This window comes from Streptomyces pluripotens (assembly GCF_000802245.2).
GTDB classification, from domain to species: Bacteria; Actinomycetota; Actinomycetes; order Streptomycetales; family Streptomycetaceae; genus Streptomyces; species Streptomyces pluripotens.
Genome location: NZ_CP021080.1, coordinates 5,854,325 through 5,969,667, shown reverse-complemented (window position 1 = coordinate 5,969,667; position 115,343 = coordinate 5,854,325). Strand labels below are relative to the sequence as shown.

Genomic DNA, 115,343 nt, shown 5'->3' with positions numbered 1-115,343 from the left:
ACCCCATCCAAAAGGGTCGAATCACCCATCTCACTGAGCGCGAGGGCGAGCGCTCCGAGAACCTCCGCGCGACCCCCAAGTGCCCCCGGAAGAATGGACAGTTGGCGCGCCGCGCTGGGGATGGCGTAGCGGGCGACGGACTCCCTGATCGGCCCGAGCACCAGCTCACCGGCCTCGGCGAGATCACCACCGAGGACCACCCGGCTCGGGTTCAGCAGATTGCACAAATTGGCCACTCCGCTGCCGATGTGGCGGCCAACGTCGGCGATCACCCGACGGCAGCCCGGGTCACCGTCCCTGGCCAGCCGTACGACGCCCTCCATCGTCAGATCGCTGCCATGACTGGACTGGAGCAGCGGCAGCACGTAGCGCGCCGCCGCGAACGTCTCCAGGCACCCACGGTTGCCGCAGCGGCAGACCGGGCCGGATTCATCGAGTGTAATATGCCCGATTTCGCCTGCGGTGCCGCCGGGCCCCCGGTAGATCTTCCCGTCGATCACCAGGCCGGCGCCGACACCGCTCGCGACCTTGATGTATGCAAGATCACGCACTCCCTTGCCGCTACCCCAGACCAATTCCCCGAGGGCACCGAGGTTGGCGTCGTTGTCCACGTGCACCGGCACGCCGAGCCGCTCGCGCAGCTCTTCGGCGGGTTTGGTGCCGCCCCAGCCCGGCAGGATCGCGGTGGACCCCAGCGTTCCCGACTCCACGTCGATCGGACCCGGCACACCGAGCCCCACACCAGCCACCTTGGCCCGGTCCACCCCCGTTGCCGCGATCAGCCGGCTGACCAGCTCCTCGGCCCGGTCGAAGCCTTGCGCGGCGGAGGCGTCGACATCCAGCGGCTCCGACTCCTCGGCCAGCACCTGATGAGCGAGGTTCCCGAGTGCGACGCGCAGATGGGTGTGCCCGAAGTCGACACCGATCACGATGCCGGCGTCACCGCTCAACGAGACGCTGCGGGCCCGTCGCCCTCCTGCCGACGTGGGCCTGACCTCGACGGTTCCACCGTCCTTGAGTTCCCGCACGATATTCGAGACGGTCGCGGCGGACAGACCGGTCGTCCTCGCGATCTCCGCCTGTGTGAGGGATCCGGCCAAGCGCACGGCCCGTACGACCCGCTCCAGGTTGGCTCGGTGCAGTGATGACTGCGACCCTGGAGTCTCCACAACGACCTCCTGAGCGCGGGGCCGCTTCGGCGGGACCCCGTCTATGTCCAACTAGTGAACTCTAAGCTGAGCTGTTCGGGTCGCCTTCCGTCAAGAGGTTGAATGGTTTCCGGGTCCCGGGACACACAAGAGCACGCCGTCCCGGAATCCGGAACGGCGTGCGCACGGACGGTCGCGGAGCGCTGTGGCAGCGCTCCGCGACCGCTTGGCTACTTCAGGGTGGCCGAGGTCAGACCCGCCTGGACCTGACGCTGGAAGGACAGGTACACGACCAGCATGGGGATCATGGCGATCGTCACGCCCGCAAACAGAACGGGCAGGTCGGAGGCGTAGCCCTGCTGCTGTTGCAGCTGGATGAGCCCCTGGGTGAGGACGTACCGCTCCGGGTCGGATCCACTCTGCGGCTGCATGAGGACCGTGGGCAGGATGAACTGGTTCCACTGGCCCAGGGTGTTGAAGATGCCCACGCTGATCAGACCCGGCTTGGCCATCGGCAGCATCACCTGGAAGAAGGCCCGGGTGTGCGAGGCCCCGTCCAGGACCGCCGCCTCGAAGACCGCCGTGGGCAGGGTCCGGAAGAAGGCGTGCATGAAGAACACCGTGAACGGCATCGAGTAGGCGACGTAGACCAGGATCAGTCCCTGGTAGGTGTTCAGCATGTCCAGCCGCTTGACCATGAAGAACAGCGGTACGAGGGCGAGGAACACCGGGAACATGGCACCGGCCACGAAGAAGTAGTACAGCAGCCGGTTGCCCCAGAACCTGTAGCGGGCCAGCACGTACGCGGCCATCGACCCGAAGAGCATGGTCAGCGGCACGGAGAAGACCAGGACGATCAGGGTGTTCAGGAAGTAGTCCCCAATGCCCTTGCGCCAGGCGCGGCTGAAGACGTCGAAGGACCAGTGGTGCGGCCAGCCGAAGGCCGAGCCCCCGATCTGGGCGTCGGTCTTGAAGGAGCTGAGCACCAGCCACAGCAGCGGCAGCACGATCAGCAGGGCCCACAGGGCGAGGAAGCCGTGCGAGAAGACGTTCAGGACCACGCCCTCGCCGCGCCGGTCGCCAGGGCGGACAGGTGCCTGGGCCACGGGCCGCCCGGCGGGGGCGGGGATGGTCTCCTTGATGGGTGCGCTCATCTTCGTCGCTCCGCTCAGAACTCGATGCGCTCGCGGCGAGTGGCGCGCAGCGTGACCACGGACAGGACAAGGGTGAGCAGCAGCATGATCACGCCCATGGCACAGGCGTAGCCGCTCTTCCCGTAGTAGAGGAAGTTCCGCATCATCACCGTCGACATCACGTCGCTGTGGTGGTCGGGGCCGCCGCCGTACGCGCCCATGTTCTGGGTCATCGAGGAGACCAGTACGAACATGTCCATGGCCACGATACCGAGGTAGACCCAGGCGGTCTGCACGGTGTCCCACAGCAGCGGCAGGGTGATGCGGAAGAAGGACTGGTTGCGGCTGGCCCCGTCGATCAGGGCGGCCTCGTATACGTCCTTGGGGATGGACTGCATGGCGGCGGAGAACAGCACCAGATAGAAGCCGACGCCCTGCCAGACCACGGCCACCATCAGCGCCCACAACACCAGGTTCGGCTCGTTCAGCCATTCCACCGGATTGTCCGCGTCGACCAAGCCGACCTTGATCAGGGCGCCGTTGAGCAGGCCCCCGCCGTCGCTGCGGTACACGGCGTTGAACAGCACCGCGAGAATCGCCAGCGACAGCACTTGCGGGAAAAAGTAGACGATCTTGTAGAACGCGGCTCCGGCGACCCCCTGCACTCCGCCGGCCTTGCCGCGCCCGCCCGCGTTCAGCATGAAGGCGAAGAACAGGGCGAGCAGGATCGTGATCACCGGGATGAAGACCAGGAACAGGATGTTGTGCCAGATGGCCTCCAGGAATACGTCGTCCCGGAGCAGTGCCTTGTAGTTGTCCAGACCCACGAAGTCGAAGGTCTGCGACTGGCCCTTCCAGTCGGTCAGTGAATAGCCGAACGTCTGGATGTACGGCCAGATCACGAAGATCACATAAAGCGCCACGGGAACGAAGAGAAAACCCGCGACGAACCGGTACTGCCCTTTGCGCATACCTGCCCCTGAAGTTCCGGTCAGCACCAATGCCCCGGCCGGGGCGCGGAACCAGACTCCGCGCCCCGCGGGGCCTGGCGGAATCAGTCGTGGTGGTTCTTCTTCGACGCCGGGTCCTTCGCCTGCTTGTCCACGGCGGCCTGACACCTCTTCAGCCATTCCTTCGGCTGGATCCGCTTGGCCATGAGCTCATTGGACGCGTTCTGGATCGCCGTGTCCATCTCGCTGTACCAGTCGGGGTACAGGAACCGGAACGTGTTCGAGCCGGCCGCCTTGGACGCGTCCACCGTGGACTGCGTGCCCGGGCGGAGCTTCACGCTCGCATCGACGCCGTCCTTGAGGATGGTCAGCGAATTCGCCTCCTTGGCGAACAACGTCGACCACTCCCGAGACAGCATGCGCCGCATGAACTCCTTGGCCGCGGGCAGGTTGCCGGCCTTCGCCGGAATGATGAAGGGCTCGCCGGAGCCGGCCCGGATCGCCTCGAAGGGCATCTTGCTGCCGGCCAGCAGCGGCATCGGCAGGAACTTCATGTCGAAGTCGGCCGGCGTCTGCTTGAGCTGCTCGTTCTCCAGCCAGGAACCGCAGGTGATGAACGCCGCTTTGTACTGGTTCCAGCGGGTCTGCGACTCGGTGTGGGTCAGGCCGTTGGTGCCGGGCATCAACAGGCCCTTCTCGACGACCTCGTAGATCGCCTCGATGCCCGCCTGGGCGGCGTCGGAGCCGACGAAGGCCTTCGGGTCGAGGTTGTCGATCGCCTTGACGGCGTCGATGCCGCCCTTCTTGGCGATGAGGTCCATGATGGCGACGTTGATGTAGTACGGGTACTTGCCCTGGTGGGCAAGGCCGCCGATGCCCTGCTTCTTGGCATCCTGGCAGATGGCCAGGAAGTCGTCCCAGGTCTTCGGTGCCTGCCAGCCCTTCTCCTGGAAGAGCTTGCCGGAGTACCACAGGCCCCACACCGTGTAGATGTAGTTGAGGGCGACGACCTTGCCCTCCTGGACACCAGGGTCGAGGGTGCCAGGGATCAGGGTGTCGCGGACCTTCGTGCCCGGATCGTCGACCGACGGCGCGTCGAGGACCTCGGAGAGGTCGAGCAAGGCGTCGTTCTTGTAGAGAACGTCGATCTTGATCTGCTGGGCGCCGGAGTCGTCCACGATGTCCGGCGGGTTGCTGGCGTTCAGCCGCGGCTGCAGCTTGCCGGTGATCTCCTGGGTGCCGGTGTGGGTCGAGGTGATGCCGAGCTTCTTGTCGAAGTCCGCCTCCCACGCCTTGGCGTAGTCGTCGCCGTATCCGCCCTTGAAGACCATGACATCGAGCTTGCTGCCCTTCTTGGCGCCGAAGGGATTGTCCTTGGACTTCTGCCCCTGCGCGCCGTTTCCGTCCGAACTGCCGCCCCCGCCGCCACTGGCACAGGCGGAGAGCAGACTCATCGTCGGCACGCTGATCAGGCCGAGCGCCGCGGACCGCTTGATCAGATCGCGGCGGCCGACACCTGCGGAACCGTGGTTCTCGTCGGAAGTGGATCCCATGCTCAAGTCCTCGCCTTCTCCAGGACTCAGGCGGTGAACCGGATCCTCCCCGGCACCGCTGTCGGGTCGAGCTGAGTAGTGCAGGAAGTGCTTCGTGCCATCGGCACCGGCGTGGTGCGCCTTGTGCTGATGGCCGACAGGTATAGTCCACTTCCCGCCAGCGGAGCAAGATCGAATGCAGGGTTCGCGATGGGTCTTTTCCGAGTTGAGACCTCAGGGGAATCTGAGCGCGCCGTGCACCGCCTGACGGAAAAAGTCGCGACATAAGTCCCCGAACGCTACGCCCAACACCCTTGACATCAATGGCCACTTGACGCCCTACTGGTTCCCGTGCACTGATCCTGACAACGTTGTCCACGCGGTCGCAGGAGGGGAAATCCGTAGATGCAGCGGAGAACTCGACACAAATGGGGCCCGGCGGTCGTTCTTACGGCCGCCTTCGTCATGGCCGTCGGCACGCAAGGTACGGCGGTCGCCCTGCCCGTCAGGAGCCAAGCCGCCGACCGGGAGTTCGCATCCTCGTTCGAGACGGGGGATCCGGCGCCGGACTGGCTGAATACCGTCGACAGCGGACCGGACGGAAGCAAGCGCGCCTCGGGCGTCGACGGCGGCTACAGCACCGGAATTCCAGGCAATGTGGACGACCATGTCACTGAGGTCCGGGCGAGCGGCGAGAACACGGGCGCCGGCGAGGTGAAGGAGAACCTCGTCGACGGCGAGCCCGGGACCAAGTGGCTCACCTTCGAGCCCACCGGCTGGGTGGAATTCGATCTGGACAAACCGATCAAGCTGGCGACATACGCCCTCACCTCGGCCAACGACTACGACGGGCGTGACCCGCGGGACTGGACCCTCAAGGGATCCACCGATGGCAAGAGCTGGAAGACCATCGACACACGCTCGGGCGAGCACTTCTCCGAGCGGTTCCAGACCAAGTCCTACGACCTCGCCGAACCGGCCGAGTACCAGCACTTCCGGCTGGAGGTGACGGAGAACAACGGCGCCTCGGACATCCTGCAGATCGCCGACGTGCAGTTCGCCACGGGCGGCACGAGCAGCCCGGTACCGCAGGACATGCTGACACTCGTCGACCGGGGACCGAGCGGTTCCCCGACGGCCAAGGCCCGGGTGGGCTTCACCGGCGAGCGGGCGCTGCGTTACGCCGGGAGGCACACGGCGGGCGGCCGGGCCTACTCGTACAACAAGGTCTTCGACGTGAACGTCAAGGTCGGCCGCAACACCCAGCTGTCCTACCGCGTCTTCCCCTCGATGGCCGACGGCGACCGGGACTACGACGCGACGAACGTCTGCGTCGACCTGGTCTTCACCGACGGCACCTACCTGAGCGACCTCGGCGCGTTGGACCAGCACGGGTTCCCGCTGTCCCCGCGCGGGCAGGGCGCGTCGAAGTCGCTGTACGTCAACCAGTGGAACAACGTGGCATCGCGGATCGGATCCGTGGCGGCCGGCAAGACGGTCGACCGGATACTGGTGGCGTACGACTCCCCCGACGGCCCGGCCAAGTTCCGCGGCTGGATCGACGACGTCTCACTGAAGCCGGTAGCACCCGACAAGCCAAAGGCGCATTTGTCGGACTACGTACTGACTACCCGGGGCACCAACTCCAGCGGCAGCTTCTCGCGCGGCAACGACTTTCCGGCGACGGCGCTGCCACACGGTTTCAACTTCTGGACACCGGTGACCAACGCCTCCTCACTGAGCTGGCTGTACGAGTACGCGCGGGCGAACAACGCCGACAACCTGCCCACGATCCAGGCGTTCAGCGCGAGCCACGAACCGAGCCCATGGATGGGCGACCGGCAGACCTTCCAGGTGATGCCGTCGGCCGCGGCCGGCACCCCGGGCACCGGCCGGAAGGCACGGGAGCTGGCCTTCCGGCACGAGAACGAAACCGCGCGCCCGTACTACTACGGGGTACGGTTCGAGAACGGCCTCAAGGCGGAGATGGCTCCGACCGACCATGCAGCGGTGCTGCGCTTCACCTACCCCGGCGACGACGCGAGCGTGCTGTTCGACAACGTCACCGAGCAGGCGGGACTGACCCTCGACAAAGACCACGCCGTCGTCACCGGCTACTCGGACGTGAAGTCGGGCCTGTCCGCCGGCGCCACCCGGCTGTTCGTGTACGGCAAGTTCGACAAGCCGGCAACGGACGCCGGATCGAGCGGGGTGAAGGGCTTCCTGCGCTTCGACGCGGGCGCCGACCATACCGTGACCCTGCGGCTCGCCACCTCGCTGATCAGCATCGACCAGGCGAAGGACAACCTGCGTCAGGAGATCCCGGACGGCGCGTCGTTCGATGCGGTCGAGGCGCACGCCCGGCGTGTCTGGGACCGGCTGCTCGGCAAGGTCGAGGTACAGGGCGCGACCCCGGACCAGCTGACCACGCTGTACTCCGGCATGTACCGGCTCTACCTCTACCCCAACTCCGGCTTCGAGAAGGTCGGTGACACCTACCGTTACGCCTCCCCCTTCTCCCCCATGTCGGGGCCGGACACCCCCACCCACACCGGCGCCGAGATCGTCAACGGCAGGGTGTACGTCAACAACGGGTTCTGGGACACCTATCGGACCACCTGGCCCGCGTATTCCTTCCTGACGCCTACCCAAGCGGGCGACTTGGTGGACGGGTTCGTCCAACAGTACAAGGACGGCGGTTGGACCTCCCGCTGGTCCTCCCCGGGCTACGCGGACCTGATGACCGGCACCTCCTCGGACGTGGCTTTCGCCGACGCCTACGTCAAAGGCGTGAAGTTCGACGCGAAGGCGGCGTACGACGCGGCCGTGAAGAACGCGACCGTCGTCCCGCCCACGCCGGGCGTGGGCCGCAAGGGCATGAACACCTCGCCCTTCCTCGGCTACACCACCACGGACACGCACGAGGGCCTGTCCTGGGCGATGGAGGGCTACGTCAACGACTATGGCATCGCCAGGATGGGCCAGGCGCTCTACCGGAAGACGGGCGAGCATCGCTACCGGGAGGAATCGGAGTACTTCCTCAACCGGGCCCAGGACTACGTGAAGCTGTTCGACTCCAAGGTCGGATTCTTCCAGGGACGGAACGCCACGGGCGACTGGCGCGTGGACTCGGGGACGTACGACCCGCGGGTATGGGGCTACGACTACACGGAGACCAACGGCTGGGGCTACGCCTTCACCGCCCCGCAGGACAGCCGGGGTCTGGCCAACCTGTACGGCGGTCGGCAAGGCCTCGCGGACAAGTTGGACGCGTACTTCGCGACCCCGGAGACGGCCTCTCCGGACTTCGTCGGTTCCTACGGTGGTGTGATCCACGAGATGACAGAGGCGCGGGACGTGCGGATGGGCATGTACGGCCACTCCAACCAGGTCGCGCACCACGTGATCTACATGTACGACGCGGCCGGACAGCCGTGGAAGGCCCAGGCGTACGTGCGCGAGGTGCTCTCCCGCCTCTACACCGGAAGCGAGATCGGGCAGGGCTATCACGGCGACGAGGACAACGGTGAGCAGTCGGGTTGGTACCTCTTCTCCGCGCTCGGCTTCTATCCGCTCGTCATGGGCAGCGGTGAGTACACCATCGGCTCCCCGCTGTTCAAGAAGGTGACCGTGCACCTGGAGAACGGCCGGGACCTGGTGGTCAAGGCGCCGGGGAACAGTGCGAAGAACGTCTACGTACAGAAGGTGACCTTCAACGGCCGCCCCTGGACGTCCACTTCGCTCCCGCACTCGCTGCTCTCCAAGGGCGGGGTGCTGGAGTTCTCCATGGGTGCCAAGCCGTCCGCGTGGGGCACGGGCAAGAACGCCGGCCCGGTCTCCCTCACCCACGGCGACAAGGTACCGACCCCGCGCGCGGACGTCCTGAAGGGGGCCGGCGCCCTGTTCGACGACACGTCGGCGACCAGCGCGACCGTCGCCTCGGTGGACCTGCCGGTCGGCGGGCCCGTGAAGCCCGTGCAGTACACGCTGACCTCGGCGGCGGACCATACGAAGGCTCCGACCGGCTGGACCCTGAAGGGCTCCGCGGACGGCACGACTTGGCGGACGCTGGACCACCGCTCCGGTGAAGCGTTCCGATGGGACCGTCAGACCCGTGCCTTCACCATCGGCGCGCCCGGGACCTACTCGAAGTACCGCCTGGTCCTGGACGGCGAGTCGACACTGGCGGAGGTGGAACTGCTCGCCTGACGGGCCGGGGGGGGGACGGGCCCGTTGGAGCACCGGGTCCGCCCCCTCCCGTGCGCCGGACCAGCCGGTGACCAGGGTGAACACATGCAGGCCCGCGTCCTGCGGGAGTCGGACGCTGTGGCCTGGGCGTGCAACGGCCGCCCGCGGGATAACATCGCGCAGGCCCCGATGGTCAGCAGCCCGCCGAGGAGGAAGGTGCCTCGCACGTCGGCGAGCGGCAGGGCCCGTCCGCCGAGCGCGGCGCCCCCGCGCTACCGGTGTGATAGACACCGGGGTTCACCGTGAGTGCAACCTCCGTGCGGCCTCCGTGCGGCCTGGTGCACAGTGCAGCATGGTGCGGCATGACCTTGCGGACTCTTCCTGACCTGGCCCGTTGCACCTGCTCCGTGGCACCACCCGGGTCGCACAAGCCGCAGGGACAGCAACGTGCGCCACCAGTGCCACGGAGGACCCCACGCCTCTGCGCAGGCACGCGCCCTAATCACCCTTTCGGGCTACCTCAACCAGGTTGACATCGTTGTCCGTTGAGGCGGTAAAGTCATGTACAGACCATGCGACAACGCTGTCGCACACCATGTCGGCCCTACAAGCCATCACCACCCGGGCAGGACACCCACCCCCCTCACCTGCCCGGCTCGCGGACCCGGTGCGCACGGCCACCGGGTCCGCCCTGAGCATCGGCCGGCCCGTAGCGTGGCTGCGGCAGCCACGTGGACAGGGAGTATTTCCCCATGCGGAAGGGCCGCACCCCGTGAACCGGGGGTGCGGCCCTTGAGCGCGGTGCCGTGAGCCCGCTCGCTCGCCTACTTGCGGATCAGGCTGCGCAGCACGTACTGCAGGATGCCGCCGTTGCGGTAGTAGTCGGCCTCACCGGGGGTGTCGATGCGGACGACCGCGTCGAACTCCACGCCGGTGTCGGTGGTGACCTTGACCGTGCGCGGCGTGCTGCCGCCGTTCAGCTCGGTCACACCGGCGATGGAGAAGCTCTCCTCTCCGGTCAGACCGAGGGACTCGACGGAGGCACCCTCGGGGAACTGCAGCGGCAGGACGCCCATGCCGATGAGGTTCGAACGGTGGATGCGCTCGTAGGACTGCGCGATGACGGCCTTCACCCCGAGCAGGGCGGTGCCCTTGGCGGCCCAGTCCCGGGACGAGCCGGAACCGTACTCCTTGCCGGCCAGGACGACCAGCGGGGTACCGGCCGCCTGGTAGTTCTGCGCGGCGTCGTAGATGAAGGAGACCGGCCCGCCCTCCTGGGTGAAGTCGCGGGTGTAGCCGCCTTCCGTCCCCGGCGCGATCTGGTTGCGCAGGCGGATGTTGGCGAAGGTGCCGCGGATCATGACCTCGTGGTTGCCCCGGCGCGAGCCGTAGGAGTTGAAGTCACGACGCTCCACACCGTGCTCGGTGAGGTACGTGCCGGCCGGGGTGTCGGCCTTGATCGCGCCGGCCGGGGAGATGTGGTCGGTGGTGACCGAGTCGCCCAGCTTCGCCAGGACCCGGGCGCCGGCGATGTCCTCGACCGGGGCCGGCTCCATCCCCATGCCCTCGAAGTACGGGGGCTTGCGGACGTAGGTGGACTCGGCGCTCCACTCGAAGGTGTCGCCGGTGGGGATCGGCAGGGACTGCCACTGGGCGTCGCCCGCGAAGACGTCCGAGTAGGACTTCTCGAACATGTCCTCGCCGATGGCGCTCGCGACGACCTCGTTGACCTCAGCCTCGGTCGGCCAGATGTCCTTCAGGTAGACCGGGTTGCCGTCCTGGTCGGTGCCCAGGGCCTCACGGGTGATGTCCACCTTCATGGAGCCCGCGATGGCGTACGCGACGACCAGCGGCGGGGACGCCAGGTAGTTCATCTTGACGTCGGGGTTGATGCGGCCCTCGAAGTTCCGGTTGCCGGAGAGGACCGAGGTGACCGCGAGGTCGTGCTCGTTGACGGCCTTGGAGACCTCCTCCGGCAGCGGGCCGGAGTTGCCGATGCAGGTGGTGCAGCCGTAACCGACGAGGTTGAAGCCCAGCTTGTCCAGGTACGGCGTGAGGCCGGCCTTCTCGAAGTAGTCGGTGACGACCTTCGACCCCGGGGCGAGGGTGGACTTGACCCACGGCTTGCGGGCGAGGCCCTTCTCGACCGCCTTCTTGGCGACCAGCGCGGCGCCGATCATGACGTACGGGTTGGAGGTGTTGGTGCAAGAGGTGATGGCTGCGACCGTCACCGCACCGTGGTCCAACTCGTAGGTCGTGCCGTCGGGGGCGGTGACCGGGACCGGGTTGGACGGGGCACTGCCGTTGGGGTGCAGGGCGGGGGCGTCCGAGGCCGGGAAGGACTCCTGGTCCGCCTCCTCCACGACGTCGACGTAGTTGCGGACGTCCACCTTGAACTGCTCGGCAGCATTGGCGAGGACGATGCGGTCCTGCGGACGCTTCGGCCCGGCGATGGACGGCACGACCGTCGACAGGTCCAGCTCCAGCTTCTCGGAGAAGTCGGGTTCCGCCTTCGGGTCCAGCCAGAGGCCCTGCTCCTTGGCGTAGGCCTCGACGAGCGCAACCTGCTGCTCGGAGCGGCCGGTCAGCCGCAGGTAGTTCAGGGTCTCGTCGTCGATCGGGAAGATCGCGGCGGTGGAGCCGAACTCCGGCGACATGTTGCCGATGGTGGCGCGGTTGGCGAGCGACGTGGCCGCCACGCCCTCGCCGTAGAACTCCACGAACTTGCCGACGACGCCGTGCTTGCGCAGCATCTCGGTGATGGTGAGCACGAGGTCGGTGGCGGTGGTGCCGGGCTGCAGCTCGCCGGTCAGCTTGAAGCCGACGACCCGCGGGATGAGCATCGACACCGGCTGCCCGAGCATGGCCGCCTCGGCCTCGATGCCGCCGACGCCCCAGCCGAGGACGCCGAGGCCGTTCACCATGGTGGTGTGTGAGTCGGTACCGACCAGGGTGTCCGGGTAGGCCTTGCCGTCGCGCACCATGACCACACGGGCGAGGTGCTCGATGTTGACCTGGTGGACGATGCCGGTGCCCGGCGGGACGACCTTGAACTCGTCGAAGGCGGTCTGGCCCCAGCGCAGGAACTGGTAGCGCTCCCTGTTGCGGCCGTACTCCAGCTCGACGTTCTGCTTGAAGGCCTCACTGGTGCCGAACTTGTCGGCGATGACCGAGTGGTCGATGACCAGCTCGGCCGGCGCCAGCGGGTTGATCTTCGCCGGGTCGCCGCCCAGTTCCTTCACGGCCTCACGCATCGTAGCGAGGTCCACGACGCAGGGGACGCCGGTGAAGTCCTGCATGATCACGCGGGCCGGCGTGAACTGGATCTCCTGGGCGGGCCGGGCCTGGGAGTCCCAGCCACCGAGGGCGCGGATGTGGTCGGCGGTGATGTTGGCGCCGTCCTCCGTGCGGAGCAGGTTCTCCAGCAGGATCTTGAGGCTGTACGGCAGGCGGGCCGAGCCCTCCACCTTGTCCAGCCGGAAGATCTCGTACGACTCGTCGCCCACCTGCAGCGTGCTGCGGGCGTCGAAGCTGTTCGCCGACACGACAGTCTCCTTCATTGATGTGCGCGTACCACCGTCAATCGTGCCGCCACGCCCTCTCGACCGTTCCGCTAAGGTAAGGCTAAGTTAGGCATCCCTTACTGGGTGGCAGCTACGGTGCGCCTCGCCAGATATCTCGATGTCGAGATAACACTAGTACATGGGGGCGGGATGGTCATGCCCGGACGTGTCGTGCGCGCTCTCATCCATTCGAGGCGTTTGCTCAGCGAACCCAGTCGTTCGGCCATCCGTCTCAGTGAACCTGGTCGCGCAGGTGGTCGCATTGGTGGCATCGGGGGGGCTGTACCGGCTGGGGCGGATCCCGCCAAGGACAGGCGCTGCTGACACACGGCGACCTCATCCGTTGGCCGGCGGACGCCGAGGCGCCTGGACCCGTGCCCACCGGACTCGGCCGGGTGACCACCGAAACCGCCCAGAAGGGGGCGGCCACGTACGGGTGCGGGCGAAGGGCGGCACCCGGCTCACCCACATGTCGCAGCCGACCCCGGCCCGAAGCATGCATCCCCGGAGCCTGGCCATGGCTCAGGGCTCCTGCACCGCGCTTCGGGGACTCGCCCGGCCAGGCCGCCGAAGCCGGGGCACCGGATGCCGTCGCACACCCTGAAGACACGGACGCTCCGCAGATCAACTGCTACCTCCCGGTCGGTGCAACATCCGAGGGAGAACGGGTGCCGGAGGTGCGGCACGTGGCGAGGATGGGCCAGGCGGGTCACCTCGAACGCCTCCGCGCCCCTCGGCCCGTTCCGCTCATCGGCTCAGACATCACCCACCGCCGCAGAGCCGTCCGCGCGGCGTACGACGTAGTCCAGAGCGCGCCGACACTCACGCTCGCCGTCGCGCCAGCGCAGCCAGAACGGCTGCGAGGCGATCCCCACCACCCCGTGATCGAAGTCCATCAGCAGGAGCCGGTCCCGCTCCAGCCACGGCTCCAAACCGACATGCCGCCCGGTCGCCGCCGCCCAGCACCAGCCGGAGAAGTGGCGTTCACCGCGCGACCAACGAAACGGCGGCACCGCAGCCACGCCCTCGAACCGCGCTGCCCGTGCACGCCGAAACCGGCTAAAGCCACCCGCAGCACGAGCCTCACACACGATCACAACCACACAGATAACATCTCTTCCGACATTCCAGACTAACCGTAAACCTGCTGGTCACTGACTTCCCGTCACCCGAACAGACCCCCCAGCGAGCGCCATCTCATATCTGAGATAGCCTCAGCCTCATGTCAGACGACTACCTCGTACGCATCGGCAAGCTCATCCGCGACGCCCGGCAACACCGCGGCTGGACACAAGCGCAGCTCGCGGAGGCACTCGGCACCAGCCAGAGCGCGGTCAACCGCATCGAACGCGGCAACCAGAACATCAGTCTTGAGATGATCGCCCGAATCGGCGAGGCTCTGGACAGCGAGATCGTCTCGCTCGGCTACGCGGGTCCGATGCATCTGCGGGTGGTGGGCGGCCGTCGGCTGTCCGGTGCCATCGACGTGAAGACCAGCAAGAACGCCTGTGTGGCGCTGCTGTGTGCCTCACTGCTGAACAAGGGGCGCACGGTGCTGCGCCGGGTGGCGCGGATCGAGGAGGTGTACCGCCTGCTGGAGGTGCTCAACTCGATCGGCGTGCGCACCCGCTGGATCAACGACGGCGTCGATCTGGAACTGGTACCGCCGGCCGAGTTGGAGATGGGGGCGATCGACGCGGACGCCGCCGTGCGGACCCGCTCGATCATCATGTTCCTCGGTCCCCTGCTGCACCGCATGGACCACTTCAAGCTGCCGTACGCCGGCGGCTGCGACCTGGGCACGCGGACCATCGAACCGCACATGATCGCGCTGCGCCGGTTCGGTCTGGACATCGCGGCCACGGAGGGCCAGTACCACGCGCAGGTGGACCGCACGGTCCGACCCAACCGGCCGATCGTGCTGACCGAGCGGGGCGACACGGTCACCGAGAACGCGCTGCTGGCCGCCGCCCGACACGACGGTGCGACGGTCATCCGCAACGCTTCGTCCAACTACATGGTCCAGGACCTGTGTTTCTTCTTGGAGGCGCTGGGCGTCAAGGTCGAGGGCATCGGCACCACCACGCTGACCGTGCACGGCGTGCCGAACATCGACGTCGATGTCGACTACTCCCCCTCCGAGGACCCGGTCGAGGCGATGAGCCTGCTGGCCGCTGCCGTCGTGACGGAGTCGGAACTGACGGTCCGCCGGGTACCCATCGAGTTCCTGGAGATCGAGCTTGCGGTCCTTGAGGAGATGGGCCTCGACCACGACCGCAGCGCCGAGTACTACGCGGACAACGGCCGCACCCGTCTGGTGGACCTCACGGTCCGGCCCTCCAAGCTGGAGGCGCCGATCGACAAGATCCACCCGATGCCGTTCCCGGGCCTGAACATCGACAACGTCCCCTTCTTCGCGGCCATCGCCGCCGTCGCGTCGGGCCAGACCCTCATCCACGACTGGGTCTACGACAACCGCGCGATCTACCTGACGGACCTCAACCGCCTCGGTGGCCGACTGCAACTCCTGGACCCGCACCGGGTACTCGTCGAAGGCCCGACACGCTGGCGCGCCGCCGAGATGATGTGTCCGCCGGCTCTGCGACCCGCGGTCGTCGTCCTACTGGCGATGATGGCGGCCGAAGGTACGTCGGTGCTGCGCAACGTGTACGTCATCAACCGGGGTTACGAGGACCTGGCCGAGCGCCTGAACTCGGTCGGGGCGCAGATCGAGATCTTCCGGGACATCTGACGGTCCTCAGAACAGACGCCGCCATATCCCTTCTGACCTACGTAAACGCACGGCATGAGGGGGCGTGGCGGCGCCTCTGGGACTTCTCCGGGACTTTGGCCGGAGCCAAAGGCGTCATCTTGTCGGCCGGAGCGAGTCCGGGAGAAGGGCCAGGTCAGGGCCTTTTACCGGCTCACTGCCCCGCGTACGGGCACCCAAAGCGTCATGACTGACGCCCCTGCCTCTGCTCGGGGCAGAACACGCTCCCACAACGGTCGAGAACCTGCCTGGCGACCGCGGCCCCAAGCCGGTGCGGCTGTGGTCCTCGCATACCGGCATGACCGGCGCAAACGTCGACCTGCGCCGGCAGGCGTTCCTCCGCGGTTTCTCTTGAACATGCCTTCCGGCTGTTCAAGCGGACCCTAGGCCGGACCGTCCCCAAGGTCCGCGATCCGCACGCCGCAGACCTGTGGACGTGGCTGATCTCCGCCGCCCACGCCCAGCTCCGCCTCGCCCGACCCTCACCGAAGACCTCCGCCGCCCCCAGGAACGGCCCACCGAGCCACGCAGGCGCGTCCCGGCCCGGGTCCGCCGGGGGTTCCACCGCCTTCGCGTGGAGACCGCCCGTCCCGCCGACGTGCCAGACCCTCCAAACCCGACACCTGACGCCCACCCGGCTCGGAGAAACCGCGGCCTTCACCGCCTCGGCGCGCCCCACCATTTCCCGTGGTGGTGATGGACACGATTCCAATCCTCGTCAGAGGCATCGTCGGGCACTGCCACGAGCATCGACTCCGCTGTGTCGCGTACCCAGTTGGCCTGATCGGCCGTCAGCTTTCGACAATCCCACAGCAGCCCGGCCATGTCAGCCGCCAGCGGGTCGTCGGGCTGCGACGGCTCGAGGAGTTCGACGTCAGTGACGGCGGCGAGGTCGCCGGCTCGGATACCGAGAGCGGACGCGAAGCCCGCCACCCGGTCCGGCGTCAGCGGAACGCGCCCCCTCCCGATGCCGCTGATGGTGGAGGGGGCCAGGTACACGCGACCTTCGGTGAGCAGGGCCAGGGTCTTCGCCGCAGCCGTCAAGGAGTGCAGGTTCCGGTTGCCGCACAGTAGGTTGGCGAGCATCGCCCCGCAGCCCGCCTCCTGCTGGTCGTACGCGAAGGGCTGAGCTGACCGACGTCCTTCCAACTCCACTGGCAGCTCATCGACCAGCCGGTGGACGCAGGTTCTCTGGTCCGACGGCAGTGCCATGGTGATCCGGATCAGGTCCGCGACTACGGATCCCGCAGCCGGGTCCCGGGGAGCGAGGGCTTCCGGCACCGGGGTGTTGGCTAGCACGTAGAGATCGGCCACGTGGAAACCTAGCGCGGGGCCGAGGTCCTTGAGCTGCGAAGCCAGCGGCGGCGTGCCCGATGCCATCGAGTGGAGTTCGGTTTCCGAGATGCCGGATGCCGCCGACAACCACGCGATATCCGCCCGGCGGCGTTCCAGAAGCCGGGTCAGAAGCACGCCGAACCCCGGATGACTCGCCACGGTGTCACCTCATGTCCTACATCGAAACGGAATCGACGGCGGGGAGAGCGCGGCTCCCGGAGCCGGTGACCGGACATCATCGCACCGGGGAGCCACGCCTTCGGGCCACACTGCCGTAACGCTAATTTCGCACGGGCCACGGACTCCAGACGGTGTCCTCGTTGACGGTGAGCCCAAAGCCCCGAAGCGCTCGCGCGGCCACGTCGCGCAGCGGCATGTAGTCCGCCTCGTTGTAGGCGGGAGCATAACTACCGGGCTGGTAGTGGCCTGAGCCGTTCGTCATCTCCAGCACGTTTCCTTCCGCATCCGCGGTGAAACCACCAGCGAAGAGCACCGGTTCGTGGTCCGCCAGTGTCGTGTGTCCCGGCCAGTCGGCCTCCGGATCGAAAACGCCCTCCTCGTACAACGACTCGTTCATCGCCAGTACCGAACCGTCCAGCTTCTGCACGAAGATGTGGGTTCCAGCCTCTGTGGCCTGTGCGGACCGGACGATCTGGTCCTCAGGGAGGGAACCCTGGGGGTCGGTGTCGATCTGCGGATGCCGGCCAGGTCGCCAGACGTAGACAGGTTGAGTCGACTCGCCATCCGCGGTGCACGTGCCGTGCCCCAGCGCAGCGGCGCAGCTTTCCCCTGCCTTGCCCGCGGAGCCAGGTTCGTCGGGGGAGGAGGATTCCGGCAGTCCGGTGTTCTCGGTGGTGCTCTCGTGGGTGGGATGGTAGGTGGCTTTGGCGGTTGCCGCTCCTTCGGCCGGGTTTGCCTTGCCCTGGGTGGTGGTGACGGGAGCCTGGTCGGAAGGTCCGTCGCCGGCGGTCTTGGTGCCGTTCTGGGCTGTGCTTCCCTTGCCCGCGGCTTGGCCGGTGGGTCGTTTGCCGGGGTCCTCCCGCAGGCCGTCGTCGGAGTTCGGCGGGGGCGGGCCCGGGTCTTCCTCGCCGCAGATGTCCTCCGACTGGCCGGAGGCAATGACGTTCTGGCTGGAGTAGTCGGCGGCGAGTTCGAACTCCATCGCCTCGGCTTCGGCGAGCGCGTAGGCGTAGGCGTAGGCGTAGCCGTATGCATATGCATATCCGGAACCGCCGTAGCCGCCGTATCCCCCACTGAAGTCGTAGTTGTCGAAATAGTGCTCGTAGTTGTACCTGGCCCAAGCCTCGTGGCCGTCGTCGGTGGCGACATGAGTCCGCCGGTACTCGTAGTTCGCTTCCGCCCAGGCCTCGTGGCCGTCGTCGTAGGAGTAAGTGGGGTGGTGCTGGGCGTGCGACGTGCGGGCGCGGCTGCGGGCCTGGCCGCCGGGGCGGCCGCCGGGGCGTGGTCCCCGGCCGGTGGGGGATCCTGAGCCGGCGCCGGGATTGCAGCTGCTGTGGCCGTCGGGATCGGCCTGGTCCAGCGGGTCGTCGAGGCCGTAGGCGAAGCGGTTGGCTGCGGTGGACGGGAACGGCGCCAGGGTGTAGCTGTCCCGGCTGGTGAAGGTACCGGTGGAGGAGTCGTACCAGCGTGAGCCCGCGTCGACCTGGCCGCTTGCCGGGTCGGTCCACCCGCCCTGGTAGCCGAGATCGTGCTGGGTGCCGGCGGAGGCGGTGCGGTCGCCGAAGGGGGCGTAGGCGGTGGAGCCGGAGAGTGCCGTGCCGGTGGCGGTGAAGGTGCCGGTGAGGTCGTCGTGGCGGTCGGTGAGCGCCAGGGTCGCGGTGCCGCCCTGGTTGATGCCGAGCAGGTCTCCGCCGATGCCGCGACCGTAAGTTTCGCTGCCGTCGCTGACCGGGTCGAGGCCGGTGCCGTCGTAGGCGAAGGTGTGGCTGCCAGCGGTCGCGGTGCGTCCGAGGGCGTCGTAGCTGTAGCTGGTGTTCCCCTGGGAGATCTGCTGGTTGAAGGCGTCGTAGCTGGAGGTGGTGGTGACCGCTCCGGTGGTGGTGGCGGAGAGAGTGCCGCGTGCGGTGCGGGTGTACGTGGTGTCGCCGGCGCTGAGCAGTTGGTCGCGCTGGTCGTAGCTGGCGGTCTGGTCACCAGCACTGGTGCGGTTGCCGTCCGCGTCGTAGCCGTACGACATGGTGGTGGTGCCGTCGTTCCAGCTGGTCAGCCGGCCGGCCTTGTCATAGCTGTAGGTGTTGGACGCGGCTCCGGCAGTGCCTGCGGTGGTCTTGTTCGTGAGGTGTCCATCGGCGTCGTAGCCGTAGGTGACGGATGCCTCGACTGCTCCGGTGGGCGTCTTGAGGGTATCGCCGGTGAGCTGGTGCAGGTGGTCGTAGCTGTAGGCGCGGGTGGCGCCGGAGGCGCCGTAGGTGGCCCCGGTCCGCTGGCCGAGGGTGTTGTAGGCGTAGGTGATGCGTGTGCCGGTGGCCGGGTCTGTGGCGGCGGTCAGTTGGCCATCGGCGTCGTAGGCGAAGGCGGCGGTGCCTGCGGCATCGGTGCGGGAGGTGAGCCGGCCGCTGGTGTCGTAGTTGTAGGAGCTGTCGCCGGAGGGGCCGGAGGCGGTGAGCCTCAGGCCGCGGTCGTCGTAGGTGTAGCTGTCGGCGCCACCGGGGGCGCTCACGGAGGTGAGCCGGCCGGCGAGGTCGTAGCCGAAGGTCCGAGTGGCCGCTGCGGCTTCGGCTCCGTTGCCGGTCTCGGTGGTGAGCCTGCCGAGCGCGTCGTAGGTGTACGTCTGGGTGACGTCGCCGGGCTGGGTGTACCTGACCGGTCGGCCGTCGGCGTCGTAGGCGGTGGTGAAGCTGCGCTGCCCGGGGTCGGGGTAGGCCGTGGTCGGGGGTTCCACGGTGGATTCCGGCAGGCCGAGGGTGTTGTAGGTGTACACGGTGGCGTTGCCTTTGCCGCTGGTGTAGCGGGTTCGGTTGCCGGCCGCGTCATAGCCGAAGGTGGTGGTGATGGAGGTGGTGGCGGAGACCGGTTCGGTCTGCGAGGTCAGCTGGTCCAGGGCGTCGTAGGTGAAGTGGGTGGTGTCACCGTTGGCGTCGGTGGCCGTGATGGCGTTTCCGGCCGGATCGACGGTCCAGGCGCTGGTGCGCAGCGTCTTTCCCGTGGCGTCCAGGTCGCTGCTGGAGATCAGATAGCCGGCCGGGTCGTAGCTGCTGGTCTCTGCCGTTCCGTCGGGGTGCGTCGTTCTGGTGGGGCGTCCGTCGAGGTCGTAGGAGAAGTCGGTCTCCCGCCCGAGCGGATCGGTCATCGAGGTGGTGCGGCCTGCCGGGTCGACGGAGTAGTCGGTCTCGTTGCCCGCAGGGTCGGTGACCGAGCTGAGGTGTTGGAGCTCGTCGTACGCGTAGTGGGTGGTGAGGGTCTGGGGGGTGGGGCCGCGGACCAGCTGGGTGGAGGTGAGCGGGTTGCCGAACTGGTCGTAGGTGCTCTGGGTCTGGGCGCCGGTCGGGTCGGTGGCAGACAGCTGCTCGCCGTCGGCGTCGTAGCTGAACTGCCAGACGGGGGCCGTGCCGGCGACCTGGGGGCCGGTGACCTCGGTGAGGTTTCCGAGCTGGTCCCAGGTGGGTTCGGTCGTGGCACCGGTGGGGTCGGTGACGGCGGTGACGCGGCCGAGGGGGTCGAAGGTCCGGGTCAGGGTGGGGGTGATGGGGGTGGTGGTGCCGGGTGCGGAGTAGCGGGGCTGGGAGACGGCGGTCTGCTGGCCGGCGTCGTCGTAGGTGTAGGTGGTGATGTTGCCGTCGGGGTCGTCGCTGGAGGTGACGTCGCCGAAGGTGTCGTAGCCGGTGAGGGTGATCGGGTGGACCGCCTGGGGCGCGGCGCCGTCGCTCTCGGCCTCGACCGACGGTTCGGTGATGGACACCTGCTGTCCGGCTTCGTCATAGCCGTAGTGCGTGGTGTAGGCGGCGGCGTCGGCGCCCGTGACGTTGCCGCGCGGGTCGGTCTCGGTCAGCTGCAGGCCGCGCTGGTCGTAGGTCCAGGCGGTGGTGAGGGTGTCGGAGCCGCTGTGCACCTGCTGCGAGAGGAGGTTCCCAGAGGTGTCGTGGTGGAAGTCGGTCTGCTCGGTGGTGGTGCCGTCGCTGCGGGTACGGCCGGCGATGTTGCCGTCGGCATCGTAGGCGTAGGAATCGGTGACCCCGTCCGGGCCCTCAACCTGGGTGGTGTAGCCGTCGGCGTCCACCGTGTACGAGGTGTTGATGCCGGTCTGGAACGGTCCGTTGAAGCCGTAGCGGATCTGGTGGGTCAGGTGGCCTGCCGGATCCCAACCGTTGCGGAGCACCGGGATGCCGTCGTCGGTGTCGATCTCCGTGAGGAGGTAGTCGCGGGTCCAGCCGTAGTCGAGGGTGCGGCCCATCGCGTCGGTGCGGGAGGAGAGTGCGCCGGCAGGGTCGTAGGCGTCGGATTCCAGCACCAGGTCCTTGGGGGTACCGGGGGACGCGGGGTCACCGGTCCATCCCTTGAGGGTGGTGGTGGCGAGGTGGTGGGTGGCGGTGTAGCGGTAGCTGTAGACGTTGCCGGCCGGGTCGGTCCTCGTGGTCTCCTGGCCGAAGTCGTCGTAGCCGTAAGAGGTGGTGCGGTTGAGCGGGTCGGTGGTCGACTTGGGCCGGTCGTGGTCGTCGTAGGTGCTGCTGGTGGTGCGGGTGCTGTCGCCGCCGGTCGTGTCGGAGACGGCTGTGGTCAGCAGGTCGCCGTCGTCGTCGTAGGTGTAGGCGGTGCGGGGGGTGTGGACGGTGCCGGTGACCGCGTCGGTGGTCGCGGGTCCGTTGGTGGTGAGGATGCGGCCGTTCTGGTCGTAGGCGGTGGTGGAGGTGATGCCCGCCGGGTAGCTGTCGGAGTACTGGGTCCGGCTGGTCTCCCGGCCGACGCCGTCGTAGCTGTAGGTGGTGCGCAGCCCTGAGGGAAGGGTCAACTCTGCGAGGTCGCCGGCGCTGTCGTAGCCGTAGCGGGTGATGCCGCCGCCGGCTGCGGTGGTGGCTGCCAGCAGCCCCGGTGGTTCGGTGCCGCCACCGACCGCGGTCTCGGTTCCGGTGGTGTAGGTGTGCTTGATGGTGCGGCCGTCCACGGTGTCGGCGGTCGGCGGTGCGGTGCTGGTCAGGAGGTCGCCGGTGGCGGAGTAGGTGTAGGTGGTGGTGTAGGTGGTGTCCGACGGGCCGGAGGAGCGCGCATCCGAGGCCGAGAGCGGCTCGTCGGTGCGCGGGTCGGTGGCCGGGTAGGTGCCGTCGGCGGGGTAGGTGCGGTAGGTGGTGCGGCCGTTCTTCGATTCGGACACCACGTCGCCACGGGTGTTGTGTCCGGTGACCACCTGGTTGTCGTCGGGGTCGGTGGTCGTGTGCAGGAAACCGGCGGTGTCGTAGGTGTAGTGGGTGGTGTGGCCGAGTGCATCCGCGGAGGCGGTCATCCGCCCGGAGTGCGTGGGGTCGTAGGTGTAGGCGAGCTGGTGACCGGCCGGGTCGGTGACCTTGACGCTGGTGGCGGGGAGGGCCGAGCCGGAGGCGGCGGCGCGAGCGGCGTAGTCCTCGGCGACCTGGTCCGCGGTGAGGCCGGGGCTGTAGAAGGCGACCTGGGACAGGGAGCCGTTGAAGTGACCTTGGTGGTCGGTTGGCTGGGCGGGCCAGTTGCCGGCGATGTACCCGGCGCCGAGGTACAGGTAGAAGTAACTGAGATCGTTCCAGCCTCCGCCGCTGCGGTCGTCGGCTCGTGTTCCGTCCAGGTACAGCTGCTGCCCGTCGTCGCCCATGGTCATCACGACCTGGTGCCATGTGCCGTCGTCGACCTTGGCGCCGGACTGCATCGGGGAGATCTGGCCGTCGCTCCACTGCCCGTACAGCTTGCCGTCGCTCCCCACGTAGATCAGGGAGGAGGTGGCGGGATCCGCGGTCGTGGTGCCGAGGGCGTCTTGCTGGCCGCCGAAGAGCACGCCGCTGTGGGTGGTCTTGAACCAGAGCTCGGCGCTGAACTCCGACTCGTCCTCCAGTTCCGCCAGGCGCTGCCCGTCGGCGAGGCTGACATAGGAGGTGGAGCCGTTGAACGCGGCTGCCTTGTCCGTCAGCCCCGGGAACATGCCGGCTGAGCCCAACGTGACGTCGTGGTAGACGCCGTTGCCGTCGGGGAAGTACCAGCCGACGTGCTGCTTGTAGATTTGGTTGACGGCGTCTGTACCGGACGTGTCGTCGAGCGGCCACAGGTCGGTCGGCCCATGGGAGAGGACAGCACCGCGGTAGGAGGAGCTGGAGCCGCTCACCGTGGGCGTCCCGAGCTTCCAGGCGCCTCCGTCGGCGTCGGTCACCTGTGTCGCCCGGTCGGTGGCGGCGTCATAGGCCACCTGCAGGGCGGACTTGCCGGACGGCAGGGTGATCCCGGTGAGTTCCTGGGCGGCTCGGTTCCCCGTGGCGTACTGCTCCTGAACGGCCGGGCTGCCGAGCGCGTGGGAGTAGAAGGCGACCTCGGCGATGGAGCCGCGGAAATAGCTGACCTCCGCCGGCGCGTCGATCCAGTACTTGGCGTAGCCGGCGCCGATGTAGGTGAGGGTGTTGGACTGGTCGTTGGGGGCGCCGGAGAACGTGGCCTGCTTCGTACCGTCCAGGTATAGCGTCTGGGTGGTGCCGTCGGAGCTGAGCACAACGTGGTGCCAGGCGTTGTCGGTCACCGTGCCGGCCGAGCCGAAAGCGGCACTGCCGGAGCCGCTGACGCTCCACCAGTGGCCGTGCACCTTGTCGTCGGAGCCCACGTACAGGACCGGGTCCCAGGAACCGGACGCGGTGGAGGTGCCGTCGATGGCCACCGACTGGTCGCCGATCAGCACGCCCGGTGCGGAGGTCTTGAACCACAGGCTCACCGCCCGACTTGTTCCATGGTGCAGCAGACCGGCCGGTACCGTGACGTGCCCGCTGGAGCCGTCGAACGTGGCGGCTGTGGTCGGCGAGCCGGGCAGCGGGCCGGCCGTGCCGAGGGTCACACCGCGGTGGTAGGTGCCCTTGTCGGTGCCCTCGTTGACCAGGACCTGGCTGGCAGCCGTGGTGCCGGAGCTCTCGCCCAGGCGCCAGTAGGCCTCGGGGGCGGCGTCGATCACCGACGAGCGGTAGTGCGAGCCGGAGGCGGCACCACTGGTGTAGCTGTAGCGGGTGCAGGCGGTGCTGGAGGCGGGTGGGCACACCGTCGTCAGGTCGTCGCCGTCGTAGGCGTAGTGCCAGATCTGGGCGGTCGACGGGTGCTGCCCGTCGGCGGCGTCAGTGGCGACCTGGACGACGTGACGGTGTCCGGAGTCCCAGGTGAGGTGGAGCGCCCGACCGCTGGAGTCGCTGGTGACCGTGGTCAGCGTTCCGTCGGCCGCGTACTCGAGAGTCTCGGAGCGGCCGTTGCGATCGGTCGCCTTGGTCAGCTGCCACCGTGAGCCCGACTGCCGCCCGAAGAGGTAGCTGGTGCCGGACTTGGCGACCATGCTGTATCCGCCGCCGCCTATCGTCTTCAGGGTGGCGAACTGGCCCTGGGGCGGGGTGTAACTGCCGTCACTGTTGCGGCCGAAGCGAACAGTCTGGCCGTTCGGGTAGGTCACCACCACGCTGCCGGAGCCGTCGCTGTCCGGTGCGATCGACATGTCGTAGGCAGTCGACCAGCCCGCGCCGAACAAGGTGGTGGTGCGTGGGTCGAGCGAGTTGTAGGAACGGGTCACGGACAGCGGCGGACCCACCACGTTGACGTGGGCGTCCTGCGACGTGGTGGTGTAGTCCCCCACCTGAGGGTCGAAGTTCCGCACACCCGGTCCGCCGGCCCGGTCGCCGAGGTGAGAGGTGATCAGTGGCTGGGGGACGGCGGTGGAGAAGTAACTGTCGTCGGAGAAGGCGCTATCACCCAGCGTGTCGCTGGCCATCACGGTCCAGTAGTACGTCTGGTTCCAGTCCAGCTTCCCGGCGGGGACGGTCCAGATCCGCGACGAGGTCCACCCGGAGGTGGCCACCTCGTCGGTGGTGTTCTCTGTGCGCTGGTAGACCTCGAAGTTGTACTGCAGACCCGTGCCGGGATAGTTGTCCGGGTCGTGTCCGCTGGCGTACAGCTGAGGTGTGATGGTGCCCAGCGTCACATCGGAGGCAGGTGCCGCCTTATCTATCTGCGGGGGTGTGTTCTCGGAGTTGATGAGCTGGCAGGGGGCGGTCGGTACGGCGTAGCTCGTGTTGAAGGACGTGGTGCCGTTGAGGGACATGTCCCAGCACACGTAGTACTGGCCCGGCGGGAGCGCGCCGATGGTCCCGGTGATCGTGGTGGAGGCGTTGGAAGCGACGCTCGCGGTCAGGGCGGTCTTGGCGGGGGTGGCGCTCACCGAACCCCAACGGTTGGTGTAGATCTTGTAGCTGAGTTTCATGTTGGACGTGGTCCAACTGGCGGTGCCACGGTTGGTGACGGTGACCTTCTGCGAGCCGGGCTGGCTGGCCGTCGGCTCGGTGTAGCTGGAGCTCACCGAGTAGTCCGCGCCGTACGGGCTGTAGGTGATCGACAGGTACGGCGGGTAGGAGGAGTTCACCGAGGCGAACTGCTTCCAGGCGGCCACCACAGAGGTGTTGGCGGTCACGGCCAGACCGCGGTTGGTACCGCCGTGCGCCCATCCCTCGACCAACTTGGTACCTGCGGCTGAGGGGTTGTCCCCGAGGTCGATGCCTTCCCACTTGGCGCCACCGCAGCTCGACCCGGCATGGAAACTGGCCGTGCCAATCGTGTGCCCGTAGGACAGGCCCGGGTACGAGTCGATGGAGGTGACGTTCCAGGAACTCGTGATGGGGTGGACGTAGACCGGCTCGTCGGTACAGCCGCCCGACCAGATGTTGTCCAGGTAGAGAGAGACCTTCTCGATGTAGTCGTTCTTGAAGGCACTGCCGACCGGGAACAGCAGGTAGGTGTTGGCCTTGTGGATGCCGTTGTCGTACGACCCGACGTGCAGCTTGGCGGAGGTGGCGTTGTTGTTGCTGTACCCGGTCTCCACATAGGTGCTGGAACCGGCGTTCTTGTTCGTCGTGGTGGGATCCACCGTCACGGGGAACCGGCGGGCAGGGTCGTGCAGCCAGGCGCTGTCGAGCGTCATCCGCAGGGCCGGGGCCCCGTCCACGCTCACCAGGCGATAGGTGACGCCGTCGGACCTGGCGCCCTCCCCGGAGACCGCATCCAGCGCCGAGTCCTCCATGAAGCCGCGCGGCATCGTCTCACGCACCGTGCCGTCGGAGTCGGTGAACCGGACACTGCCGTCCGGGGCGAGTGCGGGAGTGAGCCCGGTCAACTGCAGTGGATAGGTCCAGGTGGTGGGTGCCGAGGCGCTGTGCAGGACCAGCGACTCCTTCACCGCTCCTGCCTCGGCTGCGAACACGACATCGGCGTCGGGCCGGGCGGAAGGATAGGTCAGCGTGTTCCCGGCGGCCTTCGCCCGGACGGGGGCCGAGTCCGCGAGCGAGAAGGCGATCCGGTGGCCGGCGTCCGGACCATAGGAGACGAGCACCCCATCGTCGGCCGTGGCGGCGAACTCGGCATTCGGCGCGTCGGCCCGCTCATGCCAGCGGCCCCCGCTGGACACCAGCGAGGTGTCGATGTCCGCCCAGGACCCGTCGGGCTTGCGGTAGTGCACGGGGCGGCTGTAGACGCGAGCGGTGAGGGTGCCGTCGGGGTTCCGGAACACCGAGGTGCTGGCACCACGTTCACCAGGCAACTCCGTGCCCGAGGGGTTCGCCCCGGCCGCCCCGACCGTGTGACTGCCGTCACCGGGCACACCCGCGGGAGCGGTGAGCGGCTCGCCCGACTTCCGGATCCGCTGCTTCGCCGCCGGAAGCCGTCGCACCCGTGCGACCTTGGCCGTCTTGCCGGAGAAGGACACACGGGGCTTTCCGCCGGAGTGCGAAAGCGGCTGCTCGGGCAGTTCGTCGCGGCCCGGCCGGTGACCCCGACGACCACTGGTGGCTGCCGAGGCACCGGTCGCGTGCGGCAGGCCGCGCGCCGAACCCTGGTGCTGCCGGGGAGGTGCAGGGAGCGCGGCGGCTGCCGACAGCCGGGCAGTGAGTGCGCCAGCCGGGGTCACCCCGGAGACGAACAGCACCGCACACACGGCTAGAATGGCCGCCCATCGCCGTCCGCTCGATGGCGAAACTCTGGGCCACCGCGAGCGCCCGGCCCGCAGAAAGGCACGACCGGACAAGAATGATCGCATGGCTGTCCCCCGTGGCAGGCTTCGATCGAGTCCCGCGACCGGGACCCGCCAGAACGTAACCAGGCGGGCGCGAAACCGTAAAGGATCACCTGCGAAGGTGATGCACCGTTCACCCTTGAGTGTTCATGTTCAACCGATTCCTCCGCCAAGGATTTTGCCTCTGCCTTGCCGACGATCAGGCCGGGCTTGCAGCCCGAAGGGGACGTGCCGAAGGGGCTGTTGAGTAGCATCGGGCCTGACTCACACCCGGGCCGTCCGGGGACAGCCAGGAAGAGGAGGGGCCCTCTCATGACCCGAACGTCCGGCGAGTCACGGCTCCCGCGCGCCGCGGTGCGTGCTGCGGCCCTCCTGACGGCTGCCGCGATTCCCATGCTTGCCGCCGTTCCCGCGTCGGGCCTTGACATCCGCGGATCGGAATGGCCGTTGAACCGCGGCCACCTGGCAGCCGACCGGATCTGGCCCACCAGCCGGGGAAAGGGGGTGACGGTTGCCGTCGTGGACACCGGCGTCCAGGCCAACCACCCGGACCTCGTGGGACGCGTACTGCCGGGTGCCGACTTCACCGGTGACACCGCCGATGGACGCACCGACACCGCGACCGTCTCGCACGGCACGGCCATCGCCGGGATCATCGCGGGCACAGGTGCCTCCCACGACGGCAGGGGCATGACCGGGCTCGCCCCACAAGCGCGGATCCTCCCGGTCCGCGTGAGTGAACAGGGCGTCGTCGCGAGCCAGTTGCTCGCTGACGGCATCACCTACGCGGCGGACCACCAAGCGAAGGTCATCAACGTGTCGATCGGCTCATCAATCGACTACCCGGCCGTACGGGCGGCTGTGGCGCACGCCCAGGCCCGCGGCGCACTGGTCGTGGCCTCCGCCGGGAACGACGGCACCAGCGGCAACCCCATCCAGTACCCCGCGGCCCTCCCCGGCGTTGTCGCCGTGTCCGGCGTCGACTCCAAGGGCGGCTTCTGGCCGCACAGCGAGCACGGTCCCGACATCGCGCTCGCGGCTCCCGCGGTGGGTATCTACTCGACCAACGACCAAGGTGAGTACGTGAAGGCGGACGGGACCAGCTATGCCGCCGCCTACGTCTCGGCCACAGCCGCCCTGCTCTGGGCGCGGCGACCCGAACTGACGGCAGGACAGGTGGTCAGCCTCTTGATCAATACCGCACAGCGCCGCACCAGCGAGGCCCGTGACCAACGCTACGGCTACGGCATCGTGGACCCGCGTCGGGCCCTTGCTGCCGCCGCGCCGACCGCAGTCTCCAATCCTCTGATGACCGCACCACCCGCAGCGGACCCGTCCGGCGGGGTGGCCTCAGCCGTGTGGCCCGCCTCGGCCGCAGTTGGCGCCGTAATGCTGCTCGCCGCCGCCTATGCGCTGCGCAGACGGCGGACCCCTCAAAACTGACAAGCTTCCCCCTGAACACTATCCGCAGCGAAGCCGACCGAGGAGTGGGCCCGGCCTCCGGGGAGCTCACTGGCCCCCAGTATGCGAAGAGGCCCCTCAAGTCAGACCGGCTCGCGCCCGGCGCTGTAGCCCCCACGCACAGCCCTACCCCGCCAAGACCAGGACGCATCTCATGAGGACCGAGTACCGCCAACTGCTGCTCCGCTACGTTCTGCCAGCAGTCCTCCTCGGTGCCGTGGCGGCAGCAGTACTGGTGCTGCTGCCCGACTCCGGCAACACTACGTCGACACAGGCGCCAGCGGCACAGAACATCTCCGGCCGACCGCGGGTGTGTCTCCTTCAGACCGACACACACAGCACCTCGGACCGGACGACGGAGCAACAGGTGTGGTCAGCGCTGCAGAGGGTGACGCCGAGCGGCCGGGTCAACCTGCAACGCCTGTCCGCAGGCTCCGCGACCGGCCGCCAGCTCGCCCCCTACCTCAACAGCCTGGTGGCGCGGCACTGCCGACTGATCATCGCGGTCGGTCGACCGCTGGCCGAGCCCGTGAAGCACAACTCCGCACAGCATCCGCATCAGCGGTACGCCCTAGTCGCCGCAGCAACAGGAACCCGCCGCGTAGCAGCAATCCCCCCTACAAGCTCAGGCTTGGACAAGCAGCTGGCAGCCGTGCTGACTGACGTTGTGCCGATGTGATGAACAACCTTCCAGCGGGTCCCTACGAAGCGGGGAACCGGGCCCGGGCTGCACTCACCACTACCACCCGGCCACAGCGGATTTCGCGCCGCAAGAGCCCGGTGGGGATGCTCCGCACGGTGAGGAGGAAGCCTCCTTCACCGCACACTGCCGCATGACCACCGTCGCGGCGCTGAGTGACGAATGGTGCGTGAAGCGGTGCGGTCCCGCCGCGTAAAGCACCCGAACCGACCGGTACGGCTCCGGACCCACGCCCGCGGGCGAATGGCACGGCGCCGAGTCCGGTCCGTGCACGCGATCGGCAGCACAGACCACCGGAAGCGGGCGCCTCGGTATTCCCGCGGGTGGAAACCTGATGGCGGGGAAGGGTATACCGGCACGACATCGGGGGGTTATGCTCGCGCCGTATCACCGGCCCAATTGCGGTCGGCCGGGGGGAGAATCACCGCGTGCGTGGCCGCTTTCGCCCATTTCTGACCGCAAGCGGAACCGCGCAGCGCCACGGGACTTTGCGCTGCCGCCGGGACTCGACGCAGGACACAGATTTCCGGGGTTCTCCTCGCTTTCTCCCCACGGGGAACGGCGATAACGGCAATGGCCGATCGACCCCATCGGAACCTGCCACCCATCACCACAGAATTGACGAAGCGAGGGCGAACTTGATGAAGAAGCGGACTGTCTCCGCATTACGGAACGTCGCGGCGGTGTGCGCCGCGGTGACGCTCTTCTCGGCCGGCGTCGCGGGTTCCGCTCCCGCCGCCGAACTCACCACCCCGGTCTGCCAGGCCACCACCGTCGACGTCCCCCTGGGCTCGGGGACCGGACACATGTGGGGCGAGTTGTGCCGCCCGGCCGGCTGGCGGCCCAGCACTGTGGTGACGATGGTGCATGGCGCGACCTACAACCATAACTACTGGGACTTTCCCTACAAACCAGACACTTACTCATTCAGTCGGATGCTGAACCGGGCCGGGTACGCCACCTTCGTCGTCGACCGGCTCGGCACCGGTGACAGCACCGTCCCGCCCAGCTCCCAGTTGAACCTGACCGTCGAGGCCGGCCACATGCACAAGGTCGTACAGGACCTGCGGGCCGGCCGAATAGGCGGCACCAGGTTCAGCAAGGTGGTGATGGCCGGTTACTCCCTCGGCTCCGCGGTGTCGGAGATCGAGGCATCGACGTTCCACGACGTCGACGCACTGCTGATCACCGCCTTGGGTCACTACAACAACCCGGCGGGCACACAGGCGATCATCGCGAACGGGCAGGATCCGAACACCGACCCCGTGCTCGGCGGCCGGCACCGGTACGACGCCGGCTACGCCACCACCAAGCCGGGCAGCCGCGAGACCGTCTTCTACGCCGACCAGCCGATGGACTGGGGTGTGCTCGTCACGGACGAACTCACCAAGGACGCCAACGTCTTCAGCGAGGCGAGCGATCCACTCATCACCGATCCCTCGGTCAGCAAGGCGATCGACGTCCCGGTCATGTTCGCCCTCGGCGACCACGACCCGCTGATGTGCGGTGACGGTTACGAGGACTGCACGTCGACGGCGGCCCTGCGCGCTCAGGAGGCACCGTTCTGGAGCTCCGCACCCAGCTTCGACGCGTTCCTGCTCCCGAACGCCGGACACGGGCTGAACCTCGCGCCGAACACCGGCGTCTACCAGCGGGCGGTCAGGTCCTGGCTGGATCGGGTCGTCGGACGGTGCTGACAGCTTTTCGGCTCCCGGATCGCGAGGAGGGTCATCGCTGACCCGCAGCCTTCGAGTACCGCGCCTCGGGGCACCGGGCTCGAAGGCTCCGGTGTCGGGCGCGGTGCCGAACGCACAAGCCCGATGGCACGGGTGCGGGTGCCATCGGGCAGGACACGGCCTCGCCGGTGTCGAGCGGAGACCGGGCGGCCGGGCGGCCACTCACCCCGTCGGCTCGTCTCCGTCCGGGCCCGGTGGCTGATCCTTGAACAGGAACACCGCATGGGCCGGGCAGGCCCGCGCCGCTTCGCGTACGGAATCGGTCAATTCGGGTCCGGGCTCGGGCCGCAGCACCTCGGCGACCTCCGCGACCTCGCTCATCCGGAAGACCTCGGGAGCTGCGTCCACGCAGAGGCCGTACCCCGCGCAACGGGTCAGATCCACCTCGACGGACGCCACCCGGCTCTTCCCGCCCGGCTCCCGGTGCGGTGGCATCAGAGCAGCACGCCCATGTTGCCGGGCAGGGTCTCGGCGTCGAGGACGACCCGGTGCTCGGCGAAGCGGAGTCCGTCGTCCGTCCGGGCGAGAAGGTCGTCGTACCGGCCGCAGACGTGGAAGCGGGACGGCTCGGAGCGGTCGGAGACGTACAGGACGACATATGCCTCGGCCTTGATCCGGCCGTCCTCGGTCTCCCGGGCGCGCACGTTGGTGACGGTGTGCAGGGTCCGGGTCGGGTTGTGGCGCAGATAGCCGTTCATGTAGGCGGCGCGCTCCTTCAGAGCGCCCAGGCCCCGGTCCGTGTACCACCACATGCCGGTCGTCGAGACGTTGTTGTACGTGCCGACGGCGTACAGCCCGGTGTCGAGGAACCGGTCGACCCAGTCGTTGGGACGCTTGTCGTCCATCGTCAAGGCGTAGGACACGTAATGGTCCTCGACCTCGCTACGCAGGCCGGGTGAGGTCGTGATCGCTGTGGGCACGGTGGCGTCGCGCCTTCCTTCCGTCGTCGGGCTGCTCACGACTCGTCCTGGAGGTACTGCTGGTAGACCCGGAAGAACTCGCGCTGCGAGTACTCGTCCCTGACATCGGCGCCCTCGCCGCCCCGGCCGGGTGCGACCCCGCGGGTGAAGAGGTTGTACCGGCCACCCTCTCCGCGCACTCCGATCTGGCAGCGGGTGGCTGCCTCGGTGTCGTCGCAGCTGAGCTTGCCCCACGAACCCTGGGTGTCGGCGAGGTTCTCCAGCAGCTCCTGCCGCGTCGCCTCGTCGTCCTCGATGTCTGAGTAGACGGTGATGTCGACCCGGGCGCGATCGACGCCGAGCGGGGTGACCGTCTGGATGTACCCCGCCTTCATACCGCGCGGCGTGTCCTTGGGGCCGGGCTGGATGTCGAGGTTGGGGAAGAGCGCGAGCACTTCCTGCCGGATCTCCGGCGGTTCGGCGCCCTCGAACCCCTCGGGCGGGCCGGGCGGCCCCTGGGCGAGCATGCTGTTCCAGCCGACCGGCATGGTGCCGTCCGAGAAGTCCACTCCGCTGAAGCGCTGCAGGGCGCGGGCGTACTTCGGCGGGTCGAGGGGAGGGAAGGCCCACTGGAGGACCGAGTGCCCGGGCGCCGCGCCCCAGTTCCAGCCACGTGCGGCGGTGCCGGCCAGCAGGTCGCGGATGCTGCGGTGGGTGAATTCGGCGTGGTAGTCGTCACGGAAGTTCTCGTGCCAGAACTTCCAGTTGCCCTGGTAGATCCAGCTGTTGCGGCCGATCGGCTCGATGCCCTGCACATACGGCGCGAGGTAGTCGGTCATCTCGCCGAGGAAGTCGGTGAGTGACGGCACCCTCGGACGCAGCGCGACGAAGACCAGGTCGTGGAAGGTGTCGCAGTGCACCGGCTTCAGGCCGTGCGCACCACGGTCGAAGTCCTGTCCGTAGCCCTCCTCGTAGGGCACCCCGACGAGGTCGCCCTTCAGATTGAACGCCCAGGCGTGGTACATGCACTTGAGTACCTGGCCCTGGTTGCCGCACCGCTCGCCGGTCAGGATCGCGCCGCGGTGGGTGCAGGCGTTGTGGAAGGCGCGGATCTCCCCGCCATTGTCCCGCACCACGAGCACCGGCTGGTCGGCGATGGAAACCGTGAAGTAGTCGCCGGGCTTTTTCAGATCACGGGTCGTGCAGGCATAATTCCAAGTCCGGGTGAATATCCTCTCTTTCTCCAACGCGAAGATCTTCTCGCTTGTGTAGATGTCCCGGTCCACCACCCCCGTGGCGAGATCGGTGTGCAAATCCGGGCTCAACTTCATGCTGCAACCTCCATATGGGCACATGAATGCCGGCATGCCCGCACAAGATGAGTGATGATTGTGGCAACCGTGTGAGTTCAACGTCAATGATCAGCGAAGCGCCGGCCCGCTTGTCCGACTGGGGAGAATTCCCAGTCGGACATACCCTTGGGCCGTCCCGCCGTCATTGACAGGCATCGGATTCCCGAAGATTCTCGGACAGGGCATCGGCCTGCGCAGGAAAACACCGGTCGACCGCCTCCAGCCGCTCGAGAGCGCCGCAGGCGGGGGCGCTGATGTTCCCGGCACGCCCGCACACACCCGACCTCCGGAGTTCGTGATGTCTCTCTTCCGGCTGGACACCAGCATCCTCGGCACCCGATCCAGCACCGTCGCGCTCGCCGACCTCGTGGAACAGGAGTGGCGCGCTGCGACCCCGGGCGCGCCGGTGGTCCGGCGCCACCTCGGTGAGACCCCGCTGCCACCGACCGCCTGGTCCGCTGCGGTGTCGACCCGGTTCACTCCCCCGGACCGGCACACTCCCGAGCAGCGGGACGCCCTGGTGCTGGCCGCGGCGCTCACCGACGAACTGGTCGCCGCCGACGCCGTGCTCTGTGCGGCGCCGCTGTACAACTTCGGCGTCTCCCAGCATCTGAAGGCCTGGGTGGACCTGGTGCTCACCGATCCGCGAATGGCCCCGGGCGGGGACAAACCGCTGACGGGCAGGCCGGCGGTGCTGGTGACCGCCCGGGGCGGCGCCTACGGGCCGGGGACCCCGCGGGACGGCTGGGACCACGCCATCGGCTGGATGCGCCGTATTTTCAGCGATGTCTGGGATCTCGAACTTACCGTTGTGGAAAGGGAGTTGACCCTTGTCGGGGTCGATCCGGCGCTGGACCGGTTCACCGAGTTGGCCGCGCGCACCCGGATCGCCGCCGAGGAGCAGGCCTGCGCGGCGGGCCGCAACCTCGCCCTGCGCGAGAGAGCTTCCCTCGGCTGAGCCGCAATTCCCGCCCACCGCCCGACAAGGAGGACGTCGTGCCCGCACGCACGGGGAAGCAGTACCTCGACCACCTGAAGTCGCTCAACCCGGAGATATATCTCAACGGCCGCCGCATCGCGCACGTCACCGAGGAACCGGTCTTCGCCGGCCCGTTGCGGACCATCGCGGAGCAGTACGACCTCCAACTGGACCCGCGCTACGTCGACGTCTGCACCTATGTGTCCCCCACGACGGGTGAACGGCTGTCGCGCTCCTTCCAGCCGTGCCGGAGCAAGGAGGACCTGGTCGCCAAGCGGCGGCACTTCAAGCTCCGGGCCGACCACACCTTCGGGATGATGGGCCGGTCGCCGGACTTCATGAACGCGTTCGTCCTGGGCTGGAACACCAACGCCCCGGTCTTCGGTGAACTGGACGAGCGGTTCGGCGAGAACGCGCGCCGGTACTACGAGCACGTGCGGGACAACGATCTCTTCCTGACCCATGTGCTGATCAACCCGGCGATCGACCGGTCGAAGACCTCCGCCCAGCAGGAGGACCCGTTTCTTCACCTGGGGAAGGTGCGGGAGACCGACGGGGGAATCGTCGTCCGTGGCGCGAAGATGCTCAGCACCATGGCGCCGTTCGCGGAGGAGCTCGTGGTCGTCCCCTTCGGAGGCATCGCCCCGGGCGACGACGACTACGCGGTGGTGTTCGCCATCCCCATCGACACACCGGGGTTGAAGTTCATCTGCCGCGAGCCGGTGGCACCGGCCGGCCGGACGGAGTTCGACCATCCGCTCAGCAGCCGGTTCGAGGAAATGGACTGCATCGCCGTCTTCGACGATGTGCTGGTCCCCTGGGACCGGGTCGTCGTCGACGGCCGACCTGGCAGCCGGGACCTGGTCAACCGAGTGCTCGGCAACGATCCGAGCGTCCTGGTGGTCAACGGCGCCCGGAGCCTGGCCTCGTCGGAGCTACTGTGCGGCATCGCGACGAAGATCGCCGACGCGACCGGGATCGACGGCTTCCTGCACGTCCAGGAGAAGCTCGGCGACCTGGTCTCCCGGCTCGAAACCCTGCGGACGCTGTTCTACGGCGCCGAGGCCCTGGCCGCGCCGTTGCGGGACGGCACCTGGGTGCCGTACATGCCGGGAATGATGGCGTTCCTCATGCAGACCGCACCGACGCACCGCCGGATGGTCGAGGTCATCCAGATCCTCGCGGCGGGCAACTTCTTCTACGCGCCGTCCAGCGGGGACTTCGCCAACGAGGAGCTGCGCCCGTTCATCGACCGGTTCGTACGGGGTCGTCCGGGCATCCCGGCGCAGGAGCGGGTCCGGCTGTTCAAACTTGCCTGGGACGTGGCCGGCGACGGGTTCGGCCAGCGGCTCATGCAGTACGTGAACTACTACAGCGGCGACCCGGTGCGGCTGACCGCCGGACTCTACCTGGGCGCGGACAAGACGGAGATCCACCGGACGGTCGAGCGGGCGCTGGCCGGTTCGGACCGGAGCCTGGACATCCCGCTCTCACCCGAGGTGCTGGAAATGGCGCCCCCTCCTCCGCCGACCAAGCCGCTCACCGGGATGTACCCGGCCAAGAGCCAGCCGTCGGCGTAGCGGCCACGGCGGTGTGCGAGTGGGAAATCCCCCCACTCGCACACCGGGCCCACCAGGCTTACGGAGTCCCAGAGGCTAGAATGCTAGCAAAACAGCCTCCGGTCGCCGGCGGTCGGCGTACGGCGTACGGCGGATGTCTCGATGCCCGGCGCGGCCGGGAGGACGGAAGGACGGCGATGGCAGGTACGGGCCGGTTGGTCATGAGGGGCATCGTCGGTGGACTGGCCATCGGCTTCGGCGGCCGGAAGCTGTTCGGCTGGTTCGGCGGTGCAGGCCGCGAGCGGACGGCGGAGAACTTCGAGTCGTTCGGGTACCGCAACGGCCGAGCGATGGCCGCCCTGGCCGGAGTCACCGAACTGACCGCGGGCGTGGGCCTGGTGACCGGGACCGCTACCCCACTGGCCGCGTCCGCCCTCATCGGGGAGATGGTCAACGCGGCAGCCGTGCACCGGCGGGAGGGCCTGTGGGCCGAGAACGGGGGCTACGAGTACCCGCTGGTCCTCGCCACGGCAGCGGCCTGCCTGGCCTGGGACGGCCCGGGGCCGCTCTCCGTCGACCACGCGCTCGGCCGCGAGCGGACGGGTCCCGTCTGGGGGCTGGGCGCCCTCGTGCTCGGCGCTGCCACCGGGACGACCGTGTGGCGTCTGTTCCGCGACGAGCAGAAGTGATCTCGCGCTCCTCCGCTCCCGCGCAGGAGCGGAGGAGCGTCATCCCATCGGGTGAACGCGGGGGGATGGGGGGCGAGATGGGAGGCGGCCGGAACACCGACCCGGGCAGGGTGGAACCACCCATCACGGACGGTGCAGGCGCACGTGCCTGCCCCACGTGATCGGTGATCCACGGACCGAGAGCGAGAACGTCATGCCCGCCCAGCGAACCGTCGCACCGGAGTCGACAGCCGTACGAGTGGCCCTGTGGCGGGCCATGCACGCCCAGGTCGACGAGCCCCCGCATGTCCTTCAGGACGAGATCGGCCTGGAACTCGTCGCGCCCGGCGCGAACTGGCACCGCCGTCCCGACATGGGGAAGAACGCCACCAGCGGCTTCCGCGCGGGCGTCGTCGCCCGGGCGCGGTTCGTGGAGGACCTGGTCGCCGACCGGTTCTCCGATGGCGTCCGGCAGTACGTGATCCTCGGCGCCGGTCTGGACACCTTCGCCCAGCGGCATCCGGAACTCGCAGCCGAAATGAGGGTGTTCGAGATCGACCAGTACGGCCCGCAGGAATGGAAGCGGCAGCGGCTGAGCGAGCTCGGCTACGGCGTACCCGAATGGCTGCGGATGGTACCGGTCGATTTCGAGAAGGACGAGGACTGGTGGGGGCGGCTGATCGAGGCCGGCTTCGACCTGGACCGGCCGGCGGTGCTGGCCAGCACCGGAGTCAGCATGTACCTCACCAAGGACGCGGTCGCGGACACCCTGGCCAAGGCGGCGCAGACCGCCCAGGGCTCTGCCTTCGCCATGACCTTCCTGCTGCCGCCCGAGACCGTCGCCGCCAGTGGCGGGAAACCGCGGTACCCGATCCGGTTCCGCAGTTGCTTCACCGCCGAGGAGATGCTCCAACTGGCGCGCGCGGCCGGGTTCCACGAGGTGCGGCACCTCTCGACGGCGGACCTCACCGAGCGCTACTTCACCGGACGGCCGGACGGGCTGCGACCCGAGGTCGGCGAGTCGTTTCTGCTAGCGACCACCTGACACCTCGGTGCTCCGTCGGTGCGCCGGTTCCCCCCGCGGCGGCTGGGGGGCGGCGAAGTCCCGGCCACGGATCAGGGCGGTGGCCAACGCCCCGCCCACCAGCGCCAGCAGGCCGCCGACGAGCAGCACGGCATTGAGGGAGTCGGCGAATCCGGTGTGGATCGCGTCAGCCAGCGCGCCACGGGCCTCCGGCGGCGCGAGTGCGACCTCCTGATCGGCGACTCCGCGGTGCACCGCACCGGCGACCTGCTCGACCCGGTCGCGCACTGCCGGGATGTCAGCCAGCCGCCGCTGGAGCGTCGTGTGCAGAGACGCCGCGAAGACCGTGCCGTAGCAGGCGACCCCGACCGCGATTCCGATCTGCCGGAAGGTCTGGTTGGCTCCCGACGCCATCCCGGACCACTGCGGCGGCACCACGCCCACCGCCGTCGAGGCGAGGGGTGGATTGACCATGCCGGCGCCGATGCCGGAGACGACGAGCCCGGCAATGAGGTGGGTCCAGTCGGACCCGGCGGTCACACCCCGCATCAGCAGCAGCCCGGCACCCACCAGGCCCAGGCCCGGACCGATCAGCCACCTCACCGGCACCCGGCTGGTCAGCCTGCCCGATGCGAAGGCGGCGACGAAGGTGAAGGCAGATCCGACCAGCAGCCGGACGCCGGTGGCCAGCGGGCTGCCGCCGAGGCCGTTCTGGAGATAGAGGACGAGGTAGAGGAAGACCGCGTACAGCGAGGCGTTCATCGCGAAGGCCGCCACCGAGCCGCCGAGGAATGACGGGATGCGCAGGAGCGACAGGCTGAACATCGGTTCCGGCACCCGCCACTCGACCACCACGAACGCCACCAGGCAACACACCGCCAGGCCGAGCCAGAGGGGCACACCCCGCTCCCTCCATCCGGCGTCGCTCGCCGTGATCAGCCCGTAGACCAGGCTGAACAGCCCGGCTGTCAGGGTCACCACACCCGGCCAGTCGATCCGGCCGCCCCGCGGGGCGCGGGACTCATCCACCCTGCACACCGTGATGACCAGCGCGGCGATCCCGACCGGCACGTTCACCAGGAAGATCCCCCGCCAGCCGACGCCATCGGTCAGCACGCCGCCGAGGACCGGGCCCAGACCGGTCGCGGCGCCCGCGACGGCACCCCAGACGCCGAAGGCCACCCCCCGTTGCCTGCCGTGGAAGGAGCCGGCCAGCAGTGCCAGCGACGTGGCCGACAGGATCGCGCCGCCGCACCCCTGCACCGCGCGGAACAGGACCAGCGTCGGCGCGCTTGGTGAGAGGCCGCAGAGCAGCGAGCCGCCGGTGAAGACCACCAGGCCGAGGGCGAACGCCCGCCGCCGGCCATACGTGTCGGCGAGGGATCCGGCGGTGAGCAGCAGCGCAGCCAGCGTGAGGGCGTAGGCGTCCGTCATCCACTGCAGGCTGCCGAAGCTCGCGTCGAGCGCGTGCTGGATGTTCGGCAGGGCGACGACGACCACGTTGATGTCGATCAGCAGCATGAACATCGCCGCGCACACCACCAGCAGCGTCCACCATCGGCGTTCCATCGGGCGGGGCCTCCTCGATTCGCAGTAGCTACGGCGCCGTGGCTCCGGCGATGTCCAAGATCAGCCGCTTTCCGTGCAGTTCACCGGCTTCCATGCGCCGGTGGGCCTCGGCGGCGGCGGGCAACGGCAGGGTCTGTGTCCTCCGGGCCCTCAAACGCCCGGTGGGGAGCAACCGGTTGAGGGCCCCGGCGACCTCGCCCAGTTCGGCCGTCGTGGCACGGGAGATGACGAATCCCCGAATCGAGCCGTCCTTGGTGTAGAGCGCGCCCGCCGGCAGGACGGGGTGCGTCCGCGCGCCGGCGAGCAGCACGATCCGACCTCGGGGAGCGAGGAGTTCGACCGCGGTGCCGAGGTCGTTCCGCCCCGAGGTGTCCAGGTGAACGTCGATCCCTCGCGGGCACCGCGACCTCAGATGCTCGGTCAGGCGGGGATCGGCGTAGTCGAACGCCTCGGCCGCCCCGAGTCCGCGGGTGTACGCCAGGTCGCAGCGGGCGGCGGTGGCGAGCACCCGAGCGCCCGCCTCGGCGGCCAGCACAACGAGCGCACTGCCGACGTTGCCCGCGGCCCCGGCGACGAGGACGGTCTCCCCCCGCCGGAAGCAGCCGTGTCGGAACAACGCGAGCCAGGCGGTGGCCGCGGGGTGCACCACAGCGACCGCGGCGGTCGGTGCCACCCCCTCCGGCAGGTGGTAGAGCCGGTCCGCCGCCACCACCGCCTGTTCCGCCGCGGCCCCCTGCCGGCCGTCGTGGCCCAGGCTGTTGCACCACACCCAATCGCCCGGGGCGAAGCCGGACGCGTCGGCACCCGCCTCGGCGACCACACCGACCAGGTCCCGACCGATCACGAACGGGAAGCTCAGCGTGGTCGGATACTGCCCGGACCGCACGAAGGTGTCCACCGGGTTGACCGTGGTGGCGCAGACGTTGACCAGCACCTCGTTCGATCGGGGTCGCGGGGGCGGGAGTTCCCCGTGGCGGATCTCTTCAGGTGACCCGAGTCGGTTCACATAGGCAGCCAGCACCCGGCCGATTCTGACAGCGCCGCACCACACACGGGAAAAGCTACTGAGCCTTCGTCAACTTACATAAAAGGCTCCGACTTGACGCATCCGCGGCCTCTCTTTTGACTGCCGGAGCCACCCCCACGAAATTCGAAACCATGACCCCAACGAATACCCAGATCACGCCGTTGTTCGATGTCCGGGCCCGGACGCGGATCGCCGCGACACCGGCCGAGGTGTACGCGGTGGTCAGCGATCTGCCGCGCAGCGCCGAATGGAGCACGGAGTGCACAGGCGGAGCCTGGGTGTCCGGCCGCCCGGCGACGGTGGGCGCCGTCTTCCGCGGCGAGAACCTGCGAGCCGAGGACGTCGTGGCGTGGGCACCCGTCGTCCGCGGTACCTGGCACACCGAGTCACAGGTGGTCGCCGCCGAGCCCGGACGGGTCTTCCGCTGGGCCATGCGGGACAGTGCCGGGGATCCTCAGGACAGTGTCTGGTCGTACGAGATCGCGCCGGACGGCGACGGCTGCGTGCTGGTGCACGGCCTACGCATGGGCACCGCGACCGAGGGGATCCGGGGGATCACCGCAGGGATGGACGAGGCCACCAGGAAGAGGTTCTTCGCCGACTGGACCGAGAAGCTGGCCGGGGACCTTCTGGCCACGCTGCACCGCATCAAGGCGCTCATCGAGAAGGCGTGATCGGAAGGAAGTGCGGGACATGCTGCTGCAACGGGTGGGAAACCGCGGAATCCGGCTGGGCACGCTCTTCGAGCGGGCGGCCGCCCGCCACCCGGCCAACGTCGTGGTCCTCGACCACGAGTTGGACCTGGCACCCGGCCTGGGCCGCCGACTGACCGTCGCGGACATCGCGGATCTGGTCGACGACTTCGCGTCCCGGCTGTGGGCAGCCGGGGTCCGCCCGGGGGACCGGGTGGTCGTCCACAAGACGAATGGCTTCGACATCACCCTGCTGGCGTGCGTGGCGGCACGGATCGGCGCGGTGCCGGTGCTGCTGTCACCGAAGCTCGACGGCGCGACCGTCGCCGAGTTGGTGCGTCGGGTGGACCGACCCCATCTCATCACGGACCAGGCTAAGTTGGACGGCGAGCTGCCCGACACGGTCTTCGACCACGCGTGCCAGGTGCTGCTCGCCGCAGGCGACCATCCCGGCGCCAGACGGCTGCGCGACCTGGCCGGCGCGCCGCGGGTGGCGCCGGCCACCGTGTCCGCCCACCATCCGGCCCTGATCACGCACACGTCCGGCACCACCGGCATCCCCAAGCTGGCCGTGCACACCGGATGGACGCTGCAGGCCCGATACCGGCCGCAGGCCGCTGCGACCGCTCTGGTCCGCAAACGGCGCCCGGTGGCGGTGCATGTGTCCTTCGTTCACTCCCGGTTGTTCACCGCGATGGCCATCGCAATGCTGCGCGGCTTCCCGCTCGTCATGCTGGCCGACGACGACCCGCGGCAGGCCGCCGACCTGTTCGCCCGGCTGCGCCCGGGTGTGATCGAGGCGCACCCCAACACGTTCATGCGGTGGGAGGAGCTGGCGGACGACCCGCGGCGACCGCTGGCGCAGGTGAAGTACTTCAGCAGCACCTTCGACGCCATCCATCCCCGGACCGTGCAGCGGATGCTGCGGGCCTCCCGGCACCGGCTGCCGCTCTTCGCCCAGCTCTACGGACAGAGCGAAGCCGGGCCGGTGGTCGGGCGGATCTTCACCCGCTGGCGCGGCGAGGACGCCGACGGCCGTTGCGTCGGCCGCGCGTTCCCCGGCATGACCGCGGTCCGGGTGGTCAGCCGGGACGGGCGGCCGGTGTCCGAGACGTCCCCCGGGTACATCGAGGTCCGCACCAACGGCCGGGTCCTGACCTACCTGGGCGAACCCGAACGCTATGCCCAGCAGGAGCACGACGCGTGGTGGCGGATGGGCGACGTGGGCTACCGCACGCGGTGGGGCTGCCTGCACCTGCTCGATCGTGAGGTCGATGTCATCCCCGGCTTCGGCAGCACGCTGTCGGCGGAGGACGCCCTCTTCTCCGCGCTGGACGAGCTGGTCGAAGTCATCATCGTGCCCGGCCCGGACAGCACGCCGGTGCCGGTGGTGTGCACCCGGGACGACAAGCCGCTCGACAAGGTCGCGTGGGACCGAGCCACGACCGGCCTACCCCGGATGGCGGAGCCGGTCCAGTGGCGCCGGGCAGACCTGCCACAGACCGCCACCACCAAGATCAAGCGACTGGAGCTGGCCAGGGCGCTGGGCGATGGGAACAGGAGCCGATAGGGATGGCGAAGATAGTCGTCGCCGGCGGCGGCATCGGTGGGCTGGCCGCCGCACTGAGCGTCGCACGACGGGGCCACGACGTGGTGGTCCTCGAACGCGGCTTGCGCTTCGCCGAGTTCGGCGCCGGGCTCCAGCTGGCGCCGAACGGGATGCACGCCCTGGCCCGCCTTGGTCTGGGTGCCGAGGTCCGGGCCCGCGCGGCGCACGTCGACGAGCTGCGGTTCATGGACGGGGTCACCGGTGAGCACGTCACCAGCGTGCCCCTCACGGAGGGCTACCGGCAGCGGTTCCGCAACCCGTACGTGGTCATGCACCGCGGTGAGCTGCACGGGCTGCTGCTCGCGGCCTGCCGCGACGCGGCGCGCATCGAGCTGTGCCCGGCCCGGTCGGTCGCCGGGTACGAGCAGGACGGCACCCGCGCGGCGGCCGTCCTCGACACCGGTGAGCGGATCACCGGTGACGCGCTGATCGGGGCGGACGGGATCCACTCCGCGGTCCGCCGGCAGTTGGTCGGCGACGGTCCGCCACGCATCTCGGGCATCACCGTCTACCGCGCGATCGTCCCGATGGACCAGGTGCCGCAGCGACTGCGGTGCAACGCCGTCACATGGTGGACCGGCCCCGGGTGCCACTTCGTGCACTACGCGATCGCCGGGGGCAAGTACCTCAACCTGGCGGCCAGTTTCGACGGTGGGGCAACCCGGGCGCTCGCCGGCGTCCCGGTGGAGGAGCACGTCGTCCGCGACCTGTTCACGGTGCTCGGCGCGACGCCGCGGCAGCTCATCGGCCTCGGTGAGCAGTGGAAGTCCTGGGTGCTGATCGACCGGGCACCGGTCGATCACTGGACCGACGGTCCGGTCGCCCTGCTCGGGGACGCGGCCCACCCGATGCTGCACTACGCGGCTCAAGGGGCCTGCCAGGCACTTGAGGACGCGGTGGTGCTGGGCGACCTGCTGGACGGCGGCGAAGCCGGCTTCGCCCAGTGCTTGGCGGAGTACAACCGGCTGCGGCGCGACCGCACCGCCGCAGTGCAACGGATCTCCCGCGCGAGCATCGCGCTGTGGCACCCGGCCGGGGCGGCGGCCACGGCCAGGAACGCGGCGCTGTCCAGGATGTCGCCGAGCGACCTGCACGACCACCTCGCGTGGATGCACGGCGCACGCGACTTCACCGCCGGCGCCCCGCCCGCCCTCCCCCACCAGGAGGCGGCCCGATGACCGACCGGCACCTGGAATTGTGCGTCATCGGGGCCGGTCCCCGAGGACTGTCCGTGCTGGAGCGGCTGTGCGCCAACGCCCGGCACGAGCCGACAGGCCCCTCGGTCACCGTGCACATCGTCGACCCGGAGGCGCCCGGCGCCGGCGCCGTCTGGCGGACCGGGCAGTCCCGTCACCTGCTCGCCAACACCGTGGCCTCGCAGATCACCGTCTACACCGACACCAGCGTGCGCAGCGCCGGCCCGGTCGAGCCGGGCCCCAGCCTCCACACATGGGCGCAGAGCGTGGCGCTTCTGGGCTCGTCGGCCGACTACGACGAGGACATCCTCGCGGAGGCACGGCGGTTGGGCCCCGACTCGTACCCCACCCGGGCCCTGTACGGGCACTACCTCCGGGACGCGTTCCGGCGGGTGGTCTCCCGCGCCCCGGGGCGGGTACGCGTCCGGGTGCACCGGTCGCGCGCCGTGGCCATGGCCGACACCCACGGCCTGCCCGGCGGCGCGCAGGGGGTCCGGCTGGAGAACCGGACCCGGCTCGACGACCTCGACGCCGTGGTGCTGGCCCAGGGCCACCTCCCGGCCCGGCTGACACCGCGGGAGGAGCGGACGGCCAGCCTGGCCCGCATCCATCACCTCACCTATCTGCTGCCCGGCAATCCCGCGGAGGCCGACCTGAGCGCGGTCGCGCCGGGCCGCCCCGTGCTGTTGCGCGGCCTCGGACTGAACTTCTTCGACTACATGGCGCTGCTGACCGTCGGCCGCGGTGGCGTCTTCGTCCGCGACGGAGGCCGGCTGCGATACCTGCCCTGCGGGGAAGAGCCCCGGCTCTACGCCTTCTCCCGTCGGGGGGTCCCCCACCACGCCCGCGGGGAGAACGAGAAGGGCGCCTTCGGCCGGTACCAGCCCCGGTTGCTCACCCCCGAGTTCCTCGACGGGTTGCGCCGCCGCACCCTCGCGGGCGGCCGGGTCCGATTCGGCACCGACCTGTGGCCACTGATCGCCCGGGAGGTGGAAACGGTCTACTACGGCACCCTGTTGGCGACCCGGGGGCAGCAGGCCCGACGGGACTCCTTCACGGAGCAGTACGTGGCGCTGCCGGACCCGGCGGGGCGGGGCCGGGTGCTGGACGCCCACGGCATCGCCCCCGCGGACCGGTGGGATTGGGAGCGGATCGCGCGGCCCTGCGCCGGTAGGAAGTTCCACGGGCGTGCGGAATTCCGCAGCTGGCTGCTCGCCTACCTGGCCCGGGACGTGCGGGAGGCGAAGGCGGGCAATGTCACCGGCCCGCTGAAGGCCGCCCTGGACGTGCTCCGCGACCTGCGCAACGAAATCCGGCTCGCGGTGGACCACGGCGGCCTGGAGGGCGACTCGCACCGCGACGAGCTCGACGGGTGGTACACCCCGCTCAACGCCTTCCTGTCCATCGGGCCGCCGGTGTCGCGGGTGGAGGAGATGATCGCCCTGATCGAGGCGGGTGTCCTGGACCTCACCGGGCCCGGCACACAGGTGCGCCTCGACACCGCCACGCCGGGCTTCGTCGCCAACTCGCCCCTCGCACCGGGTCCCGTGGTGCGGTCCGGCGTACTCGTCGAGGCCCGGTTGCCCGCGCCCGACCTCCGCCGTACTGCGGACCCGCTCCTGCTTCACTTGCTCCGCACCGAGCAGTGCGCCACCTACCGCATCCCGGACGCCCAGGGCGGCACCCACGAGACCGGTGGGCTCGCCGTCACCGAGCGCCCTTACCGGTTGCTCGACGCGCGCGGGCGGGCTCACCCGCGCCGCTTCGCCTACGGCGTCCCCACCGAGGCGGTGCACTGGGTCACCGCGGCCGGCATCCGCCCCGGAGTCGACTCGGTGATTCTCCGCGACGCCGACGCCATCGCCCGCGCCCTCCTCTCCGTACCACCGGTGGTACGGGAACCGGCCGCGGCCGGCCCGGTGAGCGACCCGGCCGACCTGACGGGAGTGCCGATATGACGAAGCCGCCGCCCGAAGCCGATCCCGATTCCGGCCTGCTCTCCCCCGTGCGGGCCGGCACACCCGTCGAGGCCGCCGTCGGCGACCGGGCGTGGCTGCAGGCCATGCTCGACGCCGAGGCTGCCCTGGCCCGGGCCCAGGCACGGCTGGGCACCGTGCCCGGACCGGCCGCCGCTGCGATCACCGCCGCGGCCCGGGCCGACCGCCTCGACCTGCGCCAACTCGCCGTACAGGCACGGGAAACGGCCAACCCGGTGGTGGGGCTGGTGAAGGCGCTCACCGCGGTCGTCGCCGACGACGCCCCAGACGCCGCCGGCTATGTGCACCAGGGCTCCACCAGCCAGGACATCTTCGACACCGCCGCCATGCTGGTCGCCGACCGGGCACTGCGCCTGATCCGGCGGGACCTCGGACGGACGGCGGAGGCGCTGGCCCACCTCGCCGGTCGGCACCGGGACACCGTGATGGCCGGCCGGACCCTGGCCCTGCACGCGGTGCCCACCACCTTCGGGCTGAAGGCGGCGGGGTGGCGGAGCCTGGTGCTGGACGCCGCCGACCGGGTGGACCGGGTGCTGCGGGACGGTCTGCCGGTGGCGCTCGGCGGGGCGGCCGGCACCCTCGCCGGCTACCTCGCGCGCGCCGACGCGGACGGCGCTGCCGACCCCGGCGGGTACGCCGATGCCCTGGCCGACGCGTTCGCGGCGGAGACTGGGCTCACCCGGCCGCGGCTGCCCTGGCACGCGCTGCGCACCCCGATCGCCGACCTCGCCGCCGCGCTCGCCTTCACCGCCGGCGCGCTGGGCAAGATCGCGCTCGATGTGCAGACCCTCGCCCGCACCGAGATCGCGGAGCTGACCGAACCGGGGGCGCCCGGCCGCGGTGGCTCCTCCGCCATGCCGCACAAGCGCAATCCGGTGCTCGCCACACTCATGCGGAGCGCGGCGCTCCAGGTCCCGGTGCTGTCGACCGGGCTGACGCAGTGCCTGTGCGTCGAGGACGAGCGGTCGGCCGGCGGCTGGCACGCTGAGTGGCAGCCGCTGCGCGAGTGCCTGCGGCTGACCGGCGGATCGGCGCACATCGCGGTGGAGCTGGCCGAAGGGCTGCGCGTGCGGGCGGACCGGATGCACGGCAACCTCGCTCTCACCGGGGGCCGGATCGTCTCGGAAAGGATCGCTGCCGTGCTGGGCGGCACGCTCGGCGGTGCCGCCGCGCGGCGCCTGCTGACCGAAGCCGCCGCAGTCGCCGAACGGTCCGGCCGCCCGCTGTCCGCGGTGCTCGCCGAGGCCCCGGAGCTCGACGGCCGGATGTCCGCCGGGGAGTTGGAGGAACTGTGCGAGCCGGCTCATTACACGGGCGCCGCCGGACCGTTGGTGGACCGGGCACTGAAGGGATGAGGGGCGTGGCGCCCCCACAGCCGCCACGCCCCCGCCGAGGCACCCGCCTCAGCCGACGGGCCCCTTTTCCTGCCTCCTCAGGTCACTGGCCCAGGGCTTCACCGATCCGTTCGGCGATGATGCGGACCCCGTCGACGGTGAGCACCGACTCCGCGTGGAACTGCACCGAGGCGAACCAGGGCCCGCGCAACGCGTGCACCTCCCCCGTCCCCGGATCGCGGCTGATCTCCACCACGCCGGTCCCCGGACAGTCGATCTTGCCGTCCTCGCTGCGGGCGGCGAAGGAGTTGTAGAAACCGACGCGTTCCAGAAGGCCGAAGAGGTCGATGTCCTGCTGGAGGCCCTGGTTCGGCACCTCCTTGCGGATCACTTCCAGCCCGAGCCGGGCGCTGAGCACCTGGTGGCTCAGGCACACCGCGAGGAACGGCCGCCGCTCCGTCAGCAGCCGGTCGATCGCGGCGTGCAGATGAGCGATCTTGGGGTGCCCGACGTCCAGCGGGTCGCCCGGCCCCGGTCCCATGACGACCAGGTCGAATCCGTCCCAGGTGTACTGGTCGTCGAACCGACGGACCTGCACCCGAAGGCCCAGGGAGCGGAGTTGGTGGTACAGCATGGCGGTGAAGGTGTCCTCGGCATCGATGACCAGTACGCGACGGCCGTGCATCGCGGGCCGGGGCCCCTCGCGCCGGTCCGTGCGGGTCAGCCAGAAGCCGGCGAGGCCGGTGTTGCGGCGGTCCAGCGCGGCCCGGACGCACGGGTCGCCGGCAAGGCGCACGGGCCGGTCGGCGTGGCGCACGGGCCGCTCGGCCTGCAGCGCGGCAAGCAGCCCCGCGGCCTTGGCCCGCGTCTCGGCAGCCTCCGACACCGGGTCGGAGTGGCGCACCAGGGTCGCCCCGACCCCGATCCGGAGCCGTCCGCCGCGGTCGATGTCGGCGGTGCGGATCAGGATGGCTGAGTCCAGTGTGCGGCCGCCGCTGCCGTCCCGACCGATGAGCGCGAGGACCCCGCTGTAGTACCCGCGGCCCGTCGGCTCGTACCGGCTGATGATCCGGCAGGCGTTCTCCAACGGGCTCCCGGTCACGGTGGGGGCGAACATCGTCTGCCGGAGGATCTCGCGCGGGTCACGGGTGGTGCGCCCCTCGATGAAGTACTCGGTGTGCGCCAGCCTCGCCATCTCCTTGAGGTACGGGCCGACCACGCGGCCCCCACTGTCGCAGATCCCGGCCATCATCTTGAGCTCTTCGTCGAGGACCATGTAGAGCTCGTCGGTCTCCTTGCGGTCGTCGAGGAAGGCCAGCACGTCCGGGAGGGCCGGGCCGCCCGGCGGGTAGCGGTAGGTGCCGCTGATCGGATTCATCACGGCGGTGCCGCCGTGCACGCTGATGTGCCGCTCCGGCGTGGCACCCACGAAAGTCCGGTCGCCGGTGTGCACGATGAACGTCCAGTACGCGCCGGTCTCCTGCTGGAACAGCCGGCGGAACAGCGACAGGCCGTGCCGGGGCGTGTAGTCCGTGATCTCCGCGATGCAGGAGCGCTTGAGGACGAAGTTGCCGCCCTCGCCCCGACCGATCTCCTCGGCGACGACCGTCCGCACCAGGTCGGCATAGGCGTCGTCAGAGATGTCGAAGTGCCGGCCGCGGAGCCGGGTCGGCAGGTCCGGCAGCCGCGCCAGCGCCTCATGGCAGGGCATAGCAGCCTGTGCGATGACGGTCATCGCCAGCAGCTGCTCGCCGTCGTCGGTGCAGGCGAAACCGCGCTCGGCGAGCTGCCGGAACGGCATCAGCACCAGCACCGCGTGCCCCGCATCGCCGGCCCGTTCGGGCAGCGGGACGTCGGCCAGGGCGGTCACTGCGGACACCTCGCCGACGAGGACGTCCAGGACCGCGCCGCCGGTCCGCTCCGGGCGGTGGATCAGCGCGAACGCCGGTGGCCGCGGCGACAGGACCAGATCGAGCGGGTCGGGCACCGCGGGCGTCGTGGCACCGGTCATGCGCAGAACTCCTTGACCGTGGTGACCACCGCGCAGCGCTGTGCGGCGTAGGTGAGGGTCAGGCGGTGGTGGTCCGCGGAGAAGTCCGCGATCGCGTCGGCGACGATGAACGTCTGGAGGTCGTGGGTGAACGCCTCGACCGCGGTCATGAGCACCCCGACATGTCCGTAGACACCGCAGATGACTAGCTGATCGCGACCGTGCCGCGCCAGGCGCTCGCGCAGGTCCGACCGGAAGAAGGCGCTGTAGCGCCACTTGGTGAACAGCCAGTCGCCCGGTGCCGGCGCCAGTTCGTCGACGATCCGGCGGTCGGCGGGGTCGACCTGCATGCCGGGCCCCCAGAAGTCCTTGAGCAGACCGCGGTCCTCATCGGTCATCCCGCCCGGCTGGGCGGTGTAGGCGACCGGGATGCCGAGGCTCGCACAGCGCTCCCGGAGCTGCGCCGTGTTCCGCACCAGTTGCCTGCGGAGGGTGCCCGGGAACGGGCGCAGGAAGTAGCGCTGCATGTCGTGGATGAGCAGCACCGCCCGGTCCGGGTCTGCTTCCCATCCGGCGACGTTCTCCGGCAGGTCACCCGCGGCCGGCATCGGGTAGGGCTCGATGGGGGGTATCCCTGCCATGGCCATCTCCTTCACGCCCATGGTTCCTCACACCCCCAAGGTCGCGCCGCCGTCGACGGTCAGGTCGTGCATGGTGATGTGCCCGGCCCGTTCGGAGAGCAGGAAGACCACGGCGTCCGCGATGTCTGCCGGCCGGGCCAGCTTGCCCAGCGGGATGCCCACCTTGTAGGCCTCGGGCCGGCCGTCGATCGTCCCCTGCGGGCCGGTCTCGTCGTGCCACATGGACCGGAGCATCGCGGTGTCGGTGGAACCGGGGGCGACGACGTTGCAGCGGATACCGTGGCAGGCGACCTCCAGGGCCAGGCACTTGGTGAACATCGTCGCCGCGGCCTTCGACGCGGCGTAGGCCGCCATCTCCATGCGGGGCGTACCGGCCGCGTTGGACGCCACGGTGACGATCGCGCCGCGGGAGCGGGGCACCATGCGGTTGACCACCGCCCGAGACACCTGCATCACGCCGGTGGCGTTGACGGCGAAGGTCGCCGCCCAGTCCTCGTCGCTCTGCCGGCGCACCGGGCCCAGGCGCAGCACACCGGCGGCGTTGACCAGGTAGTCCACCGGTCCCAGCGTGCCCTCCACGCGCTCCACCAGTTCTTCCACCTCGGCGGCGCGGGTGACGTCGGCGGGGAACGCCTCGACGGGCAGGCCGTCCGCGGCCATCTTCCCCACCGCCTCGTCGAGCCGTCCGGTGTCCCGGTCCACCGCGGCCACCCGGACGCCCCGTCGGCCCAGTGCGCGGACGACCGCCGCGCCGATCCCACCCGCTGCCCCGGTGACCAGGGCGACTGCGTCCTCCATTGTCCAGACCTCCATTGCTGGGTGTACGCGAGGAAGTTCTGCTCGGTGCGGGCCGGTTGCGAGCCGGCGGGTACTCACGCCCGCCACGCCGAGACCACCGCAACGGCTTGGTCCGGGTTGAGACGCGGATCGCAGAGGCTGGTGTACCTGTCCCCGACGTGCGGCGCTTCCTCCCAGGTCCGAGCGCATTCCGTGACGTCGTCCGGGGTGGTCTCCAGGTGGAGGCCGCCGGCGACGCCGCCCCCGGCGGCGACCGCGTCCTGGAAGCGGGTCACCTCCTGCACGATCCGGTGCAGGAGCCGGGTCTTGAAGCCGTTCGGTGTGGCGAAGGTGTTGCCGTGCATCGGGTCGCACAACCAGATCACCGGGTGCCCCGCGGCCCGCACCGCCGCGACGAGGGCAGGCAGCCGGCCGCCGATCTCGTCGGCTCCCATCCTGGTGATCAGGGTGAGTCGCCCCGGCTCCCGGCGCGGGTCGAGCCGTTCACACAGGACCAGCAGTTCACCGGTCGTCATGGTGGGGCCGACTTTGCAGGCCACCGGGTTGACGACCTGCGCGAGCAACGCGACATGGGCCCCGTCGGTCTGCCGGGTACGCTCGCCGATCCACGGCCAGTGCGTGGACGACAGCCATGCCCGGCCCGACGCCGAGCGACGCACCATCGGCAGCTCGTAGTCGAGCAACAGTGCCTCGTGGCTGGTCCACACCCTGGGTGTGGGGCGTGGGTGCGCACCCCGGTCGGCCCAGCCCAGGCACCGCATGACGGCGCCGGCGAGCCGGTAGCCGGAGAGGATCCGGGTCGGGTCGGGGCGCCGGCTCTCGGGGTCGGGCTCGGGGCCGTTCACCATGTGCCCGCGGTAGGCGGGAAGTTCGAGGTCGCCGACGCGTTCGGTCTGCGCGGACCGGGGCTTGGCGAACTGACCGGCCAGTCGGCCGACCCGCAGCACCGACCGACCGGTGCTCTCTTCCATCCGACCTGCGAGGAGTTCCAGCAGTTCGGACTTGCGGGCGACATCGCCGGGGGTGCAGTCGGCGGGATCCTCCGCGCAGTCACCCGCCTGCACCACCCGGACCGCGCCGGTGGCGACCGCAGCGAGCCGGGTGCGCAGCGCGAGCACCTCATCGGCTTCGAGCAGCCCCGGGAGGGCGGCCAGTTGGCCGCGGACCCGCCGGGCCAGTGCCGCGTCGGGCCAATGCGGCTGCTGCCTCGCCGGACCCAGCCCCAGGTCGCGTGCAGCGGGGGCCGGTGCGACCTTGGTCGATGAACGAGTGAGCACGGTGATCTCCCGAACTTGCTCGACGGATGTCCGGCTGCGCACGGAACTCCGGCCGCAGCGCGGGCAGCCGACGTGTGGCCCGCGCTGCGGCCGCCCGGCGGCGGCAGACGCACACGGTCTGATGAGAATCGGCGGCACGGGCCGCCGGTGAGAACCACCTCGGCGGCGGAACTGCGCGGTCGAGCTTCGTCGATCGAGTAGTCGGCTGACTGCGCCTCAGTCTTATGGCTCGTGTGCGGCGGGGCCAATGACCGTCGGGGAGCTGTGTCAAGTGAGTGGCTTTCACATCAGGTTGACCGCCGGCTACGGAACTGTGGATCCGGGAGCCCGGCAGGGGAACCGGGGTGGTTCCGGAGGCCTCCATCACCCTTTCGGGAATTCTGTCAAGCGGCTCGTTGCGCCATGCAACCTGGTTGCGGACGGTGCCGGTGCGACGTAGCGTCCGGGACGGCGGCCGACCGCCACCGCACATTCTGCGGTTTCACCACCTCCCGTCCGACTGGGTATTCAGATAGCCAGCCAACTGGGGAGAAAATCCGCAGGCCCGTTTGACGCGGTAATCGACTCGCACACTTGTTGTCCATCGGGGGCTTGTCTAACCTGAAGGCAAGACCTGTCAATTCAGTACGAGCCGGGGATCCGTCGGGGGAATCTCCCGAAATCCAGCATCGCGGAGCGGTGTTCCCTTGTGCGCCGGGCGTGCGGCGCGCCGGCCGGCCACCCCACCATTTCGCGTTCTCCGGGTACGCCGACACGGACTGACTGGATGAGGGGACACCGATGCGCTGGGAACAAGCCGCGGTCACTCAAGTCGACAGTGTGGGCATGCCACTTCCACCACCGGAACCGCCAGCGGCCCTACCAACTTGTACGATCCCGATTCGCGTCCTGCGGCACGGGAAAAGCCTCAGAACGCGCGGGGAGAACCAGGAATACGTCAGTACGCTCGCCCAGTCGCCGGTCAAACTCCCGCCCATCTTCGTGCACCGAAAGACCATGCGGATCCTGGACGGAATGCACCGGCTGAAGGCCGCGGAACTGCGCGGTGACGAGTCGATCGAGGTGGTCTTCTTCGACGGGGACGAGGAGGATGCGTTCGTCGCAGCGGTGTCGTCCAACGCGCGGCACGGCATGCCCCTCTCGTTCGACGACCGCACCGCGGCAGCCACCCGGATCCTCGGCTCCCGCCCGCACTGGCCGGATCACACGATCGCCTCGGTGACCGGACTCGACCGGAGGACCGTGCGCGCGCTCCGCGTCCGCTTGGGCGTCCCCGACCCGCAGCCGACCAATCTGGTCCCGCTGGAACGCCCCCGCCCGGCCGCGCCGACGCGGTACGCCGGACTCCCCGGGAAGGCGTCGGCTCCGAGACTCAGCACGCCGGTCCACCAGGTGGCACAGGAATTCGGGCTGGAGCCGCGCGCCCTCGTCGACGTGCTGAACCGGCTCCGCCGGGGCCTGCGGGAGGTACCCGGGGGCCCGTACGGTACCGGGCCGGAGAGCCTGTCCCCGCCGGCGTCGGCGCCGCGCGCCCCGGGCGACCGGACGCCGCCCCTGGGACACACTGGGTCGTCCGACGCGACGGAACTCGTCCTCGACCGGGTCTGCGAGGAGTTGTTCGCCACGCTCACCCGGCGCGATCAACGGCTGAGAGCCCGCCAGTACCTGCGGGGGCTGCTGGGCACGCCCGGCCGGAAGACCATCCGGAACATCGCGGCCTTCGTCGAAGGCCCGGGGATCGACCAGCGGCTGCACCACTTCATCAGCGACTCCACCTGGGACTGGGAACCCGTCCGCACCGCGCTCATCCGGTACGTGGTGCGGACCATGGAGCCCGAAGCGTGGGTGATCCGCCCGGTGCTGATCCCCAAGGCGGGCCAGCAGGCGGTGGCGGTGAGCCGACGGTTCTGCCCGAGCCGGGGAAAGGCCGTCAACGGCCAGGAGGCGGTCGGCGTTCTCGCGGTGTCCGAGACGGCCGGTACCCCGGTGAGCTGGCGCCTGCACGTACCCAAGGACTGGGCCGAGGACCCGCGCCGGCGCGAACGGGCGGGGATGCCCGACGACCTCAGCACCGAGTCCCTGGGCGAGTGCACGGCGCACGCCCTTCTGCATGTCTTGGCCCGCACCGGGGGCCCCGACCGGCCGGTGGTGGTGGACGGGCGCACCATGGAACGCGCCCAGCTCCTGCGGCCGCTGCACGCCGCCGAAGTGCCCCTGCTCGTACGGATCTCGGCGGCCCTGCCACTGCAGATCCAGGACCCGGCGCTGGCCGGTCACCGCACGCACGGGCCGCTCACCGCGCGCCGGATCGTGGAGGCGGCCCGGTTCCGCCGCCGGCCGGTGGGCGGCCCGGATCCCGCGGTCGAGGCAGGCCACTTGATCACCACCGTCGACGTCCAGTGGCCCGCCGGCGTCGAGCACCCGTACCCGCAAGCGGAGACCCCACTACGGCTGATCGCGGTCAGTCCGGTGGGGGAGAACGTGTGCCAGGAGCTGTGGCTGACGACGTTGACGACGGTATCGGCCGCGACCGTGCTGAAATTGGCCAGGCTCGTGCGCCGGGTCGACCGGGACCTGGAATCTGTTTCCCAGCACGTCGGAATCTGGGATTTCAGCGGCCGGTCCTTTCCCGGCTGGCACCGGCACGTCACGCTCGCGTCCATTGCATATCTCGTGCGTCTATTGGCCCGGACCGATTACCGAGCCGACCTTGCGTGACACCGATAGACCGGAATCATCGAAACCGGACATCCTCATCGACAGGGGGACTCGTATGCCTGGTCGGCAAGGAACCGCCGACATGCTGATCATCGGCGGCGGAGTGACAGCGTTGTCGATCTCTTATCACTGCGCACGGGCGGGCATCGACGTCATCCTGCTCGATCCGGACGACGCCGAGGCCACCGTGGCGCAGGCCGCCCGCCCGGTGCGCACCTACCAACCGGGGAAGGTCCACAACTCCGAGCTGACGGTGCGCAGCCTCGCGGACTACCGTGCGTTCACCCCGGCCGGGGGCGCCGACCTGGTGCTCTCGGACATCGGGTGGCTGGTGATACCGGTCGACCGGCAGGAAGCCGTGGAGTTGGAGCGGGAGTCGGCGGCCCAACGCGCCGTCGGCGTGGAGCTGGAACCGTTGACCCCGCACCAGGCCCGCACGCGCAACCCCTGGCTGGATCCGGCCGGGACCGAGTCCGCCGTCTGGTGCCCGCAGTCCTACCTCCTCGACGTGGACAAGGTGGTGCGGGGCTACGCCGACGGCGCGCGGAAACACGGCGCCCGGCTGCTGGCCGGTCAGAGGGTGACCGGACTGGACTCGAAGAACGGCCACGTCGCCACCGCCCGCGGCGAGTTCGCCGCGGAGAGCGTCGTCCTGGCGGCCGGGGCGGGCAGCTGCGCACTCGCGACCTCAGCTGGGCTGGAGCTCCCGCTGTGGGCTCAGTCCGCGGAACTGTTCCGCACCGACCCGGTCCTGACCGACGGTGGGCTCGACACCCCGTTCACCGTCCACCCGGCGTCCGGGCTGAAGACGCTGGGCTCCGGACGCTCCTTCCTGGTCGGCTTGGAGCGCGTGTCCAAGCAGGAGGGCATGCGGGACGTGTGGTTCAGGCAGGCCGCCGAGGAACTGGCCGCGCGGTACCCGAAGCTGAAGGACGTCGGGCTGCACAGCGTGTGGACCGGGACGGTGGACGTCACCCCGACCAGGACGGCGTGCATCGGCCGGGCGCGCGACGCGCACGAGCGGATCTTCGTCGCGGCCGGGTACACCGGCCAGGATCTCGGCCAGGCGCCCGCCACCGGCCGGATCATCCGCGATCTGTACCTTGGCCGCTCCCCCGGCATCGACCTCGCACCGTTCACGCTCACGCCGTCCACGCCGGTGCAGAGCGGGGCGTGACCACCGCCAGGACGTTTCCCCCTCGCCGTCCCGCCGACGGCCGTGCTCCCTCGCGTCAACACCAAGGCCGTCCGGGCGGCGGGAAGGGTCCATCCCGCCTATGTCAGGTCGGGCCCGAATACCGACAAAGGCGCTGCGGAGCCCGGCATAATGACAAACTCCGCGTTTACCGTCGGGATATCGACGTGACAAAGTCAGCAGCTTGTCGGGGCACGGGAGGGTTTTCCCTACCATGCGATTCTGGCCGCTGATAACGTCCCCCATGTCACTATCCGACCGGCCCTCCAAACCTGATGAATGCATGCACGCCATTGGAGGAACCGAGTAGAACGGGGTAGGAATAATGCGCCAAATTGAGATCGCCTGGCAGTCGATCGGCGCCAAGGTGCGCGTCTCTCTCGACGAAGGCCGCAACGCCCAACTCGTCGAGCCGCTGTGGGCGTCATTGCCGTATCAGACCTTGCAGGGGCATGCGCTCGTGGCCGGTGACTGCATTTATCACGTTCCGCCGGCGCACGACCTCCTCCACGCCGTGCCGGACTACAAGGTCGACCGCAAAATCCAGCCCGACGGCACCGTGTTCTGTTCCGCGGTGCAGCACCTCACCATCAAGTACGGCGACCTGACCGAACCGATGCCCACCGCGCCGATCGGTTCCGTCGTCCCGGAGGACCTCGACGCGCTGCCGAAGATCGGCCAGATGGTCTGGGACGCTGTGCACGGCAACGGCGCCCCGATCCTCGCGCAGGTGCGGCGGGTGAACGGCGAGTCCGGCCACGGGGTGCGGCGCATGCCGACGGAGTCCGCCCGGGCGCGCGACCTGGTCGAACGGATCTCCGCGGAGACCGAGCGGGTGCTGATCGAACCAACCGACGAGCTGATCGCCGCGCACGAGGGCCGCTTCGACACCGGGGCCGGGACCAAGAACTCGGTGTTGACCACGCTCGTCTGCATCAACGGCGAGACCCGGCCGCTGGGCTATGTGTCCCACACCGGACTGGTGCGGGCCGCCCGGCTGACCGACGTGCCACTCTCCGCACTGGTCGAGATGGCCAGGATCCTGCTCGTCAAACCCACCGAATTCCTTGGCTACTGCGGGCTGAACACGCTGTGGAACCTCACCCAGGAGGTGGTCGCCGTCATCGAGGAGACCACCTCCAAGGAGGACTTCATCGCACTGCTCTCCCACATGGCCACCTACACCAACGCCCTCGGCGCCTGGAACCTGCAGCTGTTCCCGTGGGAACTGGAGGGCGACACCTGGACGTTCCGTCCGACCATCACGAGGAGTGCGCATGCCTGACCGGAAGAACTCCACCGAACTGCTGATCATAGGCGGCGGCGTGATCGGCGTGTCCATCGCCTACCACTGCGCCAAGGCCGGCATCGACGTGCTCCTGCTGGAAAAGGACCAGTTCGGCACGGCCACCACAGCACAGACCGCGCGGGCGTTTCGCACGTACTTCCCGAAGAAGCCGCACGACACCGAACTGGCGGTCCGGAGCCTGCCCGAGTTCAACGCGTTCGCGGCGACGATGAACACCGACCTCGGGCTGAAGCACCTCGGGCTGCTCACGGTGCTCACCAGCCCTGAGCAGGCGGCCGAGATCGAGGCACTGCTGCCGGCGCACCGCGAGGTGGGCGCCGACGTCCAACTGCTCACCCCCGCCCAGGCTGTCGAGTACAACCCCTGGCTGGACGCCGGGACGATCGAGGCTGCGGTCTGGTCCCCGGAGTGTTACCGCGTCGCGCCGGAAGCGCTGGTCAAGGGGTACGCGGACGCGGCGACGACGCTGGGTGCCCGGCTGCTGACCGGCACCGAAGTGACCGGTATCGACGCCCGAACCGGCCAGGTGTCCACCACCGCAGGCGAGTTCACCGCGGACGCACTGGTCATCGCGGCCGGGCCGTGGGGCGGCGACGTGGCCAAGCTCGCCGGCATGGAGTTGCCGGTCTGGGGCCAGTTCGCCGAGCTGCTGTACACCGACCCGATCTGCGACCACGACACCGACACGCCCTTCACCTTCCACCCGGTCTCCGGCCTGAAGACGATGGGGCGGGGCAAGGGATTCCTCGTCGGCCTGGAGCGCATCTCCAAGCAGGAGGGCATGCGGGACGTCTGGTTCGAGGCGGCCGTCGACGAGTTGCCCAAGTGGTACCCGAAGGCGGCGGGCGCCAAGCTGCACAGTGCCTGGACCGGGACGCTGGACGTCACCCCGACGAAGTCGGCGCTGATCGGCCAGGGTGCGGGCGAGCACCAGCGGATCCTCTTCGCGGCCGGCTTCACTGGCCACGGCCTGGCCCACGCGCCGACCGCCGGCCGGATCGTCCGCGACCTGTACCGCGGTGCCAAGCCGGAGGTCGACCTCACGCCCTTCTCCCTCGCCACCAACCAGGCGCAGAAGACGGCCTGAGCACGTTCCCCGCGGCGGGCGGCCCGGCACGGCCGCCCGCCCCTCCCCCGGCCATCGCCGGCGCCGGCGGGAGCGGGAGCGGTACCCGCCACCGCTCCCGCCGGTGCACCTGATACTCGCGGCGAGATCTGAGAGGTTCGAATTGTTATCGGCACACGCATTCCCTGCTGATTGGCAAGGCCAAGCACTGACCCCTTTGAATCCGGACACCGCGTTCAACGGCTACATCTGCGCACACGTGGTGCACGCGCTGGAACGGCTGGGCGTCTTCCAGCAGCTGGCAGCGGAGCGGACGCTCGGCATTTCCTCGTTCTGCGAGAAGAACGCACTGGACCCGGCCGTCTTCCGGGCGCTCGTCCAGGCCGCGGCGTCGTTCGGGTACCTCGACGTCCAGGGAGACCGCGCCCGAGCGACCGCCGTCGGCGAGGAGGCCGCCCGGACCCTGGGCTTCTTCACCTGGGGCGTCGGCGGCTACCACGACGTCTTCGCCAACGCGGCGCCGCTCGCCCGCGGCGACCGCCGGTTCGGTGTCGATCTGCACCGCGACGAGGCCATGGTCGCGCTCGGTTCCGCCCAGGCGGACACCGCGATGATGCGCCACATCCTGGACGAGGAGATCGCCGCCATCGACTTCCGCACCCTGGTCGACCTCGGCTCGGGTGTCAGCGAGCGGGTCTCCCGGCTGGTCAAGGCCCGGCCGGGCAGCCGCGGGATCGGCATCGACATCAGCCGTCCCGCCACCGAGCTCGCACACGAGACGATAGCCGGGTACGGCCTGCGCGGCACCGTGCAGCCGGTCTGCGCGGACGTCCTCGACATCCTCTTCAAGGAGCAGGAGGTCGACGGCAGCGACGCGGCCGACGTCGTGATGAGCTTCATGTTCCTGCACGACCTGCTGGCCGGCCCGGAGCGCCGCGAAGAGGTCATCCCCCGGCTGCGCAAGGCCTTCCCGCAGGCGCACACCTTCCTGCTGGCCGACACCACGATCCGGCCGCGCAGCGAAGGCGAGGACTCCCGACTGCCGGTCTTCTCCAGCGGGTTCGAACTCGCCCACGCGCTGATGGGCGTGCCCATCTACACCCGCGAGGAGTACGAGCAACTCTTCCAGCGGGGTGGGATGCAACTGCGCCGTACGGTGCCCTTCGGTGTTCCGCACACGTACCTGTTCGTCCTGGAGGCGTCGTGACGGCGCAGGACGCGGTGGCAGAAGCGGACGCGGAGATCATCACTTCGCTGCCCATCCCACTCGCGGTCGCCGGGCACCACCAGCCCGCGCCCTTCTACCTCACCGCGGAGATGTTCGGCGGGCTGCCGGTGCAGCTGGCCGGCGGCGAGCTCAGCAAGCTCGTGGGCAAGCCCGTCGCCGCTCCGCACACCCATGACGTCGACGAGCTCTACTTCCTGGTGTCACCCGAACCGGGCCAGGCCCGCATCGAGGTCCAACTCGACGGTGTCCGCCATGAACTGGTGTCCCCGTCGGTGATGCGGATCCCGGCTGGCAGCGAGCACTGCTTCCTCACTCTGGAGGCAGCGGTGGGGAGTTATTGCTTCGGGATCCTGTTGGGAGATCATCTGTGAGTTCCCCGAGCCAACCGCCCCGTCACCGGGACGCGGGGGTCTGCCCGTGAACGCTCCGGTCCGGCAAGCGCCTCAGACCTACAACACCAGTGTGCCGTCTGCGGATGCGCTGGTGCGATTGCACCTCAGTGAGAGTCCGTTCGGTGCGAGTCCCGCAGCGGTCTCGGCGGTGACCGGGGAACTGGACCGGATCAACCGCTACCCGGCGCCCGAGCGCGAGGGACTCATCCGGCTCCTCAGCCAGCACTGGGAGCTACCCGAAGAGCAGATCGCGGTGGCCAACGGCAGCGACGAGCTGGTGCTGGCGACCGCGCTCACCCTCGGCGACCTGGACCGCCCCGGCCTCGTCACCGCCGGCACTTTCCCCGGCTACCTGGCGGCACTGGAGCGCATCGGCCGGGGCGCGGTCCAGGTACCGCTCGACGGCCCCCGGGTCGACCCGGCGGCGTTCGCGGAGCGGCTCCCCGAGTGCGGCATCGGCTTTGTGTGCAACCCGCACAACCCGTGTGGCACCGCGCTGCCGGGGCCGGCGCTCGACGCACTGGTCGCCGCGGCGCGCAGCAGCGGCACCCCGCTCGTCTTCGACGAGGCATACCACGAGTTCGGCCCCCCGGACCAACCGCAGGCCAGGAGCCGGCTGCGGGACGGTACCCCGGTGCTCGCGCTGCGCACCTTCTCCAAGGCCTACGGGCTGGCGGCCCTACGGATCGGTTATGCGCTGGGTCCCGCCGAACTGATCGCGGAGGTGCGCCGAACGCTGGCCGTGCTGCCCTTCAGCGTGAACCGTGCCGCTCAGGCCGCGGCGGCGGCGGCCCTCGCGGACCAGGAATTCCTAGGCCGCGTCCGGCAGGAGAGCGGGGAGCGGCGCCGCTGGTTCCGCGCCGAGCTCGATCGCCGCGGGTACCGCTGTCTGCCCTCGGTCACCAACTTCGTGGCGGTCGCGGTCGACGCCTCCGACGAGGCACAGGACATCCTGGCCAGGGAACACGGCGTCCTCGTGCGCGACACCGGTGTGTTCGGCTTCCCCGGGCATCTGCGGGTCTCCCTCGGCACCGAGGAGGAGCTGCGGACGTTCCTCTACGCGCTCGACCAGATCACCGCGGGCGTGCGGTAGCCGCGCCGCATCCACCACACCTTTGGAGGTCAACCGTGGTCAAGCCGATTCCGGACGGTTACGCCGAACTGACGGTGTACCTTTCCGTGGCCGGCGCGGACGAGGCGATCGCCTTCTACGCCCAGGCATTCGGGGCGAAGGAGCTGCAGCGGTACACCGCGCCCGACGGCACGGTGCCCCACGCTCAGATCCGGATCGGCGACACCATCGTGATGCTGTCCGATGAGGCCCCCGCGGCCGGTCTACCCGGCCCCGAGGTCCTCGGCGGCACGCCGGTCACCCTGTACCTGTTCGTGGCGGACGTGGACGCCGCCTTCGCCCAGGCCGTGCGGGCAGGAGCGCAAGAGAAGCGCCCGGTCCGCAACCAGTTCTTCGGCGAGCGAACCGGGCAGGTCATCGACCCGTTCGGGCACCGCTGGACGCTCGCCTCCCGCATCGAGAACGTGAGCTCGGAGGAGTTCGAGCGCCGCGCGAACGCGTACGTCCAGGGCGAGAGCTGATACCGCGCCCCTCGGAACTTCGGGCCTGCCACGCACCTGCGGCAGGCCCGAAGCCATGGACCCCACCTGGTCGGGCGCCGGCACGACGCAGTAGGTGCGACCTGACCGGCCGGCAGGGCGCGCAGACCGGTTCGCGTGAGGCCTCTCTTCGCGCCCGAAGCCGCTTCCGCCCCGCTGTACGGCGCCCGGTGGACGTGCGGTTCAGGTGGTGGCGAGCAGCAGTTCCTCGATGGTCGACGGCCGGAGTCCGTCGACCCGCCCGGCGAAGTAGCGCTCGGCGAGATCACGTGCGGAGACGTGTGCGGTGTGCTCGAATCCGGCTTCCTTGGCCAGCGCCAGGATGTCGTCCGGGCCGAAGAAGCTCCGGAACGGCGTCCCGTCGGCGCGCGCGGCGTGCTCCACCCCTTCCCGGGCGGCTCGCTCCTCAGCGTCGACCAGGTCGACCGGCTGCATGAACGTCATGGCCAGGGTGGAACCCTCGGCGAGGGCCGCGGCCTTGCGGAGCGTGGCAGCGACGGCGTCCCTGGTGAGGTACATGGTGACGCCCGAGCAGGCCAGCACCGCCGGCCGGCCGGGGTCGAAGCCCTCCTCCATCAGGCGCTGCCACCAGTCGTCGTCCGCCTCGAAGTCGACGGGGACCAGCCGCAACCTGTCGGGAATCCCGTAGCCCAACTCGTTCAGGCGCATCCGCTTCCACGCCTGTGTCTCGGGCTGGTCCACCTCGAAGACCTGCACTCCCCCGGCGTCATCCGCCCGCCGCTGCGCGAAGGTGTCGAGGCCGGCGCCGAGGATGACGTACTGGTCGACGCCTCGGACAGCCTGCTCGACGACCAGGTCCTCGGTGAACCGGGCACGGGCAACGATCGACGCCCGCGCCCGGGCGCTGCGCACCGGATCCATGTCCGGCCGGGAACGCCAGTCGTCGTCCGGCGCCACCAGCCGTGCCCCGAGTTCGTCCTCGAACACGTGCGGCGCGGGATCGGCCTGGACGTGGAGAGCCCGCCACAACGCGGTCCGGATCGCGGTCTTGTCCGCCGTCGCCGTCACTGGTGGTTCCTTTCGGTTGGGGCCCGATGGGCCTCACGGTCGTGAGCTTCCCGTTCCCGGCCGGGAACGGTCCGTCCTCACGCGGGCGCGGGGCCGGTGCCGCCGGACGCGGCGGCACCGGAGGGCAGGTACTCCGACTCCAGCACCAGGTCCTTGACCCACGACTGGTATTCGACGTGGGTGCGGTGCTCACGGGTGCGCCACTCGGTGCCCTCGCGCTCGCGCAGATACGCGCGGTAGCGCGGCGCACCCGGTACCTTCATGTTGTCGGCCAACACGATCGAGCCCGGGTGCAACCACCGCTGGTCGAGGATGCGTTGCAGGTCCGGCAGGTAGGCCTGGGCGATGTGGTCGACGAATACGAAGTCCAGCCGGCCCGCGCCGAAGCCGTGCTCGGTGACGAGGCGCTCGATGGTGCGGCCGTCGTCTCCGAGCGTGCCGTGCAGCACTCTGACTTGGTCCCCCAACCCGGCGTGGTCCCAGATGCGTTGGGCTACTGAGGCGTTGGCGGCGTTGAGTTCGACCGAGCAGAGCCGGGCCTCCGGCGGCATCACCCGGGCCATCCGCAGCGCGCTGTACCCGCAGTACGTGCCGAGTTCCAGCAGCAGCCGGGGCTTGGCACGCCGCACCGCGGCGTCCAACAGCAGCCCCTTCTCGTCCCCGACGTTGATCAGCGTGGCCTGCTGGTAGGCATACGTGTCGATCACCCGGATCACGTCATCGACGTCCCCTGGGGCCGCGTGCGAGAGCACGTAATCGGCCAGTGCCTCCTCCCGGCCGTCACCGACCTGACCGGTCCGGGTCAGGTTCCCCATCCGCATCAGCATGCGCAGCCGTTTCGCCATCACCGATCTCCGATCCGGGTCCGCTCACAGGGAGAAATGCCGTTCAGCGACGGTGCGGGACGTCGCGGCCCGCCGTGCCGGCGGCTCGGCGTCTCCACGCGAGGTCCGCAGGAACCCGCACCGCGTCGGCTGTCGGCGGTCAGCGTCAAGGCAGCACCAACTGAAGGCTGTTGACGCCCCGCAGCATCCGCGCTGCCGAACCTCCAGCGGGCGGCGGCTCCGGGAGCGCGGTGCGGTTCGGCGGCCGGAATTGTTCCAGGTGCATGCGCTCGCGCGGAACCCCCAGCGCGCGCAGTGCCTCTACCGCACCGGCCACGAACGGTCCCGGGCCGCACACATACGCCTCGTGGTCGCAAAACGGTGCGGCCAGCGCCCGCAGCCCGGCGGCGTCCGGCAGCCCCTGTCGGGACTCCAGCCAGTGCCGGACGGTGAACCGGTCCGGGTGTGCGGCGGCCAGTCCGGCCAGCTGCTCCCCGAAGATCACCGAACGCTCGTCGCGGTTGGCGTAGATCAGGGCGAGCCGGCCCGAACCGGCGGCCAGTGCCGATTTGATGATCGACATCACCGGGGTGATACCGCTTCCGGCGGCCAGGAAAACGAAGTCGCCGTCGAGCGAGGCGGGGGTGAACCGACCCTCCGGAGGCTGGACGTGCACCACGCTGCCGACCCGCACGCCGGCCAGCAGCCAGCCAGAGCCCCGGCCGGCCGGCGTCCTCTTCACCGTCACCATCAAGCGGTCCGCGGTGTGCGGTGAACTCGACAGCGAATAGCAGCGGGTGACGGACCCGTGCTCGGCACCGGGGATGTGTACGGTGAGGAACTGCCCGGGCCGGTAGCGGAATTCCTCGGCGAGGTCGTCGGGGACGTCGAACACCAATGAGCGGGCGTCCTCGGTCTCGACGATCACATCGGCCACGCGTAACGCGTGGAAACGCTGGTTCATCGTCGTCCTCGCTTCGTGAAGTGCGACGAGAAATTACTTTCAACGCTACCGTGCGAGCCCTTGGTCGCGTACGCGGGCCCGACTGGGGATTTTCCCCAGTCGGACACCTGAATTTCCCGCCCGGTGCTTTCTTTCCGCCCCGTCCGTCAGAGCCGTGTGATGGGCCGGGCCCCGACCCGCGTCGGCGTGCGGCGCACACCGGGCAGCCGGGTTCCCGCGGACCCGGCCGAACCGTCGTACCGGACCAGCTTGAGCATGTCGCACCGACAGGGCTCCGGCTCCGAGCGACGTGCTCCGGACGACAGCGTCCGGCTGAGGTTCTCCAATACCCACTCGGAAGCGTAGGAATCGAAAACCAGGCCGCCCGCGCGCACCATCTCCACCGCGAGCACCAGGTCCTGCCATCGGGCGCCGTTGAGGAGATAGCCGCGGGCCCCGGCGTGCATCGCGGAGAGCAGGGCCTCCCGGTCATCGAGTGAAGAGATGATGAGTACGGCCGTGTCCGGGCAACAGCCGGTGATCGGGCTGATCACCTCGGCGATGCTCTGGCCGGGCTGGACGATGTCCATCACCACGACCTGGGGGCGCAGCGTGTGCGCCATGGCCACCACGTCTGAACCCGTTCCGGACTCACCGACGACGTGGAACGACTCCACCTCGTCGAGCAGGATGCGCAACCCGGATCGGTAGATCGGGTGGTCACCTGCGATCAGTACGGTGGTACGCGTGGCCTCGGGTGGCTCCGACGTCGCTGTCCTGATCACCATTCTCCCGCGAACTAGTCGGTCGACAGTTGCCGTGCTGCCCGCCGTCACGGGTGCGCGAGCCCCGGCACCAGTACCGCGGCCGGCGACGTCTGCCCGCGCGAGACGTCGCGACGGGGCGGACGCTGCCTGTTGCGGCGCTGGGGTCCAAGAGGCGTTCCCCCTGCGGCGCGACCGGTTCCGCTATGCGCGGTCCTTGCGGCCCGCGCCGCGGAGGGCGGAGCAGATCGCCGCGAGGACCATGATCCCCATCATGGTGTAGAAGGCCGCCTTCAGACCCTCGGCGAAGGCGGTCGCGAGCCGGCCGTCCAGCTTGCTGGTGCCAACGAAGATGGCGAACGCCAGGTTCCGCGGGATCGAGTGCGAGGCCACGAGCATGGCCGTGGTGAAGGAGAAGACCATGCCGATGCTGGAGAAGGTGCGCAGCACACCGGAGGCGATGCCCAGCCGGTCGGGCGGGGACGCCTTCATCACGGCGGTGCTGTTGGCCGGGAAGAAGAAACTGCCGCCGATCATGATCACGAGGTTGCCGATCGCGGCCAGCCACAGGCTGCTCGTCGCGGTCATCTGGGCGAAGATCACCATCGCGATGACCGAGATGCCGAGCCCCAGGGTCGCGGGGATGACCGACCCGAGCTTGTCGGTGAGCCGTCCGGCGTAGGGCCCCACCACCGCACCGATCACATAGCCCGGAACCAGCAGCATCGACGCGTCGATGGGATCCATCCCGCGCGTGCCCTGGAGGTACATGATGACCAGGAAGAGCACCGCGAAACTGCCGACGCCCTGGAGCAGCGAGGCCAGCAGCGAGGGCGCCATCGTCGGGATGCGGAACAGGGACAGGTCGAGGGTCGGCTCCGTCTGCTTCAGTTCGACGAAGACGAACACCACCAGGAGTGCGAGGCCGCCGACCAGGAACCCGATCATCGTGCCGTCGAGCGGGCGGGACGCCAATCCGGTCATCGCCCAGAGCACCCCGAAGAGGCCCAGGCCCAGCGTGATCATGCCGGCGAAGTCGAACTTCCGGCGCTGCCGCTCGCTGCGGTCGCGCAGCACCCGCTGCGCCAGCACCAGCGCGACGACGCCGATGGGCACGTTGATCCAGAAGATCCACTGCCACGACACATAGGTCACCATGACGCCACCGAGCAGGACGCCGAGGACCGACCCGAAGGAGAAACCGAAGGCGTTCAAGCCGTAGGCACGGCCGCGTTCCTTCGGTGCGTAGAGCTCCGAGATGATCGCGCCGCTGTTGGCCGCGATCAGTGCGGCGCCGACGCCCTGCAGGAGCCGGAAGCCGATGATGCTCGGCGCGTTCCAGGCCATGGCACAGAGCACCGAGCCGAAGGTGAACACCAGGAAGCCGGCTTTGTACATGCGCACCCGGCCGAACATGTCACCGAACCGGCCCAGCTGCGTGGAGAGCACGGTGACCACGAGGAGGTAGCCGACAACCACCCATGTGACCGCGGACAAGCTGATGTTCAGGTCCTCCTCGATCGCCGGGAGGGCGAGCACCACGATCGTTCCGTCGACCGCGGAGATGAGCACGCCGATCATGACGACGAGCATGCCGAGACCACGCTGCGGCGGTACGGACGACGCCGAGGCGTCTGCCGCCCTGGCCGCGTCTGCTTCGCTGACCATCGATAACCCCGCATCCTTTTTCATGGCTACTAGGCTAGGTTGCTAGCATGCTCGCCCGCAAGCGGCCACGCAAGACGAGGTCGGTAGTCGGCCACTTCCCCAGGGCCGTTTTCCGCCGATCCACCCCTACAGGAATTCGCCACCCCGTTCGAAAGCTTTCCACCGTGCATAAGGAGGCACCGCGTCGGTGGACCATATTCCCAGCGCATTCACCGGAACCACCATCGTTTCGGCCCTTTTCACGCGCCGGAAAAGGGGAACGCCCCCGACACCGAAGGTGATCGGGGGCGTTCAGCGAGACGGGAGTGCGTCGCACGTCGGGGGTTACCACCGGAGCACGGCGGCCGGCGGCACACTCCCGCCCGGCGGTGGCCGCTCAGCCCTTGAGCGGCGCCTCGATGCTCCATTCCCGCCCGTCCGGGTCGCGCACCACCATCCGCTGGGTGCCGTAGTGGGTCTCCTCGAACGGGGAGACCACCTCGACAACCGGGTCGGGCTGGAAGGTCTCCGCGTCCGCGACGCGGAGGACGAGCTGCACCTGCGGATCACGGTCCTGAGGGATCTCGCCGACGACGAAGTACGGCCCGTCGTCATGCTTGAGCATCCCGGAGCCGTGCTCGGTGGCGAATTCCACCTTGTAGCCCAGCGACTCCAGGAACTTGGCCATCTTCCCCCAGCTGTGGGTCTCGACGTAGACGCCTTCGACACCCCGGGTCGTCATGTCTGAATTCCTCTCATGAAACGGTTCGGTCTTCATCGTTACCCTGGCGCTCGGCGAGATAACAACGCAGCGCCTCGGCAACCAGCGCCGACAGCGACAGTTCGCGGTCGATGGCGTAATGCTTCACCTGCCGGATCAGATCCACCGGCAGGTAGACGTTGAACTGCCTCACATTCTCAGCAGTCATGCTAGCAAGCTAGCACGCCGCGGACGGGCTGCCAACCATCGCGCACGGCGTGCCTCCAAGGGGGCCCCACGACCGGGGAGGGGGAGCCCCTCGTCGCTCTCAGGGCCCTCCCGGCCGTCCTCGTTCGCCGCGGCACGCCCTCCGCCCACTCCGCCCACGCGTCCGCACCGGTCACCCCGGCCGGAGCCCCCTTCACCGGACGCGGCGCCCGACACGGTCCGGCACGCTCGACGCGGGCACCGCCCTCCGGACGGCGTCGCGCAACCCGGTGGGCAAGAGCGGCGGAAGATTCCAGGAACGGCGGACGAACCCCCAGAACGGCCCACCCGCTGTCGAACAACGCAGGACCGAATCGAGCGACCGGCGCACCCGCAGGGTCTTCCCACGTCGCGCAGAAATGTGTGGCGGGAAGTGGCGGGAATGAATAGGTGATGCGAACCACCCAACACGTAAGCGGCAGTTCACCGACGCAGATGAGTTACCACAGCCGGACACCCCGCGTTATGCTCGGCCAATGCGATTCGGCTTAATGGCAAGCAATCCACTTGAATGGCTGCTGGTCAAGTTCAATTTGATCGCGCGGCCCGTCCTCGACACCCAGGTAGCAGGCACCTACGCCCACGCCATCATGGCGGCCGTCAAGGTCGGCCTCTTCGACGCACTGGCCGCCGGCCCGGCCACCGCCGAAAAGATAGCGGCCAGCTGCGGCACCCACCCCGACAGCACCGCGAAACTGCTGCCCGCGCTGGCGGCGTCAGGATATCTGCGCACCAGGGGTGATCAGTACGAGTTGAGCCCGCTGTCCCGCAAATGGCTGGTCACCACGAGTCCGCACGCGGTGAACGACAAGCTGATGCTGCATTACTACGAGCTAGGGCTCATGCAGCGGGCCGACGAGTACCTGCGCAGCGGGAGGCCCCTGGACTTCCACACCGGCATGAGCGACGAAGTGTGGGACTCCTACCAGCGCGGCATGAAGTGCCTGACGACCGGTCAGACGAACATGGTGGCCAAGGCCATTCCGGTACCCGAGGGGGCCACCGACATGCTGGACATCGGCGGCTCGCACGGGGCCTACTCGGTCGCGCTGTGCCGCCGCCACCCCTCGCTCCGCGCCGTCGTCTTCGACCTGCCCGACGCCGTACGGCACGCCGCCCCGCTGCTGGCCGAGGAGGGGATGGGCGACCGGGTGCGCCACCAGGCCGGCAACGCCCTGACCGACGACTTCGGCGAGGAATGCTACGACACGGTGGTGATCATCGGCGTCGCGCACCACTTCAGCGATGAGCAGAACCGCGAACTCACCGCCAAGGTGGCCCGGGCCCTGCGCCCCGGCGGGGCCTACACCATCGCCGAGTTCCCCGCCGCCAGCGGCGGGGGCAAGACCCAGCAGCTGGCTGCGCTGCGGGATTTCTACTTCGCACTGGCCAGCGAGTCCGGCACCTGGTCGCCGTCGCAGATGGCTTCCTGGCAGCGCGCCGCCGGCCTTCGGCCCGCCAAGCCGGTGCGGCTGGCCGCCAGCGGCGGCCTCAACCTCCAGTCGGGCTACAAGCCCCGGTGACACACCATGGCCCTGGCCCGGTCCCCGAAACGGGGACCGGGCCAGGGCCATGGCGCGCGCGTCAGGACGCGAGGACGGTCCGCCTCACACCGTAACCGGCACGGAGACCGGGCCCCTCGTGATCATCAGCCGCTGCCAGACGATCTCGTCGGCCAGTGCCAGCCGGTCGAACCGACGCACCAGGCGGCCGATGGCGATCCGGGCCTCCAGCCGCGCCAGTGCGGCCCCCAGACAGTGGTGCGGCCCACCGCCGAAGGAGACGTGTCTGCGGGCGTTCGGCCGATCCAGCCGTAGCTCTGCCGCAGACGGGCCGAAGACCTCCTCGTCGCGGTTGGCCGAGGCCAGGCCGGCCAGCACCGTCGCCCCCGCGGGGATGACCGTGCCACTGGCCTCGTGGGGCGAGAGGGTGATCCGACGCGAGTACTGCACCGAGGTGTCGTACCTCAGTAGTTCGTCGGCCGCGTTGGCGTCCAGGTCCGGGCGCTCGCGCAGCAGTCGGAGCTGCGCGGGGTGGCGGAGCAGCGCCACCACGCCGTTGGCCAGCAGGTTCATGGTGGTCGCATAGCCGGCCAGGTACAGCAGCACCACCTGGGCGATCAGTTCCTCGTCGCTGAGTACGTCGCCACCGTCCTCGGCCCGGATCAACTGGGTCAACAGGTCCGGCTCCTCCCGGGCGGGGGCCCGGCGCTTGTCCTCGATCACGGCGGCGACCCGGTCGACGAGTTCGGTCTCGGCCGTCTCGATGGCCTTGATGAGTTCCGGGGTCGGCTCGGCGACCGGCTCCAGCGAATGCGCCAGGACCTCGGCCCGCTCCCTCAGCCAGTGGTAGTCGGCCTCCATGCCGAGCATGTCGCAGATCACCAACAGCGGTAACGGATAAGCCAGTTCGCTGACCAGGTCGGCTTGGCCGTGCTCGGCCGCCCGGCGTTCGACGCGGTCCAGTGCCTGGTCGACGAGGCCGGTGATCAGCGGGGCGAGCCTGTTGATGGCGCGTTCGGTGAACACCTTGGTGAGCAGCCTGCGGAGCCGGGTGTGGTCCGGTGGATCCTGGTCCATCATGGACAGGGCATGGATCCTGCTCTTGGTGACGTTGTCGTCCTCCACCGAGTGTCCGGCCCGCAGCAGGTCGACCACGTCGGCGTGCCTGCTGACGATCCAGAAACCCGCCGGGTGCAGGTACACCGGGTGTGTCGCGCGTAGTTTCGCGTAGTGCGGATAGGGGTCGTCAGAAACCCCCGCTGCGAACGGGTCGAAAGCGTAGGGCTGTCCGTTCTCGGCCACGCTCGTCGTCGGTGGTGACGTTTCCCGGTCGACCATTGGAATTCATCCCGTCCTGTCGGAAGGCGGCACATCGAGAGCACCGTCGGACGCTGGCATACAGTCAATGGCGTTTATAGGACGCTTGGTTGACGGCTGGCAAGGAACAGCGGATCAGGACGGCGTCCGGCCGTCCGACTGGGGAAACTCCCCAGTCGACCGTCGGAAAGCGCACCTGCCCCCACCCTGCCGAAGTGCTCGTCGTCGGCTTGACGGGTATATCCGGGGGTCTCGAAACTCGAAACCGCGACCGCCCCACTCCCCCACGTACGCATTCTTCACCGATCCCCGAGAGGAATACATCGTGCCTGCCGAGAAGACGAAGGTGCCGGACGAAACCGCCGTGCGGGTGGCCCTCTGGCGGGCCCTGCATGTGCAGGCCGACGCACCACCGCATGTGGTCGAAGACGAGATCGGACTGCGTCTGGTCTCCCCCGGCGAGGACTGGCGCCGACGTCCGGACATGGCCGGGGACGGGATGCGCGGATTCCGGGCCGGCGTGGTGGCCCGGGCCCGGTTCGTCGAGGACCTGGTGGCCGAGCGGTGCGCCGCCGGCGTGACCCAGTACGTGATCCTCGGCGCCGGACTGGACACCTTCGTCCAGCGCCGACCCGAATACGGCAGCCGGCTAAGGGTGTTCGAGATCGACCAGCCCGCGACGCAGGAGTGGAAGCGGCGGCGGCTGGCCGAACTCGGCCATGGCTCCCCGAAGTGGCTGCGCTGGGTGCCGGTCGACTTCGAGAGCGGTGACGTGTGGTGGGACCGGCTGGTCGAGAACGGCTTCGACCCGGACCGGCCCGCGGTGCTGGCGTGCGCCGGCGTCACCATGTACCTCAGCGAGGAGGCGGTGCGGGACACCCTGCGTCAGGCCGCGCGAGCCGCCGCCGGCTCGACGCTGGCGATGACCTTCGTCCTGCCCACCGCCTTCGACGAACCGGAAGACCCCGACGCGCACGCTGCCGCCGGCAAGCCGATGCCGGGGCCCCGGGTGCACTTCCGCAGCTACTTCACCCCCGACGCGATACTGGGCCTCGCCCGGGAGGCCGGGTTCCGCGAGGCCCAGTACGTCTCCACCGAGGAGATCACCGCGCGCTATTTCGCCGACCGGACCGATGGTTTCCGACCGGCAGCCGGCGAGCCCTTCATACTGGCGTGCACCTGACAGTCACCCACGTGACGGGTCCGGCGGACCCGTCACGTGGTGACAACCAGGAGTTCCTCCGCGTTGGAGGGCCGCAGGCCGTCGGCGCGGTCGGCGAAGTAGCGCGCGGTCAGGGCGGCGGCGGGGATGTGCTCGGCCGTGCGGAAGCCCGCGTCGCGGGCCAGCGCCAGGATCTCCTCGGGGGCGAAGAAGCTGGTGAACGGCGTACCGAAGGCGCGCGCGGCCTCCTCCACCCGGGCGCGTAGTTCCCGGGGCCCCGGTTCGACCATGTCGAGCGGGAGCTGAAAGGTGGTGGCCAGCGTGGAACCGGGAGCCAGCGCGGTGCCCTGCCGCAGCATGGCCACGATCGCCTCCCGACTGAGGTAAGTGCTGACGCCGAGCGAGGCGACGACGGCGGGTCGTCCTGCGTCGAAGCCCGCCGCCACCAGGGTCTCCCACCAGGACCCGCCTGAATCGAGGTCATACGGCACGAAGTGCAGACCGGCCGGGGCTTCGAAGCCGAGTTCCGCCAGCCGCCGCCGCTTCCACGACTGCGGCCCCGGCGGGTCGACTTCGAAGATCTCCAAGGACGAGGCGAGTTCCGTGCGGCGTTGGGCGAAGGTGTCCAGCCCGGCCCCGAGGATGACGTACTGGCCTACCCCGCGGCCGAGTTGTTCGGCGACCAGGTCCTCGGCGAACCGGGCGCGGGTGATGACGGCGGCGCGGGCGAACGGGTTGTCGTCCGGGTCCATGTCGGGCCGCTGCCGCCAGTCGCCGCCCGGATCGGCCAGGAGGAGCCCGAGCTCGTCGTCGAAGACCGCCGGCGGGTCGTCATGTTGCACATGGAGCGCGCGCCACAAGGCGGTGCGCACCGCGGTACTACTGGGCTCGGCGGTGATCTGCTCAGACACGGGGTCTCCTTTCGGCGGTCCGGCAGTGCGAAGTTCCCGGGAATGCGGTCCCGGTGCCCTCGGTGGTCATGTCGGGTGTCCTCCCGATCGGTTCCTGCTGGGTGCGGATCGGCCAGGGGCTGCACGACGCGGTCCCGGGCGTGCGGACAGCGCTCTCCCCGCTGGTCTTCGCTGGTGGATCGACGCGCAGCACCGTGCGCGTCGGGCTGCCGGCGGCCTCGCCGCCCGATGACGCGAAGATAGCGTGGCGCCGATCTCGAACGCCAGACACCACGGCACGGCGCCAGCGGTCTCGACGCGGGACGCACACGGACCGCGTCGTGCACCTCCCAGGCCGGGCGGAACGGCCGGGCCAGGGGCGGCCCGGCCGTTCGCTCAGAGTTCGGAGGCCAGCCTCCCGCCGCGCCCCCAGTGGTCCGTCTCGACATCGTTGATGATCACGGTGACGGCGGCCTCGGGGCACTTCGCGACCCGCGCGACCGTTTCCGTCACCTCTTCGACGAGCTGACGGCGCTCGGCCGCTCCCACGCCCTTCCACCAGTTCACCTGTACCAGGGGCATTGCTGATTCCTCTCTGTGCGGATCCCGTTTCACTCGCGACGTTCCGCGCCGTTGCGGACCGCCGCGCCTTCCGGCGCCCAAGCGCCGCTCCACACCCCGGCGTCCAGCCGGTGTCGCTGACGCGTTCACCCGAACCGGTGGCCGCCCGGCATGGTGCGCCGGGTGTACCGGGGGACGTGGGGTGGGCAAAGATCTCCCGCGGCGGTGGACCGCGGGTGGTCCGTGCCACCGAGACGTACCAGCGGTGTGGTTCCCTTCCCTACGCTTTCACCGCGTCCCCCTGACGCTGCTCCACCGCGGTCGCGAAGTTCTGCCATATCTGGCCGCACTCCCGGGCCAACTGCGCGATATCGGCCGCCCGGTGGGCCGGAACGTCCCCGCTGATCCGGACCCAGTCGTCCGGGTCCAGGGCGTACACGTCGAGCAGGCGCAGTAGGACACGCCCCGATTCCGAGAATCGCAGCGAGGGGTCGTTGCGCAGGCTGCGCATCAACGCGGACCGGTCGGCCGGCCCGGAGGGCTGGATCCGGACGCAGGCGCTGGCCCGCCTGGACGCCTCGCTCCGCTCGCGGTCCACTCGCGGCACGCCCCGGGGTTCGGGCACCGTCACGGCCTCGGCACGACGCGAGTCGTCCCGCACGTTCCGTACGGTGTCCGGGCTGACCCCGGCCTCCCGGGCGATCTCGCGCAGCGACGCGCCCTGCCGGTCCGCGAGCAGGCTGCTCACCCGGGCCCGGGCCGCGGCACCGTTGACCGGCCGCAACCTGCCGTCCCTGCCGCGGCGGTGGGTGATCGGCTCGGAGTCCTTGCTGAAACGCCGGCGGATCGACCCCACCGTCTTGTGCGAGAGTCCCACGACCGCGGCGATCGCTCGGTCGGACCACTCCGGGTAGGCGTCGAGGATTCGCTCGGTGGCCGCCGTCCGTTCGGCCCGCGACAGCGGCAGTCCGTGCGTCACGTTCTTCTCGACCGCGAGCACGAACGCCTCGTCATTGTCGCAGTCGCAGAAGTCGACGTCGATGGACTCCTGGCCGCGCAGTTTCGCCGCCACGAGACGATGCGCGCCGTCGACGACGCGCATCGTACGGCGGTTGACGAGGATGGGCGGCAGCGCGACATCGGAGTTCGCCAGCAGACGGGCGTGTTCGTCGTTGAGTCCGGACAGGCGAGGGGAATCCGGCTGCACGATGTCGGTGAGCGGTAGCCGGGTCAGGACCGCCGAGGCCGCGGACCTCCCACCGTCACTCTTCTCGGCCACGCCGACAACGGGCTGAGCGTTCACAATGCGGCCTTCCTGCTCGAATCGACTGTCGCTGCTGATGCGGCTGGTCCTGCGGACTTCCTGGCTCGATGAGCGTGCTGCGCCTGCTGAATCGCCTTACCTCCCGATCGATTCGCCCGCTGCACCCTCGTTGTGGGCACAGGGTGCACCAGCGAGCGGCGGTACCCGTGGGGCGACGAGTGGCTTGGTCGTCGCCGGCCTGCCCGCACGCTGCCAGGTCAGCTGTCCCTACCGCCATGAGTCAGATATCCCGACCTTTCCCGTCTGCCATGGGATTCGTGACCTGCCCGGAGTTCCCATGCCGTCCGGGCCAGATAGCCCACGACACCGCGGCACGACGCCCGGTTCAATGTCCACCGTGCCTACCGGAACGGAGGGAGCGGAGTGTGCCGTATCTACGGCCATTTCAATGCCGTGGTGCCGTCGGAAGACCTGTCCCGAGTCGGCGAGCTGCAACGTCACGGCGGCCCCGACCAGCAGCACTGTTCGGTCGGCCCCACCTGGTCGCTGGGCAGCAACCGGCTCGCCGTCATGGATCCCGCCGGCGGGCGCCAGCCCTACCGCTCCGCGTCGGGGGCCGTCCACGTCGTCCTCAACGGCGAGATCTACAACCACGTCGCACTGCGCGGCCGGCTGAGCGCGCTCGGCTACCGGTTCACCGACCACTGCGACGGATCGGTTCTCCCGGCGCTCTACGAGCGGTACGGGGACGCGTTCGTCCGCTACCTCGACGGCATGTACGCCATCGCCGTCCTGGACCTGCGCGCCGAGCCGCGGCTGGTGTTGGCCACCGACCACCTGGGCATGAAGCCCCTGTTCTACCACTGGGACCAGCGCCGGGGCGCACTGTACTTCTCCTCCGAGATCCCGGCGCTCCTCGCGTTCCCGGACGTGTCCACGAGCGCTTGGACACCGGGGCTGGAGTCCTACCTCGCGGCCAAGACGCCGTTCGGCGGGCAGACGATGTTCCGGGACATCGCGGCACTGCCCCCGGCCGTCACAGCGGTCTGCGATCGCGCGGGTGGGCTGCGCGTCCACCGCCGGTCGTCGCCCGAGCCGGAGCCCGGCCAACGGTCCGGCAGCCTGCGCGCGCGCCTGCACCGGGAGGTCGACGCACTGCTGGAGGCGGACGTGCCGGTCGCGTCGGTCACTTCCGGGGGGCTGGACTCCAGCCTGGTGACCACCTTGGCCACCGGCAAGGCACCGCAGCTGCACACGTTCAACATCGCCTACACCGGCTCATGGCCCGACGACGAGCGGCACTTCGCGCGTCAGGTCTCCGACCACGCCGGAACCCGCTACCACCAAGTCGAGTTGGATCCCGTGGAGTTACCCGACCTGTTGCCACAGGTCGTATGGCACCTGGGCCAACCCAACGCCGATCCCATCACGGTGAGCAGCTTCGCCCTGTTCGCCGCGGTGCGGGAGGCCGGTTTCACCGTGGCGCTGACCGGCGACGGCGCGGACGAGGTGTTCGGCGGGTACCGGCGGATGCGGACCGCAGCGGAGGCCGCCGAGGTGGGCGAGCCCTGGTACGAACCGTATCTCGACGAGTTGGCCGTCCTGCCGGCCACCCGGCGCAAGCAGCTCTACACCGCGGACTACGCCGCCGCGGTCGGCTCCGAGCCGGCGCTGCCCGAGGAGGCGACCGACGCGTTGCGGTCCGGGCCGGGCACCGTGCTCGACCGGATCACCGCGTTCGAGGTCGGCTACCGGCTCCCGGCGTACCATCTCCGACGGGTCGACCACCTCAGCATGGCCAGCGCCGTCGAGGTCCGGCTGCCGTTCTGCCAGCAGAGTGTCGTCCGGTACGCGGTGCAACTGCCCGACCGGGACCGCATCCACGGCGGAGTGGTCAAGCGCGCGCTGTACGACGCCGCACGCGGCCTCCTCCCCGGTGCCGTACTGGCCCGCGAAAAGCAACCGTTCACCCTGCCGATCGCGGCCATGCTGACCCCCGGCTGGCCGCTGTGGGCCTACGCCAGGGACCTGCTGGCCACCGACCGGTTACGGCGGGGCGGTGAGCTCGATCCCGGCGCGGTGGACCGGCTCTTCGCGGACCAGGCCGCCCGGCCGGACAACGCCACCGCCCTCGCCCTGTGGGCCCTGCTGGTCTACGAGATCTGGCGCGAGCAGTTCAGCGTCGCACCACCCGTCGTGCCGCCCCGGGAGCCGAAGGTCGTGGCGTCGTGATCGGGCACGTGGTCTACGCGCACGGGAGTCCGTGTCCCACCCTCGTCCTCGACGCACGGCGTCTGCCGAGCACCGACACCTCGCTACTCGACCGGCTCGCCGTGGCCCGGAAGTGGCTCGCCGACGTCGGCGCCGGACACATCCTGAAGATCGCGCTGGTCGAGCCCTCCGAGCACCCACTGTTCGACCTGGACTACCGGTTCGTGCAGGCGCTTCCACAAGGGCCGACCGCGTTCGACCTGCGCGGCTCGTGCGGGCACTCCATCCTGGCGTCCATCGCCGCCAGTGCCGAATCGGGGTCACTGCCCCGGCTGAGCCCGGGGATGCGGGTGCGCGTCATGGTCCGCAACAACGGCGACCACATCGTGTGCGAGATCGCCGAGGCCCGCCGGGAGTCGGCGCTGTTCGACATCCACTTCGTCCAGCCTGCGCCCAAACCGCTCAGCGAGCTGCTGCTGACCGGCGCGGCCAGCACGGTGGTCGAGGTGGACGGCGAGACGATTCCGGTATCGCTGGTGTCCATGGGCAATCCCTACGCTTTCGTGGCGGCCTCCGCCCTGGGGCTGTCCCGCACGGAGGACCTGTTCGCCGACGATCCGCGGCTGTTCGACCGGCTGGTGCGGATCCGGCGGGCGACCGCCCTCCTGCTCGGCTGGCCCGCCGACGGTGCCTTTCCGAAGGTGGCCGTGGTGATGGCCGCGGAGGGCGGCCGGATCGCCGTCCGCGCGGTCTCGGTGCCCACCTGGCACCCGACGATCGCGCTGACCGGAGCAGCCTGCCTGGCCGCGGCCGTCCGGATCGAGGGCACCGCGCCCTGGGTCGCGGCCAGGCGGGCGGGCGTGCTCGACGGCGCGGTCGACATCGTCACGTCCGGCGGACACTCAAGCGTGACCGCCACGGTGCGCAACGGTGTCGACGAGCCGGAGCTCACCTGGATCACCGTCCGCGGCAAGCGCACCACCACTCTCGGTTCGTTTCCGATCGAACCTCTTGCCAGCCTCCAGCCGAAGGAAATCACCGCATGTCTGTCGTTTGCCAGGTGATCGAACCCGAAGGCGCGCTGCCGGCCGCTCTCGTCGAGCGCCTCGACGCGGCGGCGGCGCGCAGTGCGTCCAGTGGCCGGGCCGACGAGACACTCCTGGACGAACTGGGGCAGGTCGGCCTGTTCGGCATCGCCGTCCCGGCCGCGTACGGCGGGTTCGGCGGTGACGCCACGCTTGTCAACCACGTCGTCTCCCAGGTGGCCCGGGTCAACCCCTCCGCCGCGATCATGTTGTTCCAGCACTACGCGGTCAGCGCACGCATCGTCGAATGGGGCGACGCGGCACAGCGGGCCCGGTTGCTGCCCGCACTGGCCAAGGGCGATCTGCTCGCCGCGTCCGGTTGGAGCGAACCCGGCGTGGGCGCGGCGAAGAAGCGTCTGAACACCACCGCGGTCCAGCTGCCGGACGGCAGCTGGCGGCTCAACGGCGCCAAGTCCTTCACCACGAGTGCCGGCGTGGCCGGTCTCTACCTCATCCTCGCGCGGACCTCCGACAGCGAGGACGAGCCGAGCAGCGGCTACGGCTCAATGGGCCAGACCTTCTTCCTCGTGCCGGCGGACGACGAAGGCCTGCGCCCCGACCAGAGCCTCGACCTGGTCGGCATGCGCGGCTCGGCGACCGGGTTCGTATCACTGCATGACTGCGTCGTCGGCGACGAGGACCGTCTCGGCCCGCTCGGTGAGGCCACCCGCATCATCGCCGGGGTCCGCCGGACCGGGGCGACGCTGGGCGCGGTCTCCCTCGGCATTGCGTCGGCGCTGCTGGACCTCGCGGTCGCACAGGTCCACCGGCGTCCGCAGCCGCCGGACGCGGCCACTCGCTTCCGACTCGTCGACCTGGCCACCCTGGTCGAGGCGACGCGCGCGGTCATCGACCGGTCCGGACGGCGGGATGCGGCCGATCCGGGTCTGGCCACCCTGCACAGCAAGTTGTTCGCCTCGGAGACGGCCGAGCAGGTGGGCGTCGAGGTGGCGCGCCTGCTGGGCTCCGGGGGGTACGTGGTGACCAACCGCATCAACCGGCTGATGGCCGATGCCCGCGCGGTCGCCCACATGGGCCCGACCAACGACCTGTGCCGAGAGCTGGTGAGCGCCGCATGGCTCGGGTGAACGTGCAACTCGCGGTGGTCAACGGGCGGCTGGTGACCCCGGCCGGCGTTCGCCCGGGCGTGGTGCTCGTCGCGGACGGAAGGATCACCGGGATCGCCGACTCCGCGCCCGGCCACGTACGCGTCCTGGACGCGGGCGGCCGGTACGTGCTCCCCGGGCTGATCGACTCGCACGTCCACTTCCGCACCCCTGGCCTGGAGTACAAGGAGGACTGGGAGCACGGCAGTCGCGCCGCGGTCGCCGGGGGCGTGACCACCGTCATGGATATGCCGAACACGGTCCCCCCGGCCCTCCACCCGGACGCCGTGGTCGCCAAGGCACGGCGGATCACCGGCCGTTCGCTGGTCGACTTCGCCTTCCACATCGGCGCGGACCCGCTGCACCCCGAGGTCCTGGTCGACCTCGACCCGGCGATCGCCCGCAGCGCCAAGGTGTTCATGGCCGGGCACCACACCGCGCCCACGGTCATCAGTGAGCCCGAGGTCCTGGACAAGGTGTTCGCCGCCGCGGCTGCCTCCGGCGTGCGGCTCGTTCTGCATGCCGAGGACCAGCGGCTGCACGATCTGCTGGACGCCTGGCGGGGCGGGCCTCCCCACGCCTACCGTGACTACGAACGGTGGCGTCCACGCAGCAGTCCCATCTCGGCGGTCGTCCAGGTGCTGGAACTGGTCCGCCGCCACGGCACCAAGGCGCACATCCTGCATCTGTCGAGCGCGGAGGAAGCCGACCTGGTCGCGGCGGCTGCCGCCGATGGGTTGCCGGTCACCTTCGAACTCACCGCCCATCACCTGTCGTTCACGGACGCCGACACCGTGCGGGGCGGCGCGCGGACCCGGCTGGCCCCGGCGATCCGCGGCCCGCAGGACCAGGACCGGCTGTGGGCGGCCCTGCGAGCGGGCGAGGCGGCCACGTTGGGCAGCGACCACGCGCCGCACACCAGGGACGAGAAGGAGCGCCCGGTCGCCGACGCGCCTCCGGGGCTGCCCGGTGTACAGGAACTGGCCACCGCGGTGTGGACCGGGATGCGCCGGCGCTGGCCGGACGAGGACCAGGACACCGCTGTCCGCCGGCTCGTGCACCACCTGGGGGAAGCACCGGCCGATCTGTTCGGGCTGGCCGGCAAGGGGCGGCTGGTCGCCGGGGCCGACGGCGACCTGGTGGTCTTCGACCCGGACCGCCGCTGGATGCTGTCCGCTTCGGACATCGCGTCCAAGTGCGGCTGGTCCGCCTACGAGGGATGGACCTTCACCGGCCGGGTGCAGGTGACGGTCAAGTCGGGACTGGTCGTCTACGACCGGGAGCAGGGCACGTTCGGCGCCCCCGGGGGACGCTGGCTGTCGCCGCTCAGCCAGGAGGGGGGACGCACCGGAAATGGCTGAACAGACCATGACCGTCGCGGGCGGCGGCATCGGCGGCCTCGCCCTCGGTATCGCCCTCCGCCGCACGGGGATGCCCGTGACGGTCATCGAACGGACCGCGTCCGTGCGGGACGTGGGCGCCGGCCTCGTGCTGTATCCGAACGCGCTGCACGCACTGGCGGAGATCGACACCTCGCTGGCCTCGGCGGTGCTGGCCGCCGGGCACGTCCCGGAGACGGACGAGGTCCGCCCGATCGTCGACACTGGCGGCGCGGTCATCAGCACCGACCGGGTGGGCGAGCTGGCCCGGAGGTTCGGCGCGCCGCAGGTGTCGTTGCTGCGTACGACGTTGCAATCCCTGCTGCTGCGGTACGCCGCCGACGCCGGGGTGCGGATGCGGCACGGCATCGGTGTGACCGGCTACCGGGACCTGGGTGACGAGGTCGAGGTTGGTCTGTCCGACGGGAACTCAACGACGACGGCAGCCCTCATCGGCGCCGACGGACTGCATTCCGTGGTGCGGCGGTACCTGCTCGGCGCGGACGTTCCCCGCTACTGCGGATACACGACCCTGCGGGGTCGCTCCCCCGCACCGCCCGAATTCCCGCACGGGTTCATCGTGACCGCGGACGGCATCGGTGTCTTCGCCGCCCCGATCGGTTCCGGACGGCTGTACTGGACGGCGAAGGTGGCCGCACCGGCCGGTACGTGGACCGCCAAGCCCCCGAAGCAGGCATGGGCCGATCTGCTGGCCCTGATGACCGGTTGGCACCCGGCGATCGTGGACGTGGTGCGGCGCACCGATCCCGATGCCCCGGTCGTGGTCACCGACATCAACGACCGGGAACCCGTCACCGGCTGGAGCCGGGGCCGGGTCAGTCTCCTCGGTGACGCGGCGCACCCGATGTCACCAGGCGCCGGGCAGGGGGCGGGCATGGCGTTGGAGGACGCGGCGGTACTGGGCGGTCTACTGTCCCGCATCGCGGACATCCCCGAGGCCCTGCGGGGCTACGCCAAGCAGCGCGCCCCGCGGACCGCCCTGGTCGTCAACCAGTCACGGCACCGCGATCACGTCGTACGCGGCGAGCGGGGCGAGTTCAGCACGCACGACGGAGAGCTGACCGATCTGTTCGGCTGGCGGGCGGTGTTCGGCCTCGCCGCCGAGTGACGCAGCGCGCCGGATCGGTACGGACGAACACCGGACGAACGAAGGGTGAACTGTCATGGCATCGGACACGACTCACTGGAACAACGTCAGGATCGACTATGACAAGGTGCTCAGCACCGACGCGTCCAATGTGGCGTTGCTGTCCGCGGCCGTGGCCCACCTGCCGGCGGGCACCGCTGACGTCCTCGACGTCGGTTCGGGCACCGGTCGGCTCACTTCGCTGTGTCGCGCGGCGCTGCCCGAGGCCAGGATCGTGGGGGTAGACCCTGCCCCTGCCATGGTGGAGGAGGCAGTGGCCAAATTCGCCGCCGACCCGCTGACCTTGTTCCAGGACGGGGCGGTCGAGGACCTGTCAGCCTTCCCCGACGAGAGCTTCGACGCGGCCATCAGCAGCTTCGCGCTGCACCACCTCGAACTCGACACCTACCCGAAGGCCGCTGCGGAGCTGTTGCGCGTGCTGCGGCCGGGGGGCGTGTTCATCAACGCCGACCAGTTCTGCCGGGTGATGGGGCCGGCCGGCAGCAAACCGCGGGCCACCGACGTCCTGGAACTGCTGACCGACAAGGCCAAGTACTACCTGCGGGAGGCGAGCTTCGAACGCATGCTGCTCCAGCTCGATCTGCTGCCCCGGTTCCTGCGGGAGGACGGAGAGATCCTCACCACGCCGGAATTCTGGCGTGACTGCCTCCTCGACGCGGGCTTTGACCAGACCGAGATCGTCGCCACTGAACCCAAGGAGCTCTACAACCGGGTGATCGTGGCGCGGAAGGCACCCCACGCGGTGTCCTGACCGGCCGGACGTGGTGGTGGGAGCCACCGGCGGCCACCACCACGCGCCGTTCGGTCAATGGCCGAGACCGGCTTGTCTGGCCCGGACCGCGGCTTCGGCACGGTCGCCCAGGTGCAACTTGGCGAATATCCGCGACAAATAGTTGCGCACCGTCTTGATGGACAGGCCGAGCTGATGGGCGATCGCCGCCGTGCCCAGACCGTCCGCAACGAGTTCCAGCACTTCCAACTCCCGGTCGGTCAACTCCGGGAAAGGCTTGACCACCCCTGCGGGCTGGGCCAGATGATCGGTAACCCACCCCGACGTACTGGAGTCGAAAACCAGCCCTCCGGACTGGACGATTCTGATGGCCAGCGCAAGGTCTTGAGAGGGGGCGCCCCGGGACAGATAACCGCGTACACCTGCGCGCATGGCGGCGAGAAAGGCCTCCCGGTCATGGGCGATGCTCACGATGAGCACGGCCGCATCCGGACAGCATTCGGCCAAGGAGGTGATCACTTCGACGGTTGCGGCGCTCGACGGAGCCACGTGCAGTAAGACCACGTCGGGGCATAATCGGTGAATCGCATTCACGGCGTCGGGCCCCGTGTCGACATCCCCGACCACTTCCAGTGCGTCGACACCGTCGAGCAGACTCCGCAGACTCGACCTGTACACCGGACGGTCGCCTGCGATCAGCACGGCGACTGAATCTGTACGGGCGTGCTTCACAACCGCTTGATCGAACACACTGCTCCTCCCCCTGAGGCCGGGCACAGCGCACCCATCGGTGATCACCGTACCAAATCGCAGCGCGCAGCACCGCAAACAAAAGGACAATGCAAAACGACTTACGCCGCAGCACCAAAGGGATATACGCACGGTAGCTGGAGCTTACACACAGAGGTATTCGAAACCGCGTCATGGCACTTGTCGCTGAACTCGGCGACGCCCCTGAGGGCCCGTTCGCGAAGTCCCACACACCCCTGGGCATCTGACCCACGACAGGAGTGGCGCGCCCCGAGAGGATTCTTCCGTTCGCCCTCGATCCCAGGGCGGTTTCAAAGTCCCGGTGATCACGTGAGTGCGCAGGTCGCGACGGTATGACGATGCGCGGTCGGCCCGGTCCGTACGCAACGAAGCTCCGGTTGATGCCGGTGACCGATCAAGTCGCCCGCACCGCCCGGAGCTTCGATGTGCCGTCAGTCTGCCACCGTCTGTCTGATCAAGTCGCCCACCCGTCAGCACCGGTTGATCGGACCGCTGGCCCTGCGGCTGCGGACCTTGGCCGACCCCCGGCATCGGCGCGGGAAGCGTCACTCGTTCGTGAGCGTGCTGCTGGTGGCCTGCTCGGCGGTGCTGACCGGAGCCCGTTCCTTCGCCGCGATCGGCCAGTGGGCAGCGAGCGCCCCGCAGGACACGCTCGCCCGGCTCGGCGCCCGCGCCACGACGGTCTTGAACGTGCGCATCGCGCCGAGTGCGGCGACCATCCGCCGCGTCCTGAACGCCGCCTGCCCCGGCGGGCTCGCCGACCTGCTCGGATCCGATCCGGCCGGGGCGGACACCCTCGCGGTGGATGGCAAGAGCGCCCGCGGCTCGCGCCACGGCGAGATCCCGGCCGCCCATCTGCTGGCCGCGATCACCGGCGCCGGCCTGACCGTCACCCAACTGCGGGTCCCCGGCAAGACGAACGAAATCACCTGCTTTGATGCCTTGCTGGCGCCCTACGACCTGACCGGCGTCACGGTCTCCGCGGATGCCCTGCACTGCCAGCGCGATCACGCCCGGTTCCTCGTCGAGGAGAAGAAGGCGCACTACGCCTTCACCGTGAAGCGCAACCAGAAGAACCTGCACCGCCAACTCGCCACCCTGCCCTGGGAGAAGGCGAGTGCGAAGTTCTACGACCGCACCGATGCCCACGGACGCCTGGAGACCCGCGTCGTGCAGGCCCTGACCATCACCGACCTCGGCGTCGACTTCCCCCACGCGGTCCAGGTCGCGAAGATCGTCCGGCACCGCACTCAGCGCAAGACCGGCAAACGCAGCCGCGAGACGGTCTACGTCATCACGGACCTGGCCAGCCGCGAAGCCTCCCCCGAGCGCATCGCGAAGATCGTCCGTTCGCAGTGGATCATCGAGAACCGTCTCCACTTCGTCCGAGACACCGCCTTCGCCGAGGACGCCTCCACGGTCCGAACCGGACACGGCCCGGACAACATGGCCACCCTCCGCAGCTTCGCGATCAACACACTGCGAGCCTCCGGCCACGCGAACATCGCGGCCGGACTCCGCGAGATGTCCTACGACGGCTTCCGCCGACCACTGGACCTCCTCGGCCTTGCCTGACCAGCGCTCTCACGCAAGATCAAAAGACTTTGCAACAGCCCTGCCCTCGATCCACCCTCCCTTCACCAGACGCCCGGAGCTTCCGCACCACTCGCGCCGGCCAGCCCGGAGGACGACAGAAACCATGCTCAGAGGCACCCCGGCGCCAGCGCGCGTCACGGACTCGCGTTGGCGCCTCCCCCGGAACCCGGTCGACCTGTCGCCGCCTCAGGGCTATTATTCCCTTATTCTAAAGCGCTTTGGAACTTGGGGGTAGTAAATATGGCGTCCCGAACTCGAACTCCGGCTACTGCCGCACCGGCACTGGACGAATCCGCATCGCGCCGACGCGTGTGGTGGCTGCTGGCCGCGCTGGTCGTGGTCTCCCTGAACCTGCGGGCCCCGATCTCAGCGGTGTCGGCGCTCTTGACCCCCATCGTGTCCGGGCTGGGCCTGTCCGGCTTAGGCCAGACCGTGTTGACCGTGCTGCCCACGGTCTGTCTCGCGGTGTTCGCCTTCACCGGCCCCGCGTTGGTCCGCCGGATGGGCGAGGAACTCCTGGTGGCGACCTGCCTGATCGTGCTGCTCGCCGGCGACCTGGTCCGGATGGTGCCGAGCCAGGCCGGGCTCTTCCTCGGCACATTGCTGGCGGTCGCCGCGATCGGGGCGATCAACGGTGCCGTCCCCGGCCTGATCAAGCGGAGGTTCAGCAACCGGCTCGCGCCGGTGATGACGCTCTACACGACCGTCCTCACGCTGGGCGCGGCCGGAGCCTCGGCTCTAGCCCCCCGGCTGAGCGGCAACCAGGGGACACACTGGCTGGCCTCACTCGCCTGGATCACCGTACCGGTGGCGCTCGTCGCCTGCGTGGCCTGGCTGCCCGTACTGCGACAGCGCGCTGCGGGCGGTCGGCGAGCGCGGATCCCCGCCACGCTGTGGCGGGACGGACTGGCCTGGCAGGTCACTGCCTTCTTTGGATTCATGGGTCTGTCCTTCTACTTCGTTCTGGGCTGGCTGCCGACGATCTGTCACCAGCGGGGCATGACGCTCGCCGAGGGCGGTCTTGTGCAGGCGGTCACCTCGCTGGTCCAGGTGGCCGGATCGCTCGCGGTGCCGGTGCTGATCCGGCGGCTGCCCGACCAGCGGAGCGTCGCTGTCGTCGTCGGCGTACTCAACGCGGGTGGGCTGACCGCACTCGTACTGGCGCCCATCTCCGTTGGCGCCTGGATCGCCGCGATGCTGCTCGGCCTGTCCCAGGGCGCCGGGTTCGCACTGGCGCTGACCCTCATCGGGCTGCGCGCCAAGGACGCCGACACCGCCGTCGGCCTCTCGGGCATGGTCCAGGGCGTCGGCTACCTGATCGCCATCCTGGGTCCGTTGGTCGGCGGAATGCTGCTGACCACCCGCGCTGGTCTCCCGGCCGCGCTCGTCCTGCTGCTGGCCGTCACGGCCGGCGAGCTGATCGCGGGCCTGGGCGCCGGGCGCAACCGTCACGTCCTCGAACCGGCCGTGCCCCGGCCCGGCACCCCACGATAGGTCTGTCATGTCAGAACTGAACGCGCCGAAGCTGAGCGCCCCGATCTACACGGAACTGGCGCGGGTCGGCAAGGTGCTGGCCAACCCTCTCCGGCTCCGCCTGCTCGACCTGCTCGACGGGCGCGAACGCACCGTCGAGCAGCTCTCCCACGAGTCCGGCATCCCGTTCAAGAACACCTCGGCCCAGTTGCAGCAGCTCCGTTCGGCCCACCTGGTCAGCAGCCGGAAGGACGGCACCCGCGTGCTGTACCGCCTGGCCGATGACGAAGTGGCCCAGTTCCTCGGCGTGTTCCAGCAGTTCGCCGAGCGGCGCCTGGCTGACCTGCGCAGCGTCATCAACGACCAGCTGGGCGACCTAAGCGCGTTGGAGCCGGTGACCGTCGACGAGCTGACTGCCCGGGTCGGCGGCGGAGCGCTGGTCATCGACGTCCGTCCGAGCGACGACTACGCCATGGGGCACGTCCCCGGTGCCCTCTCCCTCCCGTCCGAGCACCTGCTGAGCAGACTCGACGAACTCCCAGGCGACGCTGAGATCATCGCCTACTGCCACGGTCCCTTCTGTGTGACCTCGGCCGAATGCGTCCGACTGCTCCGGGCGCACGACCGGCACGCACGTCACCTGGTGGGTGGCTTCACCCGCTGGCACCGCACCGGACACCCCGTGCACACCGAGACCGGCCCGTGAGGCCGAGCCGGTGTGTCCCACTGAGGAGGAGGCAACCATGCGCATACGAGGAAGCCGGGTCGCCGTCGTGGGCGGCAGCATCGCCGGCTGCGCCACGGCCGTAGCCCTGGCGCGGGCAGGCTGCGAGGTCGCCGTGTTCGAACGCAGCAGGGGCGGCTTACGCGACCGCGGCGCCGGGATCACGCTCCCGGCCTCGCTCTACGGTGAACTGCTCGACGCGGGGTACCTCGGTCCCGACATGCGGGTGCTGCGGCGTCCCGAGCTGATCTGGCTCACCCGCGCGGGGCGGTCGGCCGAGGGCCGGGTGGTCGGTCGTCAGCCGTACCCGTCGATCATGGCGAGCTGGGCACTGGTGTGGCGTGGACTGCGCAGCCAGGTACCCGACCGCTTGTATCACGAGGGCGCGACGGTCACCGACGTCCAACAGCGGGACGACGGCGTCGGGCTCTGGATCGACGGCCGTCCCGCCGGGACGTACGCCGCCGTCGTCGGCGCCGACGGCTACCGCTCCACGGTGCGGCCGATCGTCGCACCGGAGGCCACCGTGCGGTACGCCGGGTACGGTCTGTGGCGCGGCGACTACCCCGCCGACCGGGGGATGGACGGCCCGCAGTCCCCGCTGCTCGACGACTTCGTCGCGGTCGGCTTCCGTGGTGGTCACGCCGTGTTCTACCGCATTCCCGATGCCGGACCCGGCGGCCTCCGGCAGAACTGGGCGCTGTACAGCAGCGTGCCGTACGACCTCTACCCGGCCGGGGCCGCCGCCCCGATCCCCCGGGGGCAGGTCACCGAGACCGCCGCCGCCCACCTCGACGGGCTCATCTCCCGTGAACTGCCGCCCCTGTGGGCCGACGCGGTGCGGCGCACCGAGCGGCACGAACTGTCCGTCAACCCGATGTACGACACCACGGTCTCCCGCTACGCCAAGGGCTCCCTGCTGCTGGCCGGTGACGCCGGGGCGATCGCCCGCCCGCACACCGGCGCCGGAGCGGTGAAGGCCCTGCAGGACGCCTGGGCCCTCGAACGCGCCTGCCAGGAGCACGAGACGTGGGCGCAGGCACTGGCCGTCTTCGACACCACGCGGCGTGGCGCCGGCAACGCCCTCACCGAGCTCGGCAAGCACCTCGGAAGGATGCGCGTCGAGGATTCCCCGGACTGGTCCGCCCTGACTCCGGCGGACTTCGAGTCCTGGCTGCACGCGAACACGCACGGCTGGCAGAGCGCGTACGACCCGGCCTGATCCACGGGACCGGCGCCCACCACCCATCCAGGAGGAAGACATGTTCACCCTGCCGCCCATCACCCTGCCCGGCATCGACGCGTACGCAGAGGCCCATTCGGCCCCGGACCCCGCCCAGCTGGCCGGCCTCGCCGGAAACGATCTGGGCATGGGCCACTTGATCAGCGGCCCGCTCGTGAGCGGGCTACTGCGGCTGATCATCCACACGCTCCAGCCGAAGCTGGTCCTCGACATCGGCACGTTCACCGGCTATTCGGCGCTGTCGATGGCCGTCGCCCTGCCCGAAGGCGCTCGAGTGATCAGCTGTGAGATCGACCCGGAGCGGGCCGAGGTTGCCCGGAAGCACATCGCGGAAGCCGGCTACGCCGACGCCGTCAGCGTGCGTGTCGGTCCCGCGCTCAAGACGATCGCCGAGATCGAGGAGCCGCTGGACCTGGTCTTCATCGACGCGGACAAGCCGAATTACCACCACTACTACTCCGCGACGCTGCCCAGGCTGTCCGCCCGGGGACTGATCGCCTGCGACAACACGCTGTGGCGCGGGGAGATCATCGATGCGAACAGCACCGATCCCGACGTCCGGGCTCTGCGGAATTTCAACGACGCCGTCGCCGCCGACCCGCGGTGCGAGTCCGTGATGCTCACCGTACGGGACGGGGTCACGCTCATCCGTCGCGTCTGAGGCCGGCCGGGCAGCCGCGGGCAGCGGAGGTCACTCCTCCCCCGGCCAGGCCACCGGAGCCTCGGGCGCGATCAGCCACTGCGTGGACGACGAGCTCGCGACAGCCGGGGGTGGTGCTTCCGCGCTCACAACGCACCCGCGGGCCAACCGAAACCGCGAAGCCTCGCCCGTCAACGGCTCCTCCCCTCGGCACCGGCCTCCCTGCTCGCGCATCGGCCCGGCTTCCGCACCAGCGGCAGGAACGTGTGGACCGGCTCGTGCTCTGGACAAGTCGGGCTGCTTGCGTCACTGTCGGCTGGACAGCACCACCTTTCATGTACATGTCATCCAGGGCCTGGAGAGTGACCGGTGTCAGTCCGCAGCGTCTTCCGAGTCGACATACGCCCGCGCCTGCGTGGGGTGCTGGCCGCGGTCGCCTCAGCGATCCTGCTGACCGCTCCCGCCGGTCCCGCAGTGGGTCCCGCGCTGGCCGACTCCGCGGCGCCCGCCGCCCCCACCGTCCTGACCGGCCAACAGCTGGCAGCTTCCTGGACCGGGCCACTGAGCACCCGTGGCCGGTACATCGTCGACGCGAACGGGAACCGCTTCAAGCTCAAGGCGGGCAACTGGGACGGGGCGCAAGGGCATTACCTCGGTAGCGGCGATCCCGTCGCCCCCGCGAACAACGAACACGGCGAGGTGTCGTACAACATCCCGCTGGGCCTCGACCGGGTCCCGATCGCACAGATCCTCGCCGACCTGCACCACCTCGGACTGAACGCGGTCCGACTGCCCTACGCCGACGCGTTGATCCACGACACCTCCACCGTTCCCGACACAGCGGTCGCAGCCAACCCTCGGCTGCGCGGCGACACCCCGCTCCAGGTCTACGACTCCGTGGTGGCCGCGCTCACCGCCGACGGCTTCGCCGTCATCCTCAACAACCACACCACCAGCTACCGCTGGTGCTGCGGCCTGGACGGCAACGAGCGCTGGAACAGCGGCCAGACGACTCAGCAGTGGGAGGCCGACTGGCTGTTCATGGTGAAGCGCTATCAAGCGAACAAGCGCGTCGTTGGCGCCGACCTGCGCAACGAGGTCCGCCGCGACACCTGGGACGACCCCAACTGGGGCTGGTACGACGCCCACGACGAGTACGCCGCCTTCGAGGAGGCCGGCAACCGGATCCTGGGGAGCGACCCCGATGTGCTAGTCATCATGGAGGGCATCAACTGGTACGGCATCCCCACGGACATCACCCCTCACGGCCGTCCGATGCTGACGCCCGTCGCCAACCTCTCCAACACCCTGATCCACTCGGGCAAACTGGTGTACGCAGCCCACTTCTACGGCTACACCGGCCCCGCCAGCACCGGCGCCTCCAGCGGGCTGGGCGCGACCAGTGATCCGCGCTACGAGGACCTCACGCCCAGCCAACTCGCCGAGGCGGTCGACTCCGAGGCGCTGTTCGTCACCCAGTCCGGACAACACTTCACCGCCCCGGTCTGGGTCAGCGAGTTCGGTGCGGCCGGCCGCGGTTCCACCGACGCCAAGGAGCGCACCTGGTTCGACCGCTTCACCGACATCCTCGCCGCCCACGACACCGACTTCGCGGTCTGGCCGCTCATCGGCTGGACCGGCGCAGACGGCAACCAGCTCGACAACTGGGCCCTGCTCTCCTACACGGCAGACGGCGTACGACAGGGCCTTGAGGACGGCGGCGACTGGCGCGCCGCCGACTGGAACAAGCTCGTCACCGCACCCAGCCTGACCGGCCGGGTCCCGCGCGTGGACCACTGGGACATGGTGGACCTGGACCACGCCGACTATGACGTCTCGGCAACCATGCTGGCCCAGCCGGACTGGTCCTCCGGTAACCGCAAGGGCAGCTGTCCGGACAGCGAGCGCCTGGTCGCACTCGGTCGCGGCGACAGCCGCGGCCTGTGCACCGACGTGAACGAGCCGACCAAGGCGGGCGGCGCCTGGACCGTCGTCACCGACGAGCGGTACGTCACCGAGGGCGACTGGGCCAACGGCTACAGCAAGCTCCAGTGCCCCGACAACGCCTTCGCCGTCGGCTACAGCGTCCACAGCAATGCCATGGCCGCCCTGCTCTGCGCGCCCTCGACCACACCGCTGCCGACCACCGGCCGCGACGTCTGGTTCGACCACGGCGACAACCGACCTGCCACCGGCGGCTCGACGGCCAGCGACTGGGCCCCCGGCTACCGCAAGGGGCAGTGTGACGACGACGAGTACGTCGCCGGAGTCGCCTACACCTGGAAGTGGAGCGAGGGCGGCGTCCCCGACGCCCTCCTCTGCCGCCCTCTGAAGTGATGTCATCTCGGACGCCTTGATCGGCTGACCGGTCCGCGCACCGAACGCCCAGGGGCACGACCTGCCGAGCACCCCACGCACGACCCCGGCGTCAGGCTGTTGGCAGCGGACGGTTCTGTTCGTCGCGGGACGACCGGCTGTTGAGGCTGCGGCCAGGCATCACGGCGTGCCGAGCAGCAGCGCGGCGGCTGCACGGGCATGACGGGCTGGCGACGGATCGCCGCTGATGCCGGCGGTCACGATGGCTCCTTCGGCGAGCAGGAAGACCGGTTCTGCCACCGGCCTCCCAGCAGCGTGGACCCACACGGCGATCTGGTCGTGGAACGCCTGTTTGTGTGACCGGACTTCGGCCAGCACCGCCTCGGATGACGAGCCGAGTTCGCCGTAAGCGTTGATCCAGGCGCATCCGCGGAAACCGGGTTGTGCGAACCACTCGGCAAGCCAGTCGAAGATCGCGAGCACGCGCTCATGAGGATCCGGTACCTGGTCCACGTGGGCGGCCAGGTTCCCTCTCCACCGCTGGTCGCGGCGCTTGAGTATCGCCACGACGAGATCTTCCTTCGCCGCGAAGAAGCGGTAGATCCGCTTCAGCGGCAGGCCGGAGGCCGCGCGGACCTCGTCCATGCCGACTGCTTGGATGCCCCGCTCGTAGAAGAGCTTCTCCGCTGCGTCGAGTAGCGCTTCGCGATCCAGGCGGTTCTGCTCCTCGGTGATCGGGGCCGGCATCCGGGCCTCCTTGACGTTGAGAACGATCGTTCCCTACCTTAGCTCCCACCGAAAGAGAACGCACGTTCTCAACGCGAGGAGGCCACCGTGCTGGAAGATCGCCCGCCCTATCCGCCGTTCACTCTGGAGACCGCCCTACAGAAGGTCCAAGCCGCCGAGGACGCGTGGAACACCCGCGACCCCCAACGGGTGGCGCTGGGCTACACACCGGACTCGACGTGGCGGAACCGGGACACGTTCGTCAGCGGTCGTGAGGAGATCGTCGCCTTCCTGACGCGGAAGTGGCAGCTCGAACTGGACTACGCGCTGCGCAAGAACCTCTGGGGGTTCCACGACAACCGGATCGCCGTCCGCTTCCAGTACGAGTGGCACGACACGGGGGGCCAGTGGTGGCGCAGCTACGGAAACGAACTGTGGGAGTTCGATGAGCACGGCCTCATGCGACGCCGCGAGGCGAGCATCAACGACGCCGCCATCACCGAAGCCGAACGGCGCATCCACGGCCCTCGCCCCGCGGACACCTACGAGAGCGACTTCCCGCTCCGCTAGGCCTGTCCGGGTGGCCCAAGAGCCCGGGGCCCGCTGGCGGCCGGTGAGCCGCGCCGGCGCCCTGATCCGGCCCCGTGGTCATCCGACGGCCGGCACCCGGGCCCGCCAGGGGATCCAGACGGCGGTGACGGCGACGATCAGCGCCGAGGCCGCCACCGCGGCCATGCCCAGGGTGAGGTTGGCCGCGCTCGCCACGAAGCCGATCAGGGCCGGACCGCCCAGCAGGCCGGTAGTGCCCATGGCGGCGACCAGGGCCAGGGAGTCCGAGCCGCGTTCGGCGGCGGCAACGTACACGCACGGCGTGACGGCGGCTGCGCCCAGTCCGACACAGGCGAAGCCGAGGAGCGTGGGAACCACTCCGCCGACGAGCAGGGCGAGGGCCAGACCGGCGCCGGCCACGGTGCTGCCGGTGCGGACCACGCGTCCGTCGCCCCATCGGGTGCGCCAGCGGTCCGCACAGACGCGGGCCAGCAGCATCATCACCGAGACGACCGCGATGCCGAGCGGGGCCACCGTCGCCGACGCCCTGACGACGTCCTTCAGGTAGAGCGTCGACCAGTCGTTCATGGCGCCCTCGGTAATCGTGCCGAAGACCATGGCGCAGCCCATGAGCAGGGTCCTGCCGGACGGCGGACTCAGGCGCCTGCGTCGCTCCGACGTGTCCGGGTGCGCCGGCCCGGTGTCCGGGTCGTCGAGCAGAGCCGGGCGGGCACAGCCGAGCAGGAGCAGTAGCAGGGATCCGGCCACCGTGAAGTGGGCCGGGAGGGACGGGGTCGCCGTGGTGACCGCCGAGGCCAACAGCGCGGCGGTGAGCAGCCCCGCGCTGAACGTGGCGTGCAGCTGGGACATGGCCGTGCGACCGTACTCCTTCTCCAGCGCGGCGCCCTGGGCGTTCATGGCGACGTTGAGGCAGCCGACCGCGACTCCGTCGGCGCAGACGGTCATGACCGCGAGGGGGTAGTCCGGTACCACGGACAGGGCCGCCAGCACGGCGGTGAGGCACAGGGCTGAGGCCAGGGAGAGGCGCCGGGAACCCAGGCGGCGCATCAGGACGGCGACGAGCGGGAATGAGGCGGCGGCGCCGGCCCCGCAGGCCATGAGCAGCAGGCCGACCTCCCCGGCGCCCAGGTCCAGCCGGGTCTTGAGCGCCGGGAGCCGGGAGACCCAGGTGCCGTACTGGAAGCCCAGGAAGCAGAACAACGCCGCGATCGACCACTTGGCGCGCTGGAAGGAGGGTGCGGGCATGGGCATCAGACCGCGTCCCGTCCCTCGTGGGGCCGGGAGGCGGCCATCTGCGCCACCATGTAGACCGCGTCGCCGCCGTAACCCGGCGGCAACCGCGTCCCAGGGTGGGGCCGGTAGCCGTTGGCCCGCCAGAACGTCTCCCTGCCCGCAACCGCGATCAGCGACATGGTCTCGAAGCCGCGGGCACGGGCCTCGTCGGTCAGCCGACGCACCAGCCGGGTGCCGAGGCCCCTGCGCCGCAGTGGCGCGGTGACGACGAGATCGTGCAGATGGAGGTTGACCGAGTGGTGGACGACCCCTTCCGGGCGGGTCAGGTCGGGGCAGCGGAATCTCGGGTAGGGCAAGGCGAGGACGTAGCCCGCGAGCTGGCCGTCGACGTCGAGCGCGAAGCAGGTGCCGGCCGAGGCCCGGGCCCGGGAACGCAGCAGCTCCTCACCCTCGGTCAGGGAGGGGTCCGTGTACGCCTCCGCCTCCAGTGCGGCCACCTGCGGCCAGTCGGCGTCGGCTATCCCCCGTGTGCGTATGAGGTGTTTCATCTTCCGTACCGTTCTCCCCGGCTCGCGGCCCCGCCGGCACCGCGTACGCAGACGCACGGCAGCGGGCGGACGCCGTTGAAGCCCTGGGTCATGTAACTGGTGGCGTACGCACCGGCGGAGAGGATCCACACCGGGTCGCCCGAGGTGACCGCCCCGGGGACGCGGACCGGGTGCCGTCCGCCACCGTAGGCATCGTCGCTGTCGCAGGTGGGGCCCGCGACGATCGCAAGGACGTGGCCCCGGTCGTCGGGCTGGCCGGGGAAGACCAGCGGGTGGGTCACCTGGTCCATTTCGTACAGCCCGTTGAACTTGCCGCAGCTCAGGTAGAGCCAGTCGCTGTCCGCCCCGTCCGGCAGCCGGCGGCGGGTCAGCCGCGAGACATGGGCGCGGACGACACCGTGGTCGGCGACCAGGTGGCGGCCCGGTTCCATGACGAAGGCGAGCGGGGCGCAGGCGAGCTCGCGTAGGCGCTCCATGCCTTCGCGCAGCACGGTGAGGATCTTGTCCAGCGGCGGATCGAGGCGGTTGCCGTGGCGGTCCCGGTAGCCGAGCGCAGGCAGACCGCCGCCGAGGTTGACATGGTCGAGCACGATCCCCTGCCCGGCCAACGCGGTCAGGGTCGCGGCGAGGGTTTCGAGGGCTTGCTGCCAGGCCTCGCCGGTCATCTGTTGGGAACCGACGTGGACCGATAGGCCCGCCGGGGTGAGTCCGGCCGCACGGGCGGTGGCCAGCACGCGGACGGCGTCGTCGGGTGCGCAGCCGAACTTGCGGTCCAGTCCCCACAAGGCGCCCTCCCCGCTGGTGGCGATGCGGCAGAACACCCGTGCGCCACAGGCGTGTTCGGCGATCGCGGTGACGTCCTCGACGCTGTCGGTGGCGAACGTGCGGATGCCGAGCCGGTGGGCGTCGGCGATGTCCCGGTCAGACTTGACGGTGTTGCCGTAGTGGATGCGTTCCGGCGGGGCGCCGGTCCGCAGAGCCTGGGCCACCTCGGCGGGGCTCGCCGCGTCGAAGCCTGCGCCCCGGTCCGCGAGGCAGCGCATGACCTCGTCCACGGGGCAGGCCTTGAGGGCGAAACGGACCTGGAGTCCGGGCAGTTCGCGGACGAGCCGGTCGTACTGCGCCTCGATGCCGGTGAGGTCGTAGATCACGCGGTCGCTGTGAGCCGCCTGCAGTGCGGCGGTGAGGGGTGCGCTGATTCCCCCGGGCAGTGCTGTGCTGGTCTTCACTCTGTTGCGTCCTCGTGGCCGAGTACGGTCGTGCGGGCGGCGCGCACCAGCGCTGGCCAGGCCCCGATCAGATGGATGAAGTCCTCCACGTCCCGCTGGGCCTGGTCGAGTAACCGGTCACGTTCTTCGGCGATCCGGTCAGCGAAGTCCGCGTAGCGTCCACCGAGCTTGCGGTAGGAGACGTCGATCCGGTCCAGTCGCCAGGTGTTCTCGGCACGGTCCAGCAGGGTGCTCTCGCGCAACAGACCGGTGATCGCCTCGGGTCGGACGCGCTGCTGGTCGTCCAGGAGCTGGTCTCCGGCGGCGGCCATCCGGTCGTAGACGTGATGGAAGTAGAGCATGGACAGCAAGAACTTCACGAACCTTCGCTGGTAGGCAGGGAATCCGGTGTCGGTGCGGCGTTCGGGGGTGTGGAAGTTCTCGATGTGCCGGTTGTGCAGGATGCCGGGCAGCCCCGCGTCGTGGATGAGGTGGAGGAGGAAATAGTCGCTGCCGATGGTGTCGGTGGCGGGGGGCAGCGGGATGCGGTCGTACACCGCGTGGTCGAAGGCGATATTGCACATGTCGACCCGCATCGGGTCGACCCGGGTGAGCGTCGACTGGTCACCGCTGAAGGGTGCGGTTCCCGCTCCCCTGAACGACTCCTCGACCAGCTGCCGTTTGCGCTCCAAAGGCCAGCCACCAGGCGCCCACAGGCTGACCACGTCGTGGTAGACGCTCTCGTCCAACCTCCGTATCTCGCCGATGTCGACGGAGAGCTCACCGATGAAGGACGCGCCGGCCAGCGACACTGGACGATGGATGAGGTCGGGGTCCACGTCGGTGCGGGTGACACCGGCCGCTGCCTCGGTGGCTGGCCGGCCCAACCAGGGCAGCTCGTGCTGGATGGGGAACACCGGTTCGTCGTTGTGCAGTTGGTAGGTGCTGTCGGAGTCCCTGCGGTGCACGGAGCGGCAGCCGAGCGCGGTGGCCAGCAGGAAGGCACGGTTGGTGCAGGCGCCGTAGGAGACGGCTGTCGGCACCATGAGGTGCAGCAGCCGCTCCGGCTCGGGCAGGCCGGCCCGTTCGATCGCCCGGTGCAGGAAGTCCCGCTGGGACTGCTCGCTGAGGTGGTGCACGGTCACCCGGGGGGTCGGTGGCAGGGCCGCGACGGTCCGGGAGTGCTCGGCTCGGGTGCGGTCGTCGCAGGAGTCGAGGATCAGCAGGCTGACGTCGGTGCCGAAGCGGCGGGCGGCGTAGGCGGCTTCGTCGTGGAGCGCTGCGATGGTGGCCGGGCAGGCCCGGTTGGTGGGCAGGCACAGGCAGATCGGTGCTGTGGTGGCCCGGTTCACCGTGCGGTCCCGTCTGCGGTCGATTTCCCGGTCGTCTCGCCGGTCGCCTCCCTGGTCCAGGAGTCGAGCCCGAGCAGCTTCCTGCCGAGCGGGTTGAGCGTGGCCGGACCGTAGCGGTCGGCCTCCGGTTCGCGGGCGTCGCCGAGCAGCGTGGCGTTCCAGTCGGGGGTGGCAAGGGTGCGCCAGGACCGCACCCGAGATGCGCGCAGGGCCGTGTGCTCCTCCAGGGCGGGCATCATCGACAGGTACTGGACGGCCCGGACACCGTTGTCAGAGAGGTTCGGGGCTACCCCGTGCGCCAGTAGCCCGTTGAAGATCAGCAGGTCGCCGGCTTGGAGGTCAGGGCGGACGACGGGGAACTCACAACGGTCGGTCGCCGGCCTGACCGGGTCACGGCCGGCCGGCTGGGCGATCCGCCACTCGTCGAACCTGCGGAACAGTTCCGGGGCGCATTGGAAGCCGCCGAGTGCTGGCCGGGTGTCGGTGAGCGCGATGATCCCCTGCACCCGTTGCGGAAGCACGGCGAGGGTGGTGTCCACGTCCCAGTGCAGCTCGATGTCGAAACCCTCGTGGGTGGGCTCGATCAGGGAACGGGAACGGGAACGCCGGTTGGGGGGGTTGAGGTTGAGCCGGTCGAGGGTGACCCACAGTTCCTCACAGTCCCAGATGTCCACGAAGGCGTCGTGGACGCGCTGCGTCTGGCGGCTGTCCCAGAGCAACTGGTGGTGGTACGCCTCGACGAAGCCGTAGATGTAGAGGTGCTGGTCGAGTTCGGAGCGGAACTCCGGTTCCCTGTACCAGGTCTCGGGGTGGTCCGGATCGAGGCCCTGGAACTGCCAGGCGAATTCCAGCAGGCCCTTCGCTTCGCCGGGGCTGATGGCCTCGCGGACGATGACGTAGCCGTACGTCTGCCAGAAGGCGAAGTCCTCTTCGGACAGCACCCTGAGGGGCTGTGTCTTGTCGATGTCGCGCAATGGTGTCGGGGCGAGGTAGGTCTCCCCGTCGGCGCTGAAGTAGGGGCGGTCGGTCGCGGCTCGGTGGAGGTAGGGGGCGGGTGTCTGCATGCGATCACTCCGGGGCGGTCGGACGGGAGCACCGTCGGTGCGGATGTGAGACATGTGCCGGTGGCAAGCGCCAGGACGCAGGAGGCCACCGGGTTCCCTGGGAGAGGTGGAGGTGGGCCGCCCGCTGGCGTCGGGCGGCCGTTGGTGCGCGGGTCAGCCGGAGGCCACGGCTTCGGCAGCCGCCACCCCGCAGACGCGGGCCGCGCCGTAGGTGGCGATGTGCAGGGCGCCGCGCGGCGCAGCCTGCGGCAGGCCCATCTCGACGACCACCGTGTCGGGGCGGGCCGCGAGCAGGGTGTCGAGGGCGGAGCCCATCCAGTCGTGCCGGTGTTCGTCACGGACCACGGCGACGATCCGGCGGCTACCGGCCGCGGCCAGGGCCGCGGTGCCGGCGTCGGTGCCGGTGCCGGTGCCGGTGAAGGAGCCGGACGCACTACCGGGCAACAGCCGGGCCAGTTCGACGGCTACCCCCCATGGGGTCTCGTCGCCGACGGCGATGTTGGGCGTCGGGTTGAAGGTGGCGACGTACACCGGTCCGGTGACCGGTGCGTCGGCGTCGTTCCGGGTCACGGTCAGGGCGCGGCGGGCAGCGACCAGGCCGATCTCCGGTTCGGGCGTGGCGGCGCGGCCACTGCGCGCCCCCACGGTCCAGGCGGCCAGGGCACGCACCCGGGCGGCCGCGTCGGCAAGCCGCTCCTCGGGCAGTTCGCCGGAGCGTACGGCGGCCACGAGCGCGTCCCGCAGCTTCAGCACGGTGCCCTCGTCGCACAGGCCGCCGCCCACGCAAATAGCGTCAGCGCCTGCCGCGATCGCCAGGACCACCCCGTGTGCCAGGCCGTAGGTGCCGGATATCGCGCGCATCTCGATGCCGTCGGTGACGATCAGTCCCTGGTAGCCGAGTTCGCCGCGCAGCAGTTCGGTGAGGATGCGCCGGGAGAGGGTGCCTGGGCGCTCCGGGTCCAGGGCGGGGACGAGGATGTGCGCGCTCATGATGGCACGGGTGCCGGCGGCTATGGCCGCCCGGAAGGGCGGCAGTTCACGTGCGTAGAGGGTGTCGGTGTCGACGTCGATGCGTGGAACGGCGTGGTGGGAGTCGACGCTGGTGTCGCCGTGGCCGGGGAAGTGCTTGGTGCAGGCGGCGACACCGGAGGACTGCAGGCCCTCGACCCAGGCCGCGGTGTGCCGGGCCACCAGGTCGGTGCTCGTGCCGAAGGAGCGGACACCGATGACGGGGTTGCCGGGGTTGGCGTTGACGTCGGCGGAGGGCGCCCAGTCGAAGTTGACACCGCAGGCCGCGAGGCGCCGGCCCAGCTCGCGGGAGACGGCCCGGGTCAGGCCGGTGTCGTCGACCGCGCCGAGGGCGTGGTTGCCGGGGAAGGAGGAGCCGGTGCGGACGTCGAGGCGGGTGACGTCACCGCTCTCCTCATCGATGGCGACCAGCACGTCGTCCCGTTCGGCGCGCAACTGGGCGGTGAGTGCGCTGACTTGTTCCTCGCTGACGACGTTGCGGCCGAACAGGGCGACTGAGGCGAGGCCTTCGTCGAGGCGTCGGCGCACCCAGTCGGGCGCGATGGTGCCGTCGAACCCCGGTTGCAGCACCGCTAGGGCGTTCCGGGTCAGGGTGTCGGGGCCGGTGGCGAGTGTGGTCATCGGGGGCGTCATCCCTTCACGGCGCCGTCGGTCAGACCGCTGACAGCCTTGCGTTGCAGGAAGATGAAGAGGATCAGGATGGGCAGCGCGAAGAGCGACGAAGCGGCCATCGTGGCGCCCCAGTCATCACCGAAGGCGGTCTGGAACTGGGACAGCCACAGGGGCAGGGTCTGCTTCTCGATGTCCTTGTTGAGGATCAGGACGAGCGGGAACTCGTTCCAGGCGGTGATGAAGCCGAACAGCGAGGTCGCCATCAGGCCGGGTGCAAGCAGCGGGAAGATCACGCGGACGAAGGCCTGGGTCCGGGTACAGCCGTCGACCATCGCTGACTCCTCCAGCTCCTTCGGCACGGCGGCCACGTAGCCGCGCAGCGTCAGGATGGTCAGGGGCAGCACCATGACCGTGTAGAAGACCGTGAGCGGGACCAGGCTGTCCAGCATGTCGTTGTCTCGCACGATCATGTAGATGGCGATGACCATGACCTCCCAGGGCGCCATCTGCGCCAGCATGAAGGTCACGATGAAGCCGCGCCGCCCCTTGAACCGCATCCGGGCGAGGGCGAACGCCGCGAACAGGGCGATGACCAGTGACAGGGCCACCGCGCTGACCGTGACGGTGACCGAGTTGGCGACCAGGGTCCAGAAGTGGTCGGCGTGGACTGCCTTGGAGAAGTGGCCGAAGGTGATGTCGGTCGGGAACCACACCGGGGCCTCGGAGATGATGTCGCCGGTCGGCTTGAAGGCCGTCGCGAACATCCAGTAGACGGGGAACACGAAGCCGATGAAGAGGATGACGGCGGTCGCGTTGGGCCAGAAACGGCCGAAGACCGAGCGCTTCACAGCTCGTCCTCCTCTTGCTTGAGCACCATGCGCAGGTAGTACGAGGTGATGACGAGCAGGACCAGGATGGTCAGGAAGGAGATGGCCGCGCCGACCCCGAAGTGCTGGTTGCCGACGCCCTGGACGAACGCGTAGATCGGCAGGGTCTCGGTGAGGTGGTCGGGGCCGCCCTCGTTGATCGCGAAGATCTGCGGGAACGCCTTGAAGACCCAGATGACTTCGAGGAAGGTCGTGGCGTACAGGAAGGGCCGCAGGAACGGGAAGGTGACCGAGGTGAAGGACTTCCACGCGCCGGCGCCGTCCAGGGACGCGGCCTCGTACAGCTCCCGGGGGATCGTGGTGGTGGCGGCGTAGAGGTTGATCGCCACGAAGGGGATCGATTGCCAGACGATGAGCAGTGTGATCACCGAGAAGGTGGAGAGCTGGGTGCTGAACCAGTTGTAGTCGGCCATGGAATGCCAGCCGAGCTTGTCCAGGACCCAGTTGACGACGCCGAAGCGTTGGGCGAACAGCCACTGGTAGACGGTGGTGGCGGCGATGATGGGCATGGCCCAGGCAAGGACCAGGCCGAGCAGGAGGAGCAGCCGCATTTTCTTGCCGAGGCGGGCCAGCAGCAGACCGACCAGGGTGCCGAGTACCATGATCAGGATGACGTTGGCGGCGGTGAAGAACACCGAGCGCTCGACGACGTGCCAGAAGTCCGGACCGGTCAGGACCTCACGGTAGTTGTCGAAGCCGTTCCACTCGGTGAGGTGCTGGATGAGCTGCCGCGGGTTGAGGTTCTGGAACGACAGCATGCCGTTCTTCACCAGGGGCCAGCCGAGCAGGACCAGTGTGGCCAGCAGCGCGGGCAGCAGGAGCAGGTAGGGGGCGGCGGCGCGGCGGCCGGGCGGTGTCCGGGAGGTGCTGTCCCCACCTCTCGGGGGCGCCGGCACCCGGGCCTTGCGGACAGCGGGCCCCCCGGCCGTGTCCGTGCCTTCGGTCTGCACTGACATGAGTTGCCATCTCTTCCGTGGCCGTACGAAGAACGACACTGGTGAGCCGGGGGGCACCGGCACGGCGCCCCCCGGCGCGGTCATCAGTTCTGCTGGGCCAGGCGCTGGTTGATCTCGCCCTCGACCTGCTTGGCGGCGTCCGCCGGGGACTTACCGTTCAGCACCGCGGTCATGTAGGACTTGATCGGGTTGGGGCTGTTCTCCACCGCGGCCCACTCGGGGATCAGCGGGGTGGTGCCACCGACCGCGGCGCCCGGCGCGGCGGCCTCGGCGACGGCATTGCCCTTGAGGTTGGACTCCAGGGACTTCTTGTTCGGGATGACGCCGTTGAGCTTGGCCAGTTCGCCCTCGTACGTGTCGGACAGGGCGATCTTCAGGAACTCCTTGGCCAGGGCCTGCTTCTTGCTGTTCTGGGCGACGGCGAGGTTGGAGCCGCCGAGGAAGACACCTTCGGGCTTGTCGGCCGTCTCGCCGGGGACGGTGAAGTAGCCGAGGTCCTTTTCGATGGACTTGTTGGCCTGGATGGCGGTGCCGGCTTCCCAACCCATGCCGATGAACGCGCCGGTCTTGCCCTTGGCGAAGACCTCGGCCTGCTGCGGGTTGGCCTCGTCCTTGTCCTTGGGGGCCTTGGAGTAGGAGGCGTACTTCTTGTAGATCTCCATGGCCTTGGCGACCTTGGGGTCGCCCAGGTTGGAGACGTACTTGTCGCCGTCCTTCTTCACCAGGTCAGCGCCCTGGCCGATGGTCAGGCCGTCGAAGAAGTACCAGTTCTGGCCCGGCATGTACAGCGGCTCGGCGTCGGTCTTCTTGCCGATGGTGTCCAGGTCCTTGAAGAACTCGTCCCGGGTCTTCGGGGTGTCCTTGATACCGGCTTTCGCCCAGATCTTCTTGTTGTAGATGACGACGCGGTTGGCAAAGTACCAGGGGGCGGCGTACTGCTTACCGTCGTAGACCGAGGACTGGGAGACCGAGGGCGTCCAGTCGGCGCCGATCTCGTTCTTGAGGTCGCCCAGGTCAGCGAGGCCGCCGGTGGCCGCATAGGCCGGGGTCTGGGTGTTGCCGACCTCCAGGACGTCCGGCGGGTTGGATTCCGAGAGGGCGGTGGTGATCTTCTGCTGGATCCCGTCCCACTTCTGGGTCTCGAATTTCACCTTGGCGCCGGTCTTCTTCTCGAAGGCGGCCGTGACGTCCTTGACCCACTGATCCGGCACGGAACCGCTCATTGTCCAGACCTTCAGGGTCTGGCCCTTGAAGCTGTCCGGGCCTGCGTTCTTGCTGCTGTCCTTGTCGTCGTTGCCGCCACACGCCGACACGGAGACCATCATGCCCGCGATCACGATCGCGGCTGCGAGCTTGCGCTTCACGCCACCCTCCTCAGGGATGCCACTAATCCCCCCACGCCCTCGGCGGTGACCTGCGTACGACGCTGTTGCACGTAGGGCTCGGGAACTGACCACTAATGGTGTAGACCAGTACCGTGGAGCTTGGCCTAGACCTTTCGGGGTGTCAAGGGTGGTCCGAGAAGCCGATCCCGGCCGTTACGAGAAAGTCACCGGAGTGCATCCGTCCGCATCCACCCCACAGGTCCGGACCACCCGACCGGCCCTCCGGTTGGACTAGACCATAGGACGGTTGGTCGCTATAACGGGAGGCCACCGACACAGCCGGGAAGGCAGGCATGACCACCGACGTCAGCAGCGCCCAGCCGCACAGCGGGGCGCCCGGCCGCACCGCGCGCGTGCCGAAGTACTACCGGATCAAACAACAGCTCCTGGCCATGACCGAGGTGCTGGAGCCCGGTTCCGCCATGCCCGCGGAACGTCTGCTCGCCGTCCGGTTCAGCACCTCACGCACCACCATCCGGCAGGCCCTGCAGGAACTCGTCGGCGAGGGTCGCCTCGACCGGATCCAGGGCAAGGGCACCTTCGTCGCGCAGCCGAAGCTGTACCGCACCCTCCAGCTGACCTCTCACACCGAGGACATGCGCGCCCAGGGCCTGACGCCCGCCTCACACGTGCTGGACATCGGGGAGATTCCCGCGGACGAGAAGCTGTCGGGCCTGCTCGACATCGGGCTCGGCGAGCACGTGCTGCGCATCGAACGACTGCGGCTCGCCAGCGGCGACCCCATGGCGATCGAAACGACCCACCTGTCCGTGCGACGCTTTCCCGGGCTGCGGCGCTCCCTGGCCACGTACCCCTCCCTCTACACGGCACTGGCCGAGGTCTACGGTGTTCATCTCGCCGAGGCCGACGAGACCATCGAGACCTCGCTGTCCACCCCGCGCGAGGCGCAGCTGCTCGCCACCGACGTGGGGCTGCCGATGCTGCTGCTGTCCCGGCACTCGCGGGATGCGGAGGGCACCCCGGTGGAGTGGGTGCGCTCGGTGTACCGCGGCTCCCGCTACAAGTTCGTGGCCGCGCTGCGCCGGCCGGATCTGCGCCTCGCGCCCTCGGGGGCACGGCCGAGGACCGCTCCGCCGGACCGGGACGGCCTCGGCCGCGCCTGAGCCAGGAGGACCGGGGCGGCCGGGGCGCGGGCCGGGGAGCAGGGACGGCCGGCGGGTCCCGGCACGCGGGGAAGACACACGTCCCCGCCGCCGCGGGTCCTACGACGTCCGCCGGTCCCTGCGCGGCCTTGCGGCATCGTGCCTGCCGCGGGGCCGGCACACTGGCACCCGCGACGGCACGCGGACGGTGGACCCCGCCGGGTCGAAGCGGGGCGCCCACCGGCGACCGGCTGCCATGGGATCGGACCCGGCAAGCCGGCATTCACCAATCACGCGTCCCCGCCCACCCGCGAAGCAGGAGAAACGTCCTCGGCTCCTCGTCGGGCGCGGTCGTGCTCGCCCGGGCCGCCCCCTCCGGCGTGGGGATCCCGCGCCAGGTATGACGTGGGGCGCCGCCGGCGACGAACTCCCGGCCCGGAAGATCGGCGCGGAAGAGCACCGCGCCGTCGCCCCGTGCCAGGTGGACCGTCGAGCCGGCCGGACCCGGGCGCCCGGCGGCCCCGCGGGCAACACGAACGTCCGGCCCCTTCCGGAGGGGCCGGACGGCGGCCGGTGGCACGTGCCCGGCTCACCCCTGGATGAGCTTGACGTCCCGGTCCGTGACCGCATGGAAGGCCGGCAGCGGCGCGATGCCCGAGGGACGCAGCTCCATGAGGGAGGCCCGTACATGGGCCGTCCCCACCGTGAGCGCCTCCGAGGAGACCTTGCCGGAGTTCGTCCAGCGGTGCTCGGCACCGTCGCACCGGGCGGCGCCGCCGCCGATGCCGTGCCTGACGCGAGGGTCACCCTGGCTGACGGACGAGCTGACGAACACCGGTCCGGTGCCCGGGGTGCAGCGGTAGCTGCCGGAGAGGGTGACCGTGCCGTCGGACGCGATCCGGCCGGCCGGGTCGACGGTGACGGCCTCGAAGGGGTCGGCACCGGCCGAACCGATCGCGGAGCACAGCAGGGCGGCGGCGCCGAGAGCCGCGGCTAGGGCGGGGCGTACGAGCACGGGATACCTCCGGTTCCACGGGGTTGGGGGCTCCACTGGTACCGGGCGACCGCGCCGGGAGGTGTGACCGTCACCCCATCGGTGGCGCGTCACGCACGGGCCGGAACGGCGGATCAGCTGCCGGGGACAGCAGGACGAACGTCCAGAACAGCTGTGCGGCGCCGGGCCGGTCGGCGCACCGGGACACGGCGGCATCGCCCCGCCGGGCCGCCCGACCTCCGGACGATGCGTGGACCCTACGGCGTCACGACAACCCGGCCACGCAGCCCTACGGCAGTACGGCGAACCCGTCCAGCTCTACGAGCGCCTGCTCGTCCCACAGCCGGACCACCTGCACCACCGCCATCGCGGGATAATCGCGGCCTGCCACGTCGCGCCAGATGCGGCCGAGTTCGCCAGCGCACTGCCGGTAGGCGACGATGTCCGTGGCGTAGACGGTGACACGGGCGAGGTCGGCCGGGGTACCACCAGCCGCACGCAGGGCGGCGAGCAGGTTGCCAAGCGCCGTCCCGAACTGCTCGGGCAGCGCGTCACCGGCGATCTTGCCGTCCCCGTCGAGGGCGGTCTGCCCCGCCAGGAACACCACGCGGGAACCGGCCGCGACGACCGCGTGGGAGAAGCCCGTGGGCGGGGACAGTTCGGGCGGATTGACTCGCTCGGTCGTCACCTGACCTCCCGGTCCTGGGTCATGGCATACAACTCCTTGGCGATGATGCCCCGTTGGACCTCACTGGCTCCCTCGTAGATGCGCGGCGCACGCACCTCGCGGTAGAGGTGTTCGAGGAGGTGGCCGCGGCGCAGGGCGAGGGCTCCGTGCAGTTGGACGGCGGCGTCGACGACGTACTGCGCGGTCTCGGTGGCGAGCAGCTTGGCCATCGCGGCACGCCGGGGCACGTCGACCGCGCCTTCGTCGTACGCCGCGGCCGCCGCATACACCATCAGTCGCGCAGCCTCGGTGCGCAGCGCCATCTCGGCAGTCTGGTGGGAGACCGCCTGAAGGTCCATCAACCGACCTCCGAACGCCTGGCGTTGACGGGTGTGATCGAGGGTGGCATCGAGCGCGGCCTGTGCCATGCCGACCGCGAAGGCGCCCACACTGGGACGGAAGAGGTTGAGGGTGCCCATGGCGACGGCGAAGCCGCGGTCGACCTCACCGAGCACGTCGTCGGCGGTGACCGGCACGGCGTCGAAGTCGAGTGCACCGATGGGGTGCGGTGAGATCATCTCCAGTGCCGTGCCGGTGAGTCCGGGCCGGTCGGCAGGGACCAGGAAGGCGGTCACGCCCCGGGATCCGGCACCGGGCGTGGTACGCGCGAAGACCGTGTAGAAGTCGGCCTCGGGGGCGTTGGAGATCCAGCACTTGGCTCCGGTGAGCCGCCAGGCGTGGCTGCCGTCGGGCTCGGCCGCCAAGGCCAGCGCCGCGGCGTCCGAACCGGCTCCGGGCTCGCTCAGCGCGAAGGCAGCCACCGCACTGCCGTCGGCGACCCTGGGGAGCCAGTGTCCGCGCTGGACGGGGGTGCCGTGGGCGTGCACCGGATGAGCACCCAACCCCTGGAGGGCGAGGGCGGTCTCGGCCTCGATGCAGGCCTGCGCCAGGGACTCCCGCATCAGGCACAGGTCGAGCGCGCCGGAAGCGAACAGCCGACGCGGCAGCCCGAGCCTGCCGAGTTCGGTGAGCAGCGGCCGGTTGACACGGCCGGGATCGCCCTGGTCGGCGAGCGGGCGCAGCCGTCGTGCGGCCAGCGTGCGCAGCTCCGCACACCAGGCGATCTGCTCCGGTTCGAGCGAGAATGCGGGCACTGCCCTTCCTCCCTCCGGGGCGGGCCTCCACGCCCCTCCCCACCACCATCCGAGAGGGCCCCGGCCCTCGGGCCCCTTCCTCGCCGTCCAGGGCGGGACCGGGGCGGCCTCATCCCGTCACACCCCACGTTATCGCGAAGAGTTGACTGCCGTCACCAACGCGATACGCTCCAATGGCGAGCCCACCACGACACCGGCGCCCACCACGACGCCCGTCTCGACGCTTGGCACGGCAAGGGGGCGAACCGCCATGCATCTCTCGGCCCACGTCGACACCTTCGCGCGCGACCATCTGCCCCCGCCGGACGAGTGGCCCGAGCTGCGGTTCGACCTGCCGGAACTGCGTTACCCCGACCGGCTGAACTGCGCCGCGGAGCTCCTGGACGGTCCCGGTGCGGACCGTTCGGTCTTCCACGCCCCGACCGGGCCCACCTGGACATACGGCGAGCTGCGGGCACGCGTCGACCGGATCGCGTACCTCCTCACGGGAGACCTCGGTGTGGTCCCCGGCAACCGGGTCCTGCTGCGCGGCCCCACCACCCCGTGGCTGGCCGCCTGCTGGCTGGCGGTGCTGAAGGCGGGCGCGGTGGCGGTCACCGTGCTGGCCCAGCAGCGCCCGCACGAGCTGGCGACGATCTGCGAGATCGCCCGGGTGCAGCACGCCCTGTGCGACATCCGGGCGGTGGACGACCTGGCGCGGGCGGGGATACCAGGGCTGCGGATCACCTCGTACGGAGGCGACACCCCCGATGACCTCCTCCGCCGCCCGACACCCGCCACCCCCTATCCCGCGGTCGACACCGCGGCCGACGACGTCGCTCTGATCGCGTTCACCTCGGGCACCACGGGCCGCCCGAAAGGGTGCATGCACTTCCACCGGGACGTGCTGGCCGCCGCCGACACATTCTCGAAGCACGTGCTGCGTCCTCATCAGGACGACGTGTTCGCGGGCAGTCCCCCGCTCGGCTTCACCTTCGGTCTCGGCGGACTGGTCATCTTCCCGCTGCGGGCCCGCGCCAGCACCCTCCTGCTGGAGCAGGCCGGCCCCCGGCAACTGCTCCCCGCGATCGCCGAGCACCGCGTCTCGGTCCTCTTCACCGCCCCGACCGCGTACCGCGCCATGCTGGACGCGCTGGACGGGCACGACGTCTCCTCCCTGCGGCGCTGCGTGTCGGCCGGGGAGAACCTGTCCGCGGCCACCTGGCGGGCCTGGCACGAGCGCACCGGCGTGCGCATCATCAACGGCATCGGCGCGACCGAACTGCTGCACATCTTCATCTCCGCAGCGGACCAGCGCATCAGGCCCGGCACCACGGGCGTGCCGGTGCCCGGCTGGCAGGCGCGCGTGCAGGGCACGAATGGTGAGCCGGTACCCGACGGAGAACCTGGCCTGCTGGCCGTGCGCGGCCCGATCGGCTGCCGCTACCTCGCCGACCTGCGGCAGCGCGCGTATGTCCGCGACGGCTGGAACGTCACCGGCGACACCTACGTCCGCGAGCCCGACGGGTACTTCCGCTACGTGTCCCGCGCCGACGACATGATCATCTCAGCTGGGTACAACATCGCCGGGCCGGAGGTGGAGGAGGCCCTGCTGCGCCACCCCGACGTGGTGGAGACGGCGGTCGTCGGCCGGCCCGACGAGGCACGCGGCCACGTGGTGGTGGCGTACACGGTCCTGCGGGACGGAGCCCAGCAGGATCCGGAAGCCCTCCGTACGTTCCTCAAGTCCGAACTGGCCCCCTACAAGTGCCCGCGTGAGTTCGTGTTCCTGGACGCGCTCCCGCGCACGGCCACCGGAAAGCTGCAGCGGTTCCGGCTGCGCACCGCGAGTGACCGGCAGTGACCCCGGCAGCCTAAAATGATCAACGTGTCCGAGCAGCACGCCCCCAGGTCCCTCATCGTCACGCTCTACGGTGCGTACGGCCGCTACATGCCCGGCCCAGTGCCCGTCGCCGAGCTGATCCGGCTCCTGGCCGCGGTCGGGGTGGACGCACCCTCGGTGCGCTCCTCGGTGTCCCGGCTCAAACGCCGCGGTCTGCTGCTGCCCGCCCGTACGGAGCGTGGCGCCGCTGGGTATGAACTCTCCGCCGAAGCACGGCAGTTGCTGGAAGACGGAGACCGCCGTGTCTATGCGACGGCGCCTCCCGAGGACGAGGGTTGGGTGCTCGCGGTGTTCTCCGTCCCCGAGTCGGAGCGGAACAAACGGCATGTGCTGCGGTCCCGGCTGGCCGGCCTCGGCTTCGGCACTGCGGCCCCGGGGGTGTGGATCGCCCCGGCCCGTCTGCACGAGGAGACGCGCCACACGCTGCACCGGCTGCGCCTGGACCCCTACGTGGACTTCTTCCGGGGCGAGCACCTCGGCTTCGCACCCACGGCCGACGCGGTCACCCGGTGGTGGGACCTGGCCGCGATCGCCAAGGAACACGAGCACTTCCTGGATGCGCACGCTCCCGTCCTGCACGCCTGGGAGCGCCGCCCGGACACCCCGCCCGAGGAGGCCTACCGCGACTACCTGCTCGCCCTCGACTCCTGGCGCCATCTGCCCTATACCGACCCGGGCCTGCCCACCCGGCTCCTGCCACAGGACTGGCCCGGGTTCCGTTCGGCCGAGGTCTTCCGGGCGTTGCACGCGCGGCTACGCGACGCGGGCGCGGAGTTCGCCGGAGTGTGACGCGGTCCGATCCTGACGGGGCCGGACGCAGAACCGGTGGGGCGGTCCGGGCACCGCGCGTCCGGTCGTCGTTGCCCCGGCCCCGCGCCCTCCCGGGCCCCGGCAAACCACTCGACCGGTCCTCCCGGCGGACGGCGCGCCCCGGTCGCCGGGAAGGTGAAGGTGCGTCAGCCACCAAGCGATAGGCGCGGCTTGGGGGCGTCGGTCCGTCCGGTCTGCGGGCGCCGGTTGCCTGCGCGGTAGGGGTTGGGCCAGACGGCGCCGGGGCCCTCGTATCCCTGCTCGACCGCAGCGTGCAAGGTCCAGTGGGGGTCGTAGAGATGTGGGCGGGCCAGCGCGCACAGGTCAGTACGGCCCGCCAGGATCAGGGAGTTGACGTCGTCCCAGGAGGAGATCGCCCCGACCGCGATCACCGGGACTCCGACCTCGTGCCGGATGCGGTCGGCGAACGGCGTCTGGTACGACCGCCCGAACTCCGGCCGTTCCTCGGCCACTACCTGCCCCGTGGAGACGTCGATAGCGTCGGCACCGTGCGCTGCGAAGGCCCGGGCGATTGCGACGGCATCCTCCGCGGTGGTGCCCCCCTCCGCCCAGTCGGTGGCGGAGATGCGGACGGTCATCGGCCGCTCGGCCGGCCACACCTCGCGCACCGCGTCGAAGACTTCCAGCGGGAACCTCAGCCGTTCCTCCAGACGACCGCCATAGGCATCGGTGCGTCGATTGGTGAGCGGGGAGAGGAAACCGGAGAGCAGGTATCCGTGGGCGCAGTGCAGTTCGAGCAGATCAAAACCGGCACGGGTGGCCCGCTTGGCAGCAGCAGTGAACTCTTCCCGGACATCAGTGAGTTGGGCCCGACTGAGCTGGCGCGGAGTCTGACTCCCCGGCTTGTACGGCAGCGGGGAGGCGGCGACGAGTGGCCAGTTGCCCTCAGGTAGCGGCTCGTCCATGCCATCCCACATCAGTTGCGTGGAGCCCTTGCGACCGGAGTGCCCGAGCTGCACCCCGAGCGCGGTGCCGGGGGCGCGGGTGTGCACGAAATCGGTGATGCGCCGCCACGCCTCGGCCTGCCGCGCGGTGTAGAGACCGGCGCAACCCGGCGTGATGCGGCCTTCGGCGCTCACGCACACCATCTCGGTCATCACCAGCCCGGCCCCGCCGAGGGCCCGGGCGCCCAGGTGCACCAGGTGGAAGTCGCCGGGTACACCGTCCGCAGCGGAGTACATGTCCATCGGGGACACGACCACCCGGTTGCGCAGCGTCAGGCCGCGCAACCGGAGCGGGGTGAACATCGGGGGGGTGTCGGGCGGGCAACCGAACTCACGCTCGACGGCCTCGGTGAAGTGCGCGTCGCGCAGCCTGAGGTTGTCGTGGGTGACCCGGCGACTTCGGGTGAGCAGGTTGAAGGCGAACTGGCGGGGCGGCTGGTCGAGATACCGGCGCAGGTCCTCGAACCACTCCAGGCTGGCCCGGGCGGCCCGCTGCGTGGAGGCGACGACGGGTTTGCGCTCCTCCTCGTAGGCGGCCAGCGCACGTGGTACGTCCGGTTGTTCCGTAAGACACGCGGCGAGGGCCAGCGCGTCCTCCACCGCGAGCTTGGTGCCGGAGCCGATGGAGAAGTGGGCGGTGTGGGCGGCGTCGCCGAGGAGGACGACGTTGCCGTGGGACCAGTGCTCGTTCGCCACCGTGCGAAAGCACGTCCAGGCCGACTTGCCGGACCGCAGGGGCTTGCCGCCCAGCGCGTCCGCGAAGATCTTGGCGCAGCGTTCGACGGACTCCTGCGTGCTGACCTCGTCGAATCCCGCCGCCCGCCAGACCTCCTCACGCATTTCGACGATGACCGTGGAGGCACCGGATCGGTCTTCCGGCCCGTTGGGCCCGATCGAGGGGAGGCGGTCGACGGAAGGACGGGCGTACGGGTAGCCGTGCAACTGCATCACGCCGTACTCGGTCTCGGCGATCTCGAAGCGGAAGGCCTCGAAGGGGAAGTCCGCGGCGAGCCAGATGTACCGGCAGCGGTGTTCGGCCACGTGGGGCCGGAACGCAGGGGCGTAGGTCTCGCGGGTGGTGCTGTGCACACCATCGGCCGCGATGACGAGGTCGTACGCCTCGGACAGGCGGTCCGGGCAAGGCGCCTCGGTACGGAAGTGGATGTCCACGCCGAGGGAGCGGCAGCGCTCGTGCAGGATCTTCAGCAGGGTCTGTCGGCGCACCGCGGCGAAGCCGTGCCCTCCGGACGTGTGACGCTCGCCCCGGTGCACGATGTCGATGTCGTCCCAGCGTACGAAGCACCGCTGGAGCGCCTCGTGGACCACGGGGTCGGCGTGTTCGATGCCGCCGAGGGTTTCGTCGGAAAGGACTACTCCGAAGCCGAACGTGTCGTCGGGGGCGTTGCGTTCCCAGAGGGTGATCTGCCTGGCGGGGTCCAGCCTCTTCAGCAGGGCTGCGGCATAGAGGCCGCCCGGCCCGCCGCCGATCACCGCCACCCGAAGGGGCGGGCCGGCGGCCATCCGCGACTGCGGGTGCGTGGCGACCGGTGGGGCCGCGGGGCTGCGCCGCACGCCCGCCCTGTCCCGGGCCTCTCCGCCCGGCGCGTTCACCGCCCCCTCCACTGGGGAGGGCGCTTCTCCGTGAAGGCCGCATGGAACTCGGCGTAGTCCTCACCGTTCATCAGCAGGGCTTGGGTCGACGCGTCCAGCTCCACCGCCGCCGCCAGTGGCATGTCCAGTTCGGCCGTGAGCAGGGCCTTTGTTTGGGCATGGGCGAGGGCGGGGCCGTCGGCCAGGCGGCGGGCGAGACCGAGTGCCGCCTCATCCGCGCGGCCCTCCGCCGTCAGTTCGCTGAGCAGGCCGATGCGCTCGGCCTCGGCAGCGCGCACCGGTTCGCCGAGCATCAGCAGGCGGGTCGCGTGGCCCAGACCGACCACCCGGGGCAGCAGGTAGGCCGCGCCCATGTCACCGCCGGACAGACCGACCCGGGTGAAGAGGAAGGCGAAGCGCGCCGACGGATCCGCCACCCGGAAGTCCGCGGCGAGGGCCAGGACGGCTCCGGCGCCCGCCGCGACCCCGTGCACGGCGGCAACCACCGGGAACGGACACTCCCGGATCGCCCGTACGACCTGGCCGGTCATCCGGTTGAAGTCCAGCAGCTGGGCGGTGTCCATGGACAGCGTGTCGCCGATGATTTCGTCGACGTCGCCACCGGAACAAAACCCACATCCTGCACCGGCCAGGACCAGGGCGCGCACCGAGCGTTCCCGGGACAGTTGGGCGAGCAGATCACGCAGATCGGCGTAGGCGCCGAAGGTGAGGGCGTTGAGTTTGTCGGGGCGGGCGAGGGTAACGGTGGCGACCCCGTCGGCGAGCTGGACCCGCAGGTGCTCCCAGTCGGAGGTGCGGGCGGCGGAGCCGGTGAAGGGACTCATGACGTGCGGCCTCCTAGGGCGGCGGTGCCTCACGTTGCGGCGGATGGTGCGTCATGGTGCTCTACCCCATGAAGTTATCACTCATTTATGACCGTCGTCACGAGTGCACTACAACAGTGCGTCGGCCGTACGCCGATCGGCCGAGTCCCGCCGGCTGCGTCACCGATCGTCGACAGGGCGGTAACAGTGGACCCGGCCAGGCGAGGCGGACCGTCCGGCCGGGTATGCCGCCCGGTGTCCGACCCAAGAGCCCCGATCGAAGCCCGCCGGTGATCGTTATGGCGGGACCCGTACCATTCCTACAGTCGAAAGCAGGACAACCTGCTCCATGAACGGATTCGCCTTGCACGAACGCCCCACCGAATCGGCCTCCTGGCGCATTGCGCTGCCGCACACCGCGGCGGCCGTGCCCGTGGCGCGCGCCCTGGTGCGCACGGCGCTCTCCGAGGTGGAGCACCCGGCCGACAGCGACACCGCGGAGCTGCTCACGGCCGAGCTGGTGGCCAACGCGGTGGAGCACACCGCCGGGCGGGGCCCGATAGAGCTGGTCGTGGAACTGCTGCCGAGCGGCTGCCAGGTCGAGGTGCACGACCCGGATCCGGCGCCGCCCGGTCATCTGACCCAGGCGGTGATCGAGGAGCCCGACCCCTGGCAGGAAGGCGGGCGCGGCCTGCTGCTGATCCGTACCCTCAGCTCCTCCTGCGGTCACCGCCCCACACCGTCGGGCAAGGCGGTGTGGTTCACACTGCCTGCGATTCCCGCTCAGCGGCGGCGTCCGGCATGACCTCCACGGCGGCCATACGGGCCAGGGCGGAGTGCCGGCGCCCGTAGGCGACGTAGACGAGCAGGCCCACCAGGAGGAACGCTGCGAACTGGAGCCAGGTCTGCCAGCCGGTCTCGTAGACGAGGTACAGGCAGAAGACGACGCCCAGCAGCGGGCCCACGGGGTAGAGCGGCACTCGGAAGCTGCGGGCAAGTCCCGGCTCGCGGCGGCGCAGCGCGATGACCGCGATGTTGACGACGGCCATGATGGCGAGCGTGCCGATGGTGCACAGGTTCATCACGGCGTCGAGCGAGGCGAAGGCCGCCGGGACGGCGAAGACGACCCCGACGATCAGGGTGCCCGCGACCGGCGTGGAGGTCCTCGGGGAGACCTTCTCGAAGACGCGCGGGATCAGCCCGTCCCGGGACATGGACATCAGGATACGGGTCTGGCCGTACATCACGGCGAGGACCACGGAGGCGATGGCGACCACCGCGCCGAAGGCGATGACCCCACCGCCGACGGCGGAGCCGGTGACCTCGTTGACGACGTACGACAGCGCGGCGGGCCGGCCCGCCACCTGGTCGCCGCCGATAGCACCGATCGCGGCGAGCGCGACCGCGCAGTACAGCAGGGTGACCAGACCCATGCACACCATGATCGCTACGGGGATGTCCCGGCGCGGGTTCTTGGCCTCCTCGCCGGCCGTGGTGATCGCGTCGAAGCCGATGTAGGAGAAGAACGCGGCGGTGGTGCCCGCGCCGATGCCGCCGAGGCCGGCCGGGGAGAACGGGGTGAGGTTGCCGTCCTTGAAAGCGCTGTAGCCGATGGCGCAGAAGGCGAGGAGGATCACCAGCTTCACCGCGGCCATGGCGGCGGTGGCCCGGGCGCTCTCCCGGACTCCGCGCACCAGCAGCACGCAGGCCATGGCGATGACGATCACTGCGGGGAGGTTCACGATCCCGCCGTCTGCCGGCCCGGCGGACAGCGCGGCCGGTAGCTGGTGACCGGTGAGGCTGTGCAGCAGTTCGTTGACGTACTGGCTCCAGCCGACGGCGACGGCCGAGATGGAAATGCCGTACTCCAGCAACAGGCACCAGCCGACCAGGAAGGCGGTGGTCTCGCCGAGGCCCGCGTAGGCGAAGGAGTAGGAGGAGCCGGAAACAGGGATCGCGCCGCCCAGTTCCGCGAAGGAGAAGGCGGTGAAGACGCAGGTGACGGCGGCGAGGACGAAGGAGAGGACGACCGCGGGGCCGGCCTGGGCGACGGAGTCGGAGAGGCCGACGAAGATACCGGTGCCGACGATGGCGCCGACGCCGAAGCACATCAGTTGGAAGAGTCCCATCGTGCGCTTGAGGCCGTGGCCTTCCAGGTCGGCTCCGGATGCGGCGAGGAGCGCGCCGGGGGACTTGATGCGAGGAGCGGGCATGCGGGTGGTGCTCGTTTCTGGTGGTGCGGGCGACCGTCTGGGTGTCCCCTGCTCGAACTGCTCGGGGAAGTCGCGGCGGCGGCCCCAAAAAGGGTGATTCTGGGGCCGCCGGTCAGGATAAGGCCTGGTGAGGCCCATCGGGTCAGGGCTTCTCACCGACCGGGGTCAGGCGAGGGTGGCTACCAGCACCGCCTTGATGGTGTGCAGGCGGTTCTCGGCCTCGTCGAAGACGACCGAGTGCTCGGACTCGAACACCTCGTCGGTGACCTCGAGTGAGCGGAGTCCGTAGGCCTCGTGGATCTCCCGGCCGACCCTGGTACCGAGATCGTGGAAGGCCGGTAGGCAGTGCAGGAACTTCACGTCCGGATTGCCGGTGGCGCGCAGGACGTCCATGGTGACGGCGTACGACGACAGCGCGCCGATGCGCTCCGCCCACACCTCCTTCGGCTCGCCCATGGACACCCACACGTCGGTGGCGACGAAACCGGCGCCGGCGACGCCCTTCGTGATGTCCTCGGTGAGGGTGATGCGGGCCCCGCTGGACTCGGCCAACCCCCGGGCGCGGGCAACCACCTCCTGGGCCGGCCAGTACTCCCGGGGGGCCACGATCCGTACGTCCAAGCCGAGCAGCGCACCAGTGACCAGGTAGGAGTTGCCCATGTTGAAGCGGGCGTCGCCGAGGTAGGCGAAGGTGGTATCCGTCAGCGGTCCGGCACTGTGCTCGGTCATGGTGAGCACGTCGGCGAGCATCTGGGTGGGGTGCCAGTCGTCGGTGAGCCCGTTGTAGACGGGGACGCCCGCGTGGGCGGCGAGTTCCTCGACCGTGGCCTGGCTGTCCCCGCGGTACTCGATCCCGTCGTACATCCGGCCGAGGACACGCGCGGTGTCCTTCACCGACTCCTTGTGCCCGATCTGTGAGCCGGTGGGGTCGAGGTACGTCGTGCGGGCACCCTGGTCGGCGGCGGCGACCTCGAACGCGCAGCGGGTGCGCGTCGAGGTCTTCTCGAAGATCAGCGCGATGTTCCTGCCCTGCAGGTACTGCGTCTCGGTCCCCGCCTTCTTGGCCGCCTTCAGCTCGGCGGCCAGTTCGACCAGACCGCGGAACTCCTCTCCGGTGAAGTCCAGCTCCTTGAGGAAGTGACGGCCGGCGAGGGCGGTCGGGACTGTCGCCATGGGGGGCGCTCCAGGGGTACGACGGCTACAGGGACCGTGGAATTCTATACGATATTCAGCATTTCTATACAGGAGCCGATGGTCCGCCCGGTCACACCGCCTCACGCTCCACGGGACAACTCATGCACCGGGGGCCTCCCCGACCCCGCCCCAGTTCACTCCCCGGGATCTCGATCACCTCGATGCCCTGCTTGCGCAGATGGGTGTTGGTGGTCGAGTTCCGTTCA

The 115,343-nt window shown here is 69.7% G+C and carries 88 protein-coding genes (2 of these 88 running past the window's edge); 41 read left to right on the top strand and 47 right to left on the bottom strand.

Annotated features, from left to right (window positions below; translation table 11 throughout):
* The 4 genes from LK06_RS26545 to ngcE all read right to left on the bottom strand — a co-directional run.
* A protein-coding gene (locus LK06_RS26545; RefSeq protein ID WP_039648015.1) for an ROK family transcriptional regulator crosses the window boundary here: on the bottom strand, positions 1–1,169 show its 5' portion. The gene continues 31 nt to the left of window position 1, outside the view; 1,169 of the gene's 1,200 nt are visible here — the first part of the coding sequence; its start codon is at positions 1,167–1,169; its stop codon lies beyond the left edge, outside the window.
* 209 nt (positions 1,170–1,378) lie between these two features.
* Positions 1,379–2,302, bottom strand: coding sequence for a carbohydrate ABC transporter permease (locus LK06_RS26540; RefSeq protein WP_039648017.1), 924 nt, complete (start codon positions 2,300–2,302; stop codon positions 1,379–1,381).
* Positions 2,303–2,316: 14 nt separating this feature from the next.
* Positions 2,317–3,252, bottom strand: coding sequence for a carbohydrate ABC transporter permease (locus LK06_RS26535; protein WP_039648019.1), 936 nt, complete (start codon positions 3,250–3,252; stop codon positions 2,317–2,319).
* A gap of 83 nt (positions 3,253–3,335) precedes the next feature.
* Positions 3,336–4,784: an N-acetylglucosamine/diacetylchitobiose ABC transporter substrate-binding protein gene (ngcE, locus tag LK06_RS26530; protein WP_039648021.1), complete on the bottom strand. Its 1,449-nt coding sequence runs from the start codon at positions 4,782–4,784 to the stop codon at positions 3,336–3,338.
* 384 nt (positions 4,785–5,168) lie between these two features.
* Here ngcE and LK06_RS26525 point away from each other — a divergent pair, with 384 nt between their 5' ends.
* A complete protein-coding gene (locus LK06_RS26525; protein WP_234367513.1) occupies positions 5,169–8,972 on the top strand; it encodes a GH92 family glycosyl hydrolase in 3,804 nt (1,267 codons plus the stop codon).
* 803 nt (positions 8,973–9,775) lie between these two features.
* Here the strand turns inward: LK06_RS26525 and acnA are convergent.
* Positions 9,776–12,496 (bottom strand): aconitate hydratase AcnA, encoded by a 2,721-nt coding sequence (gene acnA, locus LK06_RS26520; protein WP_039648025.1) that lies wholly within the window; start codon positions 12,494–12,496, stop codon positions 9,776–9,778.
* 773 nt (positions 12,497–13,269) lie between these two features.
* Positions 13,270–13,605, bottom strand: coding sequence for a TnsA-like heteromeric transposase endonuclease subunit (locus LK06_RS26515; RefSeq protein WP_267894076.1), 336 nt, complete (start codon positions 13,603–13,605; stop codon positions 13,270–13,272).
* A 131-nt stretch (positions 13,606–13,736) separates the two neighbouring features.
* Between LK06_RS26515 and LK06_RS26510 the strand changes: the two genes are divergently transcribed.
* Positions 13,737–15,266, top strand: a complete 1,530-nt coding sequence (locus LK06_RS26510; RefSeq protein WP_043433366.1) for a helix-turn-helix domain-containing protein — start codon at positions 13,737–13,739, stop codon at positions 15,264–15,266.
* Between the two features lie 675 nt (positions 15,267–15,941).
* On the opposite strand, the gene LK06_RS26500 is transcribed toward LK06_RS26510, so the two are convergent.
* Positions 15,942–16,778, bottom strand: coding sequence for a hypothetical protein (locus LK06_RS26500; protein WP_052318904.1), 837 nt, complete (start codon positions 16,776–16,778; stop codon positions 15,942–15,944).
* A 121-nt stretch (positions 16,779–16,899) separates the two neighbouring features.
* Positions 16,900–26,754: a LamG-like jellyroll fold domain-containing protein gene (locus LK06_RS34945; protein WP_159025341.1), complete on the bottom strand. Its 9,855-nt coding sequence runs from the start codon at positions 26,752–26,754 to the stop codon at positions 16,900–16,902.
* A gap of 390 nt (positions 26,755–27,144) precedes the next feature.
* Here LK06_RS34945 and LK06_RS26445 point away from each other — a divergent pair, with 390 nt between their 5' ends.
* The 3 genes from LK06_RS26445 (at position 27,145) to LK06_RS26435 (ending at position 30,690) form a co-directional block, all read left to right on the top strand.
* Positions 27,145–28,275: a S8 family serine peptidase gene (locus tag LK06_RS26445; RefSeq protein ID WP_052318905.1), complete on the top strand. Its 1,131-nt coding sequence runs from the start codon at positions 27,145–27,147 to the stop codon at positions 28,273–28,275.
* Between the two features lie 172 nt (positions 28,276–28,447).
* A complete protein-coding gene (locus LK06_RS26440; RefSeq protein WP_039648030.1) occupies positions 28,448–28,972 on the top strand; it encodes a type 1 periplasmic-binding domain-containing protein in 525 nt (174 codons plus the stop codon).
* Positions 28,973–29,634: 662 nt separating this feature from the next.
* A complete protein-coding gene (locus tag LK06_RS26435; RefSeq protein ID WP_078858823.1) occupies positions 29,635–30,690 on the top strand; it encodes an alpha/beta hydrolase in 1,056 nt (351 codons plus the stop codon).
* 201 nt (positions 30,691–30,891) lie between these two features.
* Here the strand turns inward: LK06_RS26435 and LK06_RS26430 are convergent, their stop codons facing one another.
* Genes LK06_RS26430 through LK06_RS26420 form a run of 3 tightly spaced genes read right to left on the bottom strand, consistent with a single transcriptional unit; the run spans position 30,892 to position 32,959 of the window.
* Positions 30,892–31,128, bottom strand: coding sequence for a ferredoxin (locus tag LK06_RS26430; protein WP_039648032.1), 237 nt, complete (start codon positions 31,126–31,128; stop codon positions 30,892–30,894).
* A 35-nt stretch (positions 31,129–31,163) separates the two neighbouring features.
* A complete protein-coding gene (locus LK06_RS26425; RefSeq protein ID WP_039648034.1) occupies positions 31,164–31,688 on the bottom strand; it encodes an aromatic-ring-hydroxylating dioxygenase subunit beta in 525 nt (174 codons plus the stop codon).
* On the bottom strand, positions 31,685–32,959 hold the full coding sequence (locus tag LK06_RS26420; protein WP_039648036.1) for an aromatic ring-hydroxylating oxygenase subunit alpha: 1,275 nt from the start codon (positions 32,957–32,959) through the stop codon (positions 31,685–31,687). Before LK06_RS26420 ends, LK06_RS26425 begins: the two co-directional genes overlap by 4 nt.
* A gap of 319 nt (positions 32,960–33,278) precedes the next feature.
* Here LK06_RS26420 and LK06_RS26415 point away from each other — a divergent pair, with 319 nt between their 5' ends.
* The 4 genes from LK06_RS26415 (at position 33,279) to LK06_RS26400 (ending at position 37,231) form a co-directional block, all read left to right on the top strand.
* Positions 33,279–33,938 (top strand): FMN-dependent NADH-azoreductase, encoded by a 660-nt coding sequence (locus LK06_RS26415; RefSeq protein ID WP_039648039.1) that lies wholly within the window; start codon positions 33,279–33,281, stop codon positions 33,936–33,938.
* A gap of 38 nt (positions 33,939–33,976) precedes the next feature.
* Positions 33,977–35,539, top strand: coding sequence for a 4-hydroxyphenylacetate 3-hydroxylase family protein (locus tag LK06_RS26410; RefSeq protein WP_052269661.1), 1,563 nt, complete (start codon positions 33,977–33,979; stop codon positions 35,537–35,539).
* Between the two features lie 176 nt (positions 35,540–35,715).
* Positions 35,716–36,207, top strand: coding sequence for a DoxX family protein (locus LK06_RS26405; protein WP_039648041.1), 492 nt, complete (start codon positions 35,716–35,718; stop codon positions 36,205–36,207).
* A 193-nt stretch (positions 36,208–36,400) separates the two neighbouring features.
* The gene (locus tag LK06_RS26400; protein ID WP_039648074.1) at positions 36,401–37,231 is read left to right on the top strand and encodes a class I SAM-dependent methyltransferase; all 831 of its coding nucleotides are present in this window, start codon (positions 36,401–36,403) and stop codon (positions 37,229–37,231) included.
* On the opposite strand, the gene LK06_RS26395 is transcribed toward LK06_RS26400, so the two are convergent.
* Complete coding sequence (locus LK06_RS26395; protein WP_052269662.1) at positions 37,217–38,779, bottom strand: MFS transporter; 1,563 nt, start codon at positions 38,777–38,779, stop codon at positions 37,217–37,219. The two genes, LK06_RS26400 and LK06_RS26395, sit on opposite strands and share 15 nt — an antisense overlap.
* A gap of 28 nt (positions 38,780–38,807) precedes the next feature.
* The gene (locus LK06_RS26390) at positions 38,808–39,800 is read right to left on the bottom strand and encodes an NADPH:quinone reductase (protein WP_039648043.1); all 993 of its coding nucleotides are present in this window, start codon (positions 39,798–39,800) and stop codon (positions 38,808–38,810) included.
* Between the two features lie 137 nt (positions 39,801–39,937).
* On the opposite strand from LK06_RS26390, the gene LK06_RS26385 reads away from it, so the two are divergent.
* From LK06_RS26385 to LK06_RS26365, 5 genes are read left to right on the top strand one after another with little or no spacing between them, the layout of a single operon-like run.
* Entirely contained in the window at positions 39,938–40,480 is a 543-nt protein-coding gene (locus LK06_RS26385; RefSeq protein ID WP_039648045.1) for an SRPBCC family protein, read from the top strand.
* A 19-nt stretch (positions 40,481–40,499) separates the two neighbouring features.
* On the top strand, positions 40,500–42,068 hold the full coding sequence (locus LK06_RS26380) for a class I adenylate-forming enzyme family protein (RefSeq protein ID WP_039648047.1): 1,569 nt from the start codon (positions 40,500–40,502) through the stop codon (positions 42,066–42,068).
* 2 nt (positions 42,069–42,070) lie between these two features.
* Positions 42,071–43,285: an FAD-dependent monooxygenase gene (locus LK06_RS26375; RefSeq protein ID WP_039648049.1), complete on the top strand. Its 1,215-nt coding sequence runs from the start codon at positions 42,071–42,073 to the stop codon at positions 43,283–43,285.
* The gene (locus LK06_RS26370) at positions 43,282–45,261 is read left to right on the top strand and encodes an FAD/NAD(P)-binding protein (protein ID WP_039648051.1); all 1,980 of its coding nucleotides are present in this window, start codon (positions 43,282–43,284) and stop codon (positions 45,259–45,261) included. The genes LK06_RS26375 and LK06_RS26370 overlap by 4 nt, the downstream gene beginning before the upstream one ends.
* Positions 45,258–46,655 (top strand): nitrosuccinate lyase, encoded by a 1,398-nt coding sequence (locus LK06_RS26365; RefSeq protein ID WP_039648053.1) that lies wholly within the window; start codon positions 45,258–45,260, stop codon positions 46,653–46,655. The genes LK06_RS26370 and LK06_RS26365 overlap by 4 nt, the downstream gene beginning before the upstream one ends.
* A gap of 82 nt (positions 46,656–46,737) precedes the next feature.
* On the opposite strand, the gene LK06_RS26360 is transcribed toward LK06_RS26365, so the two are convergent.
* The 4 genes from LK06_RS26360 to LK06_RS26345 form a co-directional block, all read right to left on the bottom strand.
* Positions 46,738–48,645, bottom strand: coding sequence for an anthranilate synthase family protein (locus tag LK06_RS26360; protein ID WP_043433372.1), 1,908 nt, complete (start codon positions 48,643–48,645; stop codon positions 46,738–46,740).
* A complete protein-coding gene (locus LK06_RS26355; protein WP_039648077.1) occupies positions 48,642–49,265 on the bottom strand; it encodes an isochorismatase family protein in 624 nt (207 codons plus the stop codon). Before LK06_RS26355 ends, LK06_RS26360 begins: the two co-directional genes overlap by 4 nt.
* A 27-nt stretch (positions 49,266–49,292) precedes the next feature.
* Positions 49,293–50,063, bottom strand: coding sequence for a 2,3-dihydro-2,3-dihydroxybenzoate dehydrogenase (locus LK06_RS26350; protein WP_043433373.1), 771 nt, complete (start codon positions 50,061–50,063; stop codon positions 49,293–49,295).
* 74 nt (positions 50,064–50,137) lie between these two features.
* Positions 50,138–51,340, bottom strand: coding sequence for a 3-deoxy-7-phosphoheptulonate synthase (locus LK06_RS26345; RefSeq protein WP_078858827.1), 1,203 nt, complete (start codon positions 51,338–51,340; stop codon positions 50,138–50,140).
* Positions 51,341–52,336: 996 nt separating this feature from the next.
* Between LK06_RS26345 and LK06_RS26340 the strand changes: the two genes are divergently transcribed.
* The 8 genes from LK06_RS26340 (at position 52,337) to LK06_RS26305 (ending at position 60,841) form a co-directional block, all read left to right on the top strand.
* Positions 52,337–54,058 carry an IS701 family transposase gene (locus LK06_RS26340; RefSeq protein WP_052269663.1) on the top strand — a complete coding sequence of 574 codons (1,722 nt, stop codon included), beginning with the start codon at positions 52,337–52,339 and terminating at the stop codon, positions 54,056–54,058.
* A gap of 82 nt (positions 54,059–54,140) precedes the next feature.
* Positions 54,141–55,235, top strand: coding sequence for an NAD(P)/FAD-dependent oxidoreductase (locus LK06_RS26335; protein ID WP_039648061.1), 1,095 nt, complete (start codon positions 54,141–54,143; stop codon positions 55,233–55,235).
* 343 nt (positions 55,236–55,578) lie between these two features.
* Complete coding sequence (locus tag LK06_RS26330; RefSeq protein WP_052269664.1) at positions 55,579–56,538, top strand: cucumopine synthase-related protein; 960 nt, start codon at positions 55,579–55,581, stop codon at positions 56,536–56,538.
* The gene (locus LK06_RS26325) at positions 56,531–57,649 is read left to right on the top strand and encodes an NAD(P)/FAD-dependent oxidoreductase (protein ID WP_052269665.1); all 1,119 of its coding nucleotides are present in this window, start codon (positions 56,531–56,533) and stop codon (positions 57,647–57,649) included. Before LK06_RS26330 ends, LK06_RS26325 begins: the two co-directional genes overlap by 8 nt.
* 196 nt (positions 57,650–57,845) lie before the next feature.
* Positions 57,846–58,835 (top strand): SAM-dependent methyltransferase, encoded by a 990-nt coding sequence (locus LK06_RS26320; RefSeq protein WP_234367511.1) that lies wholly within the window; start codon positions 57,846–57,848, stop codon positions 58,833–58,835.
* Positions 58,832–59,227: a cupin domain-containing protein gene (locus tag LK06_RS26315; protein ID WP_052270233.1), complete on the top strand. Its 396-nt coding sequence runs from the start codon at positions 58,832–58,834 to the stop codon at positions 59,225–59,227. Before LK06_RS26320 ends, LK06_RS26315 begins: the two co-directional genes overlap by 4 nt.
* Before the next feature lie 91 nt (positions 59,228–59,318).
* A complete protein-coding gene (locus LK06_RS26310) occupies positions 59,319–60,341 on the top strand; it encodes a pyridoxal phosphate-dependent aminotransferase (RefSeq protein ID WP_234367510.1) in 1,023 nt (340 codons plus the stop codon).
* Positions 60,342–60,376: 35 nt separating this feature from the next.
* On the top strand, positions 60,377–60,841 hold the full coding sequence (locus LK06_RS26305; RefSeq protein WP_039656671.1) for a VOC family protein: 465 nt from the start codon (positions 60,377–60,379) through the stop codon (positions 60,839–60,841).
* A gap of 201 nt (positions 60,842–61,042) precedes the next feature.
* On the opposite strand, the gene LK06_RS26300 is transcribed toward LK06_RS26305, so the two are convergent.
* The 7 genes from LK06_RS26300 to LK06_RS26270 all read right to left on the bottom strand — a co-directional run bounded on the left by LK06_RS26300 (position 61,043) and on the right by LK06_RS26270 (position 66,995).
* The gene (locus tag LK06_RS26300) at positions 61,043–61,888 is read right to left on the bottom strand and encodes a class I SAM-dependent methyltransferase (protein WP_039656672.1); all 846 of its coding nucleotides are present in this window, start codon (positions 61,886–61,888) and stop codon (positions 61,043–61,045) included.
* Positions 61,889–61,965: 77 nt separating this feature from the next.
* Positions 61,966–62,733 (bottom strand): O-methyltransferase, encoded by a 768-nt coding sequence (locus tag LK06_RS26295; RefSeq protein ID WP_039656674.1) that lies wholly within the window; start codon positions 62,731–62,733, stop codon positions 61,966–61,968.
* A gap of 145 nt (positions 62,734–62,878) precedes the next feature.
* Positions 62,879–63,676: an FAD-binding oxidoreductase gene (locus LK06_RS26290; RefSeq protein WP_052270234.1), complete on the bottom strand. Its 798-nt coding sequence runs from the start codon at positions 63,674–63,676 to the stop codon at positions 62,879–62,881.
* A gap of 146 nt (positions 63,677–63,822) precedes the next feature.
* Entirely contained in the window at positions 63,823–64,443 is a 621-nt protein-coding gene (locus tag LK06_RS26285; protein ID WP_052270235.1) for a response regulator, read from the bottom strand.
* A gap of 180 nt (positions 64,444–64,623) precedes the next feature.
* Positions 64,624–66,087 carry an MFS transporter gene (locus tag LK06_RS26280; protein WP_078886404.1) on the bottom strand — a complete coding sequence of 488 codons (1,464 nt, stop codon included), beginning with the start codon at positions 66,085–66,087 and terminating at the stop codon, positions 64,624–64,626.
* Between the two features lie 376 nt (positions 66,088–66,463).
* Positions 66,464–66,808, bottom strand: coding sequence for a glyoxalase/bleomycin resistance/dioxygenase family protein (locus LK06_RS26275; protein ID WP_039656675.1), 345 nt, complete (start codon positions 66,806–66,808; stop codon positions 66,464–66,466).
* A 13-nt stretch (positions 66,809–66,821) separates the two neighbouring features.
* The gene (locus LK06_RS26270; RefSeq protein WP_039656677.1) at positions 66,822–66,995 is read right to left on the bottom strand and encodes a ribbon-helix-helix domain-containing protein; all 174 of its coding nucleotides are present in this window, start codon (positions 66,993–66,995) and stop codon (positions 66,822–66,824) included.
* Positions 66,996–67,509: 514 nt separating this feature from the next.
* On the opposite strand from LK06_RS26270, the gene LK06_RS26265 reads away from it, so the two are divergent.
* Positions 67,510–68,556, top strand: coding sequence for a class I SAM-dependent methyltransferase (locus LK06_RS26265; protein ID WP_078859089.1), 1,047 nt, complete (start codon positions 67,510–67,512; stop codon positions 68,554–68,556).
* Positions 68,557–68,640: 84 nt separating this feature from the next.
* On the opposite strand, the gene LK06_RS26260 is transcribed toward LK06_RS26265, so the two are convergent.
* Positions 68,641–69,837 (bottom strand): cytochrome P450, encoded by a 1,197-nt coding sequence (locus LK06_RS26260; protein ID WP_043435488.1) that lies wholly within the window; start codon positions 69,835–69,837, stop codon positions 68,641–68,643.
* 340 nt (positions 69,838–70,177) lie between these two features.
* On the opposite strand from LK06_RS26260, the gene LK06_RS26255 reads away from it, so the two are divergent.
* Positions 70,178–71,035, top strand: a complete 858-nt coding sequence (locus LK06_RS26255; RefSeq protein WP_039656681.1) for a class I SAM-dependent methyltransferase — start codon at positions 70,178–70,180, stop codon at positions 71,033–71,035.
* A gap of 32 nt (positions 71,036–71,067) precedes the next feature.
* On the opposite strand, the gene LK06_RS26250 is transcribed toward LK06_RS26255, so the two are convergent.
* The 3 genes from LK06_RS26250 to LK06_RS26240 all read right to left on the bottom strand — a co-directional run bounded on the left by LK06_RS26250 (position 71,068) and on the right by LK06_RS26240 (position 73,768).
* Positions 71,068–71,925, bottom strand: a complete 858-nt coding sequence (locus LK06_RS26250) for a class I SAM-dependent methyltransferase (protein WP_039656683.1) — start codon at positions 71,923–71,925, stop codon at positions 71,068–71,070.
* A gap of 375 nt (positions 71,926–72,300) precedes the next feature.
* Complete coding sequence (locus LK06_RS26245) at positions 72,301–72,486, bottom strand: tautomerase family protein (protein ID WP_039656685.1); 186 nt, start codon at positions 72,484–72,486, stop codon at positions 72,301–72,303.
* 259 nt (positions 72,487–72,745) lie between these two features.
* Entirely contained in the window at positions 72,746–73,768 is a 1,023-nt protein-coding gene (locus tag LK06_RS26240; protein ID WP_039656686.1) for a ParB/RepB/Spo0J family partition protein, read from the bottom strand.
* Between the two features lie 384 nt (positions 73,769–74,152).
* Here LK06_RS26240 and asnB point away from each other — a divergent pair, with 384 nt between their 5' ends.
* Genes asnB through LK06_RS26210 form a run of 6 tightly spaced genes read left to right on the top strand, consistent with a single transcriptional unit; the run spans position 74,153 to position 81,429 of the window.
* A complete protein-coding gene (gene asnB / locus LK06_RS26235) occupies positions 74,153–75,961 on the top strand; it encodes an asparagine synthase (glutamine-hydrolyzing) (RefSeq protein ID WP_039656688.1) in 1,809 nt (602 codons plus the stop codon).
* A complete protein-coding gene (locus LK06_RS26230; RefSeq protein ID WP_039656690.1) occupies positions 75,958–77,004 on the top strand; it encodes a PrpF domain-containing protein in 1,047 nt (348 codons plus the stop codon). The genes asnB and LK06_RS26230 overlap by 4 nt, the downstream gene beginning before the upstream one ends.
* A complete protein-coding gene (locus tag LK06_RS26225) occupies positions 76,983–78,113 on the top strand; it encodes an acyl-CoA dehydrogenase family protein (protein ID WP_052270237.1) in 1,131 nt (376 codons plus the stop codon). Before LK06_RS26230 ends, LK06_RS26225 begins: the two co-directional genes overlap by 22 nt.
* Positions 78,101–79,492, top strand: a complete 1,392-nt coding sequence (locus tag LK06_RS26220) for a dihydroorotase (protein ID WP_039656691.1) — start codon at positions 78,101–78,103, stop codon at positions 79,490–79,492. The genes LK06_RS26225 and LK06_RS26220 overlap by 13 nt, the downstream gene beginning before the upstream one ends.
* Positions 79,485–80,639, top strand: a complete 1,155-nt coding sequence (locus tag LK06_RS26215) for an FAD-dependent monooxygenase (protein ID WP_052270238.1) — start codon at positions 79,485–79,487, stop codon at positions 80,637–80,639. The genes LK06_RS26220 and LK06_RS26215 overlap by 8 nt, the downstream gene beginning before the upstream one ends.
* Positions 80,640–80,694: 55 nt before the next feature.
* Positions 80,695–81,429: a class I SAM-dependent methyltransferase gene (locus tag LK06_RS26210; protein ID WP_039656693.1), complete on the top strand. Its 735-nt coding sequence runs from the start codon at positions 80,695–80,697 to the stop codon at positions 81,427–81,429.
* A 54-nt stretch (positions 81,430–81,483) separates the two neighbouring features.
* On the opposite strand, the gene LK06_RS26205 is transcribed toward LK06_RS26210, so the two are convergent.
* Positions 81,484–82,158, bottom strand: coding sequence for a LuxR C-terminal-related transcriptional regulator (locus LK06_RS26205; RefSeq protein WP_199806369.1), 675 nt, complete (start codon positions 82,156–82,158; stop codon positions 81,484–81,486).
* 444 nt (positions 82,159–82,602) lie between these two features.
* Here LK06_RS26205 and LK06_RS26200 point away from each other — a divergent pair, with 444 nt between their 5' ends.
* The 6 genes from LK06_RS26200 (at position 82,603) to LK06_RS26175 (ending at position 90,192) form a co-directional block, all read left to right on the top strand.
* Positions 82,603–83,754 (top strand): ISAs1 family transposase, encoded by a 1,152-nt coding sequence (locus LK06_RS26200; protein WP_234367286.1) that lies wholly within the window; start codon positions 82,603–82,605, stop codon positions 83,752–83,754.
* A 261-nt stretch (positions 83,755–84,015) separates the two neighbouring features.
* Complete coding sequence (locus LK06_RS26195) at positions 84,016–85,269, top strand: MFS transporter (protein WP_043434994.1); 1,254 nt, start codon at positions 84,016–84,018, stop codon at positions 85,267–85,269.
* Positions 85,270–85,276: 7 nt separating this feature from the next.
* Positions 85,277–85,954: an ArsR/SmtB family transcription factor gene (locus LK06_RS26190; RefSeq protein WP_052270240.1), complete on the top strand. Its 678-nt coding sequence runs from the start codon at positions 85,277–85,279 to the stop codon at positions 85,952–85,954.
* 37 nt (positions 85,955–85,991) lie between these two features.
* A complete protein-coding gene (locus LK06_RS26185) occupies positions 85,992–87,194 on the top strand; it encodes an FAD-dependent monooxygenase (RefSeq protein WP_052270241.1) in 1,203 nt (400 codons plus the stop codon).
* Between the two features lie 40 nt (positions 87,195–87,234).
* Positions 87,235–87,876: an O-methyltransferase gene (locus LK06_RS26180; RefSeq protein WP_052270242.1), complete on the top strand. Its 642-nt coding sequence runs from the start codon at positions 87,235–87,237 to the stop codon at positions 87,874–87,876.
* A gap of 348 nt (positions 87,877–88,224) precedes the next feature.
* Positions 88,225–90,192 (top strand): glycoside hydrolase family 5 protein, encoded by a 1,968-nt coding sequence (locus LK06_RS26175; RefSeq protein WP_234367508.1) that lies wholly within the window; start codon positions 88,225–88,227, stop codon positions 90,190–90,192.
* 159 nt (positions 90,193–90,351) lie between these two features.
* Here LK06_RS26175 and LK06_RS26170 read toward each other — a convergent pair whose 3' ends face one another.
* Positions 90,352–90,918, bottom strand: a complete 567-nt coding sequence (locus LK06_RS26170; RefSeq protein WP_039656696.1) for a TetR/AcrR family transcriptional regulator — start codon at positions 90,916–90,918, stop codon at positions 90,352–90,354.
* Positions 90,919–91,008: 90 nt separating this feature from the next.
* Here LK06_RS26170 and LK06_RS26165 point away from each other — a divergent pair, with 90 nt between their 5' ends.
* Entirely contained in the window at positions 91,009–91,467 is a 459-nt protein-coding gene (locus LK06_RS26165) for a nuclear transport factor 2 family protein (RefSeq protein ID WP_199806371.1), read from the top strand.
* A gap of 78 nt (positions 91,468–91,545) precedes the next feature.
* Here the strand turns inward: LK06_RS26165 and LK06_RS26160 are convergent, their stop codons facing one another.
* The 9 genes from LK06_RS26160 to LK06_RS26120 form a co-directional block, all read right to left on the bottom strand.
* Positions 91,546–92,718 carry an MFS transporter gene (locus LK06_RS26160; protein WP_039656700.1) on the bottom strand — a complete coding sequence of 391 codons (1,173 nt, stop codon included), beginning with the start codon at positions 92,716–92,718 and terminating at the stop codon, positions 91,546–91,548.
* Positions 92,718–93,248 carry a GNAT family N-acetyltransferase gene (locus LK06_RS26155; RefSeq protein WP_039656701.1) on the bottom strand — a complete coding sequence of 177 codons (531 nt, stop codon included), beginning with the start codon at positions 93,246–93,248 and terminating at the stop codon, positions 92,718–92,720. Before LK06_RS26155 ends, LK06_RS26160 begins: the two co-directional genes overlap by 1 nt.
* Entirely contained in the window at positions 93,245–94,477 is a 1,233-nt protein-coding gene (locus tag LK06_RS26150) for an alanine racemase (RefSeq protein WP_039656703.1), read from the bottom strand. Before LK06_RS26150 ends, LK06_RS26155 begins: the two co-directional genes overlap by 4 nt.
* The gene (locus LK06_RS26145) at positions 94,474–95,808 is read right to left on the bottom strand and encodes a DUF6271 family protein (RefSeq protein ID WP_234367507.1); all 1,335 of its coding nucleotides are present in this window, start codon (positions 95,806–95,808) and stop codon (positions 94,474–94,476) included. Before LK06_RS26145 ends, LK06_RS26150 begins: the two co-directional genes overlap by 4 nt.
* Entirely contained in the window at positions 95,805–96,872 is a 1,068-nt protein-coding gene (locus LK06_RS26140) for a phytanoyl-CoA dioxygenase family protein (protein WP_039656704.1), read from the bottom strand. Before LK06_RS26140 ends, LK06_RS26145 begins: the two co-directional genes overlap by 4 nt.
* Positions 96,873–97,025: 153 nt before the next feature.
* A complete protein-coding gene (locus LK06_RS26135) occupies positions 97,026–98,522 on the bottom strand; it encodes a glycoside hydrolase family 3 protein (RefSeq protein WP_043434996.1) in 1,497 nt (498 codons plus the stop codon).
* An 8-nt stretch (positions 98,523–98,530) separates the two neighbouring features.
* Positions 98,531–99,361, bottom strand: a complete 831-nt coding sequence (locus tag LK06_RS26130; protein ID WP_039656707.1) for a carbohydrate ABC transporter permease — start codon at positions 99,359–99,361, stop codon at positions 98,531–98,533.
* Positions 99,358–100,356: a carbohydrate ABC transporter permease gene (locus LK06_RS26125; RefSeq protein ID WP_039656709.1), complete on the bottom strand. Its 999-nt coding sequence runs from the start codon at positions 100,354–100,356 to the stop codon at positions 99,358–99,360. Before LK06_RS26125 ends, LK06_RS26130 begins: the two co-directional genes overlap by 4 nt.
* An 83-nt stretch (positions 100,357–100,439) precedes the next feature.
* Positions 100,440–101,720, bottom strand: coding sequence for an extracellular solute-binding protein (locus LK06_RS26120; protein WP_039656712.1), 1,281 nt, complete (start codon positions 101,718–101,720; stop codon positions 100,440–100,442).
* Between the two features lie 314 nt (positions 101,721–102,034).
* On the opposite strand from LK06_RS26120, the gene LK06_RS26115 reads away from it, so the two are divergent.
* Positions 102,035–102,865, top strand: a complete 831-nt coding sequence (locus LK06_RS26115) for a GntR family transcriptional regulator (RefSeq protein ID WP_039656713.1) — start codon at positions 102,035–102,037, stop codon at positions 102,863–102,865.
* A 568-nt stretch (positions 102,866–103,433) separates the two neighbouring features.
* On the opposite strand, the gene LK06_RS26110 is transcribed toward LK06_RS26115, so the two are convergent.
* From LK06_RS26110 to LK06_RS26100, 3 genes are all read right to left on the bottom strand, one after another.
* Positions 103,434–103,859, bottom strand: coding sequence for a DUF6299 family protein (locus LK06_RS26110; RefSeq protein ID WP_039656715.1), 426 nt, complete (start codon positions 103,857–103,859; stop codon positions 103,434–103,436).
* 268 nt (positions 103,860–104,127) lie between these two features.
* Complete coding sequence (locus LK06_RS26105) at positions 104,128–104,526, bottom strand: RidA family protein (RefSeq protein ID WP_039656716.1); 399 nt, start codon at positions 104,524–104,526, stop codon at positions 104,128–104,130.
* The gene (locus LK06_RS26100; protein WP_039656718.1) at positions 104,523–105,659 is read right to left on the bottom strand and encodes an acyl-CoA dehydrogenase family protein; all 1,137 of its coding nucleotides are present in this window, start codon (positions 105,657–105,659) and stop codon (positions 104,523–104,525) included. The genes LK06_RS26105 and LK06_RS26100 overlap by 4 nt, the downstream gene beginning before the upstream one ends.
* 250 nt (positions 105,660–105,909) lie before the next feature.
* Here LK06_RS26100 and LK06_RS26095 point away from each other — a divergent pair, with 250 nt between their 5' ends.
* Together LK06_RS26095 and LK06_RS26090 are read left to right on the top strand one after the other, a co-directional pair.
* Positions 105,910–107,502: an AMP-binding protein gene (locus tag LK06_RS26095; protein ID WP_039656720.1), complete on the top strand. Its 1,593-nt coding sequence runs from the start codon at positions 105,910–105,912 to the stop codon at positions 107,500–107,502.
* Positions 107,503–107,517: 15 nt separating this feature from the next.
* Positions 107,518–108,330, top strand: coding sequence for a PaaX family transcriptional regulator (locus tag LK06_RS26090; RefSeq protein WP_043406624.1), 813 nt, complete (start codon positions 107,518–107,520; stop codon positions 108,328–108,330).
* A gap of 167 nt (positions 108,331–108,497) precedes the next feature.
* On the opposite strand, the gene LK06_RS26085 is transcribed toward LK06_RS26090, so the two are convergent.
* Positions 108,498–110,837: a bifunctional salicylyl-CoA 5-hydroxylase/oxidoreductase gene (locus LK06_RS26085; protein ID WP_039656872.1), complete on the bottom strand. Its 2,340-nt coding sequence runs from the start codon at positions 110,835–110,837 to the stop codon at positions 108,498–108,500.
* A gap of 86 nt (positions 110,838–110,923) precedes the next feature.
* A complete protein-coding gene (locus tag LK06_RS26080) occupies positions 110,924–111,751 on the bottom strand; it encodes an enoyl-CoA hydratase family protein (RefSeq protein ID WP_039656723.1) in 828 nt (275 codons plus the stop codon).
* A gap of 328 nt (positions 111,752–112,079) precedes the next feature.
* Between LK06_RS26080 and LK06_RS26075 the strand changes: the two genes are divergently transcribed.
* Positions 112,080–112,535, top strand: a complete 456-nt coding sequence (locus LK06_RS26075) for an ATP-binding protein (protein WP_039656725.1) — start codon at positions 112,080–112,082, stop codon at positions 112,533–112,535.
* Here LK06_RS26075 and LK06_RS26070 read toward each other — a convergent pair.
* From LK06_RS26070 to LK06_RS26060, 3 genes are all read right to left on the bottom strand, one after another.
* Positions 112,492–113,943 (bottom strand): amino acid permease, encoded by a 1,452-nt coding sequence (locus tag LK06_RS26070; RefSeq protein WP_039656727.1) that lies wholly within the window; start codon positions 113,941–113,943, stop codon positions 112,492–112,494. The two genes, LK06_RS26075 and LK06_RS26070, sit on opposite strands and share 44 nt — an antisense overlap.
* A gap of 165 nt (positions 113,944–114,108) precedes the next feature.
* Complete coding sequence (gene argF / locus LK06_RS26065; protein WP_039656728.1) at positions 114,109–115,116, bottom strand: ornithine carbamoyltransferase; 1,008 nt, start codon at positions 115,114–115,116, stop codon at positions 114,109–114,111.
* A gap of 91 nt (positions 115,117–115,207) precedes the next feature.
* Positions 115,208–115,343 carry the 3' end of an arginine deiminase gene (locus LK06_RS26060; RefSeq protein WP_043406630.1) on the bottom strand. It continues 1,088 nt past the right edge of the window, so the window shows 136 of its 1,224 coding nt (coding positions 1,089–1,224); its start codon lies off the right edge, out of view; it ends in the stop codon at positions 115,208–115,210.

Bases quoted from the DNA above. Each gene is read 5' to 3' on its own strand.
- LK06_RS26540 (WP_039648017.1), bottom strand. From the start codon at position 2,302: ATGAGCGCACCCATCAAGGAGACCATCCCCGCCCCCGCCGGGCGGCCC.
- LK06_RS26535 (WP_039648019.1), bottom strand. From the start codon at position 3,252: ATGCGCAAAGGGCAGTACCGGTTCGTCGCGGGTTTTCTCTTCGTTCCC.
- ngcE (WP_039648021.1), bottom strand. From the start codon at position 4,784: ATGGGATCCACTTCCGACGAGAACCACGGTTCCGCAGGTGTCGGCCGC.
- LK06_RS26525 (WP_234367513.1), top strand. From the start codon at position 5,169: ATGCAGCGGAGAACTCGACACAAATGGGGCCCGGCGGTCGTTCTTACG.
- LK06_RS26510 (WP_043433366.1), top strand. From the start codon at position 13,737: ATGTCAGACGACTACCTCGTACGCATCGGCAAGCTCATCCGCGACGCC.
- LK06_RS26445 (WP_052318905.1), top strand. From the start codon at position 27,145: ATGACCCGAACGTCCGGCGAGTCACGGCTCCCGCGCGCCGCGGTGCGT.
- LK06_RS26440 (WP_039648030.1), top strand. From the start codon at position 28,448: ATGAGGACCGAGTACCGCCAACTGCTGCTCCGCTACGTTCTGCCAGCA.
- LK06_RS26435 (WP_078858823.1), top strand. From the start codon at position 29,635: ATGAAGAAGCGGACTGTCTCCGCATTACGGAACGTCGCGGCGGTGTGC.
- LK06_RS26420 (WP_039648036.1), bottom strand. From the start codon at position 32,959: ATGAAGTTGAGCCCGGATTTGCACACCGATCTCGCCACGGGGGTGGTG.
- LK06_RS26415 (WP_039648039.1), top strand. From the start codon at position 33,279: ATGTCTCTCTTCCGGCTGGACACCAGCATCCTCGGCACCCGATCCAGC.
- LK06_RS26405 (WP_039648041.1), top strand. From the start codon at position 35,716: ATGGCAGGTACGGGCCGGTTGGTCATGAGGGGCATCGTCGGTGGACTG.
- LK06_RS26400 (WP_039648074.1), top strand. From the start codon at position 36,401: ATGCCCGCCCAGCGAACCGTCGCACCGGAGTCGACAGCCGTACGAGTG.
- LK06_RS26395 (WP_052269662.1), bottom strand. From the start codon at position 38,779: ATGGAACGCCGATGGTGGACGCTGCTGGTGGTGTGCGCGGCGATGTTC.
- LK06_RS26385 (WP_039648045.1), top strand. From the start codon at position 39,938: ATGACCCCAACGAATACCCAGATCACGCCGTTGTTCGATGTCCGGGCC.
- LK06_RS26380 (WP_039648047.1), top strand. From the start codon at position 40,500: ATGCTGCTGCAACGGGTGGGAAACCGCGGAATCCGGCTGGGCACGCTC.
- LK06_RS26375 (WP_039648049.1), top strand. From the start codon at position 42,071: ATGGCGAAGATAGTCGTCGCCGGCGGCGGCATCGGTGGGCTGGCCGCC.
- LK06_RS26370 (WP_039648051.1), top strand. From the start codon at position 43,282: ATGACCGACCGGCACCTGGAATTGTGCGTCATCGGGGCCGGTCCCCGA.
- LK06_RS26365 (WP_039648053.1), top strand. From the start codon at position 45,258: ATGACGAAGCCGCCGCCCGAAGCCGATCCCGATTCCGGCCTGCTCTCC.
- LK06_RS26360 (WP_043433372.1), bottom strand. From the start codon at position 48,645: ATGACCGGTGCCACGACGCCCGCGGTGCCCGACCCGCTCGATCTGGTC.
- LK06_RS26355 (WP_039648077.1), bottom strand. From the start codon at position 49,265: ATGGCAGGGATACCCCCCATCGAGCCCTACCCGATGCCGGCCGCGGGT.
- LK06_RS26350 (WP_043433373.1), bottom strand. From the start codon at position 50,063: ATGGAGGACGCAGTCGCCCTGGTCACCGGGGCAGCGGGTGGGATCGGC.
- LK06_RS26340 (WP_052269663.1), top strand. From the start codon at position 52,337: ATGCGGATCCTGGACGGAATGCACCGGCTGAAGGCCGCGGAACTGCGC.
- LK06_RS26335 (WP_039648061.1), top strand. From the start codon at position 54,141: ATGCTGATCATCGGCGGCGGAGTGACAGCGTTGTCGATCTCTTATCAC.
- LK06_RS26330 (WP_052269664.1), top strand. From the start codon at position 55,579: ATGCGCCAAATTGAGATCGCCTGGCAGTCGATCGGCGCCAAGGTGCGC.
- LK06_RS26325 (WP_052269665.1), top strand. From the start codon at position 56,531: ATGCCTGACCGGAAGAACTCCACCGAACTGCTGATCATAGGCGGCGGC.
- LK06_RS26295 (WP_039656674.1), bottom strand. From the start codon at position 62,733: ATGGCGAAACGGCTGCGCATGCTGATGCGGATGGGGAACCTGACCCGG.
- LK06_RS26290 (WP_052270234.1), bottom strand. From the start codon at position 63,676: ATGAACCAGCGTTTCCACGCGTTACGCGTGGCCGATGTGATCGTCGAG.
- LK06_RS26285 (WP_052270235.1), bottom strand. From the start codon at position 64,443: ATGGTGATCAGGACAGCGACGTCGGAGCCACCCGAGGCCACGCGTACC.
- LK06_RS26280 (WP_078886404.1), bottom strand. From the start codon at position 66,087: ATGGTCAGCGAAGCAGACGCGGCCAGGGCGGCAGACGCCTCGGCGTCG.
- LK06_RS26275 (WP_039656675.1), bottom strand. From the start codon at position 66,808: ATGACGACCCGGGGTGTCGAAGGCGTCTACGTCGAGACCCACAGCTGG.
- LK06_RS26270 (WP_039656677.1), bottom strand. From the start codon at position 66,995: ATGACTGCTGAGAATGTGAGGCAGTTCAACGTCTACCTGCCGGTGGAT.
- LK06_RS26265 (WP_078859089.1), top strand. From the start codon at position 67,510: ATGCGATTCGGCTTAATGGCAAGCAATCCACTTGAATGGCTGCTGGTC.
- LK06_RS26245 (WP_039656685.1), bottom strand. From the start codon at position 72,486: ATGCCCCTGGTACAGGTGAACTGGTGGAAGGGCGTGGGAGCGGCCGAG.
- LK06_RS26225 (WP_052270237.1), top strand. From the start codon at position 76,983: ATGTCTGTCGTTTGCCAGGTGATCGAACCCGAAGGCGCGCTGCCGGCC.
- LK06_RS26220 (WP_039656691.1), top strand. From the start codon at position 78,101: ATGGCTCGGGTGAACGTGCAACTCGCGGTGGTCAACGGGCGGCTGGTG.
- LK06_RS26215 (WP_052270238.1), top strand. From the start codon at position 79,485: ATGGCTGAACAGACCATGACCGTCGCGGGCGGCGGCATCGGCGGCCTC.
- LK06_RS26210 (WP_039656693.1), top strand. From the start codon at position 80,695: ATGGCATCGGACACGACTCACTGGAACAACGTCAGGATCGACTATGAC.
- LK06_RS26200 (WP_234367286.1), top strand. From the start codon at position 82,603: ATGTGCCGTCAGTCTGCCACCGTCTGTCTGATCAAGTCGCCCACCCGT.
- LK06_RS26195 (WP_043434994.1), top strand. From the start codon at position 84,016: ATGGCGTCCCGAACTCGAACTCCGGCTACTGCCGCACCGGCACTGGAC.
- LK06_RS26190 (WP_052270240.1), top strand. From the start codon at position 85,277: ATGTCAGAACTGAACGCGCCGAAGCTGAGCGCCCCGATCTACACGGAA.
- LK06_RS26185 (WP_052270241.1), top strand. From the start codon at position 85,992: ATGCGCATACGAGGAAGCCGGGTCGCCGTCGTGGGCGGCAGCATCGCC.
- LK06_RS26180 (WP_052270242.1), top strand. From the start codon at position 87,235: ATGTTCACCCTGCCGCCCATCACCCTGCCCGGCATCGACGCGTACGCA.
- LK06_RS26170 (WP_039656696.1), bottom strand. From the start codon at position 90,918: ATGCCGGCCCCGATCACCGAGGAGCAGAACCGCCTGGATCGCGAAGCG.
- LK06_RS26160 (WP_039656700.1), bottom strand. From the start codon at position 92,718: ATGCCCATGCCCGCACCCTCCTTCCAGCGCGCCAAGTGGTCGATCGCG.
- LK06_RS26155 (WP_039656701.1), bottom strand. From the start codon at position 93,248: ATGAAACACCTCATACGCACACGGGGGATAGCCGACGCCGACTGGCCG.
- LK06_RS26140 (WP_039656704.1), bottom strand. From the start codon at position 96,872: ATGCAGACACCCGCCCCCTACCTCCACCGAGCCGCGACCGACCGCCCC.
- LK06_RS26135 (WP_043434996.1), bottom strand. From the start codon at position 98,522: ATGACCACACTCGCCACCGGCCCCGACACCCTGACCCGGAACGCCCTA.
- LK06_RS26125 (WP_039656709.1), bottom strand. From the start codon at position 100,356: ATGTCAGTGCAGACCGAAGGCACGGACACGGCCGGGGGGCCCGCTGTC.
- LK06_RS26115 (WP_039656713.1), top strand. From the start codon at position 102,035: ATGACCACCGACGTCAGCAGCGCCCAGCCGCACAGCGGGGCGCCCGGC.
- LK06_RS26095 (WP_039656720.1), top strand. From the start codon at position 105,910: ATGCATCTCTCGGCCCACGTCGACACCTTCGCGCGCGACCATCTGCCC.
- LK06_RS26090 (WP_043406624.1), top strand. From the start codon at position 107,518: ATGATCAACGTGTCCGAGCAGCACGCCCCCAGGTCCCTCATCGTCACG.
- LK06_RS26085 (WP_039656872.1), bottom strand. From the start codon at position 110,837: ATGGCCGCCGGCCCGCCCCTTCGGGTGGCGGTGATCGGCGGCGGGCCG.
- LK06_RS26080 (WP_039656723.1), bottom strand. From the start codon at position 111,751: ATGAGTCCCTTCACCGGCTCCGCCGCCCGCACCTCCGACTGGGAGCAC.
- LK06_RS26075 (WP_039656725.1), top strand. From the start codon at position 112,080: ATGAACGGATTCGCCTTGCACGAACGCCCCACCGAATCGGCCTCCTGG.
- LK06_RS26070 (WP_039656727.1), bottom strand. From the start codon at position 113,943: ATGCCCGCTCCTCGCATCAAGTCCCCCGGCGCGCTCCTCGCCGCATCC.
- argF (WP_039656728.1), bottom strand. From the start codon at position 115,116: ATGGCGACAGTCCCGACCGCCCTCGCCGGCCGTCACTTCCTCAAGGAG.